This is a genomic window from Leptospira idonii, from assembly GCF_004770995.1.
Lineage (GTDB): Bacteria > Spirochaetota > Leptospiria > Leptospirales > Leptospiraceae > Leptospira_A > Leptospira_A idonii.
The window spans coordinates 115,344-223,016 of record NZ_RQHW01000016.1 but is presented as its reverse complement, the minus strand read 5'-3'; the positions used below and the strand labels follow the sequence as shown (position 1 = coordinate 223,016).

General features: G+C 42.5%; 97 protein-coding genes, 1 tRNA gene and 1 pseudogene (1 of these 99 cut by a window edge). 62 read left to right on the top strand and 37 right to left on the bottom strand.

Annotation, left to right across the window (positions count from 1 at the left end):
- Positions 1-80: 80 nt before the first annotated feature.
- On the bottom strand, positions 81-1,613 hold the full coding sequence (locus EHS15_RS05830) for an SDR family oxidoreductase (protein ID WP_135759605.1): 1,533 nt from the start codon (positions 1,611-1,613) through the stop codon (positions 81-83).
- A gap of 170 nt (positions 1,614-1,783) precedes the next feature.
- On the opposite strand from EHS15_RS05830, the gene EHS15_RS05825 reads away from it, so the two are divergent.
- Positions 1,784-2,497 carry a pseudouridine synthase gene (locus EHS15_RS05825; protein ID WP_135759604.1) on the top strand — a complete coding sequence of 238 codons (714 nt, stop codon included), beginning with the start codon at positions 1,784-1,786 and terminating at the stop codon, positions 2,495-2,497.
- A gap of 93 nt (positions 2,498-2,590) precedes the next feature.
- On the opposite strand, the gene EHS15_RS05820 is transcribed toward EHS15_RS05825, so the two are convergent.
- The 9 genes from EHS15_RS05820 to EHS15_RS05780 form a co-directional block, all read right to left on the bottom strand.
- The gene (locus EHS15_RS05820; RefSeq protein WP_135759603.1) at positions 2,591-5,782 is read right to left on the bottom strand and encodes an efflux RND transporter permease subunit; all 3,192 of its coding nucleotides are present in this window, start codon (positions 5,780-5,782) and stop codon (positions 2,591-2,593) included.
- 150 nt (positions 5,783-5,932) lie between these two features.
- Positions 5,933-6,769, bottom strand: coding sequence for an acyl-[acyl-carrier-protein] thioesterase (locus EHS15_RS05815; RefSeq protein WP_135759602.1), 837 nt, complete (start codon positions 6,767-6,769; stop codon positions 5,933-5,935).
- Positions 6,770-6,820: 51 nt separating this feature from the next.
- Positions 6,821-7,837, bottom strand: coding sequence for a pirin family protein (locus EHS15_RS05810; protein ID WP_425460627.1), 1,017 nt, complete (start codon positions 7,835-7,837; stop codon positions 6,821-6,823).
- A gap of 453 nt (positions 7,838-8,290) precedes the next feature.
- Positions 8,291-10,597 carry a DNA polymerase domain-containing protein gene (locus tag EHS15_RS05805; protein WP_135759600.1) on the bottom strand — a complete coding sequence of 769 codons (2,307 nt, stop codon included), beginning with the start codon at positions 10,595-10,597 and terminating at the stop codon, positions 8,291-8,293.
- A gap of 11 nt (positions 10,598-10,608) precedes the next feature.
- The gene (locus tag EHS15_RS05800; protein WP_135759599.1) at positions 10,609-10,875 is read right to left on the bottom strand and encodes a DUF8156 family protein; all 267 of its coding nucleotides are present in this window, start codon (positions 10,873-10,875) and stop codon (positions 10,609-10,611) included.
- Between the two features lie 3 nt (positions 10,876-10,878).
- Positions 10,879-11,451: a hypothetical protein gene (locus EHS15_RS05795; protein ID WP_135759598.1), complete on the bottom strand. Its 573-nt coding sequence runs from the start codon at positions 11,449-11,451 to the stop codon at positions 10,879-10,881.
- A gap of 106 nt (positions 11,452-11,557) precedes the next feature.
- Positions 11,558-12,508, bottom strand: coding sequence for a fumarylacetoacetate hydrolase family protein (locus EHS15_RS05790; RefSeq protein ID WP_135759597.1), 951 nt, complete (start codon positions 12,506-12,508; stop codon positions 11,558-11,560).
- A 23-nt stretch (positions 12,509-12,531) separates the two neighbouring features.
- Entirely contained in the window at positions 12,532-13,971 is a 1,440-nt protein-coding gene (locus EHS15_RS05785; protein ID WP_135759596.1) for a coproporphyrinogen-III oxidase family protein, read from the bottom strand.
- Positions 13,972-14,020: 49 nt separating this feature from the next.
- Positions 14,021-15,661: an FAD-dependent oxidoreductase gene (locus tag EHS15_RS05780; protein ID WP_135759595.1), complete on the bottom strand. Its 1,641-nt coding sequence runs from the start codon at positions 15,659-15,661 to the stop codon at positions 14,021-14,023.
- 124 nt (positions 15,662-15,785) lie between these two features.
- On the opposite strand from EHS15_RS05780, the gene EHS15_RS05775 reads away from it, so the two are divergent.
- Positions 15,786-16,094 (top strand): hypothetical protein, encoded by a 309-nt coding sequence (locus tag EHS15_RS05775; protein ID WP_135759594.1) that lies wholly within the window; start codon positions 15,786-15,788, stop codon positions 16,092-16,094.
- Here the strand turns inward: EHS15_RS05775 and EHS15_RS05770 are convergent.
- Both EHS15_RS05770 and EHS15_RS05765 read right to left on the bottom strand, forming a co-directional pair.
- Positions 16,091-17,143 carry an SDR family oxidoreductase gene (locus tag EHS15_RS05770; protein ID WP_135759593.1) on the bottom strand — a complete coding sequence of 351 codons (1,053 nt, stop codon included), beginning with the start codon at positions 17,141-17,143 and terminating at the stop codon, positions 16,091-16,093. The two genes, EHS15_RS05775 and EHS15_RS05770, sit on opposite strands and share 4 nt — an antisense overlap.
- A gap of 68 nt (positions 17,144-17,211) precedes the next feature.
- Entirely contained in the window at positions 17,212-19,335 is a 2,124-nt protein-coding gene (locus tag EHS15_RS05765) for a 7TM diverse intracellular signaling domain-containing protein (protein WP_135759592.1), read from the bottom strand.
- Between the two features lie 165 nt (positions 19,336-19,500).
- On the opposite strand from EHS15_RS05765, the gene EHS15_RS05760 reads away from it, so the two are divergent.
- Entirely contained in the window at positions 19,501-21,693 is a 2,193-nt protein-coding gene (locus tag EHS15_RS05760) for a bifunctional SulP family inorganic anion transporter/carbonic anhydrase (protein ID WP_135759591.1), read from the top strand.
- Between the two features lie 4 nt (positions 21,694-21,697).
- Positions 21,698-22,282 (top strand): penicillin-binding protein activator LpoB, encoded by a 585-nt coding sequence (locus EHS15_RS05755; protein ID WP_135759590.1) that lies wholly within the window; start codon positions 21,698-21,700, stop codon positions 22,280-22,282.
- A gap of 17 nt (positions 22,283-22,299) precedes the next feature.
- Here EHS15_RS05755 and EHS15_RS05750 read toward each other — a convergent pair whose 3' ends face one another.
- The 3 genes from EHS15_RS05750 to EHS15_RS05740 are packed head-to-tail and all read right to left on the bottom strand — an operon-like array spanning position 22,300 to position 26,404.
- Positions 22,300-23,604 carry a hypothetical protein gene (locus tag EHS15_RS05750; protein WP_135759589.1) on the bottom strand — a complete coding sequence of 435 codons (1,305 nt, stop codon included), beginning with the start codon at positions 23,602-23,604 and terminating at the stop codon, positions 22,300-22,302.
- 60 nt (positions 23,605-23,664) lie between these two features.
- The gene (gene purL, locus EHS15_RS05745) at positions 23,665-25,914 is read right to left on the bottom strand and encodes a phosphoribosylformylglycinamidine synthase subunit PurL (protein ID WP_135759588.1); all 2,250 of its coding nucleotides are present in this window, start codon (positions 25,912-25,914) and stop codon (positions 23,665-23,667) included.
- Between the two features lie 10 nt (positions 25,915-25,924).
- Complete coding sequence (locus tag EHS15_RS05740; protein WP_135759587.1) at positions 25,925-26,404, bottom strand: flavin reductase family protein; 480 nt, start codon at positions 26,402-26,404, stop codon at positions 25,925-25,927.
- Between the two features lie 108 nt (positions 26,405-26,512).
- Here EHS15_RS05740 and EHS15_RS05735 point away from each other — a divergent pair, with 108 nt between their 5' ends.
- Together EHS15_RS05735 and mutL are read left to right on the top strand one after the other, a co-directional pair.
- Positions 26,513-26,878 carry a Fur family transcriptional regulator gene (locus EHS15_RS05735; RefSeq protein ID WP_135759586.1) on the top strand — a complete coding sequence of 122 codons (366 nt, stop codon included), beginning with the start codon at positions 26,513-26,515 and terminating at the stop codon, positions 26,876-26,878.
- Between the two features lie 42 nt (positions 26,879-26,920).
- On the top strand, positions 26,921-28,678 hold the full coding sequence (mutL, locus tag EHS15_RS05730; protein WP_135759585.1) for a DNA mismatch repair endonuclease MutL: 1,758 nt from the start codon (positions 26,921-26,923) through the stop codon (positions 28,676-28,678).
- Positions 28,679-28,823: 145 nt separating this feature from the next.
- On the opposite strand, the gene EHS15_RS05725 is transcribed toward mutL, so the two are convergent.
- On the bottom strand, positions 28,824-30,653 hold the full coding sequence (locus tag EHS15_RS05725) for a pYEATS domain-containing protein (protein ID WP_135759584.1): 1,830 nt from the start codon (positions 30,651-30,653) through the stop codon (positions 28,824-28,826).
- Positions 30,654-30,954: 301 nt separating this feature from the next.
- Here EHS15_RS05725 and EHS15_RS05720 point away from each other — a divergent pair, with 301 nt between their 5' ends.
- A complete protein-coding gene (locus EHS15_RS05720) occupies positions 30,955-31,557 on the top strand; it encodes an RNA polymerase sigma factor (RefSeq protein WP_210416300.1) in 603 nt (200 codons plus the stop codon).
- 8 nt (positions 31,558-31,565) lie between these two features.
- Entirely contained in the window at positions 31,566-32,117 is a 552-nt protein-coding gene (locus EHS15_RS05715; RefSeq protein ID WP_135759582.1) for an LIMLP_12425 family protein, read from the top strand.
- On the opposite strand, the gene EHS15_RS05710 is transcribed toward EHS15_RS05715, so the two are convergent.
- Complete coding sequence (locus EHS15_RS05710) at positions 32,114-33,010, bottom strand: tetratricopeptide repeat protein (RefSeq protein ID WP_135759581.1); 897 nt, start codon at positions 33,008-33,010, stop codon at positions 32,114-32,116. The two genes, EHS15_RS05715 and EHS15_RS05710, sit on opposite strands and share 4 nt — an antisense overlap.
- Before the next feature lie 20 nt (positions 33,011-33,030).
- Positions 33,031-33,318, bottom strand: coding sequence for a ribosome hibernation-promoting factor, HPF/YfiA family (gene hpf, locus EHS15_RS05705; protein ID WP_135759580.1), 288 nt, complete (start codon positions 33,316-33,318; stop codon positions 33,031-33,033).
- Between the two features lie 142 nt (positions 33,319-33,460).
- On the opposite strand from hpf, the gene EHS15_RS05700 reads away from it, so the two are divergent.
- The 3 genes from EHS15_RS05700 to EHS15_RS05690 all read left to right on the top strand — a co-directional run bounded on the left by EHS15_RS05700 (position 33,461) and on the right by EHS15_RS05690 (position 36,345).
- Positions 33,461-34,144, top strand: a complete 684-nt coding sequence (locus EHS15_RS05700) for a hypothetical protein (RefSeq protein WP_135759579.1) — start codon at positions 33,461-33,463, stop codon at positions 34,142-34,144.
- Positions 34,144-35,730 carry a glycoside hydrolase family 57 protein gene (locus EHS15_RS05695; protein ID WP_135759578.1) on the top strand — a complete coding sequence of 529 codons (1,587 nt, stop codon included), beginning with the start codon at positions 34,144-34,146 and terminating at the stop codon, positions 35,728-35,730. Before EHS15_RS05700 ends, EHS15_RS05695 begins: the two co-directional genes overlap by 1 nt.
- 417 nt (positions 35,731-36,147) lie before the next feature.
- A complete protein-coding gene (locus EHS15_RS05690; protein ID WP_135759577.1) occupies positions 36,148-36,345 on the top strand; it encodes a hypothetical protein in 198 nt (65 codons plus the stop codon).
- Between the two features lie 10 nt (positions 36,346-36,355).
- Here the strand turns inward: EHS15_RS05690 and EHS15_RS05685 are convergent, their stop codons facing one another.
- Positions 36,356-36,808 carry an SET domain-containing protein gene (locus EHS15_RS05685; RefSeq protein WP_135759576.1) on the bottom strand — a complete coding sequence of 151 codons (453 nt, stop codon included), beginning with the start codon at positions 36,806-36,808 and terminating at the stop codon, positions 36,356-36,358.
- 100 nt (positions 36,809-36,908) lie between these two features.
- Between EHS15_RS05685 and EHS15_RS19055 the strand changes: the two genes are divergently transcribed.
- From EHS15_RS19055 to EHS15_RS05650, 8 genes are read left to right on the top strand one after another with little or no spacing between them, the layout of a single operon-like run.
- Positions 36,909-37,058 (top strand): hypothetical protein, encoded by a 150-nt coding sequence (locus EHS15_RS19055; RefSeq protein ID WP_167884157.1) that lies wholly within the window; start codon positions 36,909-36,911, stop codon positions 37,056-37,058.
- A gap of 25 nt (positions 37,059-37,083) precedes the next feature.
- Positions 37,084-37,557 (top strand): 6,7-dimethyl-8-ribityllumazine synthase, encoded by a 474-nt coding sequence (gene ribH, locus EHS15_RS05680; RefSeq protein ID WP_167884161.1) that lies wholly within the window; start codon positions 37,084-37,086, stop codon positions 37,555-37,557.
- On the top strand, positions 37,554-37,976 hold the full coding sequence (nusB, locus tag EHS15_RS05675; RefSeq protein ID WP_135759575.1) for a transcription antitermination factor NusB: 423 nt from the start codon (positions 37,554-37,556) through the stop codon (positions 37,974-37,976). Before ribH ends, nusB begins: the two co-directional genes overlap by 4 nt.
- Before the next feature lie 6 nt (positions 37,977-37,982).
- Positions 37,983-40,100 carry a tetratricopeptide repeat protein gene (locus tag EHS15_RS05670; protein ID WP_135759574.1) on the top strand — a complete coding sequence of 706 codons (2,118 nt, stop codon included), beginning with the start codon at positions 37,983-37,985 and terminating at the stop codon, positions 40,098-40,100.
- The gene (locus EHS15_RS05665) at positions 40,097-40,906 is read left to right on the top strand and encodes a class I SAM-dependent methyltransferase (protein WP_135759573.1); all 810 of its coding nucleotides are present in this window, start codon (positions 40,097-40,099) and stop codon (positions 40,904-40,906) included. The genes EHS15_RS05670 and EHS15_RS05665 overlap by 4 nt, the downstream gene beginning before the upstream one ends.
- 3 nt (positions 40,907-40,909) lie before the next feature.
- Positions 40,910-42,442 (top strand): DEAD/DEAH box helicase, encoded by a 1,533-nt coding sequence (locus tag EHS15_RS05660; RefSeq protein ID WP_135759572.1) that lies wholly within the window; start codon positions 40,910-40,912, stop codon positions 42,440-42,442.
- Complete coding sequence (locus tag EHS15_RS05655) at positions 42,406-43,530, top strand: N-acetylmuramoyl-L-alanine amidase (RefSeq protein ID WP_135759571.1); 1,125 nt, start codon at positions 42,406-42,408, stop codon at positions 43,528-43,530. Before EHS15_RS05660 ends, EHS15_RS05655 begins: the two co-directional genes overlap by 37 nt.
- The gene (locus EHS15_RS05650; protein ID WP_135759570.1) at positions 43,511-44,332 is read left to right on the top strand and encodes an LIC_10740 family protein; all 822 of its coding nucleotides are present in this window, start codon (positions 43,511-43,513) and stop codon (positions 44,330-44,332) included. Before EHS15_RS05655 ends, EHS15_RS05650 begins: the two co-directional genes overlap by 20 nt.
- A gap of 31 nt (positions 44,333-44,363) precedes the next feature.
- Here EHS15_RS05650 and ispG read toward each other — a convergent pair whose 3' ends face one another.
- Positions 44,364-46,388: a (E)-4-hydroxy-3-methylbut-2-enyl-diphosphate synthase gene (gene ispG / locus EHS15_RS05645; RefSeq protein WP_135759569.1), complete on the bottom strand. Its 2,025-nt coding sequence runs from the start codon at positions 46,386-46,388 to the stop codon at positions 44,364-44,366.
- A 138-nt stretch (positions 46,389-46,526) separates the two neighbouring features.
- Here ispG and EHS15_RS05640 point away from each other — a divergent pair, with 138 nt between their 5' ends.
- From EHS15_RS05640 to EHS15_RS05595, 10 genes are all read left to right on the top strand, one after another.
- On the top strand, positions 46,527-46,811 hold the full coding sequence (locus EHS15_RS05640; RefSeq protein ID WP_135759568.1) for a hypothetical protein: 285 nt from the start codon (positions 46,527-46,529) through the stop codon (positions 46,809-46,811).
- Positions 46,808-47,872, top strand: coding sequence for an A/G-specific adenine glycosylase (mutY, locus tag EHS15_RS05635; RefSeq protein WP_135759567.1), 1,065 nt, complete (start codon positions 46,808-46,810; stop codon positions 47,870-47,872). The genes EHS15_RS05640 and mutY overlap by 4 nt, the downstream gene beginning before the upstream one ends.
- A 123-nt stretch (positions 47,873-47,995) precedes the next feature.
- Positions 47,996-51,883: a PAS domain-containing protein gene (locus EHS15_RS05630; RefSeq protein ID WP_135759566.1), complete on the top strand. Its 3,888-nt coding sequence runs from the start codon at positions 47,996-47,998 to the stop codon at positions 51,881-51,883.
- A gap of 7 nt (positions 51,884-51,890) precedes the next feature.
- Positions 51,891-52,304: a response regulator gene (locus EHS15_RS05625; RefSeq protein WP_135759617.1), complete on the top strand. Its 414-nt coding sequence runs from the start codon at positions 51,891-51,893 to the stop codon at positions 52,302-52,304.
- A gap of 141 nt (positions 52,305-52,445) precedes the next feature.
- Complete coding sequence (locus EHS15_RS05620; protein WP_135759565.1) at positions 52,446-52,721, top strand: Smr/MutS family protein; 276 nt, start codon at positions 52,446-52,448, stop codon at positions 52,719-52,721.
- Positions 52,718-54,247: a (R)-citramalate synthase CimA gene (gene cimA / locus EHS15_RS05615; RefSeq protein WP_135759564.1), complete on the top strand. Its 1,530-nt coding sequence runs from the start codon at positions 52,718-52,720 to the stop codon at positions 54,245-54,247. The genes EHS15_RS05620 and cimA overlap by 4 nt, the downstream gene beginning before the upstream one ends.
- Positions 54,248-54,250: 3 nt before the next feature.
- Complete coding sequence (gene pth, locus EHS15_RS05610; protein ID WP_135759563.1) at positions 54,251-54,811, top strand: aminoacyl-tRNA hydrolase; 561 nt, start codon at positions 54,251-54,253, stop codon at positions 54,809-54,811.
- A 7-nt stretch (positions 54,812-54,818) separates the two neighbouring features.
- Positions 54,819-55,427 carry a YqaA family protein gene (locus tag EHS15_RS05605; protein WP_246051909.1) on the top strand — a complete coding sequence of 203 codons (609 nt, stop codon included), beginning with the start codon at positions 54,819-54,821 and terminating at the stop codon, positions 55,425-55,427.
- Between the two features lie 4 nt (positions 55,428-55,431).
- Positions 55,432-55,653: a hypothetical protein gene (locus EHS15_RS05600; RefSeq protein ID WP_135759562.1), complete on the top strand. Its 222-nt coding sequence runs from the start codon at positions 55,432-55,434 to the stop codon at positions 55,651-55,653.
- Positions 55,654-55,665: 12 nt separating this feature from the next.
- Positions 55,666-56,940: a replication-associated recombination protein A gene (locus EHS15_RS05595; RefSeq protein WP_425460626.1), complete on the top strand. Its 1,275-nt coding sequence runs from the start codon at positions 55,666-55,668 to the stop codon at positions 56,938-56,940.
- Positions 56,941-56,955: 15 nt separating this feature from the next.
- On the opposite strand, the gene EHS15_RS05590 is transcribed toward EHS15_RS05595, so the two are convergent.
- From EHS15_RS05590 to EHS15_RS05580, 3 genes are all read right to left on the bottom strand, one after another.
- Entirely contained in the window at positions 56,956-58,488 is a 1,533-nt protein-coding gene (locus EHS15_RS05590) for a fumarate hydratase (protein ID WP_135759560.1), read from the bottom strand.
- 69 nt (positions 58,489-58,557) lie between these two features.
- Positions 58,558-60,162 carry an acetate--CoA ligase gene (locus EHS15_RS05585; protein ID WP_135759559.1) on the bottom strand — a complete coding sequence of 535 codons (1,605 nt, stop codon included), beginning with the start codon at positions 60,160-60,162 and terminating at the stop codon, positions 58,558-58,560.
- Positions 60,163-60,678: 516 nt separating this feature from the next.
- Positions 60,679-62,970 carry a GAF domain-containing SpoIIE family protein phosphatase gene (locus EHS15_RS05580; protein ID WP_135759558.1) on the bottom strand — a complete coding sequence of 764 codons (2,292 nt, stop codon included), beginning with the start codon at positions 62,968-62,970 and terminating at the stop codon, positions 60,679-60,681.
- Positions 62,971-63,397: 427 nt separating this feature from the next.
- Here EHS15_RS05580 and EHS15_RS05575 point away from each other — a divergent pair, with 427 nt between their 5' ends.
- From EHS15_RS05575 to EHS15_RS05515, 13 genes are all read left to right on the top strand, one after another.
- Positions 63,398-63,775, top strand: a complete 378-nt coding sequence (locus EHS15_RS05575) for an NADH-quinone oxidoreductase subunit A (RefSeq protein ID WP_135759557.1) — start codon at positions 63,398-63,400, stop codon at positions 63,773-63,775.
- Positions 63,766-64,326 carry an NADH-quinone oxidoreductase subunit B gene (locus EHS15_RS05570; protein ID WP_135759556.1) on the top strand — a complete coding sequence of 187 codons (561 nt, stop codon included), beginning with the start codon at positions 63,766-63,768 and terminating at the stop codon, positions 64,324-64,326. The genes EHS15_RS05575 and EHS15_RS05570 overlap by 10 nt, the downstream gene beginning before the upstream one ends.
- Positions 64,323-64,847 (top strand): NADH-quinone oxidoreductase subunit C, encoded by a 525-nt coding sequence (locus tag EHS15_RS05565; protein ID WP_135759555.1) that lies wholly within the window; start codon positions 64,323-64,325, stop codon positions 64,845-64,847. Before EHS15_RS05570 ends, EHS15_RS05565 begins: the two co-directional genes overlap by 4 nt.
- Before the next feature lie 13 nt (positions 64,848-64,860).
- Positions 64,861-66,081, top strand: a complete 1,221-nt coding sequence (locus EHS15_RS05560) for an NADH-quinone oxidoreductase subunit D (RefSeq protein WP_210416299.1) — start codon at positions 64,861-64,863, stop codon at positions 66,079-66,081.
- Positions 66,082-66,567: an NADH-quinone oxidoreductase subunit NuoE gene (nuoE, locus tag EHS15_RS05555; protein ID WP_135759554.1), complete on the top strand. Its 486-nt coding sequence runs from the start codon at positions 66,082-66,084 to the stop codon at positions 66,565-66,567.
- A gap of 2 nt (positions 66,568-66,569) precedes the next feature.
- Complete coding sequence (gene nuoF, locus EHS15_RS05550) at positions 66,570-67,868, top strand: NADH-quinone oxidoreductase subunit NuoF (protein WP_135759553.1); 1,299 nt, start codon at positions 66,570-66,572, stop codon at positions 67,866-67,868.
- A gap of 19 nt (positions 67,869-67,887) precedes the next feature.
- Positions 67,888-68,958 (top strand): NADH-quinone oxidoreductase subunit NuoH, encoded by a 1,071-nt coding sequence (gene nuoH, locus EHS15_RS05545; RefSeq protein WP_135759552.1) that lies wholly within the window; start codon positions 67,888-67,890, stop codon positions 68,956-68,958.
- Positions 68,955-69,563, top strand: coding sequence for an NADH-quinone oxidoreductase subunit J family protein (locus EHS15_RS05540; RefSeq protein ID WP_246051908.1), 609 nt, complete (start codon positions 68,955-68,957; stop codon positions 69,561-69,563). The genes nuoH and EHS15_RS05540 overlap by 4 nt, the downstream gene beginning before the upstream one ends.
- The gene (gene nuoK / locus EHS15_RS05535; protein WP_135759550.1) at positions 69,560-69,880 is read left to right on the top strand and encodes an NADH-quinone oxidoreductase subunit NuoK; all 321 of its coding nucleotides are present in this window, start codon (positions 69,560-69,562) and stop codon (positions 69,878-69,880) included. Before EHS15_RS05540 ends, nuoK begins: the two co-directional genes overlap by 4 nt.
- 2 nt (positions 69,881-69,882) lie before the next feature.
- Positions 69,883-71,814 carry an NADH-quinone oxidoreductase subunit L gene (gene nuoL / locus EHS15_RS05530; protein WP_135759549.1) on the top strand — a complete coding sequence of 644 codons (1,932 nt, stop codon included), beginning with the start codon at positions 69,883-69,885 and terminating at the stop codon, positions 71,812-71,814.
- A 3-nt stretch (positions 71,815-71,817) separates the two neighbouring features.
- On the top strand, positions 71,818-73,569 hold the full coding sequence (locus EHS15_RS05525; RefSeq protein ID WP_135759548.1) for a complex I subunit 4 family protein: 1,752 nt from the start codon (positions 71,818-71,820) through the stop codon (positions 73,567-73,569).
- Positions 73,570-75,012 carry an NADH-quinone oxidoreductase subunit N gene (locus tag EHS15_RS05520; protein ID WP_135759547.1) on the top strand — a complete coding sequence of 481 codons (1,443 nt, stop codon included), beginning with the start codon at positions 73,570-73,572 and terminating at the stop codon, positions 75,010-75,012. It abuts the gene before it with no gap.
- A 148-nt stretch (positions 75,013-75,160) separates the two neighbouring features.
- A complete protein-coding gene (locus EHS15_RS05515) occupies positions 75,161-75,694 on the top strand; it encodes a cupin domain-containing protein (RefSeq protein ID WP_135759546.1) in 534 nt (177 codons plus the stop codon).
- On the opposite strand, the gene EHS15_RS05510 is transcribed toward EHS15_RS05515, so the two are convergent.
- From EHS15_RS05510 to EHS15_RS05500, 3 genes are all read right to left on the bottom strand, one after another.
- Entirely contained in the window at positions 75,680-76,252 is a 573-nt protein-coding gene (locus EHS15_RS05510) for a DUF1564 family protein (protein WP_135759545.1), read from the bottom strand. The two genes, EHS15_RS05515 and EHS15_RS05510, sit on opposite strands and share 15 nt — an antisense overlap.
- A gap of 86 nt (positions 76,253-76,338) precedes the next feature.
- Positions 76,339-78,291 (bottom strand): single-stranded-DNA-specific exonuclease RecJ, encoded by a 1,953-nt coding sequence (gene recJ, locus EHS15_RS05505; protein ID WP_135759544.1) that lies wholly within the window; start codon positions 78,289-78,291, stop codon positions 76,339-76,341.
- On the bottom strand, positions 78,279-78,599 hold the full coding sequence (locus tag EHS15_RS05500) for a bactofilin family protein (protein WP_135759614.1): 321 nt from the start codon (positions 78,597-78,599) through the stop codon (positions 78,279-78,281). The genes recJ and EHS15_RS05500 overlap by 13 nt, the downstream gene beginning before the upstream one ends.
- Positions 78,600-78,747: 148 nt before the next feature.
- Between EHS15_RS05500 and EHS15_RS05495 the strand changes: the two genes are divergently transcribed.
- The 10 genes and pseudogenes from EHS15_RS05495 (at position 78,748) to pssA (ending at position 89,696) form a co-directional block, all read left to right on the top strand.
- Complete coding sequence (locus tag EHS15_RS05495) at positions 78,748-79,074, top strand: hypothetical protein (RefSeq protein WP_135759543.1); 327 nt, start codon at positions 78,748-78,750, stop codon at positions 79,072-79,074.
- 78 nt (positions 79,075-79,152) lie between these two features.
- A pseudogene (locus EHS15_RS05490) lies at positions 79,153-82,293 on the top strand (efflux RND transporter permease subunit); the annotation flags it as partial.
- Positions 82,294-82,406: 113 nt separating this feature from the next.
- The gene (locus tag EHS15_RS05485; protein WP_246051906.1) at positions 82,407-83,033 is read left to right on the top strand and encodes an inorganic pyrophosphatase; all 627 of its coding nucleotides are present in this window, start codon (positions 82,407-82,409) and stop codon (positions 83,031-83,033) included.
- Positions 83,030-84,355, top strand: a complete 1,326-nt coding sequence (locus tag EHS15_RS05480) for a TolC family protein (protein WP_135759542.1) — start codon at positions 83,030-83,032, stop codon at positions 84,353-84,355. The genes EHS15_RS05485 and EHS15_RS05480 overlap by 4 nt, the downstream gene beginning before the upstream one ends.
- Positions 84,356-84,364: 9 nt before the next feature.
- Positions 84,365-85,546, top strand: coding sequence for an efflux RND transporter periplasmic adaptor subunit (locus tag EHS15_RS05475; protein ID WP_135759541.1), 1,182 nt, complete (start codon positions 84,365-84,367; stop codon positions 85,544-85,546).
- A 43-nt stretch (positions 85,547-85,589) separates the two neighbouring features.
- On the top strand, positions 85,590-86,198 hold the full coding sequence (gene lexA, locus EHS15_RS05470) for a transcriptional repressor LexA (protein ID WP_135759540.1): 609 nt from the start codon (positions 85,590-85,592) through the stop codon (positions 86,196-86,198).
- A 38-nt stretch (positions 86,199-86,236) separates the two neighbouring features.
- The gene (locus EHS15_RS05465; RefSeq protein WP_135759539.1) at positions 86,237-86,533 is read left to right on the top strand and encodes an LA_1448 family UV-C exposure upregulated protein; all 297 of its coding nucleotides are present in this window, start codon (positions 86,237-86,239) and stop codon (positions 86,531-86,533) included.
- A 4-nt stretch (positions 86,534-86,537) separates the two neighbouring features.
- Positions 86,538-87,905, top strand: coding sequence for a S41 family peptidase (locus tag EHS15_RS05460; RefSeq protein WP_167884162.1), 1,368 nt, complete (start codon positions 86,538-86,540; stop codon positions 87,903-87,905).
- Between the two features lie 4 nt (positions 87,906-87,909).
- The gene (tsaD, locus tag EHS15_RS05455) at positions 87,910-88,944 is read left to right on the top strand and encodes a tRNA (adenosine(37)-N6)-threonylcarbamoyltransferase complex transferase subunit TsaD (RefSeq protein ID WP_135759537.1); all 1,035 of its coding nucleotides are present in this window, start codon (positions 87,910-87,912) and stop codon (positions 88,942-88,944) included.
- Entirely contained in the window at positions 88,941-89,696 is a 756-nt protein-coding gene (pssA, locus tag EHS15_RS05450; RefSeq protein WP_135759536.1) for a CDP-diacylglycerol--serine O-phosphatidyltransferase, read from the top strand. The genes tsaD and pssA overlap by 4 nt, the downstream gene beginning before the upstream one ends.
- Positions 89,697-89,736: 40 nt before the next feature.
- Here the strand turns inward: pssA and EHS15_RS05445 are convergent, their stop codons facing one another.
- Entirely contained in the window at positions 89,737-90,042 is a 306-nt protein-coding gene (locus EHS15_RS05445) for an STAS domain-containing protein (RefSeq protein WP_135759535.1), read from the bottom strand.
- A gap of 86 nt (positions 90,043-90,128) precedes the next feature.
- On the opposite strand from EHS15_RS05445, the gene EHS15_RS05440 reads away from it, so the two are divergent.
- Positions 90,129-91,085 (top strand): MBL fold metallo-hydrolase, encoded by a 957-nt coding sequence (locus EHS15_RS05440; protein WP_135759534.1) that lies wholly within the window; start codon positions 90,129-90,131, stop codon positions 91,083-91,085.
- A gap of 3 nt (positions 91,086-91,088) precedes the next feature.
- Entirely contained in the window at positions 91,089-92,582 is a 1,494-nt protein-coding gene (glpK, locus tag EHS15_RS05435; RefSeq protein ID WP_135759533.1) for a glycerol kinase GlpK, read from the top strand.
- Between the two features lie 48 nt (positions 92,583-92,630).
- Here the strand turns inward: glpK and EHS15_RS05430 are convergent, their stop codons facing one another.
- The 6 genes from EHS15_RS05430 to EHS15_RS05405 all read right to left on the bottom strand — a co-directional run bounded on the left by EHS15_RS05430 (position 92,631) and on the right by EHS15_RS05405 (position 97,220).
- The gene (locus EHS15_RS05430; RefSeq protein WP_210416298.1) at positions 92,631-93,920 is read right to left on the bottom strand and encodes a flagellar motor switch protein FliG; all 1,290 of its coding nucleotides are present in this window, start codon (positions 93,918-93,920) and stop codon (positions 92,631-92,633) included.
- Positions 93,910-94,161: a hypothetical protein gene (locus EHS15_RS05425; RefSeq protein ID WP_135759532.1), complete on the bottom strand. Its 252-nt coding sequence runs from the start codon at positions 94,159-94,161 to the stop codon at positions 93,910-93,912. Before EHS15_RS05425 ends, EHS15_RS05430 begins: the two co-directional genes overlap by 11 nt.
- Positions 94,162-94,169: 8 nt before the next feature.
- Positions 94,170-95,336: an iron-containing alcohol dehydrogenase gene (locus tag EHS15_RS05420; RefSeq protein WP_135759531.1), complete on the bottom strand. Its 1,167-nt coding sequence runs from the start codon at positions 95,334-95,336 to the stop codon at positions 94,170-94,172.
- 86 nt (positions 95,337-95,422) lie between these two features.
- On the bottom strand, positions 95,423-95,749 hold the full coding sequence (locus EHS15_RS05415; protein WP_135759530.1) for a flagellar biosynthesis anti-sigma factor FlgM: 327 nt from the start codon (positions 95,747-95,749) through the stop codon (positions 95,423-95,425).
- A 21-nt stretch (positions 95,750-95,770) separates the two neighbouring features.
- Entirely contained in the window at positions 95,771-96,523 is a 753-nt protein-coding gene (gene rsmI, locus EHS15_RS05410; RefSeq protein WP_210416297.1) for a 16S rRNA (cytidine(1402)-2'-O)-methyltransferase, read from the bottom strand.
- Positions 96,483-97,220: an LIC11073 family putative lipoprotein gene (locus tag EHS15_RS05405; protein ID WP_135759528.1), complete on the bottom strand. Its 738-nt coding sequence runs from the start codon at positions 97,218-97,220 to the stop codon at positions 96,483-96,485. Before EHS15_RS05405 ends, rsmI begins: the two co-directional genes overlap by 41 nt.
- Before the next feature lie 40 nt (positions 97,221-97,260).
- Here EHS15_RS05405 and EHS15_RS05400 point away from each other — a divergent pair, with 40 nt between their 5' ends.
- The gene (locus tag EHS15_RS05400) at positions 97,261-97,962 is read left to right on the top strand and encodes an LIC_20245 family lipoprotein (RefSeq protein WP_135759527.1); all 702 of its coding nucleotides are present in this window, start codon (positions 97,261-97,263) and stop codon (positions 97,960-97,962) included.
- Between the two features lie 44 nt (positions 97,963-98,006).
- On the opposite strand, the gene nadE is transcribed toward EHS15_RS05400, so the two are convergent.
- The 3 genes from nadE to EHS15_RS05385 are packed head-to-tail and all read right to left on the bottom strand — an operon-like array spanning position 98,007 to position 101,970.
- The gene (gene nadE, locus EHS15_RS05395) at positions 98,007-99,944 is read right to left on the bottom strand and encodes an NAD(+) synthase (RefSeq protein ID WP_135759526.1); all 1,938 of its coding nucleotides are present in this window, start codon (positions 99,942-99,944) and stop codon (positions 98,007-98,009) included.
- Positions 99,931-101,214 carry a 3-deoxy-D-manno-octulosonic acid transferase gene (locus EHS15_RS05390; protein WP_135759525.1) on the bottom strand — a complete coding sequence of 428 codons (1,284 nt, stop codon included), beginning with the start codon at positions 101,212-101,214 and terminating at the stop codon, positions 99,931-99,933. The genes nadE and EHS15_RS05390 overlap by 14 nt, the downstream gene beginning before the upstream one ends.
- Positions 101,215-101,970, bottom strand: a complete 756-nt coding sequence (locus EHS15_RS05385; RefSeq protein ID WP_135759524.1) for a flagellar filament outer layer protein FlaA — start codon at positions 101,968-101,970, stop codon at positions 101,215-101,217.
- Positions 101,971-102,050: 80 nt separating this feature from the next.
- On the opposite strand from EHS15_RS05385, the gene EHS15_RS05380 reads away from it, so the two are divergent.
- From EHS15_RS05380 to proC, 3 genes are read left to right on the top strand one after another with little or no spacing between them, the layout of a single operon-like run.
- Positions 102,051-102,848 carry a hypothetical protein gene (locus EHS15_RS05380; RefSeq protein WP_135759523.1) on the top strand — a complete coding sequence of 266 codons (798 nt, stop codon included), beginning with the start codon at positions 102,051-102,053 and terminating at the stop codon, positions 102,846-102,848.
- A gap of 6 nt (positions 102,849-102,854) precedes the next feature.
- Complete coding sequence (locus EHS15_RS05375) at positions 102,855-103,547, top strand: YggS family pyridoxal phosphate-dependent enzyme (RefSeq protein ID WP_425460624.1); 693 nt, start codon at positions 102,855-102,857, stop codon at positions 103,545-103,547.
- Positions 103,528-104,325 (top strand): pyrroline-5-carboxylate reductase, encoded by a 798-nt coding sequence (gene proC / locus EHS15_RS05370; protein ID WP_135759521.1) that lies wholly within the window; start codon positions 103,528-103,530, stop codon positions 104,323-104,325. Before EHS15_RS05375 ends, proC begins: the two co-directional genes overlap by 20 nt.
- Before the next feature lie 17 nt (positions 104,326-104,342).
- Here proC and EHS15_RS05365 read toward each other — a convergent pair.
- Positions 104,343-104,415: transfer RNA gene (locus tag EHS15_RS05365), tRNA-Met, on the bottom strand.
- Positions 104,416-104,586: 171 nt separating this feature from the next.
- On the opposite strand from EHS15_RS05365, the gene EHS15_RS05360 reads away from it, so the two are divergent.
- The 4 genes in view from EHS15_RS05360 to mnmA are tightly spaced (at most 22 nt apart) and all read left to right on the top strand, a layout consistent with a single transcriptional unit that may run on beyond the window.
- Positions 104,587-105,648 (top strand): sensor domain-containing diguanylate cyclase, encoded by a 1,062-nt coding sequence (locus EHS15_RS05360; protein WP_135759520.1) that lies wholly within the window; start codon positions 104,587-104,589, stop codon positions 105,646-105,648.
- Positions 105,649-105,670: 22 nt separating this feature from the next.
- Positions 105,671-105,898, top strand: a complete 228-nt coding sequence (locus EHS15_RS05355) for a hypothetical protein (protein WP_135759519.1) — start codon at positions 105,671-105,673, stop codon at positions 105,896-105,898.
- Entirely contained in the window at positions 105,877-106,788 is a 912-nt protein-coding gene (locus tag EHS15_RS05350) for a hypothetical protein (protein ID WP_135759518.1), read from the top strand. Before EHS15_RS05355 ends, EHS15_RS05350 begins: the two co-directional genes overlap by 22 nt.
- 10 nt (positions 106,789-106,798) lie before the next feature.
- Positions 106,799-107,673, top strand: partial view of a tRNA 2-thiouridine(34) synthase MnmA gene (gene mnmA, locus EHS15_RS05345; protein ID WP_135759517.1) — the 5' portion only. The gene runs 277 nt beyond the window's last position; only the first 875 of its 1,152 coding nucleotides appear in the window; it begins with the start codon at positions 106,799-106,801; its stop codon lies beyond the right edge, outside the window.

Below are 107,673 nucleotides of genomic sequence, written 5' to 3'. Positions count from 1 at the left end.
TTTTCTAGGTAATGTTCGCTATGCAGAAGGTTTGCAGAAATTGATTTTTGGAGCGAGGGGGGAAGGTGATAAGAGCTCCCTTACCAATCAATAGGGAAATAGTCTTTTAGAAATTTTCCGCACCAGTGTTTGCCGGTGTTGATTCCGTCAAAGACAGGATCCATGACTCTTGCGGCGCCATCTACAATATCCAACGGTGGCTGGAAGTCGTGTAAGTCTTGTTTGAGTTTAGAGAGTTCTGCCGGATCTTCATCTGTCACCCAGCCGGTATCCACTGCATTCATATAAATTCCGTCTTTTGCAAAATCGCTTGCGGAAGTGTGAGTCAACATATTCAAAGCGGCCTTTGCCATGTTCGTATGAGGATGGCGGTCTTCTTTTTTGAATCTGTGGAACTTTCCTTCCATAGCGGAAACGTTGACGATATGTTTTTTACCTGTATTGTCCCTTCTCATAATGGAAACAAGTCTGTTGCATAATACAAACGGTGCCACCGCATTGACCAATTGCACTTCCAGCATTTCGGAAGTATTGATTTCTCCCAGTTTTAATCGCCAACTATTTGTTTTGCGAAGATCGACTTGCTGTAGATCTGCATCCACTTCTCCTTCCGGAAAAACAGATTCCAATTCGTGGGAATGGTCATGAGAATAAGGAATTTGTGACAGTGCTGCCGAGGATCGAATTCCTATACCCGGAAGTTTTCCCGTCCAACTTACCGGAAGAGCTTTTTCTTCCGCTAGGTCTTCCGTTTGCAGGGAGGAAAGAGAGGAAGTAGTGAGTTGTTTTTTGCATTCTTCGTGAAACAAAAGCAGGTGTTTCGCTTCTTCTGTCAGTTCGGAAACCGGTTTGTTTTCCGTTGTCATCAGATGGGAATAAAAACCGGGGGGGCGCCTTACCGTCTGCGCTGCGTTATTGATTAATATATCCAATCGAGTGAGAGTATGCTCCAGATAACTGGAAAAAATTTCCACGCTGGGAGTGTGCCTCAAATCCAAACCGAAGATTTGAAGTCGATTTTTCCATTTCCGATAATCCTCTTCCTTGGAAAAACGAATCGCCGCATCGACGGGAAATCGTGTCGTTGCAATGACTTGTGCCCCGGAACGCAAAAGCATAAGTGTCGCTTGGTATCCGATCTTCAGACGAGCTCCTGTGATGACCGCCACTTGGCCGTCCAAAGGAGCGGATTGAAATCGTTTTGAATAGTTCAGGTCGGCACATTCCGGACACATTGCATCATAGAAAAAATGCAGTTTAATGAATTCTTTTTTACATATATAACAGTTGCGAGGTGAGCTTAGCTTGGAAGCTTTTTCCCAGCTCCAGCCTTGAGATTGATCGGTTATTTGTAGAGGTGCTTTGAATACCGTTTCCGTTCTTGCGGTTCTGATCCCTGTTAAGGCTCTTGCTTTTTTTTCTTCCGTAACGACTGCTAATTTGCGATCTTTTTTGATCGTTTTGTTTCTTCTTCTGATTTCGTTGCGATCCGGGCGAGAAACTTTCCCTGCAGCGATCATCAGAGCGAGCCTTTCCTTTTCCGGTAGATTGGTCAATCGGGAAGGATCGTCTGCCAGCTCTTCCAAAAATCGAATGCAGTCTTGAATGTCCATAGAAGTCTTAAGTTTGATGTTAATTTTGAAAGACCGGATCGCGCCAATCAAATAAAAGCGGAAATTCAGAGGGAAGAGTTTTTTATCCTGCCGTTTCCTCCTCCTTGGGTTGAATTCCTTGGGAGAGTCGCTTTACAGATAAGAACCCTTTTCGGCTATCATCTTAAACTATGGCTTCGGAACGTTTGGACAAAGCTCTCTCCAATTTGGGAATCGGATCAAGAACGGATGTAAAACGTTTGATCTCCGGAAAAAAAATCTGGGTCAACGGTGTTTTGGCGAAAGACCCTTCTATGAAGGTTTCTTTATCGGATGAGATTCGTTGGGAAGAAGAGATACTGATCCGCAAAGAACATTATTATTTTATGATGAATAAGGCTCCTGATTGCATTACTGCCACGGAAGATCCTAGAGAAAAAACAGTGATGGCATATTTATCGGAAAGACATAGAAACATGAATCTTTTTCCCGTAGGTCGTTTGGATAAGGAAACGGAAGGATTACTTATTTTTACAACGGACGGAGCTTTCGCTCACCATTACACTTCTCCTAAACATCATGTGGAGAAGGAATATTTTGCAGAAGTAAAAGGGCATTTGGATGAAAACGATATGGCTGCATTCGAAAAAGGAATCGTTTTGGAAGACGGATATCAATCTTTACCGGCAAAACTCATCCTTTTGGAATCTGGTGAAATTTCCAAAGCGAAAGTTCTGATCAAAGAAGGAAAATACAGACAAATACGTAGAATGTTTGTTATGTTGGGAAAAGAGGTTTTATATCTCAAAAGAGAAAAGATGGGAACTGTGTCTTTAGACCCGAACTTGGGAATCGGAAAATATAGAGAATTGACTGATGAGGAAATTTCTAAACTGAAAGATTAAGATGAAAATAAAAAACCGGGAAGTTTTTCCCGGCTTTAGATGTTTTAGGAATAGGACAACGACTTTGGTAAACCGTTGCCTTTTCGTTTGTATTTATTTTGCGTCCGGATTGGGGGAGTGTCTTCTGATGAGATTGTTTACTCTTTCAATATAAGAGAACGCAGCCGGCACCACAACCAATGTCAGTAGTGTAGAGGAGATGATCCCTCCGATCAGCGCCCATCCCATACTGGTTCTTTGTTTGGATGCTTCGTTCAAACCGATCGCAATAGGAAGAAATCCTGCCACAAGAGCGAAAGAAGTCATTAGGATCGGACGAAGTCTTTCTCTTCCCGCTTCAATGATCGCTTCTTTCATTTCTTTTCCTTGTTGAAGCAATTGGTTCGTAAAGTCCACAAGTAGGATGGAGTTTTTCGTAGCCACACCGATGAGCATGATCAAACCGATCATGGAGAACAGGTTCATCGATTCGTTCGCAAGGAACAATGCAAAGAAGGCACCGCAAAGCGCCAGAGGAAGAACGAGCATGATCGCAATCGGAGTGATGAAACTTTCGTAAAGGGAAGCTAACACCATATAGATGAATAGAATTCCCAATCCCATCGCGATCGCCATGGAAGTTCCCATCTCTTTGAAGTTTTCCGCCTGGCCTAAGTAATTGATACGAACCGTGCCGGGAAGAGGAAGTTCCGTTTGGGTGATTTTGGAAATTTCTTCCATAGCTCCTCCCATACCAGGTCCGTCTGGTTTCATGTCCGCATAAATTTCCAGAGATTGGTTTCTGTTCAAACGGTTGATCGTTGCAAGACCGGTAGTCTCTTCCGCTTTGGCTACGTTGCGGATAGGGATCATCATATTATTGAAGTTAGGAACATAAGAAAGATAAAAGTTTTCTTTCAGATCTCTTTGTCTTTCTTGGAGACGAACGCGAATGTCGTATTCTACTCCGTTTTCTCTATAAACGGCAGGAGTGGTTCCTTCGATGAGAGTTCTAAGTTCCATACCGATTGCGGAACCGGGAATCCCTAACAATACTTCTTTGGAACGATCCGGCACCACTCTGAATTCAGGAGCACCTGCTCTGTAACTTGTATCCACATCAAGAAGGGCAGTCGATTTTTTAAGTCTTTCGAATAACTTCAAACCGTAGTCTTGTACTTCGTCTCCATTCTGTCCGCTCACCACCAAAGTGAAAGGTCTTTGTCCTCCGCCGACCATATCGATATCTTTTACGATCGGAGTGGCGTATTGATGTGTTGTCGCCAAATCCTTTCTTAAAATGTCTTTAAATTGGCTCGTGTTTACCGTTCTTTCATGGGAAGGAACCATCTGGATGAACATGGAAGCGGTTCTATTTGTGTTAAAGAGAGCGACTTGTTTGATCTCTTTGTGCGCCATAATCTTTTCATAAACTTCTTTGGCGACAGATGCCATTTTTTCCACCGAAGTTCCAGGAGGCATATCCAAAGTGACTTGGAATTTACCTTGGTCCTGAGCAGGCAAGAAGGTCTTAGGGATGTATTTGGTCAGGAAGATACTAAATACGAACAAGAACAAGGCGAGCATGATGATCAAGATCGGAAAGTTCAAAGTGAATCTCAAAATGCCTGCATAAACATGTTCCAACCAGGTTTGAAATTTATTGAATACTACTAGGATCTTATCCAATACGAAATTGAAGATTCCGATCACGATTCGGAAAGGCAAAAACAGCCAGAAGAAAATCAGTGCGATTCCTTTTTTAGGTTCGTTCGGGGAGATTTCGATTTTTGCTTCTCCGTGTCCTGCTCCATGTGATCCGATTGCTCCTCCGAAATAGGCGGATAACATCGGTGCAATGGTCAAGGCGTCGTAAAGGGAAATCAAAAGTGCAAAACAAATTGTGAGTCCGAATTCTCTTAAGAACTGTCCTACGACACCGCTGATGAAAGCGATCGGCATAAATACCGCAATGACTGCCATCGTGGTTGCGATGACAGCAAGAGTCACTTCTTTGGTTCCGTCGATGGAGGCTTGTCTTGCCGTTTTTCCCATCTCCCTATGACGGAAGATGTTTTCCCGAACCACGATCGCATCGTCGATCAGTAATCCTACCGCCAAACTTAATGCCAAAAGAGTCATTACGTTTACGGTAAAACCGGCCACCGCCATCAGGATGAATGCACCTAGAAGAGAGTTAGGAAGGGCAAGCCCTGTGATGAGTGTGGAACGAACGGAGCCCAAAAATAGTAAAACGACGATGATCGTAAGCACGATTCCGATGATGATGGTTTCGTTTACGTCGTAGATATTATCTTCGATCGCAGTTGAGTTGTCGTTTGCGATCGCAAGGCTGAGCCCGCCCTCTCTTCTGGAGAGTTCTTTGTTGATCTCTACGACTCTTTTTTTTACTTCTTTGGCAACCGCTACCGTATTGGCGCCGGATTGTTTGTAGATAAGTAGGAAGATCGCTTTTTCTCCGTTGAAGTAAGCTCTGGAAGTTTCATCTTCCATCGTGTCTTTTACTTCACCTAACTGACCTATTTTGATGGGAACTTCGTTTCCGAATAGGGAAAGGGGAGTGTCTCTGATTTCTTCGGGAGATCTGAATTCGTTGATGGTTCTGTAAACAAGTTCTTTATCGGATCGTGCTACTTTTCCGGCAGGGATGTTGGTTCCCCCGGAAGCAAGACGATTGGATACCATGGAAGCGGAGATCATGTGGGATCTAAGTTTATCTCGGTCGAGAACCACATGGATTTCTCTTTTACGTCCACCGTAGATCTGAATGTTTCCCACATCTTGCGCAGTTAGCATGGTTTGTTTGATTTCTTCGTTGGCAATATCGTAGAGAGTTGCATCGGGAAGATTCGCTTTCAAGGCAAGGATAAGGATCGGCTGATCCGCCGGATCGATTCTGCGGATCACTGGCTCTTTTGCATCGTCAGGTAACTTGGGTTTTACGGAAGAAACTTTATCTCTTACTTGTTGTTCCGCATACTTCACGTCGGTTTCCATTGTGAATTCTACCACAACGGTTCCCTGACCTTCGTTACAAATCGCTTTGATTCTTTTGACACCGGAGATTGTGGACAATTCGTCTTCAACCGGTTTGGCGATTAGAGTTTCAATTTCGTTCGGTGCAGCGCCAGGATAAGGAACAGTTACCGTTACTACCGGGATGGTTACGTTAGGGAAGAGATCGACTCCCAGTTTGTTCAAGGAGATGTAACCTGTGACTAAAATCAAAATGATCGTACAGGTGATGAAAATAGGACGTTTGATCGAAAGTTCTGCAAAACTCATGAAATTCTCCGATTCTATATACTAAAATTTATCACTGGCAGTTGCGGGCAAACGAAATAGTGACCAATGGGTCAATATTTCTGATTAATCTTAAAAACGTTTCTTCTATGCTTAAAAACAGTACAGGAAATTAGTTTTTATACTCATTTCTTATGGCTTTTCTATAAATTTTTCCACTTTTGTGATGAATTCGGGAGGAGCTTTTTTGGGTCTAGAAGCGGAAAGCGCTACGAATAATTGTTCATCTCTCATGCTCACCAAAACATTTCCTTCTTTGTCAGTAATATCTTGCCTAAAGTAGAAACGGATTTTTTCGAAACTCTCAATCCAACTGTGTAAAATGATTTGTGAACCGGGAGCGGGTAGTTCCTTTATTTGGATTTCTCCTCCCATAAAAAAGGTAGTCGTGTCTGTTTCCCGAATCAAAGAGAGGTCTACGATTTCTTTGAAAAATAGAAATCTGCCTTCTTCGAAAATTTTCCAGATGGAATCGGAAGGAAGATTCCAAAAACAATTCATATCGCTGAAAGGAATGTTTAATGAATGCTGCAGAGTGAATTGATCTTTGTTTCGGTCATGGATTTTCGATTCTTTCCATTCTTCCTTGAGTCCTGGAGCATCTAACTTTAGTTTGTTTTTATTCTTATCTTCCAGATAGGAGGTAGTCAGAAGTTCGCAGGCCGGTTTGCCGTTTGCATCGATTAGGTTTTGTTTCCAATAAAGAAGCCCTTTTTCATCCTGGGACAGTTCCGTGATGACGTCTATATCCGAGTTTGCAAATTGTTGTCCCAAAAAGCGGACGAATGTGGAATGAGAAACATAGTGGATTTCATTTTCCAGACAATGTGAAACGGAATAACCTAGGTCTTCCAGAACGGAAAACCTAGCGTCGTATCCGAACTTTTCGTAAGTACGGCTGGTGACATGACGGTTCCAGTCCAGATCGAACGTATGAGTCCTCAACCGGACTGTTTTTTGGATGGGCATAATCCAACCCTGAACACCGTTTTTGATTGTGTAAAGATATTTTCTGCCGAACTAAGTCGGCGTTTCTTCCCTTCCATCCGCATGTTTGGCAAACCGACCGGCGCCTTTATGAACAGGATAGGAGCTGGGCCAAGGCCAACCTCCGAATTCAGTGCGGCGATAATCGTTAAACGCTTGTTGTATTTCTTCGGGACTGTTCATTACGAAAGGACCGTATTTTACTACAGGTTCTCCGATGGGTTTTCCTTCCAAAATTAAAATTTTACCTGCCGTATCTCCGTTTTGAATCTCCAATTCTGCTTCGGAAGGAACTCGATACATAGTAGAACCTGCTAAGGATTCTCCGTTTAAAGAAAGACCTTCTCCCCTGAAATAATAGAGGCTTCGATTGAGACCTTGGGAAGCGGCTGGAATGTTGAACTTTGCATTCTCTTCAAACTCCAATACATAGATTCCTACCTCGTTCCCGGAATCTGCTGCCCAAGAATTGGGAGGAGGGGCTAACGGTTTATCGCCAAATAATGATCCTGCGACTGTTTTTACTTTTAGTTTTTTACCTGAATTGTCTTTTGTTTCCCTCACAGGAATGGATTCGTTCCAAAGCATTGTGAAATGAGGAGGCACAAATTTATTTTTTCCTGGTAAGTTCAGCCAAATTTGAAAAAGTTCCAAAGGATTCTCTTTGTCTTCATGCAGCAAGGGAAACATTTCGGAATGTTGCACTCCTCCTCCTGCGGTCATCCACTGAACATCTCCGTCTCCGTATCTTCCTGCGGCACCTAACGAGTCCGCATGATCCACTAGTCCTTTTTGAACCACCGTTACCGTTTCGAAGCCTCTATGGGGGTGGCCGGGAAAACCGGGAATCGTCTCTCCGTGGTACATCCTCCATCCGTCTTTTCCTTCAAAATCTTGTCCGATGTCTCTTCCGGAAAGAGAGGCCTTGGGTCCGAATTTCCCGTTTCCTTGAGGATAATGATCTTCGTGATGAACGCAGAATAGGAAAGGATCCGAAGTGGGCCATTGAAAATGCAAAGGAACGGATTGTAAGATGAGAGATTTAGACACGGAAGATTTCTCCTTTTGTTTGGATATGGCATAGGTTCCGATTCCCAAAACACCGAATGCGGATAAGGCTCCCCAGAGCCATTGTTTTCTGGAGAGTTTTCGATCCCAGATTGGGGATAGAAAGGATTCATTCTTGTTTTTGTTACCGGAGGCTCTGGTCATATTTATTGTATAGACGTAGATCCGAATAGGGATGTCAAAAAATAATTTGATGTTAAACTAATTTTTTGGTCTTCAGCGATTCGACGCGCTAGCGATCGCAGCGGAAATCAAACCGAATAACCCTTTCTTAAATAATGAAAATCAGTTCCAGCGGTGGCGAAGGCAGGGATGCCGAAGCTTGGGAGTCATGACAGGAAGTCATGCGACCAAGAGCGGGAAGTGGTTTTCATTTGATTGCAGCGAAGAGCGCGGCCCGGAGGGAGCGCCCAGAAATTTCTTTCGGAAATCAATCTAAGAAAAAGGAAGTAAAAATTGATCGGATCTAAGAGAGTCGAAATCGGAGAAGGATGCGAAAGGCGCCCATACTTCCTGGAAAGTTGAAGTGAGAAGTTTGCGATAGTATTCTTTGTCCCAAAGGATTTTCTCATCGGGCGGTTTCAATTCCAGAACCTCTTCCACCGCATAACGTAAGCCTCCCGTTTTCGATTTGCTTTTGAGAACCAGGTATTTGATTTTTTCTCCCGCCTGCACTTTCATTCCCAGTTCATCCAATTGAGTCAAAGCCAAAAAACTGGGACCTTGCACTTCGTAGTCTTCCATGGAATTCGAAGTCGATCTTCGAATGAGTAAATCTCTCCAAGAAACGGATCCCGATTTCAGTATGTCGTCATACGACCGATAGATGGATAAAATTTCTTTTTCCGAATTTTTTAATTCGGGGATGTTCTTCTTGGAATTCATCCAATCCACCATTTTTTTTTGAGCATCTCGGATGAAAAGGGGAAGGTCTTTTCTTCTGGAATCGATTCCTCTTGATTTCAGAATTCCAGATTCGAATCTTCCCATATAACGATTGGCGACGGGCATTTTGGAATCTTGGCTGGAAGGGGGAAATAGAAGCCAGGTGTACACTCCGTCCACGATCATTTTGATTCCTGTTTTGAATTTGATTTCCTCGCATAGGTCGTTTAACTCTTCTTTTGTGAAAGGAGATTTGTCTTCTTTTTGAATGAAGATGCTGTCCGTGATGGCATGAACTAAAGCGCATCCCCTTTCTTCTGCGACTTCTTTGGCAGTCAGAAGTTTTTCTCTTCCGAACGCATTTACGCTTTCGTGGCTTTCCAATCTTCCGAATTTCGCATTTCTGTATCCCAGATAACCGAAAGAGGTAACTAACATCCATTTTAAGCTGGCTTGTTTTTCTTCGTAAATCTCCGCTGCCTCTCCATGGGTTTGTTGTTTTCTTTTTTTATAGTAGGATCTTCGGAACAAAACATGTTCTAACGCTTCCGAAACGACTCCCTTTCTTTTGTTACAAATTTTATAACCCAGTTGGGGGACTTGAGGCACATCCGGATCGTTCTCGCAGCAGACACAATTAACGCATTCGGGAGAGATGTTGTGGATCACCATGATGCTGGGATACATCTGTGCGAAATCAAGTTGAGCTACGTTTTCCCAGGCGTATCCTTTGTAGATATCAGGTTGAAATACAAGTCCCCCTCTGTCTGCATTTAATAATTGTAATGCGGTTTTCGGGGATTCCACCGCACTTTTTTGCCAAGGAACCAAATAACCCATACGAAGAGCCACATCTATTTCTATGTAGGTGAGTGCTTTTCCCGTGGAAGACCGTGCCATTTTTTGCACGGGGAGTCTGGACATTCTGGCCAATTCGTAAATTCCATACAGCTGGGAATGTTTGTATAAAAAACTATTTTTAGAATCGATATGCCATCTTCCGAATAAGGGATAAGAAGGGGCTCTATAGACGATGGTTCCGTAGGTGCTGAAGCTGGTTCCTTGGGTTTGGATCTTTCTGCGGATGGGAGCCGTTTTATCCCTGTCGAAAGAAGGCATAAAATTTGAGTTTTGCGCTTTTGAGAAAAGATAAGGGAATATCACCTGATCTCCGTAAGCTGAAAGAAGGATGTCAGGATCTTCCTGAACCAGAATTTCATCCAATTCTTTCAATAAATGCATTGGTTTATCCGCCGGAATGATATGAAATTTTTCTCCCACACCTACGCGCAGAGAATTCAGTGACATGTCGAATCTATGGCTTTTTAAGAGAGAAAGGGAAACGATTTTGAAAGGAGGGACCGTATATTCTCTGTCTGTCGGACGAGTGAGGGAACGGATCGATACGATTTGTTTTCCGAAGATTGTTTCTTTGTATTCGATCACCAGCTTGCAGAGAGGGTATATGTTTCGATCCACCATATAACTGACAGGAAGGTCGATATCGGAGTGGAATATATCGAATTTCCCGTAAAGAGCATATAGTTTTCTAGTGATTCTCGGCAAAAGGGAAGGTCTGGAAAGAACCAGCTTCAATACGTTTGTTTTTTTATTTTCGTAAAAGAGGGTTTTTTCTTCGAAGCAGGGTTTGTCCGCAAGAGCATCTAACTCGTACAAACGGTGGACCAATTTTTTTAAGATTTCAGGAGGACCATTCGCATAAATGATCGGCTGGTAAAAATCATAAAAGAGGGTATGGTTTCCATGTTTATCTTTGGTCCAAAGATAGATTCTGTCCTCCGTATGATATACATCGAACAAATAACCTCTGGCTTCCGAAACTGGGGTTGGTTCCATGATGATAAAGGTTAAGCGCTAGGTTGGCCTTTTAGGTTTCGAATTTCTTTTTGCAGTTCCATCACTTCCTTTTTCAATTGGATGGTCATGGAAAGAAGCATCGAATCGATGGGGTAGGGGGACGATCCCATAACTCCCGCCTGCACTTGCAGTTTGGAATTTCGGATCAATTCATCGAAGACTTCCTGGTCTTGTTTTCGTAGACCCCTTCTGAATTCCAAAAGATTGCTTTCTACTTGTTGGATTTGCCTGGAATAGGGAGTGACCGTTCTGCCCATACATTACTCCAATAGATTTTCTTTTCTGATTTTGATGCGGGAGAGTCTCTCTTCGATTTGTAATTCCCAAAAGTCGCCGGAGAGATCTATGAGTTTGGGAAGGATCTTTTGGAAGTTTTTATGATCGTATTTTAGGGATTCTACAATAAGAGTGGGGATCTTTAAAGAACGGATTTTCTCCAGACAAAGAACCATTTTTTCCAATAGAAACAACCCTTCTTCGTCGGCCACATCCGGATCGAAGAACTGTTTGCAGGGAGCCAAAAGGAAATAGATTGTATCGTCTGATTTTTGTTTGGTGATTGAGTGAAGAGCATCCAGGATTTGGTAGGGAGTGAATGCCCTTTGGACGAGTATTTTTTCCAAGATGGGTTCCGGTGGAAGGGAACGTTTTCTCGTTTCTGCAGTGATGACAAACGGATTGAAACAAATCGCACAGTCCAAATTGAAAACGGAAAAGCCGGAGACGGCGAATACATACTCCCAATGAAGTGCGAGTTTGTAGATACCTTCGCTCCTTCTTCCCCCCAACATGGCAATGCCCTGTCTTTCCCATTTGACAATGGGGGAATCCATTTCTTCTTCTCGTAAGGGAATGATTCCTGTTGCCACAAGAATACTATATATATGTTTTGTAAAAATATGTAAAGTAATTTATTTACGAAAACAAATTTCGATTTTATTATCTTCCTTGCACCACTGTTAGGATTTGTTCCCCTAAATCGATTTTGCCGTCACTGCTTCTTATGGAAGATGTGACTCTATCTCCCGGCTGAAGGTATTCCTTTCGTTTGCTTTGATTTTTGAAAAATAATTCCCATTTCTTTTTTTCGGGAAGAAGAGATCCTAACTTTTGCATCCAGGGGCTAGGTGCCCGCAGAGCACAACCGGAAGGAGTTCCCGTAAGAAGAACATCTCCAGGAAATAAATTGCAAAAGCCGGAAAGTTCTTGGAGGGTTTCCAACGGTTGATAGACCAAGTTTTCCGCAAAGTCATGTTGTCTTTTTTCTCCGTTGACCTTCAAGGTCAATTCCAGAGAGTCGAATAACTCAAGTTCGTTTGCATCCAATACGCATAGATGAGGGCCGGCAGGTAAAAAACTTTTGTACGATTTTCCTTTGTACCATTGCAACTGAGGCAGTTGGACGTCTCTTGCCGAAACATCGTTTGCCATAAAGAAGGCGGCTACATATTCGGAAACATTATGAGAAGTGATCTCCGTTTGTGCATTTATTTCTTTTCCGAACACAAGTCCCAATTCGATTTCATAATCTAGAAACTTCACATGTTTCGGGCGGATGATTTCTCCGAAGGCGGAAGTAAGGGATGCATCCGATTTGGTAAAAAATAAATTGAATGATTTTGAGTTCGGATCCAGTCCCGATTCGATTAAATGCTGTTTGTAGTTGGCTCCTTGGCAGATGATTTGGCAAGGAGCAGTGATGGGGGATAATACGTTCAGTTTGTCCAAGGGAACTGACTTGGATGGTTTCGGTCTTCTGGCTCGTTGCAAGGATGCTAAAAAATCTTTCGTGCTGAGATCGCCTAGCCCCAAAGGAAAAACATTTCCTTCTTTGATTTCTCCCCAATCGACTGATTTTGATTTAGAAAACCGAATGTAGTTCTTAGCCATAATCCAAGATTCTAACTTTTCTTTTAACGATTTGCAACCGTTTCTGCCAGTTTTCTGTTTTTGTGCATGTCTTCCGCTGTTTCCGGGTTTCTATCGATCAAATAACCTTGGACAGACGGAGCAAAGAACAAGGCGATTGTTCCGTTGAAATATTTGGCTCCTTCCTCCGTAAGGGATAAAGATTCCTTGGGATAGGGCGCTCCGTTTTTCAAAAACAATTCCTCTCCGTTGGAAGAGGTGTGGTATTCCATTAGACCCTTTTGTAAAACGAAAGAGACCGCTTCCGGATAGGCCTCCTCCAAAGAAATTCCGAATTTTTCATAAAAAGCGGTAAGATTGATTTCTCCGAAATAAAAACTGACTGCGATCATCTTGGCCATGATATGGGCCGCAGGAAGATGATATAAGTCTTGGATGGGAAGTTTGTTCTCTTCCAAGGCTCTGAAATAAGGAGATAAATTTTTTCCAACAGAACCGGAGTTATATGAGATTGTGTTGTCCGTATAGGTCTGCGCTCCCAGTCCGATTCCCAGGTAAGGCATTCCTTGGATCACTCTTCTGGTCAAGTAGGCGCTTGTTCCCGTATCTTTCGGAACCTTGCTGAAAGTATTTTTTCCCGGGTTTGCGAAATATCCGTGAGCTTTGAGTATTTCTTTTGCCATTTTGCTTTGTGCACGAACCGAATCCATTTCTACGGAAGAAGCTTGGTGGGAGATCCTTGTCAGTTTGTAGCGCATTCGATAGAGAGTTACGTATTCGGGAGAAAGAGAGATGCAATGGAGTAAAGTGGCTTCCCAAGAAGCCAAACTTTGATCTGCAAAACCATACATCAAATCGATGTTAAATTTTTTAAACCCGGCCTTTCTTATATGATCGACCGCTTGGAAATGATGTTCTACTCCATTCTCTTCCCTTCCCAACAGCTTCAAAAGATCCGGCTGGGTGACTTGAAGTCCCATACTGATTCTTTCGATTCCTGCATCTCGATAGATCTTCGATTTATTCGGGTCTTGTGCCGCAATTTTGGGAGTGGTTTCTATGCTGATTTCGAAATCGGGAGCTAGGTCGAAGGAATTTTTAATTTCCTGAACATGTTCCGCGATGAGTTCCCCTTCCACAAAAGAAGGAGTTCCTCCTCCTATGTCCAAACCGTGCAGAGTTTTGTTCCCCAGTAAATTTCGATATAACTTCAGTTCCGAGGAAAGAGCAGACATATACTCTTTCGTCCGATCCAACTCCGATTTTCCTACCACGGTGTATTCGCAGAAATAACATCTGGTTTCGCAAAACGGGATATGGGAATACAGGGAGATATCTTTGAGATCGGAAAAAGATTGTTCAACGGACTTAAGATGGTTTGATACGGGAACTCTGTATTTCCCCCAGGTTTTGTCGTGAGCGATCGGATAAGCAGTGTTGGAGATGTGGTGGTTTCTTTCTCCGGAGGAGAACACATCTTCCATTTTCCGTTTCTGACTGTCTTCTAAGGAAGGGTCTGTCCAAACTTTCAAATCAATCACCAAACAAAGAATATAGTTTTTTCCCGCCGATCACGTTGAAGGCGGTCATTCCGTTCTCTTTCAGAATGCAGAAAGCCAAATGACCTCTTCTTCCTGAATCACTGATCACTGCGATTTTATTTTTACGGGAAGCCTCCAGTTTTGTTTTTAATTCCTTTACGGAAGTTCTTAGGGATTCCAAAGGAATGGAATCATCGAATTCTTTGTTTTTCGTTTTTTTCAAACTCACATCCAAAAGAAAAAAGTCTTTTCTGTTTCGTTTGAGTTCAGAAGGTTCTACGATTTTCGTTTGTCCCTTTTGGATTTGTAATGCCACAGTTGCCGCTATATTGAGTGCGTCTCTTGCCGTCCCGAAAGCGGGCGTATAGGCGAAATCGGATTGCGCCAAAGAAACGATCGTGCCGTTCAAAGTAAACGCTGCCGCAAATGCATCTAACCTGGATTTAATGTTAGTTCCTACCGCTTCCAAACCCAAAAGTTTTCCTGACTTCAAGTGGAAAAATAATTCCAAGGTGATTTCCGAACTTCCAGGAAGATAAGGTTCTTTGTCTTTTGCTAAAATCAAAACTTTTCCCAGATTGTTTTTTCCGGCTTCCAATAGTGCTTCCTTTCCCGTAAGACCGACTCTTCCTACTTCCCATTCGGGGAGGCGGATCTGCATCGATGCGGAAAATACGCCTAACTTTACCGAGTCACCTGCCGCATTGGCGCCCGCCACTTGTGCCGTTTTGTCCGAAACCGCAGCTTGAGGAATCCATACAGGCCCTCTGGGAGAAGGAACGCTTACGCAAATGCTGCATGCATAGATATGAGGTATGTTTGTCTGACAGAATTCATTGACCAAAATCGTTCCATCCTGCTGCAATTTGACCCCTGCTTCTTTCAAAAGTTCCGTTCTGGGGTAAACACCTATGGCGGAAACGATGAAGTCGCATTTGATTTTTTTTCCGTCCGCAATCACTTCCGTGACGGAATCATTTTTAGTAATAAATTCTAAACGATTTACGCCTGTTAGTAGCTTTGCTTTTTTAGAAAGTTTTTCTTCCACTAATTTGGAAATGTTCTCGGAAAATTGGGGAAGGATGTGTTTTTCCTTTTCAATGAGAGTGACTTCCGCACCGCCTCTCACGCAGCCATCCAGAGCTTCCAAGCCCATGGAACCTCCTCCTAAAATGAGGATTCTTTTTTTGCCTTTCTTTAAACTTTGTTTGATGGCGGCAAGATCATCCAAGGTTCTGAAATAACGAAAGTTAGATACTTTGGGAAGCCCTTCCGGGTGGATGGAAGATGCACCTGTCGCAAAAATCAGGCGATCGTAAGATAGAATCTCTTCCTTCCCGTGGGAAACCACTAGAAGTGTCTTCTTTTTAGGATCTATTCTTTTAACTTCTGTACGGGTATGGACTTCGATTTGATAGACTTGGCGGAAGTAATCTTCTCTTTCTCTGTTCAGCTCTTCCAAGGATTTAACTTCACCGCTGAGATGAAAGGAGAGTCCTGCCAAAGCGTAACTGACTCTAGTGTTTCGTTCCAGTAATATGATTCTTGCTTTTCCGTCGATTTCACGGGCGCGGGAGGCGGCAGCAGGGCCCGCCAAGGCTCCTCCTACGATGATAATGGTTTTATTGGACATCGAAACTCCCGAAATGTTGAAATATTTAAGTTGAGAGCTTTTATAGTTACGGTTAAGATCGAATCAATCAAAAAATATTAATTTCATAGTTTTATAAATTTATTCCCAATTAGAGAGAGATGATATGTCCGAGACGATTATGTTATTCACCATCCTGATCCTTTCTTCTGCGAAGTTGACTTTGATTCACGAAAAGTATAATTTGAAAACGAAAACTTCCATAGAAAGAAACGAATATTCTTTCGCCAATTCCCAAGACGGATTTGTGGCTTTGTCTAAAAAAATTACTGTTCTTCAAAAGAACGAACCTAAGAGAGAATGTTTGTTTGATCTCAGTGAAGAGGAAGGAGGGTATTTGGGAAAACTCACTCGAATCGAAAAAAAGCCCGTACCTAAAAGTTTGTACGAGCTTTCCGATCTTTGCAGAAATTAAACCATCTTAGATGCCGCCAATTGTTCTATGTGTTCGACCAAAGTTTCTGAAACGGGTCTGTAGGTGATTCCCAAATCTTTGATGCTGTACGAATTGTCCAGATCGAAAGGAACTCCTACGTTTTTGGAAATATGTTCCCAGGACAATCCGAAAAAAGGTCCTATGATGTAGGTGACCAGTTTGGGAATGGTAGAAGTGGGGATTTTGTATTTTTTACCGTAATGATCTTTTAAGATTTTAGCGACCTCCACGAAAGATAAAGTTTTAGCGGTTGTTAAATGTCTTCCTTTGGCGGTAGGGGTCAATCCCGCCGCAATATGTGCTTTTGCCACATCTCTTACGTCTACGATTCCCATCATCATATCCGGTACTCCCGGAGCAAATTTACCGTTCACCATAGATCTCATAAAATTCACGCTGGTTCCATCTCCTCTGTCGGAAACGGAAGGACCTAAAACGAAAGAAGGATTGATCGTCACCAAATCCCATCTGCTTTGCGCATCGTGAATTCTCCAGGCTTCTCTTTCCGCCAAAGTTTTGGAATAAGCATAAGGTTGGTGTGTTAGGCTACTCGTTACGTTCCAAGACTCCTCATTCAAACGATTTCCGGGAGAATCTTTCGCATCGATATTATCTCCCATAACAGCCGCTACACTGGATGTCAAAACGACTCTTTTTACGGAAGGAGACTCATTCACCGCTTCCAAAACGTTTTTGGTTCCGTTTACAGCAGGTTCGATCAGTTCTTTTTGTGCATTTTTGATTCCATCGATGAAAAAAGGAGAAGCTGTATGAAGGATCAGTTCGCAGTCTCTGATCGCATTTAAAAAAGATCCCTGTTTCATCAGATCCGCTTCATAGAGTTCCAATTTTCCTGGATGTTTTTGGGAGAGCTGCGTAAGATGAGCGATTTTTTTCTCTTCCGATTTGTTTCTTACCGTCGCACGGACGTTAAATCCATCTTCCAAAAGGAATTTGATGATCCACGAAGCAATGTATCCTGCTCCGCCTGTGACAAGAATTGGTTTGTTGCGATTGATTTCCGGCATGATTGATTCGATCCTAGGGACAAGAATTCCAGGGAACCAATTTCTTTGTCCAGCGATTCAGCGTTCGATTAAAGTTTTAAGAGACCGTTCCAATCGTCAGGAGGAGGGTTTTCCAAATACTCTTTCGATTTTCGGATGTAGTAGTGGGCGGCATTGTCTTCGGGGCATGCGGTCACACATTCCTCGAAAAGAGTCAGTGAGTTTTGGAAATTTCTGTTTTTAAATTGATGAATTCCTTGGTAGAATATCGGATAACTCGTGTTTTTTGCTTCTCTAATGCTTTGAGGGTCTGCATTTAAAATTTCATAAATCACGACCGGCTTTGTTTTCCCTTTCACAACGACGGATTCGATTTCTCTGAAATCCAAATCTCCCGTTTCCGAAATATTTTTACGTACGCTGTCGCTTGCCAAGATGGGGATTCCGAAATTTTTAGTCAGACCTTCCAAACGAGAAGCCAGATTGACAGTATCTCCGATCACAGTCGTATCGAGTCTGTTGGATTCTCCCACTGTTCCTAGCATAACACTGCCATGGTGGATTCCGAAACCTGCTTCCAAATGAAAGTCTCCGCTGAGGTTTCTACTCATCTCTTCCACTTCCTTTTTCATAGCGATGGAAGCTCGGATGGCGTCTACAGGGCCTCCGGGAAACAGCGCCATGATGGCGTCTCCTATGTACTTATCGATGAAACCTCCGTGTTTGGCGATCGCAGGCCCCAGACGTTCCATATATTCGTTAAGAAGTAAAAATACATCTCTCGCATGTTTGGATTCGGAGAGTCTTGTGAAGTTGCGGATGTCCGAGAAAAGGATCGTCATATCCCTTTCCACGGAATCTCCCCGCATCACTTCCAATATGGTTTTTCTTTTGAGTATTTCCAGAAATTGATTGGGAACAAAACGAGAAATGGATTCGTTGATTTTTTTCTCTTCTTCCAAAGCTCTTTCTTGGGATTCCAAAAGAGCCTTTCTTGCATCTTCCGATTCCTGCTTCAGACGATTGATTCTGTTTCCTATCCCTAAACTTAAGAACACTCCTTCGAAAACGCTTCCGTACATGGGACTGTAAGAGATAAAGCTGGAATAGTCGATGAGTCCCAAATTCATAAACACGAATAATGTGACGGAGATGATAAGGAAAGACCAAGCCATAAGAAAGTATTTGGCGCCGATGTAACCATCTTTGAAACGAAGGATGGCTGCGATTGTGATCATCGCAACACCGAACATCGGTAAAACATTCGCAAGATAAACTACATCCAGAACGGGAAGAATCAACACAAAAGGAATAAAAGCGACTGTAACCCAGTTGGAAAATTTGATCAGTTTCCTGATTCTATGTTTTTCTCCTTCCGGAAACAAAAAGGAAATGGAGAACACTCCCGCCGCAAGAGTTGTGAGAAGAGAAAAGAAAGGAGTGATTCTAAAGGAAAGTTCGTATTCTGACAAATCGATCCAAGGCATCCATTGGTTGTTTGCATTGAAGATAAAACCGGTGAAACAGAATAGGTAAGCGCAATAATAGAGGAAAAGTTTGTCCCTGACGGAAAAAAACAGAACAAGGTTGTACATCAAAAGAAGGATCATCGCTCCGTAATAGGCACCTGAGATGAACACTGCAGAACGATCGAACACTTCGAAACGGGCATCCGTAAAAAAACGCAAAGGCAGAAGAGTGGCACTTTGAGAAACCACTTTCAGATAAAGTCGTATTTTTTTATCTTTAGGCGCATGAAACGGCAGAACCGGATAACGATTCGGCTTAGCAATTTGCTCCAAAGGTACAAATCGTCCGGCAAGTTGCATCGTATAACTATGTGTTGTCGGATTCTCGTAGTAGAATTCGATTCTGGACATGGAAGGAGTGTCCAAAGTCAGCATCCAATTTTCGAATTCGCTATGGTGGATCACGTCCAAACGAAACCAAAGAGTGGTGGATTGAATTCCGAAAGCGGTATTGTGTTTGGATTGAATCCATTTCGATTCGGGAAGAGCTTGAATGTCCTCAAAATCGAATTTGTTTTCCGAATCTACAAGATACAAAGAGGAACTGTTTCCGTAGAGCCAGTGTTCGTGCGGATTGAGTGTGAATACTCCGGAACCGTCCGCTCCCATTCTCACCTTACAAGAGAATAGGAGGCAAACCAACGCCGGAGCCAAAAAGAATACCACCGAACGAATGCGCATCATAGTATGAAAAAATTCCGAATCTTGGACATGTATGAGAAAGGAAAGATGAATGTATTCGATTTTTCGTAATTTCGACTTAGTTTTTTTAGATTTGTGAAAAAAAAACAAATAGTATTTATATTTTTTTTTGATGAATCCTATCTTTTAAGGGACTATATAGGTAATATGCAAAAATTTTCAATCAAAGACGACTTAATCGCAGGCACAGTCGTATTTTTAGTAGCAGTTCCCCTTTGTCTTGGGATTGCGCTTGCTTCAGGAGCCCCTTTATTTGCGGGGCTTATCGGCGGCATTGTCGGCGGTCTTTTTGTTTCCCTAGTCAGTAAATCCGAAACCAGCATCACTGGCCCGGCTGCAGGTCTTTCCGCAGTCGTTTTCGGCGGAATCGTTCAATTGGGATCTTATGAAACCTTCACGTTGGCAGTCATATTTGCTGGCTCGTTTCAAATCGTTTTTTCTTTGCTTCGATTTGGTGTTCTTGCCACATACTTCCCTTCGAGTGTGGTTCATGGATTTATGGCAGCGATCGGAATCATATTGATTCTGAAGCAAATCCCTCACTTGGTTGGTTTTGATAAGGATGTGGAAGGAGATTTTTCCTTCTTTCAGATGGATAATGAAAATACATTTTCCGAACTTCTGAATTTATCCAATGGATATCAAGTAGGTTCCTTGATGATAGGGTTAAGTTCCCTTCTGATTCTATGGTTTTTATTTCGAAGCAAAAAAACATATACGATCCATCCGTTTTTTATGATTATCGTATATTCTCTCTTTGCCAATTTCCTCCTGGAGAAACTCACCTTTTATCCGATAGCCGGGACACATTTAGTGAATGTGCCCATTAGCAACGGCTTCTCCGATTTTTTTAAGTTTTTCCACCTACCTGATTTCTCCCAAATTCAAAACCCTCAAATTTATAGTGTCGCATTCGTTCTGGCATTGGTTGCCTCCTTGGAAACCTTACTGAATATAGAAGCGATCGATAAGCTGGATCCTCATAAAAGACATACTCCTCCGAACCGGGAACTTTTGGCCCAAGGAGGAGGGAACATCATCTCTGGAATGCTTGGCGGGCTACCGATAACAGCAGTAATCGTAAGAGGTAGTGTTGCCTTGCACGCGGGAGGTAAAACCAAACTTACCTCTATCGTTTACGGTGTTCTTTTGGCGATTACTGTTATTTTTTTTCCTAAGTTTTTGAATATGATCCCGCTTTCCGCATTGGCGGCCATTCTGATCGTTACCGGATACAAACTGGCCAGCTTGGAAGTATTTAAAAGTATGTATAAAAAGGGAAACAATCAGTTTTACCCTTTTTTGATTACGATCATCGCGATCGTTTTTTCCGATCTTTTAACAGGATTTATCATCGGTTTGGTGGTCGGGTTTTTCTTCATTTTGAGAAACAACATGAAGAATGCTTTTCAGGTCATCGATGAAAAGAGATACAATCAAATCACTACAAGAATTCGCCTTTCTCAAGAGGCGACTTTCCTCAATAAACCTTTCTTGAGAAATAAACTTTACGAGCTTCCTCATGGATCGAGCGTCATTCTGGATGCGCATTCCGCAGAATATGTAGATCCGGACATCATTGAAATCATTAAGGATTTTCAGGAAACGGTCGCTCCGGAAAAGAATATCGATGTAAGTCTTGTCGGTTTTAAGGATACCTATCATGTTTCTCTTTCGTTGGAGAATCAAACCGTACAGGTGGTAACTCCCGAATTGCTTAAATCTATCCGCCCTGAGGAAGTTCTGCAGATTTTAAAGGACGGAAACAAAAGATTCGTTTCTGGTAACAGAATCGAAAAAGATTTACTGCACCAAATGAACGTCACTTCGGAAGGCCAAAATCCTTTGGCTGTCGTCTTGAGTTGTATGGATTCCAGAACTTCCGTCGAACTAGTATTTGATATGGGATTGGGAGATCTATTCAGTATCCGTGTGGCAGGGAACGTAGTGAACCCTGATATTCTGGCAAGTATCGAATTCGCCTGCAAAGTTGTGGGGACCAAACTCATCTTAGTTTTGGGACATACTAGTTGCGGAGCCATCAAAGGAGCTTGTGCGGATGTAAAAATAGGGAAACTTCCTATTTTACTGAAAAAGATCAAGCCGGTAATCAAATTGGAAAAAACGATCAAAGTGAATCGAACACCAAGTAACGATGATTTCGTGAATCAAATTGCCTTGCTAAACACCAAAAAAAGCATGCAGGATATAGTAGATCAAAGTCCTCTTCTCAAAAAAATGATTTTGGATGGAGAAGTCGGCCTTTACGGAGGGATGTATGACATCTCTACGGGAGAGGTTAGTTTTTCGGAAACATATTCTCCCGGCAAAAAGAAGTAAACAAATGGATCGAGTTCGATCGCAAAAATGGAAAAAGGTGCAGGCGGTTTTGGCCTGCATCGTTTGGATTCATTGTTCCGGGGTCAGTTATAAAGATCCCGAAACTGCTTCCGGCACCAAACAATGGGGTGCGAAAGAAGTGAAAGATACAGTTTCCGAAATGACGGACTCTCTTGCCTTATATTATCGGAATGAATTGAAGTCCGGTTATTTGGAATGGAAACGATTCGAAAACAATACATCCGAACACATTGACACAAGAATTTTAGGAAATGAAATTTCCACCAATCTTACCAAAAGAAAAATTCCTTTTATCGATACGTCTCTCCGGGAAGATGCTTCTTTGGAAATTTCTTTCGGAAAGACTGGAATGGTATCTTCCGATTCCCGTTTGAATGCTGGGAATATGAAATCTCCTTCTCATCGTCTCAAGGGTGAACTGAACGATATCGTCAATTATGAAGACGGAAGAAAAATTCAATACATCGTAGTGACTTTGGCTTTGGTTCGTATGGAAACTGGTGAGATCGTTTGGCAGGAACAGAAAAAGTTTTTGAAAGTGAGTAAGGTGGAAGGATACGGACTTTAAACAGGAGGGTTTTGTAGTCACCTCTTGCTATCCGGATGAAATCCGAATCGAACCTTGTTTTTACCCATAGGTTTGCCGAATGTTTTGATTCCGGAAGATCCGTTCGTTTTGAATCCCGGGGAAGATAGTTCCGAAACGGAGGAACCTAACCAAAGATATTCGGGAAGAAAACGAACATAACGATATTCTCTGGAGATATCGACGTCTTTGGAAAAATTGTCCGAACTTTCTTGGATCGCAGTCGCACTCCAGTCATATCCTAATTTCAATCCGGCAAACATAATCGCAACTCCCAAACCCACTCCGTCTCCTGAATTTCCTTTTGCACCCAAATAAGCGACTCCCGCTCCTAATGCGATTACCACAGCTCCCGTGGTCACTGCTGCCGTGATTTTTGCGGTTCCTTTGGCGCCTTCTTTTAAGGCGGAAGCTGTGACTCTTTGAAAGTATTTGGAATCTTCTATGAGTTCGTGAATTGCATTATCTCTTGTTAAATGGCGATCATACCAAGGATGGGTTTCCGATTCCAGATACAAAGGGCCTTCCGTAGGTTTGTTGCCTGATTCTATCCAGGCAGTTTCACTTTTTTTTCCTGAAAATACGAAATCCAAACCTCTCATCCCTCGGATGAGATTGATGTTCGCCTTGGCGCTGGGATATGGTTCTCCTCCAAGACCGCCTAACAAAACTAGAAATTCTTTGGGAGGGACGGAGGATTGAGCAAATGTTCTCAGAATTTTGGACTTAGGAGAAAGATGTGCGGCTACTTTGAGGTCGACTCTGGCTTCTTCCCAATGCCCTAAACTCGTCCATAGCGAAGCGAGTAAAACTCTTAAAACGGGATCGTCGAATTGTCCTTCCGCACTCCATTCTCCTGATAGTAGATTCCCCGCATAACGAGCTTGTACTTTTCCTTTTTCGTAGTTTCCTGTCCGAACATAATAAAGCCCTAAAAGGATGTGCATGTATATGATTTCCGCTTCGGAAGCGTAGTATCCTTCTTCCGTTTCCAAATAGAAAAACGATTTTAATTCTCTGGAAGCGCTGAACCTAAGTCTTTCTTTGCTTTTTTCTGCCTGTTCTTCCAAGTCCTTGAAATCGGATCCTCCAGCGAGGAATGATATATGGGATTTTTCTAATATGGTAATGAAGCTTCCGTTTTCTCCCGAAGGAAATTTTTTGAGAGTTTCTTCCGCATTTCCATCGGCCCAAGCGGAAAGAGAAGGGTGGTAGTCGTCACGAACAAGTAGTCCCGAACAGGAGAAATAGAATGAAAATACAAAAAGTAAAAAAAGGCGGGGGAGTGTCTGAAGGGTTAACAAACGAATTTCACCGGGGTATAGGCGATCATTGTACGTATCCCCGGAGAAGATTCAAGTCAATTAATTGAAAGTGGAAACAAGTCCTCCTTCAAAGGCGGATTCCAATTCCTTTACGTTCCAAGAATAATCCTTGTCTTTGAATTTCAACTTTAAGGTTTCCGAAGACTGTGCCGTTCCCAAGGAATGAAACTCTAGCCCTTTACCGGTAAACTCGGATTTCACTGCTTCTTCCTGTGAAGATGCGTAGGTGATTACAAAGCTGGCACCTGTTTCTCCGAATAGGATTTCGTCCGTTCTGGAAACAGTATCTGCCAAAGAAGAAAGATCTAAGTTCAGCCCTAATTTTCCAGCCACTGCGATTTTGGAAAGAGCGACTAGAAGCCCTCCCAAAGAAAGATCTTTGGCGGAAGAAAGGATTCCTTTTTTATGAAGAGAAAGCAAAGCCTCGATGGCAGCTTTTTCCTTTTCTAAAATGAGTTCCGGGATCTTTCCTGTTTCCTTTTGGAAAAATAGAGCCAGATATTCCGAACTTGTGATCGTGGGGCGGAACCATCCTGCTAAGGCGATTTTGATTTCTTCTTTTCCTAACGAAGGATAGGTTCTTAAACCTTTCGATACGTCGTCCAAAACTCCCACCATACCGATGGTAGGAGTAGGATACACCGGTCCTTCCGGGGATTCGTTGTAGAAGGAAACGTTTCCTCCCGTTACAGGAAGATTTAAGAAACGGCAAGCATCTCCCAGACCTCTTACGCATTCACTGAAGACGTAATAATTTTCAGGAATATAAGGATTACCGAAATTGAGATTGTTGGTAACTCCGTAAGGAGTGGCTCCCGTAGCGGCTACGTTTCTTGCGGATTCACAGACTGCAAATGCAGCTCCTTCGTAAGGATTTAAGAACGTATAACGAGAATTACAGTCTGTAGCTACTGCGATTCCTTTTTTGGTTCCGGGGATACGGACGAGTCCTCCGTCTTCTCCCGGAGGAACCACTTTCACCAAACCCACTTCCGTATCGTATTGTTGGAAGATCGGTCTTCTGGAGCTGATATTCCAGGAAGAAAGTAATTTAGGCAATGTGCTTACGATTTGTTCGGAGGAAATATCTTGTATTTCTTTGGAAGAGAATGTCAATTTTTCGTCCAGATACTCGGGTCTTTTTTCTTCCCTTACGTATCTGGGAGCTCCTCCGCCTAATACTAGAGATTCGGCAGGGATTTCCGCTTTGAGTTTTCCGTCTTTTCGGATGCGGATGATACCGTCTTCGGTTACTGTTCCTATTTCACTGGAATGAAGTCCCCATTTTTGGAAGATGGAAATCAATTCCTGTTCTTTCCCTTTTTCAGGAACAACTAACATACGTTCTTGGGATTCTGAAAGCATGATTTCATAGGCATTCATTCCCGATTCTCTCAAAGGAACTTTGTCCAGATCCACATCCATTCCCGTTTTGCCTTTGGCACTCATTTCGGAAGTGGCACAGGAGATTCCTGCCGCACCCATATCTTGGATTCCCACCAATACTTTCTTTTGGATGGCTTCGAGAGAGGCTTCCATAAGAAGTTTTTCCATAAAGGGATCTCCCACCTGCACTGCGGATCTTTTTTCTTCCGACTCTTTGGAAAGATCTTTCGATGCGAAGGAGGCTCCGTGGATTCCGTCCCTTCCTGTGGTAGCTCCTACGATATAAACCTTATAACCTACTTTTCCTTTTGTGGAAGCGGAGGCCATTTCATCGTGTTTGGCGATTCCCACTGTCATCGCATTGACGAGAGGATTTTTCGTGAAAGTAGGGTGGATGAATAGTTCCCCTCCGCCTACTGCGATTCCCAGAGAGTTTCCGTAGTCTCCGATTCCTTTTACGGCTCTTGTCAATAAATACTTGTTACGAGGTTCTGTAGGTTCTCCGAAACGAAGGGAATTGAGAGAAGTGATGGGGCGGGCTCCCATCGTGAAGATATCCCTCATGATTCCTCCTACTCCCGTGGCAGCACCTTGGTAAGGTTCTACGGCGGTAGGGTGATTGTGGCTTTCTATTTTGAAAACGACTGCAAGTCCGTCTCCTATATCCATCGCTCCTGCGTTTTCTTCTCCAGCAGCAGCCAATAGTTTGTCCGATTTCGTAGGAAGGGTTTTTAATTTGAGGATGGAGTTTTTATAAGAGCAGTGCTCCGACCACATTGCGGAAAAAATACCTAATTCCGTGGAATTGGGAAGGCGGCCTAAAATCTTTTGGATCTCCGAAAATTCTCCTTCGGTTAATCCATGTTCTTTGGCGTCTTCTAGTGTAACTGTATCTTTTTCCATTGATTCTTCCTTATGCGATCGAATGATAATTTCTATTAAAGTAAAGCAGAGGTTTTCCTATTTGAGAAACCGCTTCTTCCACATGGCCCAGAACGATCCAATGATCTCCCGAATCGATGATCTGATGAAGAGAACAGTCGAGAGAGGCCAAGGTTCCCGGAAGCAAAGGGGCTCCCGTTTTGCCGTAAGAGGGGTTTAGTCCTTGCAATACTTCTTCTTTGTCCAGGGAAACAGAAGCAAAATCAGCGGAAATTTGTTTTTGTGCCTCAGAAAGAATATTCACCGAGAAAGATCGGGACGATTCTATGGCTTCCTTCGCTTGGCTGTTTTTAGCCAAACAAAAAAGAATGAGAGCTGGATCCAAAGATACGGAAGAAAAGCTGGATACTGTGATTCCTCCTGATTTGGCAGTGGATCGGTAACAAATTACGGAAACACCGCTGGCCCAGTGAGAAAGTGCGGATTTGAATTGATCAGGCGAAACAGGCATACGCCCTCCCTATTGATAAATATCAAATTCTTAGAATGGGACCAAAATGAAAATCAATTTGACCTTTTTTCCTATTCTTTACGATGATTTAAGGAGAAAAGAGGAATTATGAAAACCCTTACGAAACACCGAGAGCTGATTTTTCAGGACTTATTGGATCGAAAAGATCATCCTACTGCAAAAATGGTTTTCGAATCGGTGCGTTCCAAAGCGGAACGGATCAGCTTTGCTACCGTCTATAACTCTCTTGAATTTTTAGTTCAAAATGGAATGGTCAATAAACTCAATATAGAGTCCGATTCTGTTCGTTACGATGCCTTTTTGGAAAAACATTCTCATTTGATCTGTTCTAAATGTGGCAAAGTCATGGACATTCCTTCTGTGTCATTGGCTCCGGGCCTCAGCTTCGAACATATGGGATTCGAGATCGATTCCGTAGATGTGAATGTTCTCGGCCATTGCAGATCCTGCTAATTTTTTCTCGAATCTAAAACTTCTTCCTCCACTCTAGCCTATATGGGCATCATACGGACTTTACCACCGGATCTGGTCAACCAGATTGCGGCGGGAGAAGTGATTGAATCTTCTCATTCTATCTTAAAAGAACTTTTGGAAAATTCCGTGGATGCAGGATCCACTAAGATAGAGATCCTTACGGAAAATGCAGGACTCAGCCGCATCCTTGTTTCCGACAACGGCCATGGAATGGCAGAGGAGGATCTCCCTCTTGCGATTCAAAGATACGCCACTTCAAAAATTCAAAAATTCCAAGACTTGGAACATCTGTTCACTTTCGGATTTCGAGGAGAGGCATTGGCTTCTATCGCATCCGTATCTCATTTAACAATTGATAGTGGAATGGAAGGGGAAAGAACCGCACATCGAATCGAAGTGGAAGACGGTAAAGTGAAAGAAAAACATACCATTCCCCATTTCCAAGGAACTAAGATCGAAATCAAAGATTTGTTTTATAATACTCCCGTAAGAAGAAAATTCCTTAAAACGGAAATAGGGGAGGAGAAAAAAAACAGAACCAGAGTGCAAGTGACTGCTCTTGCAGAACCTAACATCTCTTTTCGTTATGTGCAAAACGGAAAAGAAGTATTGAATGTAAGTCCTGAGTCTCCTTTGGAAAGAGTTCTTTCCATCTATGGGGAAAATTTGAGAGACCATCTTCTTCCCGTTTCCATAGAAAGAAACGGAATCAAGTTGGAAGGATGGATTTCTCATCCGGATTTTTATAAGTCTTCCCGTACGGGTCAGTTTTTCTTTGTCAATAAACGATCCGTGGAATTAAAATTCAGTTCTCAAATATTGAAAAAATGTTACGGAGAACTTTTGCCTTCGGGCGCTCATCCGTATGCATTTTTGTTTTTTACTCTGCCTTCGGAACATGTGGATGTGAACGTTCATCCTCAAAAAAAGGAAGTTCGGTTTTTGTCTGAAGAAACCATCACCGGTTTACTTTTCCAAGGAATTCAGAATGTTCTTAGGTCTTCCACTCCTGTTGAATTTTTGGAAATGAGAAGACGTTTGTCTATGCCCATTCCTTATGAAAGAGGAGATGATGCAGCGGTAGGACATGAACAAAGTTTGAATTTGGAATCGACTCTTCCTCTTCGTCCTTTTTTCTCTTTGGAGGGAGTAGGGCCAGGCATCCAATTGGAGAAGTTAGGCGATTCTCCTCGGAAACATCATAGTTTTGTTCCTAAAAAACATTACGGAATCATTTTCGAAACTTTCATTTTGGCGGAAGCGGAAGACGGTCTTTATATCATAGACCAACATACCGCTCATGAGCGGATTCGTTACGAGGAAGTGCTTAGGGATCTAAAACAAAAAGCCTATCGTTCCCAACCTTTGCTCACTCCCATTCGAATCGAGATGACCAAAGAGGAAGCCGAAGAAACTTTAAAAGCGGAAGAGGATTGGAGCAGATTGGGAATCTCCATCGAACCTTTTTCCGGGGGAACCATACTTGTGAGAGAAGTCCCCAGTTATTTGGATCCGGGCAAAGAACAAGAAACCATTCTCGACTTTTTAGAAAGACGTAAAACCAAAGATTTAGAAGACAAAGAGATGTTTGACGAGATGGCAAAGTGCGTCGCTTGTCGTTCCGCCGTCAAAAAAGGGGATTTGATTTCGGATCAAATCATCGCTGAGTTATTGCAAAGACTGTCTTTTTGTGAAAACCCTTCTCTTTGTCCTCACGGTCGACCTACATTGATTAAACTTTCCAGATTCGATTTGGAAAAGATGTTTCATAGGATCTAAACCACCCTTAGCTCCTTTTCGCTGGACTTCCTGTCCAGACGAAAAGGCAAAGGCCATCCTTGGCCTTTGCCACCGCTAAGGGTGTTTAGATCGGTTATAGATCCATTGCGAAGGGACAAGGATGTCTCTTCGCCGGGTGATGAGTTTATTGGAAAACCAATTGGTGGCTTAGGGTTTCCGAAGTTCCGTCGTTATACGTGACGACTGCTTTCAGTAGAAACGTTCCCCATCCTATTGCTGACATAGGAAATCCGAAATCTTTACCTTCCGTAATGACAATTTCATTCCTTGCAAAAGAAGGATGAAGTATGTATTTGACATTTTGTATTTTGGATAAACCGATTTCGGAACCTTCCAAGAAGGCGGTCCAATTGTAATAAGTTTGCCCGTCTCTTTTTTCCAAAAGAACGGAGGAGTTTTTTAGAGTTAACTTCTGTTTTACTTTATCTTTGAATTGAAGCATCTTAGTGAACTTTTCGGTGGTTCCGTCTTTAAAATATACGGAAGCTCCTACTTCGAACGTTCCCCATCCTCTGGTAGAATATACGAATCCGTTTTCTGCGGTTCCTCTTATTTCGATGTCTGGATTTGGAAAAGTAGGGTGTAAGTGATAGATCACCTTATCTATATCGTGCAAATCGTTCAAACTTCCATCTACTTTGATGGCCCATTCCCAATAATCTTGGTTGTTGATTTTTCCGTAATATTTGTCCGTTTGTACAAACTTCAAGGCACCTCTTTTGATTTCTCTAAAGTCTAGGTCGAAACTTAAGTTTTTGTTCGTTTTGTCCTGAAAGGTGACAACTGCCGTGACTGTTTTTTTTCCTTTTTCGTAAGAGATTCCGTTTATGTCGAAATTGGAATTCGTATTTCCTTCCAGTTCGTCCGGCACATTCCATTTCACATTTTGAATGAAGGATTTAGTTACCGTATCGGCTTCTATATTTGCCTTCCAACCCCATGTGTTATTTCCATCGTCATCGATTCCTGAAAACCAAGTGTTTCCTTTGATTGTGACACTTTCCTTATCCGGTTTGGTATTTTCCACTTTCGTTTTTTCGTCGATGGCAACTAAGGCGACTTCCAGAAAATTGGCTCCGTACTGATCGTATCCAATCCTTCCGAACAGATCGTAACTGATCCATGCGTATCCGTTTTCTCCCCAAGAGGTTCCCCAGGAATTTAAAAACAAAAAGGCTCTTCTGTCATCGTCGTAACCTGCGATCACCATCGCATGGCGGCCATGTTGTGTTCCTAGCCTATCTCTTGCACTGTCTCTCATTGCTTTCGTGAAAATTTTATATTTGCCGCTATTGAATGTTGCGTCGGTTACGATTCCCACAAGAAGAGGATGCCCTAATTGTAATGCTTGTTTTATTTCTGCAAAACTGGATACGCTGTAGTATTTACTGATTTTGAATTGTTTCGCTTCTGCAAATGCGCTATTCCCCGGTTTGGCGGTATAGTTCGTAGTATATGGCATTGTCTGCAAGGTAGCAGCACCGGATTGATTCATCAGTTGCAGTGCGTTGGCTACACTGGAACCTTGGTCCCTTCCTCCATTGATTTGATTGTAGATAAAGGAAGGGGAAAAAATGCGAGAAGGTCTATCTGGAATCCAGTTATGATCTACCGCTTCCAAATAAGTTTTTAGGTGATAGGCGGACGCCCAAGCAGTGCAGTCGTTCATACTTTGTCTACCAGCATCCGGAAATAATTTTTCTCCGTTGTTGTTATAACGTAAATCTTTCACAGGAGGAGCTGCGATGAGGCTTTTGTGTCTGGGTGCTGTCCATACTGGAATTTCACTCAATTCTTCTGGATTGATGAGGAGCCCCCCGGAAGAATTTGCACTTTGCCCTAAAATTAAGTTGGGGATTTTAACTGTTTTTTTTGCTTCGAGGGGATCGGATTTGTGTGCGATAACACCTAGCAAGAGAAATATAAATAAGGAACAGATCGCACTTAATTTCATTAGGAGCAGATTGTCTTTGTTCCTTTTTTTTAGGCAAGGAAACTTCGAATCAAAATAGAAAATAAAGAGGAATTTGGAGATAGATATATGTCCGTAAAACCAAGTATTCAATCGGGAGCTTTAGAAACTAACTCGATCACTATGTAAACTCATCCTGCGCCCCGGATCGAAGCGGAAATCCTTTCCCTTAGGGAAAGATTGTAGTGAAGAGCCGGAAATGGCGCCCTTAGAAACCTTAGTAGGGAAGGGGGGAGTCCCTAAAAACATTGATGTTTTTGATTGGGGGCCGATTCTTGGCTGGATGCCACGCCCACTCGAAGGCAAAAATATGACCCTCCGGGAGAAGGAAAAAATCCTTCTCGCTAAAATCAAATCCGGGGATCAATCCGCCTACATGACTTTGGTCTCTCCTTTTCGGGAGAGGTTGTTCCGAAAAGCAGTCTCTATGGTCAAAGATTCCGATGATGCGGAAGATATCGTACAAGACGCTTTGATTTCCGGCTATCGTTCCATCCAAAATTTCCGTGCGGAAGCAGGGGTTTATACCTGGCTCTACCGAATCGTAGTCAATAAATCCAAGGATTTACTGGCCAAAAAGAAGCGCGGCAAAGAGAAACCGATGGATGATTCGGGGGACAACCAGTTTGTAGACGATCGTGTCGGTTATGAAAAAAAATTAGAACTTTCGGAAGAATCTCGCTATCTAATGGATAAGATTGCTTTGCTCGAAGATTCCTACAAACAAGTTCTAGAACTCCGTTATTTCGAAAATCTCTCCTACAACGAGATTGCCGAGATCATGGAATGCAATGTGGGTACAGTGAAAAGCCGTCTTTTTAAGGCGAAGGAGTTTTTGAAGCATCTCATCCTCAAAGATGAAAAAGGGGAAGGGTTCTTCGAATAGTAGAGATTATGAATATTAGAAATTGGCTACGTGCACAATACCCTCATCTGTTTCCCGATGAAAAAGAATCGGTTGTTTTGGAATCCAGACTTTGTAATCTGTTTTCCGAGGTTCGAAAGAAGGAAGATACGATCATGCCGCGCATGTCGAACGACTTCGATACCCGACTGGCGAATCTGCTTCAAAACGAAAAATTAGAACCTCTTTCTTCTCCTTCCTACTCCGCCCTCAGAAATATTCTCGAAAACAAACGATTTCAATATTCCTTCTCCGCAGCGATGCTTGTGAGTTTGGTTTTTGTGATGGTAAGTCGTTATTCTCCAGGGGAATCGAATTCTTTGGATTCCGCCGGTGTGGTTTTGGACAACACTTCTTATTTGAATGAGCCAACTAGCATTGATTTTTCGAACCGCGATCAAACTAAAGTTTTGGTCGATCGATTGAAAAATGAACCTGCTTCCATTCACGGTTTAAAAGAATTGGAAGCCTATTACAGCCAAACAGGCAGAGGCAACGTAGCGGAAGAAATTCATTATTTGATCGAAGCTGCAGAACGCTAAGATTGAATTTCCTCTAACACCTTCTTTGCTTCCAAAACGGCATCCCGATGTAAATTATGGGGTGCTGTTTCTATAATTGCCCTTGCGTATTGTTCCAACCTGCATCTCACTTTAAAACTATAGCCGTTTCCTCTTTTTACGGATTCATTCAGTCTTAAAATTTCTTTCAGCCAAAGTTTTACTTCTTCCGGTTCTGCGGGACGATCGGTTGGAAACAATCGATTTCTCCAACAAAGAACGGGGATGAGTTCCGTAATTTCTTCTTCGGATTGCCCGATGGAATTTGCTTCTTCTATGATGGAAATTAAAGGCGACCAACGGGTGAGATCTTTGCGAAAGAGTTGCGGGTCTTCCAGGAAGGCGGAACGATAGGTTTCTTTTCCTTCCTTTTCTTTGCCTGTCATACAATAGGCTTCCGCAAGATAGAACTTTAAGCCGGGAGAAAATCGGGTTCTTCCTCCTGAATATTGTAATATCTCTAAAGCGGTTTTATAGTCGTTGATTTTGATCAGACAGACTGCCAGTTCCGTCAAAGAATCCGTATCCAAAGCATTGGCACCTTCCCATTGATAGGCGAGCTTTAGATGATGAGAAGCTTCTTCCAATACGCATCTCAGACAGACTTCGTAAGGTTCCGTTTTGTTGAGGCTTCTTTTTTTGGATTCTTCTTCGAATACTTGGAAGTGTTGTAATAGCAGGTTGCCTCTTTCCTTTCCTTCTCTGGTGCGCAGGATTAGGTCGAGCCTGTTGTCCCAGAAGCTGGAAACGAAAAAACCTCCTATGAGGTCTGTGTCCTCAGGGTCTTTGTCCAAAAGAACGGAATAAAGTGACTTTGCTTTTTCGAACTCTCCTAAGGAAAGGGAGTGAAGTGCTTCTTCTGACTTTTGGAACATCCCCGAGGAACTTTTTAGAATTAACGATCTGTCTTTTTGTTGTGGTGTTTGCTGACTTGGGAAAGGATTTTATCTTCCAAACCGTCGATGCAGACATAGATGTCCTTATCTTCATTATGCGCGTTGAAATGGTTTCCGTCCGCATTGAGTTTTAGATTGGAATGAATGGAACCATGTATGCTTTCGAACGATACGTCGCAGGAAATTACTTTCTGTACGTATTTTGTGACTCGCTCTAATTTCTCATTGCCGTATGTTTCTGCGGCATTGGAACGATCGAGATGTTTCCAAGTGTAATTTATCTTCATGGTTGTTCCTTAAATAGGTGTGATTCTTCCATCATAATGAAAAAAAACAAGAGTCAAATAAAAAAGAATTGAAGCATCCTCTTTTAGACAGCTACAACTGTAAGAGGAATCTCTGCGAAGGATAGTAAGATTTTGATTCTCTATGACCAAGAAGGAAAATAAAAAGTCTTCCCCTTCCCGGAAATCCACCGAGCCTAAGGTCGGTTCCCATCCGGCTTCCTCCCTTTCTCAAGCGGATTCCCTAAAGAAGGAGTCCAAGAAAAAAACAATCGTTCCTATTTATTCCAATCCTAAATTTTCCCAGCCGATTCCTTCCCCCGACAGAGATATGATCAAAGTTCTATTGAGAAACCCGAACGAGGTTTTTGTGTTTTGGAAGGGGAATGCGAAACATTTCGATTCTTTACGGGAAGAATTAGGTGCTTCCTCTTCGGAAGAAGTTCATTTTAAATTAAAACTTCAATATTTGAATTTGATAGGAAGCAGGCAGGAAGCATGGTACGATTTGAAACCTTTTACGGAATCTTACTATTGTAAGTTTACTTTCCCCGTTCGGGAAATCGAGGCCAATCTGTTCGCCGTTTTTTCCGGAAAGATGAAATTATTTTTGGAGACCAAATCGGGGGATCTTCCTCCCGGGGTCGAATCACTTCAGTTAGATGAAAATTGGATCCACCCTACATGGATCGAAACCGGCTGGGTGAAACAAAACAAGGAAGGTCATTTTTATTTTACGGACAACCCTGTTCCTGGGGAGGGCTTTTCTGCGATCCGTCCTGTCGGTTCTTCCGGAGGCTCTTTTTCCCTTCCTATAGGAGGGATGTAATGCATCCGAAAGGGTATTTGGTTCTAGTGCTCCATGCCCATCTACCGTTTGTTAGACATCCCGGCTACCAAAAACCATTTATCGAAGAGAATTGGCTGAACGAAGCCATTTTGGAAACCTATATTCCTCTCTTGAGAGTTTTTCGAAATTTGAAATCGGAAAATATTCCTTTTAAGATCACTATGTCATTCACTCCCACTCTTTCTTCCATGCTTGTGGACGAGTATTTGCAGGATCGTTTTCGTTCTTATATTCGAAATCTAATCGCTTTGGCAAAACAAGAGACCAAACGAACGAAAGGGGAAGATCATCTTGCGTATCTTGCGAATCGTTATCTTTCTCATTTTGAAAATAGTTTGGAAATTTTCGAAGAAACGAAAGGGGATTTGACCAAACAGTTTCTGCCTTTTTTGGAAAGCGGAAATTTGGAGATCATCACTAGCCCTGCCACTCACGGTTTTCTTCCTTTTTATGAATCGGAGCCTAGCATAGTCCGTTCCCAGTTGAAAAACGGAAGAAGAACCTTCCGCCAAATTTGGGGAAGGGATCCTAAAGGTATCTGGCTTTCCGAATGCGGGTATTTTCCCGGATTGGAAGACTTCCTGGATAAAGAAGGGTTTCGGTATTTTTTCGTGGATACCCACGGAGTCACTCATTCTTCTCCCAAACCTATGTTCGGTGTTCATGCTCCCGTAGAGGTAGGTTACGGAGTGTTCGCTTTCGGAAGAGACCCGGAGAGTTCCAGACAGGTATGGAGTTCTATCGACGGTTATCCGGGAGATTATAGATATAGGGAATATTACAGAGACATCGGCCACGATTTGGAATTCGATTACATCAAGCCGTTTCTTCATTCCAACGGAATTCGAATCAATACGGGAATCAAATACCATCGAATCACGGGGAAAACTTCTTATAAGGAATGGTATCATCCGGATTGGGCCATGGAAGCCTGCGGGAATCATGCGGAGGATTTTTTAAGGAATCGGATGCGGCAAGCGGAGAGTTTGTATTCGGAAAACAAACAACCTGCCATCATCGTTTCCCCGTATGATGCGGAGTTATACGGTCACTGGTGGTATGAGGGTCCTCAGTTCATTGAGTTTTTATTCAAAAAAATTCATTTCGATCAATCCGTGATTCAAACCGCTCATCCTTTGGATGCGATCCGCATTCTTCCTAGAATTCAATCCGTTCGTATGAAGATGTCCAGTTGGGGAGAAAACGGTTACGGAGATGTTTGGTTGAACGGAACCAATGAATGGATTTACCCTCATATCCATTCTCTTTCCATCGACATGCAGGAGAAAGCGAATCAGTATAAGGATAGCAAAGATCCTCTTACGATTCGGGTTTTGAAACAAATGGGAAGAGAACTTTTGCTTTTACAAAGTTCTGATTGGGCATTCATTATGAAAACGGGGACGATGGTGGAGTATGCAATCCGCAGAACAAGGGTTCATGCAAATTTATTTCTTTATTTGAAGTCCATGTTGGAAGAAGGTTCCATTGATGAGGATGAATTGGAATCCATCGAGAAAGAGCATAACATTTTCCCGGATGTGCAGATTTCCGATTTTTGCTGAAACCTAGCTTTGTGCCAAAAAACGGGCAAAAAGGTGAAAAGAATTTAAAAAAAACTTTCAAACAACAAACAACGCTTGTCTTCCCACGAAACTCGTGCTATATGGAGCGCAATGGGTGGCGGGTGGATATCCCCACCCATTGATTAGGGCGGGGATAGTATACTCTCAAAATCTAATCCCACGGATCGACCAAACTAAAAATCACTTCCAGCTCTCGGTCGCGAAACCTCCTGTTTCGACTCCCGAACTCCGGCATCCCTGCCTTCTTCACCGCTCGAAATGGTTTTTAGTTGTATAAAAAAAATATTTCTACTTCAATCGGTGCGAGGCGTTCGTTCAGGCCTATCTTTGGAATGATTCTAATTTGCTTGCCAAGGTAGAGGTGGGGGAAATGCTTGGATTGTCAGGAGGAATTCTATGTCGATTCGATTGCCTTTGGTTCTCTCTCTTGTCTTCTTCAGCGTGAATTTCCTGGTCTGCAGTTTTTCCTATAGGGAAAAAAACGACGAAAGGTTCCGTTTGGGGGATTCTATTATCCGTTATGCGGAGGAGCTGGACAAAAACAGCCCGAGCCCTTCCCAATCCAGGCTCCAGCACAACAATCACATTCTCTAAGGCTTTTGTTTTATTTCGGTTTGAAGTCTACATTATCCCAGTAGTCTTTTCCGTAATTGAAAAACACTTCTGCGCCTTCAGGGATTGCTTTCAAAACCTTGAACCTTGCCGTTTTCCATCGAACCGATGTTACTAGTTCCAGGTTCGGTTTGTCCGAATGGTTGATATAACGGGTATAATTTGACAGTTTTCCTTCTCCGTAGATCCACCAGTCTTTGCAGATCCAGAGCAGGTATTTGGAGTCGATGTATTTAGGGGACTCTGCATCATCGTCGGTGATGATTTTTCCCGTATAATATCCGACCGTATCTCCCTTATATAGTGCTTGTTTGGTGAAGAGTCCCATTCCGATTCCCGGAATCGAGGAAGGTTTCACGATAAAATCCGCTTCGGTGTAAACTACCGGTCTTCTTTTTTTTGGGCTCTTTCCTTTTTTCTTGGAAGAGATTTCTTTCTTTTTCATGCCTACAGGACATAACTCGGGATCATTTCTACTTTGTAAAGCCATTGCGATTCAAGAACGCACTCTTCTACGGCCGATCTTGTTTCGTAGAGGGTCACTTATGTTTCCAGAAAAGATGCAGGATGTTTCTCAAGATAAAGTTGTCAATTTGGCTATGTACAGAGCCAAAAAAGCATTGGAAAGAGACGGTTTTGAAGTGGTGGAGAATCCGGAAGGAAAAATCACCCTTGTCATTCGTCTTGCGAAATAAGACCCTCAGGAAAGAGTGGAATTACATGATACAGAATCGAATCGAAGGAAACAGAATTGGAAACGGACAAAAACATTGTGTGATCGTTTCTAAATTCAACGAATTCATTACAGAAAGTTTACTGAAAGGCTCTCTTGACGCCTTCCGCCAACACGGTGTGGCAGAAAACGATGTCACAGTGATTTATGTCCCAGGTGCTTACGAGCTTCCTGCTACAGTTGCCAAAGTTTTAAACTCCAAAAAATACTCTTTTTCCGCAATCACTTGCCTAGGTGCTGTGATTCGGGGCGCAACTTCTCATTATGATTTGGTTTCAGGCGAGTCTGCGAAAGTGGGAAACCTCTCCGTAAATTCTCAAATTCCTGTGATTTTCGGGGTCATCACCACAGAAACCATCGAGCAAGCCATTGAAAGAGCCGGAACAAAGGCGGGAAACAAGGGTTATGAGGCAGCAACTACAGCCATCGAAATGGCGAATCTATTTCGTGAGATCGGATGAGTTCCCGTCATAGAGGGAGATCGCTGGCACTTATGTGTCTCTATCAGATCGATCTGGTAGGGACGGAACCGGCTCGAGCCATGAAGTTCGACTGGTATGACAAAAAAATCACCAAAGAAGAAAAAGACTACGCCATCTTTCTTGTGAAAGGGGTGGTGGAAAATCGAAGAGAGATCGATACTCTAATTAAGAAGTATTCCGAAAATTGGGAATTGTCGCGGATCTCCGTTGTGAACCGCTGCATTCTGAGACTTTCGATCCTCAGTCTCCAAAAAGAACCTTTTTTGGCGGCTCCTGTCGTCATCAATGAGGCAGTGGAGTTGACTAAGGAATTCGAAACCGAAGAATCGGCTCATTTTATCAACGGTTTGTTAGATGCTTTCTACAAAAAAGAGATTCTGCCTAAATCTCCCGGCTAGGGGCAAATGGATCCGATCCAAAGAAATAGGTTTCGCATAGAAGAGGACTGGAAAAGCTCCGGACCGAGTTATTATAAGGAAGATCCTTACCTTCGTGAATTGGAGGAAAGAGAGCAGGAGTCTACTTATGCCTCCAGAACCGAAGCCAATCAGCCGGTTCTTTCCTTTTTATTTTGGTCCACTCTGATCGTTCTCATCGCCGCTCTTTTTACGGGAGCCTATTGGTATTTTTATATCTTCAAAAAAACGGATGCGGATGAGATTTCCCAAAAATTAAAATCCGCTCCCGTAAGCGATCGAAAGTCTTTGGACATCCTTTTGGATCAGTCCTATCTTCCTAAGGATTCAGTAAATCCGGCACTCGCCAAATGTCTGAATTTGTATTACAACCGAAGCACGGAAAAAGCGGTTCTTGTCTGTGAGGAGTTTTTAAATTCTCCGGGGAAGGATGAAGAAAAATCCGTCGCTTATACTGTGCTAGGTGCCATCTTTCTGGATGCGGGAAGATATGTCTATGCTACGGATCGTCTGGAGAAAGCGATTCAATACGATCCTAAAAACTATTTCGCATATTATAATCTGGCTCTTGCTTTCAAACATTCTTCCCGTTATGAGGAAGCTCGAAAGGCGGCCGCAAAGGCGAAGGAACTGGCACCTAACGATCCTAGAGTCCTTCTTCTCAGCGGAAACTTGTTCCAAGAGATTGGAGATCCTGTCGCTGCCATAGAAGCTTATAAGGAAGGGCAGGCATTGGCGCCCAATGATCCTACTTTGACTTATAATTTGGCTATCAGTTATTTGAAACAAGGTAAGATCCCGGAAGCGATCGGAGAATTCCAAAAAGCTGCGCTTTCGTCACCTAATTCAAATGTGGCGGCACTTTCTTACGGTCATCTAGGTTCCATTTTTTATTCCAGAGAGGACTACGACCGTGCGGAATATTATTTCCGGGAAGCGGCGAAACTGAGACCGAGCGAAGCGAAGAATTACTACAATTTGGGTCTTATATCTCTCAAAAGAAAGGATGCTCAGGAAGCCGCCAGATATTTTCAAAAGGCTTTGGATTCTAATCCTGCCGATCCCGAAATCTACCGTTACATTGCGGAAGCATTCGTTTCTATGGGCCAGTCTTCTTTGGCCATAGGTGCTTTGAAAAAAGCGATTCTGCTAAAACCGAATGACATCGATTCCTTATTTGCTCTTTCCGAACTTTATTATAAAAAAGGGGAGCTTGTTGAGGCAGAAAATCTATTTCGCAGAATCATTCGAATGACACCTGGGGATAGTTATACGGAAACCGCTTTCGTGAATTTAGGTATCGTTTTGGACGAAATGGAACGATTCTCCGAATCCATTCAATCCTTCGAAGGAGCGATCGGTCTCAATCCTAAAAATCTATCCGCAAGATACAATTTGGGAATCGCTTATCTTCATGCGGGAATGCCTACGAAAGCGATCGAAGAGTTGAGAAAGGCAAGTGCTCTGGATCCGAATCATATTCCTTCCCGATTGGCCATCGCGGATTATTATTTGGAGAACAAATACTATTCGGAAGCGATTGCTGAATACGAATCCGTTCTTGCGGAAAAACAAGATCTGCACGAAGCCAGACTCAAATTGGCGGATGCTTATATCCAAACTAAGAGTTATCCGTCCGCTGAAAAAAGTTTGGTTTATGTTTTGGAACACTCCAAAGATTCCAAAGAAATCAAACTGGCTCATCGTAAACTTGCGACTAGTTATGCGAACAGCGGAAACGCTTCCCTTTCCCGTAAGGCAAAAGAAGAAGCGATGAGAGCTTCACATATCGATCCGGAAGATATGGAATCCAGGCTGGTTCTTTCCAAAATACTCATCGACTCAGGTTCTCTTGTGGATCGAGAAAAGGCGATCGACGAATTGACTGTGATCGTTCGTTCGGACGTATCTCCTTCCGTATCCTCTAAAGCTCATAATTATTTGGGAGTTTGTTATTTTAAAAACGAGGAATTCAAAAGAGCTCTTCAGGAATTTCAAACTGCAATCGATTTGAATCCTAGCCTAACGGAAGCTTACGAAAACAAAAGAGCGGCAAGAGCTCAGTATGAAAAAGCTTTAGAATCCAAAAAACGGACTTTCTTTTGAGTTTGTTTTCCTTTCGGAATCATACTGTGTTTGGTGAATATTACGATATTTGCGCAAACACTGGCGTTCTTAAATACAAAAAGGCGAAACACAGAGACTACGGTGATTCCTATTTTATGGAAGAATACAAGTCTCAATACAAAAAGACCTATTACGAAGACGAGTCCAATCTTAGAAATATGGCAAGTCGTAGAATCGATGTTTTACGATCCGTATTCGGCGTTTCCGGGAAAGGTTTTGCCGGCAAAAAGATATTGGAAATAGGTTCTGCCGCAGGTTTTTTCCTACATGAAGCGGAGAAGGCGGGTTTTATCGGAAAAGGATTCGAATTATCCGGCCAAGAAGCGGAATATTCCAGAAACAAACTGGGATTGGATGTGGAACAAAAATCGATTTTAGAGATTCCTTCGCAAACTTATAAAAACAGTTGGGATGTGATCGCTGCTTTCTTCGTCATTGAACATATTTCCGAGATCGATTCCATTTGGGAAAGATTGGGCGATTGGCTGGCTCCCGGCGGGGTTTTATTTTTGGGACTTCCCTGTTTTTTTGGCCCTAGCTTTCAAACCAACCCGAAACACTGGTTTGAGACACATCCTGAGGACCACTTTTTCGATTATGATTTGGCTTCTCTTAAAAAACTCTTGTCAATCCTCGGCTTGAAAGTCAAATATGCTAGGCCTATGTCCTATCACCAAAGTCGAGATCTTGGTCTACGAGGTAGACTTCCTCACTGGGGTTACAAACTTTACTCTAATCACTTCTGTTACGGCGACACGATCCAAGTCGCAGCACAAAAACTATAATCTATGAAATTTACAGAACTACCTTTCCACGAATTGCTTCAAAAAGCCCTAGATAAAATCGGTTACTCCGAACTCACTCCCATCCAGGCGAAATCCATTCCTTTCGCTATGGAAGGAAACGATCTTACCGGACTCGCACAAACGGGAACGGGAAAAACGATGGCTTTCCTTCTTCCCACCTTGCACAGGTTACTCACCAGTGAAGAAGAGGAAAAACTTCCTTATGCCCTGGTGCTTGCTCCTACGAGAGAACTCACTATTCAGATCGGAGAAGAAGCGAAAAAGTTGCTTCAGTTCACCGATTACGGAGTCGCCACCATCATCGGTGGAACCGATTATAGATCACAAGAAGAAGCTTTGGGAAACAAAGCGTGTATCATCGTCGCCACTCCGGGAAGACTCATCGATTTCGTAAAAAATCACGGCCTTTCTTTGGAAGCCGTCAAAGTGGTTGTGTTAGATGAAGCGGACAGAATGTTCGATATGGGTTTTGTTCAAGACCTGAAATACATCTTTCATAAATGTAAAAACAGAAAACAAAGCCTTCTTTTCAGCGCCACTCTCAGTTATGAAGTGGTGAGGCTTGCCGGCAAATATCTGAACGATCCGATCGAAGTTCATATCAACCCGGAGAAGGTGATCACTGAGAGAATCGACCAGACACTTCTTCATTTGGGCAGGGAGGAAAAACTTCCTTACTTGGTGAATTCACTTTTGAGTTCGTCTATCGAAGGTTTGGGGATTATTTTTACGAACTATAAAATGAACATTCCTAAGATCGTAGCCAGTCTTAGAAATTACGGAATTACTGCGACTGGTCTTTCTTCCGAATTGGATCAGAAAAAAAGAATCCGCCTTTTACGCGATTTCAAAGAAGGAAAATACAAATATCTAATCGCTACGGATGTCGCTTCCAGAGGGATCGATATCGAAAACATAGACGTTGTTTATAATTACGATCTTCCTCAAGATGCGGAGAACTATGTGCATCGTATCGGAAGAACTGCCAGAGCAGGAAGAAAGGGAAGTTCCATCGGCTTCTGCTCCGAAACCGATTATATCGAATTGGAAAGAATCGAAAAATATCTGAACTCTAAAATCCCTGTTGCGGAAGTGAACGAATCCTACTTGGAATTCCCTGTAGGCGAATTCACTCCTGCCTTTCCGGAAGAAACCATTCCGGGGGAAAAGAAACACCAAGGAAGAGGTGAGAGAGAAAGAAAAGGGAAAGACAGAGAACAAAGAGGCAGAGGCAAGAGAGATCGAGAAAAGAAAAAAACGAATTCTCATGTTCCTGCTAAGATGAGCCACGAACATCATACCAAAACGGAAGGAAAACAACATCCTTCTTCTCATAAAAAATCGAGCAAAGGTTCTCATCAGGAGAGAAACAAAAGAAATGATTTCTCCGGTCCAAGTCACCAAACAAACGATAAATCCAGAAGAAACCTATTCGATATCGACGCAAAACCGAAATCTTCGACTAAGAAAAAATCGCTTTGGAAACGAATTCTCTCATTTTTTGGAAAAGGCTGATCCGTTTCGGATTTTTCATTCTTTTCTTTTTCACCTATAGCGGGTTAAACGCAGAAACGGTAAAACTTCCCCTGTATGGCAAAGGGGAGTTCGTTTCTTTTTCCGACTTAAGCCCTCTTTTTCCCGAACTTAAATTTCAAACCAGGGAATCCGTACTTGTGGGAAATTTACAGACTCCTCAAGGTAAAATTTCCTTTCGAGTCGGTTCCAGTTTTTATACTTTGGACGGCAAAATTCTCAAAATCGCAAAACCTCCTCTTTTGAAAAACGGAGATCTGTATCTTCCCATCGATTTGGTGGAATCCGTTTTTTTGAATTTGGTTTCCTACGATTTGAGATATAGATTTAAGGATTCCGAACTTCTGCTGGATATTCCCAAAGAACCCGCTCCCAAAAGAAACATCAATGTGAAGGCGATCATCATCGATCCAGGCCATGGAGGGAAAGATCCGGGGACTTCCGATGCGGACGGTAACTTCGAGAAGAACGTAAGTTTGGCGGTGGGCCGGTATCTCTATTTGTATCTTAGAAAATATTATCCCGAAATTCGTTTGGTATTGACTCGCAAAACGGATGTTTTTATCGAATTGGAAGATCGTTCCAAACAGGCAAACTCCCTTCTGAAAGATACCAGGGATTCCATTTTTATTTCCCTACATTGTAACGCTTCCTTGAATGAGAAAGCGGACGGTTTCGAAATTTATTATCTTTCTCAAAGTCCCAGCACGGAACAGGCAAGGGAAACCGCACTCGTGGAAAACAAATTCATTTCTCCCCATTCGGATGCGAATGTAAAGGCGATCCAATCCCAGATGCTTTCCAGTGTCACTCAAAGGAGATCCAAAAAATTGGCGGAATCCGTGGAAGCGGAATACGATCAGGGGATGACCGGTTTGATTTCTTCCAGAGGAGTTAAAAAGGCGGATTTTTCTGTCTTGCGAGGAAGCCTTATGCCTGCGGTACTCGTAGAAATGGGCTATTTGACAAACCCGAAAGAAAGTAAAATCCTAAGAGATAAAAACTTTCAGAAAAAAATTGCACGAAGTATCATCAAAGGAATTCATCATTATGCTTCATCCAAAGATTAAAGAATATTCCGCAGTGGTAAAAGAAAAGGCGGAAGTCTATGGAAGTCAATTTTACCGCATAGGAACGGGGAAAGACAAAACCACTCCCGAGTTTATTTTTCTATTTTTCTCCTGGTTTTCCCTTCTTCTCTTTTTTACATTCTTCATCTTGGCGGAAAAAAATCCATTCAACCTTTTGGTTCCTTTCAATGTGTTTCAATTGCCGAGCCACGATCCAAGGTCCTATTACAAGGTAACCATTTCAGACGGAGCGGAACAAGAGATCGCAGTCAATCGCAAGATCTTGGCGGATGAGAATCCTAGTTCCTTCGTATATCAATTGGTGAAAGAAGTCGGTTCTCCTCCTTATTTTCTCCCGGAAGAAAATCCTGAGATCCAAGGAATTGTTTTTGTTCCTAAAAAACTTTTGGATCTTCACTATTCTCTGAAGAATGTTTGGTTTAGAAGCGAAGGTAAAGTTTTGATTTTGGATTGGAACGAAGAGATGTTGGAATCTGTAATGAATGTTTACCGACTCCCTAGACTTTCCGTGAGCAGTTTGGAATCGGAAGACGATGCGAATGCTCCTGAAGATACGATCACTTACTATTCCGGCGGAGAATCTTCCGGGCCGAAAGAAAGCGAAGAGGTGACTCGCCAAAGAAAATTGACCGCTCTAGGAGTTAGTTTCCGTGCGATTGATTCCACATTGTTTGCAAATTTCCCGGAACTGAAAACCATTCAACATAAGTTAAATGGAGAAACCAGAGAGTATCCGGGGTTAGCAGGATACGATTTTTCTTCCGATCAGAACCGGAAATAATAGAAATTCAAACAATCTTTTAGCGTGGATCTTAAGGATCCACCCACATTCCATTGTCTTTGATGAGTTCTATGAGTTTGTCGGCAGCTTCCGTTTCCGGCACTCCCTTCATTACGATTTCCTTTCCTTTATAAAGGTGCACTTTCCCGATCCCCGCTCCTACATAACCGAAGTCTGCGTCCGCCATCTCCCCCGGCCCGTTTACGATGCATCCCATTACAGCAATTTTAACACCTTTTAGGTGGCCCGTATGGGATTTGATTTTCGCAGTGGTGGATTGAAGATCGAACATGGTTCTTCCACAGGAAGGACAGGAAATATATTCCGTTTTTGTCAGTCTGAGCCTGGTTGCTTGGAGTATGTCGAAAGTAAGATCGATGGTCGTTTCCGGATCCGGTTCTTCCAGGCGTATACGAATGGAATCTCCGATTCCGTCTAACAGAGAACCTCCCAAATGAATGGAGGCCAAATACATAGCTTCTTCTTTGTCTTTGTAACTGCCGGAAAGGACGATCGGGAAATCGGAGTCTTTTAGAAGGTAGGCAAGTTTACGCACCGAACTCAACTCCGAATTGGAAACGGAAAAAGAAAGATTTTCCATCTTTCTTTTTCTGCATTCTTTCAAGAGGGAAGGGATTTGGGAAAAGGAATCCTCTTCCAGGCAGAATTCGATGGATCTATGGTCTTTTGCATAGTGAGCTGCAAAGTCCAGAAAAACGTCTCTTTCCGAAGTTTCATTCGCACTTTCGGAGAACAAAAAGGGATTCACCACCCATTTTTGTAGGGAATATATTTCTTCCACAAAACTTTCGTATTGCGATGTTAGGATGTCGCTCAGTTGGAAAGAAATCGCATTCTGGATTTGATTTCTTTTTTTCAAAGAGGCAAGTGCGGTGAGTGCGAACTCGTCTTTTAAGGAAAAAAATACGATTTCATTTTCTCTTCCCGACCTGTTCCCTTTGAAATTCAAAGTTGTGATTTCAGAAACGGATTCCGGCCCGAAAAAACTGAATTCAGTTTCGATGCGGACGGGGAATTTATCTCCCAAACCTGTTTCTCCGATTTTGATTTCTCTTGAATAAAAGCGGGAATAAGCGTAAGGATCTCGAAATTCGGAATATGCAGTGTGGTTCGATTGGGATTGGAAAGTTTTTTCTTGTTCCGTTTTCCAAGCAGAGTTGTATTTACGAACCAATTCCTTTGCGACAGGGATTTCGTGGATCGCATCTTCCGTAAGGGAAACTCTTATGGTATCGCCTAACCCTTCTTCCAGTAAGGATCCGATTCCTATGGAGGATTTGATCCTACCGTCTTTTCCGTCACCTGCTTCTGTTACGCCTAGGTGAAGAGGGTAATCCATTCCCAGTTCGTAAAATCGGGAAACGAGAAGGCGATAAGCTTGGATCATCACTTGAGGATTGGATGCCTTCATGGAAACTACTATGTCTTTGTAATTATTTCTTTCCGCAATTCGTATGAATTCGATCGCAGACTCTACCATTCCGAGAGGAGTATCTCCGAAGCGGTTCATGATTCTGTCGGAAAGGGAACCGTGATTGGTTCCTATCCTCATGGCGACTCCCAGTTCTTTCGCTCTCAAAACCAAGGGAGTGAATATTTCTTCGATTCGTTCCAACTCTTCTTCGTATTCGCGGTCCGTATATTCAATGATGTCGAATTTCTTTTTATCCGCGAAATTACCCGGATTGATTCTTACTTTTTCGACCCACTCGACACATTTGAGTGCCACTTGGGGAGTGAAGTGGATGTCAGCAACCAAAGGAACTTTGAGACCTAGTTCCTTCATTCTCTTTCTGATTTCTGGGAGATTGTCCGCATCCGCTTGACTTGGCACAGTTAGGCGAACAAGTTCTGAACCGATTTTTTCCAAATCTGCAATTTGACGAACACTTGCTTCCGTATCACGAGTGTTAGAGGTAATCATGGATTGGATGCGGATCGGATTATTCCCTCCGATTCCCAAACCTCCTACCTTCACTTCACGGGTAGGGCGGCGTTTATAGAAAAAAGGGGATTCGTTGTATTTGGGATTCATCGATTTCTTATGGTCTCATTATCTATAAATTTTGGATCTAAAATTTGGGCAAGCAGTTCGAAATTTCCGATACGGTTCAATTTCCTTTCTTCGGTTTCCGAAAATCATCTTAGGAAGAAAAATCCCAGAGTAACCAGGATGAGCGCTGAAGTTAAGTCAAGTTTACGCAGGAAATACAGGGTGCAGGTAACCGTCGCCATCTACAGGGAAGGAAGTCTGTCCTACAAAAGCGAAATTTTGTCCCCTGCCTTTTATTCCAAAAGGGCGGAAGCAAGAGACCACATCCGCCAAGAGATCAGGGAAAGACTGGCTCATTCCCGTTTTTTCCGTTCTTCCCGTTTGGATTACGATTTGGTTCGTTATACGGAAGAGGCTACCTGTAATACATATCTTCGTTATACGATTCAAGACACCGAAATTTGACCCCTCAGGAAAAGTTATATTCCTGGTTCCTTTTGAACCAGAGAGATCTTACTTTTAGAAAGAAAAAACAGGCTTATTCCATTTGGATCTCCGAAGTGATGCTGCAGCAGACGAGAGTCGCTGCCATGCTTCCCTTATACGAAAGTTTCATCAAAAAATTTCCAACAGTAGAAACATTGGCTTCCTCTTCGGAAGAAGAAGTTCTTTCCGCATGGAAGGGACTGGGGTATTACAGCAGAGCCAGAAATATCAGAAAAGGTGCGATCTTCCTGTCCCAAAACTATAACGGCAGTTTTCCTAAAGATTTAGGAAAGGTTTTGGAAGTGCCCGGGATCGGTCCTTACACGGCAAGAGCCGTTCTTTCCATCGCATACGATCTTCCTTTCGCAGTTTTGGATGGAAACGTAAAGAGGGTGCTTTCTCGTTTGTTTCTTTATGAAAAAAACATATTGGGGTCGAATGCGGACAAGGAACTTCAGATTTTAGCGGACGAGTTTTTGAATCTGAAATATCCGGGAGATCATAATCAGGCGATGATGGAGTTAGGTGCCACTATCTGCCTTCCCGAAAACCCGAAATGTCTTCTTTGCCCTTTACAGCAGGATTGTATCGCACTTTCTAAAAATCGTACGGATCAGGTTCCCATCCGAACGAAAGAAAAAAAGAAACTGGAAATGACCGCTAAGATTCTTTGGATGGAAGCGGGGGATGAAGTTCTTCTTGTAAAGGAAAAAAGTCCTCGTTTTTTGAAAGGAATGTTCGTACTTCCTTTTTATTTCGAAGGAGAACTTCCTTCCGAAGAATATGAAACCTCTCCTTTTATTAGTAAACTTTCTCTTCTTCCCGATTTACGCCCTTACGGCAAAACATTTTCTCATACGATCACACATCATAAATTCAAATTTTTCGTGATAGGAAACAGTTTCAATAAACAAAAATTAAACGATGAAATCTCTTCTTGGAAGAAGGATATCGAATGGAAATGGGTCAAAAAAGAAAAATTAGAAGAGGAATTCCCTTCATCTCTCGCTAAAAAAACTCTGAATGCGATTCTAAAATAAAATTCATTTCTTTAAATGAGTTGCCGACTCTTTCGAAATTCGGATTGATAGATCATTTGGCATAAGCGGCTTCGGATCTCTCCGCAGCGCAGAAAGTTCGGCGGTTCTCTGAGGAGAGTTTTGATGAATTCGATGATTAAATGGCTGGAATTTGTATTTGCGTTCATTCCTCTTTCTTTGTTGGAAGTTTGGGGTCGTTTCGGTTATATCATCGGCCTCTTTCTGATGGTGGCCGCTTTCGGAGGTTTCACCTTTCGGCCGGGAGGGAAATGGGGGATCGGGAGAGAAAAATTATCCTGGGATGCACAGGCTCTTTTTAGTGTCGTTCTTACTTTTGTTTTAATCTTTATCACGGGTTATTTGGGATCTCTTATCGTTCTGGTTCCCGGAGCGCAGACTTTCGAATCGGTGAAAGACCTTTCCGTTTTCTGTTCCATCGTTCTTTTCGGTTATCCCGCTTTACTTGCTGTTCCCTTCGCTTACGGTCTGTCCGATCTAATAGAAGGAGTTCCTCCTCAATTTTTATTGGATTGGTTCGTGGGATATTTCATCAATCCCGCTTGTTTCTGGGTCGCCTATCAGTTGATAGGTAGAAACCCGGATTTTCGTAAGGCCAAAACCTGGGCTTGGTATTTCGTATTCGTTCTGATTTTTATGGGAATCGAACCTCAGCTTTGGGGATATATTTGTTCCGGTCAGTTCACTTCCGAAATTTCATATAGAAACATAACTCCCGCACTTTTTTTCACTACTTCCATCACATGGATCATCGCACCTTTCTTTATGTTAGTTGCTTTTCCTTTGGCGAGAAAATACGGACTTTTCTGGGCGGAAATCCCAGGTCATGTAAAGGAAGTTTTACTGAGTTATAAAGAAAGAGTTTGGGAAAGCGGCAGAGGGGAAATTTCGGAAGCAAATTCACAAGGCAGCGGACTTCCGATTCGCATGTTCCTTGTGACTCCTTTCATCATTTTGGTTTTGGTCATGGTCGGTATGACTGCTTATTTGACTTTAAGCAGTTCTGAGGCTGCCGCAGATAAACTCGCTTCGAGACTGCATCAGGAAATTTCCGAAAACATCAATCTTTTGTTAGATGAATATTTGGAAAAGTCGAATCCGAACCGACCTAAAAGTTCGTATGAAATCCATTCCCTTTTGAAGAGAACGAATATCGCAGAACACGGAAGAGCGTTCGTGATGAATCGAAATGGAATTTTAATCGCTTCTTCTTTGGAGGAATATCCTGATAGAGAATGGAATGCGAAAGAATGCGAAGATTTAGTCATCCGAAATGCGGTCGTTAAGATCAACGAACAATTCGGAAGTTTGGATCTTTTGAAGGTTCCCTCTCAGTTCCGATTCGATATCGTCACTGCAAAACCTCTTTCCAGAGAAACTTGGTTTTCCCAAGTCACTCCTTATGAAAGTCATGACGGAAATGAGAACTGGCTGGTAGTGACAGTGATGCCCGCCTCTTATTATTTGGCGGGAGTTCGGGAAGGAAACAGCCAATCTGCAACTATATTCGCAATTTCACTCACCTTGTCTTTATTAATTGCTACTCTTCTTGCGGGGATCGTTGCCGCACCTTTGCGCAAAATCTCTCTTGCCAGCCATGCGATTGCTTCGGGAGATTTGACTCAGAGAGTTCCTTCCAGTGGACTTGCTGAGCTGGGTGCATTGTCCTCTTCGTTCAATCATATGGCGGAGCAGCTTCAAGAATCATTCGAACTAACAAAGGCAAGCGAAGATAGATTCCGTAAATTGGCGGAAACCATTCAGGACGTATTTTGGATCATCAGTCCGAACCAAGATCAATTGTTTTATGTAAGTCCCGCTTATGAAACGATTTGGGGCCGAACCTGTGAAAGTCTTTATGAAAGTCCTAGAGATTGGTTGGATGCGATTCATCCCGAAGAACAGAGCAGAGTAGAGGAAGCATTTCGAAAACAGTCTGACGGAAACTACAACGAAGAATACCGAATCATAAGACCGGACGGAAGTATTCGCTGGATTCACGATAGAGGTTTTTTGGTCTATAACGAGGACGGTGTTTTGGAAAAGATCGTGGGGATCGCCAGAGATGTTTCCGTTCAGAAAAAGGCGGATGAAGATCTTAGGAACAGCCAAAAACAATTTAAGGATCTTGTGGATACGACTCCCGGAGTGGTTTGGGAGGCTGATGCTGTTACGTTTAATTTCACTTTTGTGAGTAAACAGGCTGTGGATCTTCTTGGATACAGTTATGAGGAGTGGATGGTTCCCGGTTTTTGGGCGGATCATATCTATTCCGAAGATAGGGATGAAGCGGTGAATTTTTGCGTCACTTCCACTAACAGACTAGAGGCACATAATTTCGAATATAGGTTTTTGTGCAAAGACGGTAGGATCGTCTGGCTCAGGGATTTAGTAAAGGTCATCGTAATAGACGGCAAACCGAAATGGCTTAGAGGAGTGATGGTGGACATTACTGAAAGAAAAAAAATGGAGGAGAGGCTTTTCGAGAGGAATCAATTCATCGAATCCATATTGGACATCACTCCGGACATTTTGTACATATACGATATCATAGAAAGAAAGAACGTTTACAGCAATAACGGAATTCACAGGGTTTTGGGATATTCTTCCGAGGAACTGAAGAATATGGGAGAACAGATGATTTCCGATCTGATGCATCCCGACGACTTTAAGGACTATCTGGAGAAGGTCATTCCCCGTTACGAAAAAGCGAGCGACAAGGATTTGATCGAACATCAGTACAGAATGAAACATAGAGACGGCTCTTGGCGCTGGCTGATCTCCAGAGAATTGATCTACGAAAGAACTGCGAGCGGCAGACCCAAAAAAATATTCGGAATTACGAACGATATCACCAAAAACAAACAGGCGGAAGAAACAATTTTAGACTTGAATGCGAACTTGGAGAAGAAGATCGATATAAGAACGGAAGAACTTCGCAAATCGAACCAGGATCTTACGGAAGCGATCGGCTACCAAAAAAAGGTGATGAAAGATCTGCAGGACACCCAAGATCAACTCCTTACTTCCGAGAAATTGGCCGCACTAGGTCAACTTGCTGCGGGAATGACCCATGAACTCAATACTCCATTGGGCGCCATTGTTTCATCTAACAGAGCTATTTTGGATATAGTGAACCTTTCCATGAAGGAAATTCCGTATATTCTTTCCGGTTTGGACGAAGCGGATACGAAACGATTCGGAGTTCTTTTGGAGGCAAGTTTGAAAGACGCATCCCTTTTGGAGAACATTCCCAGTAGAGCTCTCAGGAAAGAATTTATTGCCAAGTTCAAAGAAGCCCAAGTTCCCGATTATGAAAAAGTGGCAAACACCGTGATGGATGCGGGAGTGTATAAACTTGGGGACGATTTACTCGATCTTTTGCGAACAGAAAAACGAAATGAGATTTTGAAAGCGGTTTCTTCCTTTTCCACCATCTCTCGATTAAGCAATGTTATTTCAGTGGCTACTGGAAAAGCTTCTCATGTTGTTGATGCTTTGAAGAATTATCTGAATCCTGGAGGAAAAAACGAAGAGGAAGAAATTGTTCCGGTGGATATCATTTCCGAAATTGAAACCATTCTAACTTTATATCAAGGGAAGATCAAATACGGAGTAGATATCGTAAAACGATTCGATACGACGGAAAGATGTCTTGGCAACGGAAATAAATTGAATCAAGTGTGGATCAACCTGTTAAATAATAGTTTACAGTCGATGGATTACAAGGGTAAAATAGAAATTCAAGTGGAGAAAAAAGATTCCTGGATAGTCACTTCTTTCATCGATTCAGGAAAGGGTATCCCTGATGAAATCAAAAGCAAAATCTTTCTTCCGTTTTTTACCACCAAAAAACACGGAGAAGGAATCGGGCTTGGCTTGGACATCTGTAAAAAGATCATTGAAAAGATGGGAGGAAAAATAGAATTCGAGAGTGTTCCTGGTAGAACTAAATTCAGCGTTTACTTAACTCCTGCCGAATCTATCCGATAATTGAATGATGGAAACCCAAACCGAAACGGAACAAAGTGCGATTTTATGTGTGGATGACGAACCGATCATTCTCATTGCACTTAAGGAAGAATTGAAAAAACAATTCGGAAGCGAGTTCCAATATGAAGTCGCTTTAAGTGCTAACGAAGCATTGTCGGTAATCGATGAGCTGGTCAGTACGGGAGTGAATGTGATTTTAATCCTTTCCGATTGGCTGATGCCCGGTTTGAAAGGAGACGAGTTTCTCATCACAATCCACAAAAAATACCCAAACATTCGTTCGATTATGATCACAGGCCATGTGGATGAAGCCGCCATCGAAAGAGTGAAAAAGGAAGCAGGGACTTATGCGGTTCTGCCTAAACCTTGGGACTCCAAACAATTGATGGATGCCGTGAAGGTTTGCTGTAACAAAAATTAATATTTCCGAGGAAGGGGACTCCTTCCCTTTCCCTAAAATCTCGTTTTTCGGCTTTCTTTCTTTTTAAAAATCCCTCTTGAATCTTCAAAAATCCTAAACAATTTCAGGCATAATTTTGAAATGGGTTCAGAGCCATTTTTTATGCGTACCATCTATATCAGAAAGCTTAGATTCGAAGAGGCAAGGTTGAAGTTGGAAAAGGAAATCAACGACGCCTTTATGGATGGGGAACAATTTGTGGAAATTTTGCACGGAATCGGAGAAGGAATCCTGCAAAGAATGGCGATTGACTACGTAGAGTCCTGCGATTTCCTGAAATTAGTAGACAGGGATCCTATGTTTCGGGGCAACCCGGGAGCCACCCAAGTGGAGATTTTGGCTCCTTCCAAAGAATATATAAATCGATTAAGAAAATGAAAACTCCTCAGGCTAATCTTCAGATTTTAGATGTCACTTTGCGGGACGGGGAACAGACCAACGGCGTTTCTTTCTCCTGGCAACAAAAGCTGAATATCACAAAATTTTTGTTATGTGATTTGAAGGTGAATCGTGTGGAGATCGCCAGCGCAAGAGTTTCTCCCGGTGAATTTGAAGCGGTCAAAAAAATCATCGAATGGTCTAAGGGAGAAGGCCTTACTGATAAAATCGAAATTTTGGGTTTTGTGGACATCGACAAAACCGCGAATTGGATGAAGGAAACGGGTGTTAAAGTTCTAAATCTTCTTACCAAAGGTTCTTATAATCATTTAACAAACCAATTACGAAAAACTCCAGAGGAACATTTTGCAGAAATTTCTGAGACGGTAGAGAATTGTAAAAAATTCGGGATCGCGGTCAACGTATATATGGAGGATTGGTCCAACGGATACATCCATTCCAGAGACTATGTGATCCAATATTTGGAAACTGTTTCCAAGTTTCCCATAGATAAGTTCTATCTGGCGGATACCTTGGGTGTTCTGTCTCCCGACGAAGTCGGTTTTGCGATCAAAGATCTTGTAAATTTATTTCCCAATCTGTGGTTCGAATTTCACGGCCACAATGATTACGATTTGGCGGTTGCCAATTGTATGGCGGCGGTGCAGTCGGGAGCAAAAGGGCTTCACGTCGCAGTGAATGGACTGGGAGAGAGAGCGGGCAATTCTCCTTTGGAAGCTGTAGTCACTGCCATCCACGATAAATTGAAAATTAAAACCGATGTTGTGGAAAAAGAAATCACGAATGCTTCCCGTTTGGTGGAGGTTTTTTCCGGGAAACGAATTTCCGACAACAGACCGATTGTGGGCGAGGACGTATTCACCCAAACGGCAGGGGTTCATGCGGACGGGGATAAAAAAGGAAATTTATATGCGAACTTAATTCTGCCGGAAAGATTCGGAAGAACCAGGGTTTACGCATTGGGTAAGTTAGCCGGTAAAGCAAGCATTACAGAGAACTTAAAACAATTGGGAATGGTTCTTTCGCCGGAGATCGAAAAACAAGTCCTACAAAAAGTCATCGAATTGGGGGACCAAAACAAAACGGTCACCAAAGAAGACCTTCCTTATATCATTGCCGATATTTCCGGTAAAAATATGAGCGCCTCTTTTCAGATAGAAGCCTGTACTGTGACGAGCGGAATCGGTGTCAAACCTACTGCCGATCTGCATGTTCAGTTCAAAGGAACTAAATATCAGGAAAAGGGGGAGGGCGACGGAGGTTATGATGCCTTTATGAATGCTCTCGGCAAAATTCTAAATAAATTGAATGTCACTATTCCTCCGTTATATGATTATGAGGTTCGTATTCCTCCCGGAGGAAACACGAATGCACTTGTCGAAACAGTAATTACTTGGAAAAGGGAATCGGACGTGCAGCCGATTCGCACTATAGGAATCGATTCCGATCAGCAAGTGGCTGCGATCAAAGCGACCGAAAAACTACTTCATATCATTTTAGGATAATTTATGCATCATCTTTTGTTAGTCGGTCTCGGCAATCCCGGGGATAAATACAAATTCAACCGTCACAATATCGGCTTTATCGTTCTGGACGAGTTTGCCAAAATGAAAAATCTTTCCTGGAAAGAATCGAAGAAGTTTGCGGAAACGAGCCATTCCGGAGAAGGTTATAAACTCCATATCGTCAAACCTCTCGAGTATATGAATCTATCCGGCAAAGCGGTGCAAAACTTTTGCCAAAGTTTTAAGATCCCCGCTTCTCAAGTTTTGGTGGTGCAGGATGAAATCGATCTTCCTTTCGGAAAATTAAAGAACAAAATCGGTGGGGGAACTGCCGGCCACAACGGTCTAAAGGACATAGTGGAAAAGATAGGATCCGATTTTCACAGACTTCGTTTCGGAGTGGGCAGACCAGAAAAAGGGGGGATCGAAGTAATTGATTTCGTTTTGCAAAACTTCAATTCGGAAGAAAAAGCAGCTCTTCCCTCTTTGGTGAAAGAGAGTATCGGCAAAATAGAAGATTGGATTTCCGTTTCCGTCACTGCACTCAATCAACAAAAAGGTTAATATAACTTTGACATCCCTTCCTTCTGAAAACAAATCCAAAGAAATTCCGATAGAAGCGGAACTAAAAAAAATTCTTCTGCAGACTGTCGTATCCATAGTCATCGTTGTGGGAATCGTATTCGGTCTCGCTTTTTTCTTCAGAGAGCCGTTGCTCGGCCTTTCCGGTATGTTTGTTCGTTTGTTCGGTTACGGAGGATTGTTTTTCGGAATGTATCTTTCCGACAGCCTACCAGCATTCATTCCTCCAGACGCCTTTCTTATGTTGGCTGTTAGTGGCAAAATGAATCCTTTTTATACGATCCTATGGATGTCTATCGGTAGCATTCTGGGAGGAAGCACCGCTTATGCCATCGGTCGTTATTTTATCCCCCGTTTTCATTTGGGGAGACAGATGGTGCTTCATTACGAAGACAAACTTCTTCCTTACGTAAGAAGATACGGTTTTTGGGCAGTCGTTTTAGCCGCACTCACTCCCATTCCTTATTCTTGGATGGCCTATACTGTAGGAACGTTTAAGATGCGTTACAGATTGTTCTTTTTCGGCTCCTTATTTCGATTCGCTCGAATTGGAGTTTATTTTTATGCGATGTATGTCGGCTGGGTGACAGGAGTCTAGACGAATGTCCGAAGAGAGATTGTTCCCTAAAACGAAGGATGAGATCATTCTCGAAAAGGTTCGTTTTTTCTTTCTTCCCGACAGAACTGCCGCTTTTGTGAGAAATCTTGTGGACGGAAAAGTTTCGGAAAGGTCTCTCGTATGTTGTCATTCCGGCTGTGACGTATGTAATGAAACTATATACAATTGTTATATGGCAGTGAAAAAAGAATTGGAAGAAAACTGATTTTACAGGAAAATTAGCGATATGTCCTCTTTGTTCCCGGAACCTTCTAAACAGGTTCCGCTTGCCCATAAACTAAGACCTTCTTCCTTCGATCAGTTTTTCGGGCAGGAAAAAGTGGTTAGACAGGTTCTCACTTTAACCAAACCCACATCCATATTATTTTACGGCCCTCCCGGAACCGGAAAAACCACTCTTGCACATTTAATCGTTGATAAATGGTCATTGCCGAAACGTTTTTTGTCCGCTGTGACGAGCGGAGTAAAAGAGCTGAGGGAAGTGATCGAAGAAACGAAAAAAATAGGAACGATTGCCTTGTTTTTGGACGAGATCCATCGTTTTTCTTCCGCACAGCAGGATGCACTGCTGCCTTCCGTAGAACAAGGAGATTTGATTTTAATCGCAGCAACTACGGAAAACCCTTCCTTTCGAATCAACAGGGCACTTCTTTCCAGAACTCAAATCTTTCGTTTGAATTCTTTGGACGAAAGAGAAACAAAATCCATCATTGAACAGGCATTAGAAAAAGTCGGGGAAGGCAGAAAACTTTCCGAGGACGCAGTTACTGAAATTTTAAATGCAAGTGCGGGAGACGCCAGAAAACTTTTGGGAATTTTGGAAGGCCTTCTTTCTCAATCCGAACCGAATGAAACCATTTCCTTGGATCATGTGGAAAGGTTTTTGGGCGCCAGACTCATTCAATACGACAAAAACAAGGACCAACATTACGATGTGATCTCCGCTTTCATAAAGTCTATGAGAGGTTCCAATCCGGATGCGGCTCTTTATTATTTGGCGATCATGTTGGAAGGAGGGGAAGATCCTCTATTCATTGCTAGGCGGCTTGTCGTTTTTGCAAGCGAGGATGTGGGAAATGCCAGTGTTCATGCACTTCCTTTGGCGATCGCAACCTGGCAGGCTGTGGAAAGAATCGGAATGCCTGAGGCGAGAATTCCTCTAGGCCAATGTACTACCTTTTTGGCCAGCGCTCCTAAATCTAATGCAAGTTATTTGGGAATCGATAAGGCTTTGGCTTACGTTCGGGAAGGAAAACTGGGTTATTCGATTCCGAATCATTTGAGAAATGCTCCTACCGCCACTCATAAACAGGAAGGGGCGGGGAAGGGATATAAATACCCTCACGATTATCCGGATCATTTCGTTTTGGAAAAATACTTTCCGGACGAATTTTATCCCAAACCGCCTAGGTTTTATGAGCCTACGAACCAAGGTATGGAAAAAAATCTGAAAGAACAGCTTCGCAAACTTTGGGGAGAAGGCTCGTTTTAGTTATTTAGAAAGTTCTTATTTTTTTGCTTCTTTCTCTTTGATTTTTTCTTTCCAGATCTTCGGTCCTGTTTCGTGAATGGATTTCCCGTTCGCATCCACCGCAACGAGAACCGGCATATCATATACTTCAAACTCATGAACCGCTTCCATTCCTAAATCTTCGAATGCGACTATCTTAGATTTTCGAATCGCTTGAGAAACCAGATAGGCCGCTCCTCCTACTGCGATGAGATAAACGGAGCCGAATTTCTGAATGAGATCGATTGTCTCTTTTCCTCTCTCCGCTTTTCCTATCATTCCGAAAAGTCCTGTTCTCTCTAATACTTGTTCTGTGAACTTATCCATTCGAGTGGATGTAGTGGGACCGGCAGGACCGACCACTTCGTCCGTTCCCGGTTTAGGATCCACGGGGCCGACATAATAGATGAATTTACCTTTCAGATCGAAGGGAATTTCTTTTCCTTCCTTCCAAATCTCAGTCATTCTTTTATGAGCAGCATCTCTTCCCGTCAGAATTTTTCCTCTTAACAAAAGTCTGTCTCCTGATTTCCAAGAACGGATTTCCTCTTGAGTGATCGTATCCAAGTTGATTACCTTGCCTAAAGATATGTCCTCTTTCATTTCCGGATCAGGCCAAACGTCGAGAGAGGGAGGAATAAACTCCGGAATTTTTTCGTCATTCAGTGTGAAGTGAATGTGTCTTGTTGCGGCACAATTCGGAATGATTGCGATGGGAAGCGAGGCTGCATGTGTGGGAAAGGTTTCTATCTTTACGTCTAAGACAGTAGTGAGTCCGCCTAATCCTTGTGCACCGATTCCCAATCGATTCACTTTTTCATAAAGTTCTAATCTTAATTTCTCTACGTTGTTTTTGGGGCCTTTTTGTTTGAGATCTTGGATGTCGATCGGATCCATCAGGGAACGTTTTGCCATAAGCACTGCTTTTTCTGCGGTTCCTCCGATCCCGATTCCCAAAACCCCGGGGGGGCACCAACCGGCTCCCATTTTAGGAATGGATTCTAAAACAAAATCGACTATGGAATCGCTCGGGTTTAGAATTGCGAATTTCGCTTTGTTTTCAGAGCCTCCTCCTTTGGCTGCCACCCAGAAATGGATTTCATTTCCTGTGACCATTTCCGTATGAACGATTGCGGGAGTGTTGTCTTTCGTGTTGTTTCTCAAACTTTCCGGATTTGCCACCACGGAAGCTCTTAAAGGATTTTCAGGAAAGGTATATGCTTTTCTCACTCCATCATCAATTAATTCTTGTAAGGTTTTATCGCTTTCTATGATGAGATGAGAACCCATTTTTACGAATACCACTACAATCCCAGTGTCTTGGCATAATGGGCGATTTCCGAATGCTGCCATTTTGGAATTTTTCAGGATCTGAAAGAGAGCGTTTTTCGCAGGAGGAGATTCTTCTTTTTTCCACGCATCATACATTGCATCCACAAAATCTTTTGTATGATAGGCGGAAATATATTGTAATGCACGGAATACTGATTCTGAAATATGATTGCCCGGAAGAATTCTGATTTTTGTCATCGGATCTTGTTTTTCCCTGTTTTCATTCTATCTTTAATTAAAGTTTTGCGGTATACCCAATCGTTCTTCTTATTTTTTTACGGGAAGAGAATGCAAAATTTCGTTCCTTAGAATTTTTCCGTTTTTTGTTCTTGGAAAATTTTCAAAGAAGTGGATTTTTTTAGGTGCTTTGTATTCCGCAAGCCGCTCCTTTCCATAGGCGATCAGATCCTCTTCCGAGATTGTCTCTTCCGGATAAGGAATTACACATAACGATACGAGTATCTTATCGTTTCCCACATCCTCTCCAATCGCAACACAGTCCGAAATTTTAGGATGAGATTTCATAACCCTTTCTATTTCGTAAGGGGACACTCTGTACCCGAAGGTATTGATGATATCATCCTTTCTTCCTATGAACCAAATATAACCTTCTTTATCTATTGTAGCATAATCTCCTGTGATGAAATATCCGTTTTTTCTGGACTTACGATCCTCTTCGGGGAGATTCCAATAGCGAAGGAAGAGTCCAGGATCCTTTTCCGAAACTATAATCAGACCTTCTTCTCCGAAAGATACAGGCCTTCCGTCCGGATCCACTATGTCCACTATATGTCCCGGCTGGATCTTTCCTGCGGAGCCCGGTTTGATGGGATTGTTTTTATTTTGTGATATATAATAGGAAAATTCGGACATGCCCAAACCTTCGTAAATAGGAACCTCGAAACGGCTTTTCCATAGACTCAACACTTCGTCTGACAAATGTTCTCCTGCAGACATACAATAACGAAGAGAGGGAACATCTTTTTTGGAGAAATTCGTTTTTTGCAGGATTTGCCTGTAAACGGTAGGAACCCCTATAAAGATAGTGCAGTTGTGTCTTGCTATGAGTTCAGGCCAAAGTTCCGGATGATTTTTTCCTTCGTAGGCAACAACAGTATGACCTCTGTAAAGAGGATCCATAAGAGCAGTCCCTAAAACATAAGTCCAATTGAATTTTCCCGAATGTAGGATTCTATCGTGTTCTTGAAAATGAAACCAATGTTCGCTGGCAGGTTGCCTTCCGAGCAAAGCTCTGTGTGCATGAAGCACTCCCTTGGGGTAACCGGTCGTTCCCGATGTATAAACAAGATAAGCCGGATCGTCCGCTTTTGTCTCTACTGGATCGGGAAGTTTCATTTCTTTAGGAAGTTCCTCTTCCAAATCGATAAAACGGAATCTTCCGTTCGACTTAGGCATCTCTCCTTTTCCGGAAAGATAAACTGTTTTCAAAGGAAGGACTTCCGTAAGCTCACTTTCCAGATCTTTCCACATGGATTTTTCCAGAACAATGACTTGTGCTCCCGAATCTTTTGCGATATAGGACACTTCTTTAGGTGTCAGAAGAGTGGAGGTGGGAGTTGCGATCGCTCCCGATTTGAGAGTTCCGAAAAAACTGACAGGATATGCGATCGAATTGTGCAACCGGATCAGTACTCTTACGTCTCTAGGGTATCCTAATTGAGAAAGTGAAAAATGAAATCGGGAAGATAACAAAGAAAGTGTCTTAAAATCGCATTCCTCCTTTTCACCGTTTTCATTTTCGATCACGAGTGCGGTTCTGGATTCTTTCTCAGTTCCCAAATGGGAATCCGTGACGGCGACACCTATGTTGAAATATTGCGGGATTTTCCATGAGAAGTTTGATTCAGTCATAAAATTATTTTCCTTTTTATAAGTAACATATTCGTACAGTGTCAATTAAATCCCATATAGGGTCAGTTTTCCAGGATCACTCTATCGGGGAGTTTTTTCTCATATTTTCCTTCCAATTCATCGAATGGGATTTTGCCTGCCGATTCCCGTTCTTTAAGTAGATGAATCGTCTATACCCTACTTGCTCCTGGACATCTCTTTAATATTTGTTATACTGTATAGTGAGAGAAGACCGGCGTTGTAGGCACTGAAATGCCTATGTGTTTTTGAACCGCTTAAAAAACTAGTTGCTGTTCTCTTTATTTTCGCCGCTTCCCGGTCTTATATAATCAGTGTAAGATGCCATTCTCTCTGGCACCTGGGATTTCAACCTGGTTTCTTTTAAGTTTAAGGTCAACATGCCAGCACGATTACGGTCATCCTTGATAGATGTGGTCATAATTGCCATCTAAAATAATTTGGATCGAGAATGGGAATTCCTTCTCAGAAAGAATCAAACTCGGCATAAACCCGTTATTAGACTGGGATCTTGCTTTGTTTTAGGTTCACGTTTTCGATTCGTGTTCTGTATTTTTCTAATATATCCAATTGTTTCGGATCCGTAACCGAACTTGTAGCTAGGTTTAAAAACTCTTTTGCCTTTTCGAATTCTCCTTTTTTTCCATATAACACAGCTAAATGGGTAATATTATTCAATGAATTCGGTTCTCGCAACAAGAGCCTTTCCGAATATTCGATGGCTTTTTCTATTTTACCTAATTTTTGATAGGCGAAGGAAAGGGATAGTAGAACGAAATTGCTGTCCGCACTGACGGATATATATTTTTCTCCGTAAGCGACCGCTTTTTTATATTCTTTGTTTGTTATCTCGGAACGAATCAACCTTCTGAGTATTTCCTGGTTGGGTCCGCTGGACTCGGAAATGGATTCGGTTCGATTTTTTTCATCAGGATCGTATTCCAATCGGAATAAGGACAAATCGTCCGTAATATCTCCCGTTTGTTGGATGGATCTAACGATTCCTCTGAGATCTCCTTGTCTTCTTCTTACGTGCTCTAAGAATAGTTTTTCATCTGTATTTAAAAACTGACTTCCGCTGCAAGCTCCGTGAACCAGGATATCATCCTTACCATCCGAACCTCCGATCAATATATCTCCTTTCTGCAAAGGAAATATATTGATGGCAAATCTTTCTTGGGGAAGTGTCGCTCCTATTTTCAAATAGCTATATCTTGTTTCCACAAAGCTGGCAACTCCGTCTCTATATAAAATCAAATTGGGATGTTCTGCGTTTACGAAATACAAAAGCCCTGAGTCGTCTTCCAAAAGCCCTAAAATCAAAGACACTAACATCGTATAATCGAAGCTTTCGAAAGTTTTATTGAGTTCTTGGAATGTTTCTCTCAGCCATTGTTCCGGATACCAATTTTGATATTCCTCCCTGTTTTTGGTTCTTTCTATGATGGATCCGAACACTGCGCCTAGAACGAGGGCTCCTGCCGCACCTTGCAGTGATTTCCCCATAGCATCCGCATTGATAAATACGGTATATCTTTTGTCTTTTAAAAAAACGGTATGCGCTACGGATAAATCTCCTCCGATCTCTCCCTCTTTTCCCTTGAAGGAAAATTCTTTTTTCTGTTTGGTGAGAAATTCGACCTTTACGTTTTTACTTTCTATCTTTGTTCCGCCTAACGGTTTTACCAAAAGAGAGGTTAGATAATAATCTCCGTCTTGGTGGAGTTTGATCCTTCCTAATTCCTCGGCGGCTTCTCTTTTTCCGATTTCATAGGCGATGCTTGTGCTCATCATTTCGATCACTTCTATAAAATAATCTTCGATGGGGATTCCTCCTGCCTCAGTAGAAAAAAATCCGATGGAACCTTCCACTTTTCCTTCTATGAGAATGGGAACTTCGATCGATTTTACGAAGCCATATTCTTTGTAGAAAAGAGTTCTATGTAATTCCTCATCCGAAGAGAATATATCCTCGTGATAGATCGTTTTTTTGTTCGAGGCCGCTTTGGCAAAAAAAGTATCTACTAGCCGAAACTGATCTCCCTGTTTGAGTGTAGTATTTTTTCCTTCTACACGAACGATTCTGTATTTATCCTGCTTCAGTCTGCTGATGGTTCCTATTTGAAAGTGAAATAATTGTAAGCCTGTTTTTAAATACCCGGAAAATAGATCTTCTATCGAATCGAAATGGGAAGTGGCAAGTCTGTGAATTTCTTTCAATGCATGGCTCAGTGAATAAACGGATTCGATCGCATGAGATATGTATGTATCCGACTTTCTTCTCTCCAGTTCTTGTGCAGTTCGTACGGAAGTCAGTTCTAGGATGCGGATCACTCGAGAGAGATGAGGAATATTCTTTTTGCTGAGGATGGAGATCACTCCTATGATTTCCCCCGATCTTCCTTTAAGAGGATAACCTAAATAATGTGATCCTTTTATGGAAAGAATAGATTCGAATCCCGGATATTTATCCTCCAGATCCGTAGTGTGAAAATAAGTTTTTGTTTCCACTACCTCCGAGCAGGGAGCTATTTTCGCATTATAAGTTTGGGGAGGGAAATGTTCTCCCGAATGGAGAAAAGCCAAGGTCTGAAAGTTGGAAGTCTCCTTTTTCCATTCTGCAATCCAAACGGTTGATAGGTGCAGAACGTTTGCCAGTCTTTGTACTCTGGTTTGAAAAAAGTCTCCTGCAGGAGGGGACAGTATCAGTGAGGAAAGGCTGTCTAAGATTTCCTGAGATTCTCTGGAAATTTCGTAGGGATTGTAGTTCGGTCTTACTTCTGTAAACATGGTCGCTTCCTTCCTTTGGATCTAAAAGGAGGGGCGAGAGAGGGAGCAAGGAGAAATATGTTATGGCGGATAAATATTCTGTTATAGCGTATATTGTGCTGTGCAAAATGCAAAAATTCTAATAAAACTGCTGGGAGATTGGTATTTCTTCTTTTTTTTGAAGAAAAACAGCGTTATATTTTGTTTAACTTTGGTTTGGTGGAGTGGTTCCTTCCTGTTAGGATCTTACTTTTTGAGATGGATCTTTCTGGAAATGAGAAGGGACTTCGGTCTCTTTTCGTATTTCCTCTTTTTAAATGTACAAAAGGAAAACATATTTTTGAGAACGATTCTCAAGATTGTGGTTTATCTACTTCTCTGATCATAAAAATATCCCAAAAAGAATCTCGCCTTGACATATTCGCTAAGTGATGAGATGATTTAAGGAATGGGTTCTGCTCCAGATAGTTTTGCACCTATCCTTATTCAATTAGCTTTGGGACTTGGCTTCTCCGCCGTCATACTATCGCTTGCCTTTCTTCTCAATCCGAAAAAAAAGTCCAAGCCTGCCGACACTTTCGAATGCGGTGTTACGTATTACGGGGACGCAAGAGGTCTCTTCAACATCAAATTCTACTTAGTCGCCGTCTTATTCATATTATTCGATATCGAAGCCGTTTTTCTTTATCCCTGGGCCGTCAATTTGATCAATTTCAAAAACGCAGGATTAGGCGGTTTCTTCCTTGTCGAAATGTTTTTCTTTCTTTTGATTTTAGTGGTCGGTCTATATTATATATGGAAGAAGGGGGCGCTTGAATGGGATTAACGGATGTTTTAGCTAAGCCCGGTGAAATGTTCGGGGATATGTTCCAAGTGGCCAAACTGGAAAATGTGGTTCAGTGGGGACAAAGTTATTCTCTTTGGCCGTATCCTTTTGCGACTGCTTGCTGTGGGATTGAATACATGGGAACAGCTTGTGCCGACTACGATATCGCCCGTTTCGGTGCGGAACGTCCTTCTTTTTCTCCCAGGCAGGCAGATATGATTTTAGTTTTAGGAACCATCACTTATAAAATGGCTCCTGTCCTTCGTCAAATCTACGACCAACTTGCGGAACCTAAATTTGTCATCTCTGTCGGAGCTTGTGCTTCTTCCGGTGGTATGTTTCACACCTACGGAGTGTTACAAGGTGTCGATCGCATTCTTCCTGTGGACGTTTATGTTCCCGGTTGTCCTCCTCGTCCGGAAGCTCTTTTGGACGCACTTGTAAAGCTGCAAAATAAAGTGCAGGCACAAGGTCTGGATGCAAGAAGACAGGAAATTATGAAAAAGATCCAAGAGATCAACGAAAAGAACAAACCTCTTGTTGTTGCATGAAAGAATCGATCCAATCCTACTTAGAATCCAATTTTTCCAACTTCCTTGTTACGGGAAGGGACATAAACACGAATCTTCCTTATTTCTGCATCAAACCGGAAGGGATCGTTCCTGTAGTAAAAGCTCTTAAAGATCATCCTGAATTTCGTTTCGACTATCTAAACGATCTAACAGCTGTTGATTGGCTGGGAAAAAGAGAAACTCGTTTCGAAATCATTTATTTACTTCGTTCCCCAAAAAATAAACACTTCCGCATACAACTGCGGGTTTCCGTGGAAGAAGGGGAATCCGTTCCTAGCATCACTGAAATTTTCGCAGGAGCCAATTGGCCGGAGAGGGAAGTTTTCGATCTATTCGGAATTTCCTTTTCTCAGCATCCTAGAATGGAAAGGCTCATCCTTCCCGATAATTTTGTGGGTCATCCTCTTCGCAAAGATTTTCCTTTGGAAGGTCCGGGACAAGACTACCTCATCGAAGACTTACTTACCATCCATATCAAAGAGGATATAAGCCAATCTTAGGCTTGGAGATCTTATGGTGATGTACGAAAAAACCGCCGAACATTTCGGCCAGAAATACAAAGAACTTCCCGAAGGTCATTTGCTTGTCAACTTGGGACCTTCTCATCCGGCCACACACGGGATTTTACAGAACGTAATTCAAATCGATGGAGAAAGAGTCGTAGAGGCGGAATCTGTCATCGGTTATGTGCATAGATGTTTTGAAAAGTTAGGCGAAAGATACGACTACAACCAGTTTTTGGTTTGTACGGATCGTATGAACTACGTGTCTACCCCTTTGAACAATATCGGTTGGATTTTGACTGTAGAGAAGATGTTGCAGATCCAAGTTCCCGATCGAGTGACCTATGTTCGAATGATCATCTCCGAACTTTCCCGTTTGATGGATCATATCATTTGCAACGGAATCATGGGAGTTGACTTGGGGGCTTTCTCGGGGATGCTTCACTTGTTTCATCATAGAGAAAACATATATCAAATTCTTGAGAAACTAACCGGCGCTAGACTCACTACCACTTTTTGCAGAGTGGGAGGGATGGAGAGAGATATTTATCCTGAGTTTCAAAAAGAAATCAAGTTGGTGATCAAGGGACTCAAACCTGCCATCGCCGAATTCCACGAATTATTGATACGAAATAAAATCTTCAACGAAAGAACCGATGGGATCGGAGGCATTTCTAAAGAAGATGCAATCGCTTACGGTTTTTCCGGGCCGAACTTACGTGCTGCAGGAGTGGCTTGGGACGTTAGAAAAGACGATCCTTATATGCTCTACGACAAAGTCGATTTCGATATTCCCGTAGGAGAGGACGGTTCCGCACTTCATAGAACCTTAGTTCGCATGGAAGAGATGCATCAATCCATCCGAATCATCGAACAACTGATCGACGGAATTCCGGAAGGTTCTTATCATGCAAATGTTCCTCATACATTTCTTCCTCCTAAAGACAAAGTCTATAGCAATATGGAAGAATTGATCTATCACTTTAAGATCATCATGCATGGCGTGAAAGTTCCTCCGGGGGAATACTATCATGCTACGGAAGCTGCCAACGGAGAACTTGGTTTTTACGTAGTGTCGGAAGGAGAAAAATCTCCTTGGAGAGTTCATGTTCGCAGACCTTGTTTTTGGTATTACCAAGCTTTCCCTCAGATGGTAAAGGGTGGTCTTCTTGCGGATACCATTGCCACAATGAGTTCTTTAAACGTAATCGCAGGGGAGTTGGATTGTTAGATGTCCTATCAATTTTCACAAGAATCAGAAAAAAGATTCCAAAAGCTAGTTCCTCAATTTCCTAACAAACGTTCTTTGATCCTTCCTTGTTTGTTTCTTTTGCAAAGAGACAAAGGATTTGTGGATCACGACGGAATGCAATACATTGCCGATCGAATCGGCAATCCTGTTTCCTTAGCTCATGTCCATGGTGTAGCCACTTTCTATACCATGTACAATAAAAAGCCTGTGGGAAAATACCATGTTCAAATTTGTTCGAACATTTCCTGTTATCTTTCCGGTTCTGACGACATCACTGCTAAAGTTTGCAGTAAGCTGGGAATCGAAGAAGGGCAAACCACTAAAGATAAAAACTTCACCGTTACCGAAGTACAGTGTTTAGGTGCTTGTGGGTTCGGCCCGGTGGCTCAAATCAACGATCGTTATTATGAGAATCTTACACCTGAAAAAATAGATCAAATCTTGGACGAATTGGAAAAGGGGTAATTATGGGACTACGTAAGTTGATCACAACTCATATCGATCATCCGGAGTCTCACACTCTGAATCAGTATCGTACCGTGGGAGGATACCAATCTTCCTTAAAAGCTCTCACTACCATGACCGCAGAACAAATCATTAACGATGTGAAAAATTCAGGTCTTAGGGGAAGAGGGGGCGCCGGTTTTCCTACGGGAAACAAATGGAGTTTTATTCCTAAAACGGACAAACCTAAGTATCTCATCTGCAATGGAGACGAAGGGGAGCCGGGAACATTCAAAGATCGACTTCTCATCGAAAAACTTCCTCATATGCTCATCGAAGGGATGATCATTGCCGCAAAAGCAATCGATTCCCACCAAGGTTATATTTATATCAGAGGAGAATTCAAAAAGGGACTCGATACCGTAGAAAAGGCTGTGGAAGAAGCGTATGCCGCAGGGATTTTGGGAAAAAATATCCAAGGTTCCGGCTTCGATTTCGATCTGGCAGTTTATTCCGGCGCAGGCGCTTATATTTGCGGAGAAGAATCCGCACTCATCAATTCCTTAGAGGGAAGGAGGGGCCATCCTAGACTTAAGCCTCCTTTTCCTGCCGTATCCGGTTTGTACGCTTGCCCGACTGTAGTCAATAATGTGGAAACATTTTGTAACGTCCCTCATATCATTGCGATGACAGGTGAGGAATACAAAAAGATAGGAACGGAAAAATCTCCAGGTACCAGAATGTTCGCAGTCAGCGGTCATGTGAAAAAGCCGGGGATTTATGAAGTGGAACTGGGAACTCCTTTGAAGGAGTTGATCTATGATATTTGCGGCGGAATCAAAAACGATAAAAATTTGAAAGCGGTGATTCCCGGCGGCTCTTCCGCTCCGATTTTAAATTATGAGGAAGCGATGACTGCGACTATGGATTTCGAATCCATTGCCAGCCTCAAATCCATGTTAGGTTCCGGTGCGGTCATCATCCTTTCCGAGGAAGCTGATCTTGTGGAAACCACATATCGTTTGGCGGAGTTTTATTCCCATGAATCCTGCGGTCAGTGTACTCCTTGCAGAGAAGGGACTCACTGGGTTGCGGATATTTTAGGTAAAATCAGAAACGGCAATGGAACACAGAAAGATGTGGATCTGATCTTCTCTCTTTCCCGCAATATGGAAGGGGGAACTACCATTTGTCCTTTGGCGGATGCATGTGTGATGGCGGTTCGGCCCACAATGCAAAAGTTCAAGGACGAGTTTGCCAAAAGGCTGAAACCGGTCGGAAACGAAGACCAATCGAAAAAAGAAGTAGCCAATGTCGGCTAAAAGGGCAATTTAGAAGCAAATGGAATGGGGTTTTATTCTTGCATGGGCGATCAAAATTCTCGCTCTTTTTGTGATCATTCTGACGGGAGTTGCTTATTATACTCTCGCAGAACGTAAGTTCGCCGGTTTCATTCAGGATCGTCCCGGTCCCAATCGGGCGGGTCCTTTCGGTATCTTTCAGCCGTTAGCCGACGGTATCAAGTTTATCGCCAAAGAGGAAATTTTTCCTAAGAACGTCTCGAAAGGGATGTATCTTTTGGCTCCCACCATCTCCATGACCTGCGCCATTATGGCTTGGGCAGTGATTCCTTTCGGAGGAACGATCCCTGCACCTGAGTGGCTCACTGCTTTGACAGGGGTTGCCTCCATCGACTTGCAAGTTGCCAATCCTGATTCAGGGGTTTTGTATCTGCTTGCCGTTTCCTCTATGGCAGTCTACGGAATCATGATCGCCGGATGGGCAAGTAATAATAAGTATTCTCTTCTCGGGGGAATTAGATCCACGGCACAGATGATCAGCTACGAACTTCCTATGGGACTTTCCATTGTGGTAATCGTGATCATGACCGGTTCTCTTCGTTTAACGGAAATTAGTAATGCTCAGTCGGATGTTTGGAACATACTGACTCCTCCTGGTTTTGTCGCTTTTTTCATTTATGTAACCGCTATGTTTGCGGAAACAAACCGTTTGCCTTTCGATTTGGCGGAAGCGGAATCGGAGTTGGTAGTTGGATTCCATACGGAATACGGTGCATTTAAATTCGCTATGTTCTTCCTTGCGGAATATATGAACATGATCACTATGTCCTGCCTCACCACCTTACTCTTTTTCGGAGGATACAATGTTCCTTTCGGAATCGGTAAAGGTATGGAATGGGAAGCTTTTGCGGGACTTGCTTTTTTCATCGGTAAGGTTTTATTTTTTGCATTCCTATTCATTTGGGTGAGATGGACTCTTCCCAGATTCCGTTATGATCAATTGATGAAACTGGGCTGGAAAAAAATGATTCCTTGGGGACTTTTTGCGGTGATGTTCGCTTCCGTTTACACCGTGTATTGGAAAGATGCTTGGGTGAAATTGTTCTTATGAATCTTGATCTGAATCCTGAACTTTTATTCTTTTTCCTGTTTGCTTCTGTGGCAATCATCACTGCACTCAGTGTTGTTTTTCAGAAAAACCCTGTGATCTCTGCCGTGTCTCTTGTTTTTACTTTTTTTTCTTTGGCGGGCATCTATGGAATTATGGGTGCTCTGTTCATTGCCACGATGCAGGTGTTAGTGTATGCGGGAGCCATTATGGTTCTTGTGGTTTTTGTGCTGATGCTTTTATCTCAAAGGGCTGAGAACCTTTCCCAGTTTTTGAACCGTCCCATTCGAATCGCAGCTCTTTCTTTCCTTGCGGTTTTGTTCTTTTTCGCTTTGTATTCTGCGTTGGGAACAGGAGTTCCTTTTTCACAAACGGAAGGAAAAGGTTATTCGAAGACGGAAGTTTCCTCTTATGAATATCCGATCCAAGGAACTAGTTCTGTTCCTGCACAAGGAAATGTGGCGACTGTCGGTGCCGCTACCTATTTGGAATACGTTCTTCCTTTCGAGCTGATTTCTTTGCTCCTTCTTGTTGCGGTGATCGGTGCAGTCATTCTCGCCAAAAAGAAATTAGGTGAAAGTGAAACGACCAAGGACAATATCTTATGAATGAACTCATTTCCGGCATTCCGGTTTCTTATTTTTTAGGCCTTGCTGGGATTTTATTTTCCATCGGGGTTTTGGGCGTTTTGATGCGCCGCAATGCGGTAGTCATCTTTATGTCCGTAGAACTGATATTGAATTCAGTGAATCTTGTATTTGTCACTTTTTCCAAAACTCTCTCCAACGTATCGGGAGAGGTGGTTGTGTTTTTTGTGATGGCGATTGCCGCAGCGGAAGCAGCGGTGGGACTAGCTCTTGTGATCGCAATTTTCCGTCATACAAAGTCTTCCAATGTAGATGAATTGCAAACTATGAAGTGGTAACCATGTTAGACATATTCCCGTTAGTCGTCTTACTTCCCTTACTCGGATTCCTGCACAATGCGCTTCTGAGAAATAAAATTCCTGCTCGTTTTGCAGGAGTGATCGGGACTCTTACCGTTTTTCTTTCCTTTTTGATCACACTTGCTTCCTTTTTCGAATTTCGTCCTATGGAAAGAACGGCTCCCCATCTTGTGAATCTGTTCCCTTGGATTCATGTGGGAAATTTCCAAGCGGATATCGCTTATCAAATCGACCAGTTATCTTTGTATATGTGCCTGATCATCACCGGAATCGGTACATTGATCCATTTGTATTCTATGGGTTATATGAAGACCGATCCGGGATACAACCGCTTTTTCGCTTATTTAAACTTATTCGTATTCTCCATGTTAAACTTGGTTCTTTCCGACAACCTAGTTTTGACTTTCCTCGGTTGGGAAGGAGTGGGGCTCTGTTCTTATCTTCTCATCGGTTTCGAATACGAAAAAAACTCCGCAGCGGCTGCAGGAATGAAAGCCTTTGTGTTGAATCGTATCGGTGACGTGGGATTTATTTTAGGAACAGGGTTTTTGTTCTGGATTGCGGGAAGTGTTCGTTATGCGGATTTACAGACTTCCATTCCAGGCATTGCCGGATTTGCAGGATTCGCAAACATCATCGCTCTTTTCTTTTTTATCGCAGCCATGGGTAAGTCGGCTCAAGTTCCTCTTTATGTTTGGCTGCCGGATGCGATGGCGGGTCCTACTCCCGTATCCGCTTTGATTCATGCCGCAACGATGGTGACGGCTGGGGTGTTTTTGATCGCCCGTTTGAATTTCGTATTTTTGTTAGCCCCTGACACTTCTTTTTTCATCGCTTGCGTAGGTGCTTTTACTGCAATCTTTGCGGCAACTATAGGTGTGTTACAGAACGATATCAAAAAGATATTGGCTTATTCCACAGTATCTCAGTTAGGTTTTATGTTTCTTGCGATGGGAGTAGGAAGTTATGCGGCAGGTTTGTTTCACTTAATGACTCATGCCTTCTTTAAAGCCCTACTTTTCTTGGGTGCCGGTTCTGTGATTCATGCTCTTCATCATGAGCAGGACATTCGTAAAATGGGCGGATTGTTTTCCAAGATTCCAGTCACTGCTTGGACTTTTCTGATTGGAACGGTTGCGATCGCAGGGATCTTTCCTTTCTCCGGATTTTTCTCCAAAGATTTGATTTTAGAAAAAGCTTTCCTTTATCCAAAGTTCGGTCCTATCCTTTGGACTGTAGGCGTAGTCGCAGCTTTTTTCACTGCATTCTATATGTTCCGTTTGGTGTTCGTAGTTTTCTTTGCGAAAGACAATACGGACACTCATGGCAAAGTGATTCATGAATCTCCTCTTTCCATGACTCTTCCTTTAATTCTATTGGCTGTGGGTTCCGCAGGAATGGGGTTTTTACAAACTCCTCATTTTTTCTTAAACAGACACACTCTCAGTTCTTATTTTGCTCCCGTATTAAAACCGGGAATCGATCTTTCTACTGCACAAGGAACGGCTGTTCGTTTGAATGAACTTTCCGGTGCGGATGAGTTGAACTTAGCTTTGTTCTCTGTTGTCATCGCCGTCTTAGGAATCCTGCTTTCCTTTTTATTGTATCAATGGAAAAAGTCGGAGATTCTGGAAGAACATACCGGATTCCGTAAAATCCTATTTCATAAATACTATGTAGATGAAATCTATGATTTTCTAATCGTTCGTCCGTATCTTGCCGTTTCCCATTTGATTGCTTTCGTATTCGATCGTTTGGTGATCGATCGCTTTTTTGTTGGCATAGGTTATGGGATCGGTTGGGTAGGTCTCGGTTTAAGGAGAATCCAAACTGGATTTGTAGGAGACTACGCTCTTTATATCGTTCTAGGGTCTTTCGGTATCATCTTATATCTTTTGGTTAGGGGAGTCTAAACGATGCCCACTCAAATTTTATCCATCATCATCCTTCTCCCTCTGATCGGATCTCTTCTGATCACCTTTCAGAAAAGGGTCGGGGCGATCGTTTTGATTTCCGCTCTTTCTTCCGCATTTACTACGATTCTTTCTTTGTCTTTGTTTTTCTTTTTTGATACGGACAACAGTGGTCTTCAATTTGTGCATTGGATTCCGGATTGGATCGTATCCGGCAGGCTGAGTGTCGATTATCATTTGGGGTTGGACGGATTGTCCCTTCTGCTATTCGCACTGACTGCATTTTTGTTTTTTATCTCCAGCATCGCTTCTTGGTCCAATATTCCTAAGAAGATAAAAGAGTTTCATATCTGTTTATTGGTATTGGAAACTTCCGTCTTGGGTGTGTTTGCTGCAGGTAACTTGGTTTTGTTTTATGTGTTCTGGGAGATGATGGTTCTTCCTATGACACTTATGATCGGGGTCTGGGGAGGAGAGGAACGCACAAAGGCTGCTTTAAAATATTTCTTATTCTCTATGGCAGGTTCCTTGTTTATGTTAGGAGGGATTCTCACTCTTTATTTTAAGACGGGAAAAACTTCCATAGAGTCCCTTTCCACTGTGGATCTTTCTCTTTTTCCTGCATTTTTACAAGTGTTTTTGTTCTTTACATTTGCAATCGCCTTCTCCGTAAAAATTCCACTTTTCCCTTTTCATACATGGATGCCGGATGTTCACACTCAGGCACCTACCGTTGGTTCGGTGGATTTGGCGGGTGTGCTTTTAAAGATCGGTGCTTACGGATTCATTCGTTTCTGTATTCCTTTTTTTCCGGGAATCAGTTTGGAAACGAAGGAAATCTTCCAGGTTCTGGCTGTCGTGGGAATCATCTACGGTGCTATGGCAGCTTTGGTTCAGAAAGATATCAAAAGAATCATAGCTTATAGTTCTCTTTCCCACTTAGGATTTTGTGTTTTAGGTATTTTTTCTTTCACGGAAGAAGGTGCTGTGGGCGGGATGCTGCAGATGATCTCCCACGGTATTTCCACGGGGATGTTGTTCCTTATGATCGGGATGATCTATGAAAGAGCGAGAACTAGAGATATTTCCGAGTTCGGTGGGCTTGCCAAACAAATGCCTATTTTTTCCATCTTTTTTATGTTAGCTGTATTGTCTTCCGTAGGTCTCCCTGGTACCAACGGCTTTATTGGCGAATTTTTGATCTTAGTAGGAAGCATAAAGGCGAATTATTATTTGGGCGGGCTTGCTTCTTTCGGAGTCGTTTTCGGAGCCTTGTATTTACTTTGGTTCGTCAAACGTTTCTTATTCGGGATGAACAAAACCATCCAAGCGAGACCTTATAAGGATCTTAGTTTTAGAGAGATCAGTTTACTCACTCCTTTGGTCGTCGCTATTTTTTGGATAGGAATTTATCCTCAACCTTTTCTTGACATTTTGAAACCTTCAGCCAGAGTCTTTTTGAATTCCGCTTCCGTAACATCGATTCAAGCAAGAACGAATCCGATTCGGGATTTTGCAGGGCAACCGGTAGGTAAAGTATTTACGGATTATATTTCTTTAGGTGCACCTCTTTTGAGTTATGAAGAGAGGTTGGGGAAGTATGCTTCTCCTTATTCTTTAAAGCTGCATCCTACCATTCCTTCTTCTCATTCGAAAGAGGAAAGCGGTCATGAGAACTTGGAAGGAATCGAACAAAAGATTGAGTCCGATTTTTCTCCTAACTTAGAAACGGTGATTCCAGAGGGAAAAAAATAAATGTCTTACATCCCGAATACAAATGATCTTTTCGCTATTTTGCCAATGCTGATTTTATCAGGCACTGGGATTTTGCTTTTGGTGATTCAATTCCTTTTGCCGAAGAAAGAAGAATCCACCCCTCTCTGGGTTGTGAGTTTGATCGGACTTTTGGCTTCTTTGTTTTCCGTATGGTATGCGACGCAAAGCCCAGGATACGGTAAGTATTTTTTATCTCAGGTATCGATCAGCCCGATGACAGTTTGGTTGAATGTGATCTATTTGTTAGCTGGTATCGCCACTCTTTTGATTGCTCCTAAGTCTTTGGAGTCGAACAAGTCTCTTTTTCCTGAATTTTTTCCCCTACTTCTTTTTTGTATCACAGGGATGATGTTCCTTACTTCCGGTTATGACTTCATCGTCATTTTCGTAGGATTGGAAATTCTTTCTTTATGCCTTTATATCATGATCGGGATGGCACGTTCTTCTTTGCATTCTTTGGAGTCTGCAATGAAGTATTTTATTTTGGGTGCTTTCAGTTCCGGGTTTATGCTTTTAGGAATCGCCTTTTTGTACGGAGGTTCCGGTACAACGAATTTAGACGGTGCCTTACGGGGGCTTTTTCTAAAAGGTTTCGAGTCCAATTATTCCAAGTTAGGTTTCGGTCTTTTTTTAATCGGGATTTTCTTTAAGTCCGCACTGGTTCCGTTCCATGCTTGGACTCCTGATGTTTACGAAGGAGCTCAGACACCTATCACGGGTTTTATGGCATCCGCAGGAAAAGCGTCTGCTATGGGACTGCTTATGGTTCTTTTTCAACATATTCCTTCCGGTTATACGGGAGAATCTTGGAAGATATTGATCGGAGGGATCGGGCTTCTTTCCATGACTTGGGGAAATATAGTCGCTCTTCGCCAAACAAATGTTAAACGTATATTGGCTTATTCTTCCATTTCGCATGCGGGATATGTTTGTGCTGGGATTGCTTGCGGTGCTAACCTGGAAGCTTTGTATTATCTTTTCCTTTATTCGCTTATGAATCTGGCTGCATTCGGTGTGTTGACCTATTTAGAAGAGGGCAAAAGAATCGTGACCCTCGAATCGATTTCTCATTTGAGTGCTTCTTTTCCCTGGACTTCGATCGCTCTTTCCGTGATCTTTCTTTCCTTTGCCGGCCTTCCTCCTTTGATCGGCTTTTGGACTAAATTGTTTCTGCTTCAGAAAATCGCAGAGTCGGATTCTTTAGTGAATCGTGTGATTCTGTTTGTGGCCGTGGCAAATTCGGCGATCGCTTTCTATTATTATATGAAAATCACAATTCAGTCTTATATGAAGTCGGATTTAGGAGAGATTGCTTCCGAAGGCTCGTTGATGAGCCAGCCGGGGATAGGGATTGTGGTAGGTATTACAGTTTTAATCCTTTCCTTTGGATGGATTTTCTTTCAGCCGGGGTTTTTTCTGTAGGATTGTGGTACTTCTTACAGACAACCCCTTCCTGGTTCGTAATAGCAGAAATAATTCCATAATAGCAGAAAAAGGTTTGCATTATACCGGACTAGGACAATCGTAGAAAAAGAAGCTTTTCATATTTCAATAGAGAAAGAGGGACAATATGGCAACGATTCTTAGAAAAAACGAAGTAATCAAAGAAAATGACAAAGTGAAGCAGTTTCTGACTGGAAAAGGCATTGTGTATGAATCTTTTTCTGCTCCGGATGCTTTGGATCCCATTCTCAATCAAAAGTCGTTGAACGATGCCGAAAAAGAAGAGTTGCTTTCAGGTCTTGAATATAGATTCCAAGAATTGAAGGATAAATTCGGCTATAAAGCGAGAGATTTAGTTGTTCTACACGATGAAGTTCCTGGCATTAAGGATGTTTTAGCTAAATTCGACAAGCTGCATATTCACACGGATGAAGAAGTTCGTTATATCATAGACGGTTCCGGTGTTTTCGGATTCATTATTGGCGGTGAAAAATTTGAAGTTCACGTCGCTAAGGGAGATTTTATCTCCATTCCGGAAAATACAAATCATTGGTTCACCTTAGATGAAGCTTTCCGCATCAAAGCTGTCCGCTATTTTAAAGATAACAGCGGTTGGACTCCCGTTTATGTGGATGAGACTAAAGTATTAGCTGGTGTATAAATAGTTCCTTCCTGGATCTATATATTGTTTGATTGATGTTTTATAAATAGGAAAGGGATAGGCAGTTCTATCATAGAGTTGATGAACTTGGAGGCGTTGGAGGGACGTGGTATCTCTCACACCCCCCAACCCCCTCACCACAGCTAACCAACCTAACGATTCCCATTCTAACAAAAGCGAAAGAAGATGGCTTCTGGAAATACCCAAAGACTGAGCCATCAAATCCATTTCCAATAAATCACTTTCCCATACCCTGCAGCTGACTTTTTTCAGAGATTGATCTTTCTTTTGATAGGATCGGGTCAGTTTGTTTTTTTTGCGGGAGAGTTTTCCGTAATAAATCATGAAAGCGGACTCTTCCAACAGGCAGCGGATCTTATAAGAGAAAGTTCCTTTCTTTCGATGGAATAGAATATTTAGAAACTCTTCTGGGACCAAAAAAGAAGTATTTACCGTTTTGAAGGATTCGAAGCAAAAATCGATTTCCTGTTCGCTGGAAAAAGCAGAATCATCGTATGGTTCCGAAACATAAGAAGAGGGAAAATAGGCTGCATCCATGTTTGAATTTGTTTTTTAAATTCAAAATGGTTCCTGTTCCTTGGTGGAAAAAATAGAATGAAGATGAAAATGACTTCCGGCAAAGCCTAAGCAGAATTCGAGTCGATCGCTTCTCCAAACCACTCTACTATAAATTGCAGACTGCTTTTGCCCATAAAATAGTTTTCTTCCAACCTTCCTATGATATCAAAACTGTCTTTCTCTGACACAAGTTTTTGAAACTCTTCCCCTTTGTTCCAAACCATATATTTAATGGAACCGCTGCCTAAACAATGGAATCGAACGTGTTTCCCTCCACTGAGTGGTGTTAGATGAAACGGCTTCACCTTCTTTAGCGCCAACTTTACGTCAGGATTTCCTTGCCCGAAAGGTTCCATTACCTTCCATTCCTTATATAAAGAATCATTCACCTCTTCGGCGCTGACGGTAATGTCGGTAACGATCACATGTTCTTTTGATTTTGCGATTTCTTCTTGTAGCCAAATATCTGCTTGGTCATAAATAGCTTGTTCCAGTTTGGGAATATCCTGCAGTTTGATGGAAAAACCTCCCGCTTCCGGATGACCTCCGTATTGAAGAAAATGTTCCGAAACGGAATGCAAAAGTTCTAATACGTTTTCTTTTCCGAAGGAACGAATGGAACCCCTTGCGTCCCCGTGGTCGGGAGCCACAAAAATCGCAGGTCGTTTGAATTCTTCCACCATTCTAGTGGCAACGATACCGCTCACTCCCGGTTCCAGATCCGGTTCATAACAGAAAACGACAGGGTGTTCCGTCCTTTCCTTTTTCCTCTGGAAATACCGGGACACTCTGTCCATATTTCTTTTCGTTCTTTCCTTTCTTTCCGAATTTAGAAAAATAAGATCTTTTGCCTTCTTGTCCGATTCGATCGTGTTTTCGGATAATAAAAGTTTTACGGCTTCCTCCGTCTTTCCCATACGCCCTGCAGAATTGAGAACCGGGCCGATCGACCATCCCAAGTCTTTTGCGGAAATACTTTTAGGATTCAGTTTGAGTTCTTTGAGCAAGGAACTCATCCCATGCCTTTTTTTCTTCACGGAAGGATCCATAAATTTCAGTAGGGACTTTAAGGAAAGTTTCACGATCATCCTGTTTTCCCCGGAAAGAGGCATCATGTCCGTGATGGTTCCTATCCCGGCTAAATCGATTTCCTCTTCGAGAGTTGTGAAAAACTCGGGGATCGTTTCGCATTGTTTGAAAAATAGGAATCTTTCTTCATCCGAAGGGAGTTCTAATTTTTTTTTCTCATCTCTTAAGGGAAAAGGGGATGCAGGATTTTTTGAATCGGTAATCGAATCGTTTGTGAGTCGGACTCCGTTTTTAAAATAAATTTTTTTCCCTTCTTCCTCTTTCACATACAATTTTCCATATTCGGAACTCAAACGAAAGAGTAGTGCTTGGATCAGCTTAAAGGAAAGTACAGCAGTACATATTTTTTTTTCAGGATAATTCGAATCCAATCTTCTTGGATTCACTAAACATGTGTTCTGTGGGATGCGTGCAGGGATTTCGTGGTGATCCAATACGATCACTTTGATCCCTTCTGAAGTCAAAACATCTATCTCATCCGCTTGGGAAGATCCGAAGTCTAAAGTGATGAGTAAGTCTGGATTTACTTTTCTGATCTTAACCAAAGCTTCCTTGCAGAGTCCGTAAGGATCGCTTTCCGAAGAAGTCAATACGGACAACTGCAGCCCCTCGAAATAAGGATGAGACTTCAGGAAAAACGCAAGAAGACAGGTGGAGGACACTCCGTCCGAATCTCTATCCCCGTACAAAAGTATATGCTTTTTATTTTTCGTATATTCTAATATAACTTCTAAACATTCTTCTATATCGGGAAGAGAAAAAGGAGAATGAAGAAAGGAAAAATCCGCAGCTAAAAACTCATGAGGAGGGATTTTTTGTAACTCTTCTCTTTGATCTACCAGATAACGGAGAAGAGGTTTTTTTGAGGAAACTTTGGCTCTGATTTCGGACAAACTGGGTCCGAAATGAACCTTTGCTACATCAGACAATTGCCGATGATTTTGGAACCAGCTTCTACTTCCAGTCCTGGAGTTTTAATGTCCCCCACAACTTTTCCCGGTTTTTTCAACTCCACTTTTTCCTTCGCATCTACATTGCCTTTTAGGTTTCCTAAAACCACAAGAGATCCTACTTCTACATCCGCCTCTACATCTCCCGTTTCATCGATGATGAGTTTGCCCGGAGAAGTGATCGTGCCTTTGAATTGGCCTTTGATTTTGAGAGTTTGATTGAAGGAAAGTGTGCCACGAAAAGTGATATCATCGTTGATGATCGTGTCTATGGATTCGTCTTTCATAACTAAAGGATAGCCTGGACTTAGGAAGAGTTTTGGCAACTCGTTCGCATTCATAGGCTTGGGTAATTCCAAAAAAAGTTCCATTTTTCGCAGGTTTTCCCCTTGAATCATCCTTCCTGGAATAAATTATGGAGATGGGCGTTCCTTTTTGAGATTTCAAAAGATTTTACATACCCTCTTTTTAGCTATTTTAGCCGTTTTTATCAACGTAAACATCGTTGATGACCGATTTGTCGCCCCCCTAGAGGATCTTTCTCATCAATATCAGTCTTACGAACTGGAAGATACAACTCGTGTTTTTTCCGTTCATTCTAAAAAGCAAAATAAATGGGATGTGGTTTTACATATCTGCAAAACTCAGCCTTGTTTAGGGATCACCGAATTTTTCGTCCCCGACTTCGATTCTAAAATTTTTCTTCGCGAAATTCTTCTCTATTTCCACCTAATCAACCTTCCTCCTCCTTCTTTGGCGTGATTCTTGCTTAGATTTGCTTAGAGTGCTCTCTTTCGCAGATCTTAAACTAATTTTGCGAAAAAAGGAGCACAATCGTTCATGTTAGAAAAGATCATTCAGTTTTCCATTCAGAAAAGGGCTACGGTTTTAGTCGTCACCGCCACTTTAACTCTTCTGGGCCTTTATAATGCATTTCGTTTATCCATAGACGCCATTCCGGATGTAACAAACGTTCAAGTATCCGCAGTGACTTCCGTTCCCGGACTTTCTCCTTTGGAAGTGGAACAATTCATCACATACCCCGTAGAACTAGAATTTAACGGAATGCCTAAGGTGACAGAAATTCGTTCCATCTCCAGAACGGGGGTCAGTTCCGTAACAGTCATCTTTGAAGACGGAACAGATATCTATTTCGCTCGTCAGTTGGTGAACGAAAGACTCAAACAAGCGGAGAATTTTATTCCTAAATCTTACGGAAGACCGGAACTTTCTCCTGTCGCCACCGGTTTGGGAGATATCTACGAATTCGCATTGGTGTCAGAGACTCATACTCCGGAAGAATTGAGAACCGTGATGGAATGGGAAGTGGCAAGGCAGCTCCGTTCCGTCAAAGGAATCATCGATGTAAACGTAATCGGAGGGGATGCGAAACAATTCCAAATCAAAATCGATCCCAGACGTTTGCTTTCTCTCAATCTGACCCTTTCTCATATCACGGAAGCTTTGGAAGGCGCCAATATCAACTTAGGCGGTGGTTACATCCAGAAAGGAGAGGAACAGTTCGTCATCAGAGGGGAGAGCCAGTTTAAATCCCTGGAAGATATCAGCGCACTTTCCGTTCGTACTTCCCGTGACGGGATCCCTTTGACTTTGGGACAGATTGCGAAAGTGGAAACGGGCGCTGCACTTCGTTTCGGTCTTTCTACCAAAAACGGAAAAAGGGAAGTCGTCGGAGGAACGGCGATGATGCTTTTAGGAAGTAACTCTTTGGAAGTCGTGGGCAGAGTGAAAGAGAAGATGCAGGAGATCCAAAGTAAACTTCCTCCAGGGATGAAGATCGAGCCTTATTACGATAGATCCGAATTCATCGGAAGGACTCTATCCACCGTATTCACCAACTTAGTCGAAGCTGCCGTCATCGTACTTGTTTGTCTGATTTTGACTCTGGGAACCGTAAAAGGAGCTTTTGCAGTCGCACTTGCCATTCCTGTTTCCATGTTAGTCGCTACGATCCTGATGAATGCATTTGGAATCGTAGGGAACTTGATGTCCTTAGGAGCTCTCGACTTCGGGCTTCTTGTGGACGGTTCCATTGTTATGTTGGAATCCACCTTACACGGGTTCATTCTCAGGAAAACGTTCTTATTGTCCAAAACTTCCGCTCAAGATATGGAAGATGCCATGGAAGACGTTATTATGGAATCCTGCATTAAGGTAGTGAGAGCTTCCGCATTCAGTGTGGGGATCATCCTGCTTGTATATCTTCCTTTGATGACTTTGGAAGGTGTAGAAGGAAGAATGTTCCGTCCGATGGCGATCACAGTGGCATTCGCATTGGGTGCGGCACTTCTTTATTCCATCACGACATTCCCCGCGTTGATGACTCTTATCTACAAAAAACCTTTGTTACATGAATCTCATTTTTGGGAAAATTTTCAGAATAAATATTCCGAAATTCTCACTTACGGAATGAAATTCAAAAAACAATTCGCCATCGCAGGCGTAGGAGTCGTGTTCGTATCCTTTATGCTGGCGGGAACCTTAGGTTCCGAATTTTTACCTAGGATCGACGAGGGAGAAATCGCAGTAGATATCAAAAGGCTTCCTTCTACCGCAATCAATCATTCCAGAGATTTGAATTTGGAAATTGAGCGTACATTATTGAAATTCCCTGAAGTGACTTCCGTTGTTTCCCGCCAAGGAAGAGGGGAGTCCGCCGCAGAACCGATCGGTTCCGAAGAAGGGGAATCGATGGTGAAGTTGAAACCGAAAAAGGAATGGGTCACCGCAAAAGACAGGGAAACTCTGATGGAAAAAATGAAGGAAGCCATCGAAGAAACGGTTCCTTCCTCTTACATCAGTTTGTCGCAGCCGATCGAAAACAGGGTCAACGCTTTGTTATCCGGCTCTAAGGCCGATATCGTGATCAAAATTTACGGGGACGATTTAAAGACTCTCAAATCCATCGCAGATAATTACGCATCTAAGATTAGGAAAATCCCAGGAGCGGCTGACTTACGTGTTCAAAAACTTCTGGGGCTTCCTTTGCTCGAAATCAAAATGAACCGCCAAAACATGGCGAGATACGGCGTCCGTTCGGAAGAAGTTCTTACCACGATAGAAACTCTTCGTGTCGGTTTCAATGCGGGCAAAGTGTACGAAGGATACAAAAGATTCGACTTGATCGTAAGATTGGATGCGGACGTACGGGACATCGACGTAATTGAAAACGTTCCTGTAATGACTCAGTTAGGTGGAACTGTTCCTTTGGGGCAGGTAACGAATATCGTGATGACGGAAGGTCCTGCCGCACTTTATCACGAAGCTTTAAAAAGAAGAATCCTTGTGGAAGTGAACGTTCGAGGAAGGGATATGATCGGCTTCGTAAATGATGTCCAAAAAGCGACTCAGTCTATCGAAACCAATCTTCCTCAGGGATACTCCGTCGATTGGGGCGGTCAGTTCGAGAACTTCACTCGAGCGAAAGCGAGATTAGGACTAGTGATTCCAGTAGCAGGACTCATCATCTTTGCTATGTTGTTTGTCGCTTTCGGAAGCGTTTATTATGCATTAGGCGTTTTTATGCTGGTTCCTCTTTCCATGTCGGGAGGAATTCTTTCCCTTGTTTTGAGAGGACTTCCATTTTCCATTCCTGCGGGGGTGGGTTTCATCGCGGCAGCGGGTATTTCCGTGTTAAACGGGGTCGTTTATGCTTCCGCCTTGAAAGATCAATTGAAAGTTACGAAAGATCCTAGTAAGGCTGTGGTAGATGCTGCGGTTTATACTCTTCGTGCGGTAGCTACCACGGAACTTGTGGCCATCATAGGATTTTTACCGATGGCAATCGCTTCGAGTGCGGGTGCGGAAGTACAAAGACCTTTGGCAACAGTGGTAATGGGAGGAGTTCTTGTAGCAACTATCCTTTCCAGATTCCTTCTTCCGATCGGTTTCGAGTTTTTGGTGAAACTGGCACAAAGACAGGAAGCAAGAGAGAAAATCAGAGCAAAAAAGATGAATGAATACTTTTTAGAGGAAATGAAAAAATACCAAGAAGACGAGTTGGAAAATTACGATTCCCAAACAGGACCAGCGCCTGCGCCGGAACGTAGCAGCTCTCGCAAAAAAAAGGGGAAATGATGAAACCAAATTATTACGTAGCACATCCATGGCATGGACTTGAACTCGGACCTAAAGCTCCGGATGAGATCGATGTATTTATCGAACTCACTCCTCAAGATCCTGTGAAATATGAAATCGACAAGGCTTCCGGATTCATCCGCGTAGATCGTCCTCAAAAATACAGCAACCGTTCTCCTACTCTGTACGGGTTCATACCTAGAACTTATTCAGGAGAAGCATCAGGAAAACATTGTTCCGAGGTAGTGGGAAGAAAAGACATCGTAGGCGACGGAGATCCGATCGATATATGTGTGTTAAGTGCCAGCCCCATCAACCATGGGAATACGATTTTGACGGTCATTCCTATCGGTGGTCTTCGTATGATCGATAAGGGAGAGGCTGACGATAAAATCATCGCAGTATTGAAAGGAGACGAAGTGTTCGGACTTATGAAAGATATTGCCGAAGCACCCAAGGCTCTCATCAACAAACTTCATCACTACTTTTTGACCTATAAACTTGACCCGAATTCTCCTTCTACGGGAACCGTAGAAATTACGGAAGTATATAACAGAGAAGAAGCGATCCGAGTGATACAATTCGGAATCGAAGATTATATTAAAAAATTTGTAACAGTATGAAAGATCAAATTCGTAATCTGGCTCTGGCGGTTTGTGTTTTCTCCTTCGGCTTTTTAGGAGCCGTGGAAAATACGATCAAAGATCCAAATTCAAACGAGCAAAACAATCTATTTGCGGGGGAAGATTCCGGTGACGATCTATTCTCTCGCTGGAATTTGGAAGAGCTGGAAGCTTTCGCTGTCAGCAGCAATCCTCTTTATTTGAAAGAAAAACAAAATATCGGAATGGCGAGAGGGGACATCATCACCGCAAGTCTCTACTACAATCCGGTTGTGAATATGCAGCAGCAGTTTATGGGAGCCAAATCCAATTCAGGAACGGGGCTTCCCGAAACTTCTGTGATTTATAACCAACCTTTCGATGTAAGCGGAGTGATTCCTCAACGGGAGAAAGTCGCCAAACAAGAGTTTATGGCTACGATCGCAAGTTTCAATGACTTCGATAGATTGTTTCGCCTCAGGCTGAGACAAAACTTTTGGACCTATCTTTACGTTACAGAACAAATCACTTTCCAAAAAGAGTTTTTGGAGAACTATCAAGATCTATTGGATCTTACCAAACTGAGGGCGGAGAAGGGAGACATTTCCTTTCTGGAATACGACAGGCTCACTTTGGAACGAATTCAGATCGATCGTGAATATAGAAACGCAAGGATTCTCAGGGCACAGGTGGTCAAAAACCTGAGAGTTCTGATAGGAATCGCAGATACTAAAATTCCTCTAAAGGTAAAAGGAAGATTGGAATTTATTTCCACCAAGGAATTCGGAATCGATCTGAACGATTTCGATGTGGAGAACCGTCCCGATTTGATCGCATTGAAACTCCGTCAGCAAAGAGAGAGGATGAATGTTGAGTTGAAAAAAAGGGAAGCGATTCCTCCTTTGACTTTGGGAATGGAGTATTTGAACAAAGGCGCCGAAAATGTAACAGGTTTATATGCGACGGTTCCTCTTCCCATGTTCGACAGAAAACAAGGTGAGATTCTAAAATACGAAGAATCCCATAAAAAACTGGGGTTTGAAGTGGAAGCGAAAAGAAACGAAATCACGTCTGAGATATCTGCCGCAATCAAAGAATTGCAGGCGAGAGAATCCCAGCTTTTGGAATACAAACAGTTTAATTTGGTGAACAAAAACAAGGAAGTGCAGGAGAAGTCCCGTTTAGCGTATGTTCGCGGTGCTTCCAATTTGGTTACTTTTCTCGAAGCGGAAAAAACGTATTTAAACGTTTTGCGAAGTTATTATGAAATCATTTATTTATACTACAATGCTCTCGAATCATTTCGTGCAGCCGTAGGCAAGATGGACAGTTCGGATTATTAGGAATATTTTATGGAACCTTTTTACAAAACAAAAATCTTTCGGCAAACGAGTTTGGGAGTTTTGGCTCTCAGTCTTATTTACTTCGGTTATGTGAAGTTTTTCGGAGGCTCGAAAAAGACGGAAGCTTTGACCGAGGATAAATCCAAATTCACTATCTCCGAAGAGATCCAACAAAATCATCCTTTCTCCCTTGTGTATTTGGAAGAGAGAGCTGTGGAAGAAGAACTTCAACTTCCCGGAACCGTCAGTTATGATATGAATAACGTCGCTAAGGTGGGTTCGAGAGTCAACGGAAGGATCCTCTCCGTATTTGTCAAAGAAGGGGATCATGTCAAAAAAGGATCTCCTTTGGCTTCTCTTCAATCCGTGGATCTGGGAACTACGGAAGCGAACTATCTGAAGGCAAGAGCAAGACTGGAAGCTTTGAAGGTGCAGGCGGATCGTGCCAAAGAATTGTACGAAAAGAAAGTAACATCCGCAAAAGAATATGAGCTTTCTCTAATGGATTATAAATCAGTTAAAGCCGAGATGGAAACGAGCAGAAATGCTTTGGAGAATTTAGGTCTTACGGACGGAGAGATTTCCAATTTGGAAGCGGGGAAATACAATTCCAAAAATCTTTTTATCAGAACACCTATCTCCGGCGTTGTAACGGAAAGAGAGGCAATCATCGGTCAGGCGGTGAATGCAAGAGACAATTTATTCACAGTGGCGGATCTTTCCGTTTTATGGATCAACTTGGAAGTTTTCGAAAAAGATCTTTACTACATCAAAGTCGGAAACGAGGCGAAAGTGGTTCCTATCGGAGCCAGCACGGAAGAGTTGAAGGCTGTCGTTTCCCATGTAGCGGACGTAATCGATCCTATTAAAAAAACGGCTGAGATTCGTTTGGAAGTGAGAAACTCAAAAGGGAAACTCAGACCGGGACAAAGTGTAACTGCGAGCGTAAAAGGAGTCGTATCCGACAATTCGCAAAACAAAATCAAAGTGGTTCCGAACGATTGTATTCATAAGATCGAAGGAGAAAACTTCGTTTTTGTCAGAAACGGGGACGGTTCGTTCTCTGCGAAAAAGGTTTCTTTAGGAAAAAGTTACGAATCTTGGGTCGAACTCATCACTGGAGTTTCGGAAACAGATGCCATCGTGAAAGACGGTTCCTTTGTTTTAAAAAGCGAGTATTTGAAACTCTAATTCTTTGTTGACATAACGTATATTTCCTATTTTTATGTTAAGTATGAAGGATTTAACAGAAAAACAGGAACAGGTACTACAGTTCATTACGGAAACTGTTCGTGAAAAAGGTTTTCCCCCTACCATTCGTGAAATCGGGGATCAATTTGGAATCACAGCGAAAGGTGCATACGACCACCTCAAAGCAGTGGAAAAAAAAGGTTATATCCGAACATCTAAGAACCAGAGTCGGGCCATCGAACTTCTGAAAGGAAGCTCTGAAGAGGCACTTCTGGTTCGAGCTTCCGGAATTCCTCTTTTGGGACAAGTGGCAGCAGGTTCTCCCATTTTGGCGGAAGAGAACATTGAAGAATACATTGCCGTTCCGGATGATCTGGCTTCCAAACCGGGAACCTTTGCTCTCAAGGTAAAAGGCGATTCCATGATAGATGCAGGGATCAGTGACGGTGACATCGCCATCATTCAAAAGAAAGACTCCGCTAGAAACGGGGAGATTGTGGTCGCACTCATCGACAATGAAGCTACTTTGAAAGTGTTTTATAAAGATGCAGACCATGTTCGTTTGGAACCTCGCAATTCCAGGCTGAAACCCATCAAAACGAAAAAAGCAGTCATTGTAGGAAAGCTCATCGGCCTCTACCGAATTTACTGATTGACCGTGCTTCCTCTCCGAGGGAAGGTCTAAGCGGTATGACTTTTCCGATTCAGAAACCACTCACCCTTCTCGGGGTGGGTTTGTTCCTCTTCCTTCTTCATTGTGCTCCTCAGAAGGAAACTGTCTCTCCTTACGATTTGAAACGTGCGTTAGAGCGTTTCTCTCAAAACAGAATCCAAACGGGTCTCACTGCCGATGTAGATAAACCGGCTCCTTCCGATCAGGTTCTGTTTGAGGAAGCTTGCACTGTGTATCGTCTTCCCATAGAAAAAGCTAAGTCAGCTTTGAAAGAAAAGAATCTCGCTCTTTACGAATCCATCTACGGAAATTAAAATGATCCAAAAAAAAGAAAGAATCCTTTGGCTGAGCTTAGTTACATTATTAACGGTTGTTTTGTTTTTTTCTCCCTTTGAAAAAGCGAAAGCGATTTCCAAAGAAGGAGAAGTATATCTTCAGATTTTACATGAAGTAGTCGCTTATATCGAAAACGATTTTGTCGATCCTGTAGAGGAAAGAAAAATCTATACCGGCGCCATTCAGGGGGCCTTACAAAGTTTAGGTGATCCTCATTCCCGTTTTATGGATAAGGATGAATTTAAGGAATTCCAAAACGAAACCAAAGGAAGTTTCGGGGGGATCGGTGTGGAAGTCAGCTTTCAGGAAAATTCTTTCGTCATCGTAGCTCCTTTGGAAGGAACTCCCGCTTGGAAGGCAGGTCTTCTTCCTCACGACAAAATCATAGAGATCAATGGAAAAAGCACAAAGGGTCTCTCTCTTACAGATTCTGTGAATCTGATGAAGGGAGAAGTGGGATCTTCCATTTCCATGAAGATAGAAAGAAAAGGCCAAAAAGAACCCCTAGTAGTCAATCTAGTCAGGGAACTCATTCGCATTCAATACATTCGTTCCAGTTATCTTTCTGAAACCAAAACCGGTTATATCAAACTGGCTCAGTTTATGGGAAAAGAAACCACCTCCAAAGAATTTTATGATCATATCCGCAAGCTGGTCGATTCGGGCGCCAAAAATTTGGTCATTGATTTGAGGATGAATCCCGGAGGAATCGTTGACCTTTCCGTAGACATCGCAAGCATGTTCCTTCCCACAGGTAAAGAAATTGTTTCCATTCGGGGAAGAGGGGGTGTTTTGGTTCGCACGTATCGATCCGACAAATCCGACGGTAAATTTTTGGATATTCCCGTTGCTGTTTTGTTAAACGGTGGATCTGCCAGCGCTTCCGAAATTTTAGGAGGAGCTTTGCAGGATAACGGTAGAGCGAAAATCATAGGAACCCAAAGTTTCGGAAAAGGTTCTGTTCAGTTCATTCATCCTCTTTCTCACGGAACGGGAGTTGCCGTCACCGCACAAAAATACTTCACTCCTTCCGGAGCATCCATCCACGGAAAAGGAATCACTCCTAATGTGGTTGTATCTCCCATTATGGCGAGCGAGGAAGATAAGTTCGCATTCGATAAATTGCAAAAGAAAAATAAGTTAAAAACTTTCTTAGAGGCTCACACGGAATACAACGAAGAGGCAGTGAAAGATTTCCAACTTCTTTTGGAATCGGAGAAACTTACCATTTCCGAACCAGTGATCCGCGTATTTATTTTCAGCGAATACAGATCCTCTTCTCAAAAACCGAATTTGGAATTGGATCTTCAGTTAAAAGAAGCCATCCAAAGTTTTTCCAAAGATAAATAATCCTTTGGACTCCTTCGGCATCGGAATCGAATCCAGTTGCGACGAAACCTCCGTCGCAATTGTGAAAGAAGGCAGAGAACTTCTATCTTTAAAAATATACAGCCAAATCGAAAGCCATGCTCCTTATAGAGGAGTCGTGCCTGAACTTGCCTCCAGATCCCATCTCGAAAAAATCAATCTTCTTTTGGAAGAGTGTTTGGAAGAAGCGAATGTAAGTTGGGAGCAAATCAAGTATGTTGCGGTCAGTGCCTATCCCGGGCTAATGGGATCTTTGATGATAGGAGCGCAGTTAGCTCGCTGTATCTCTCTCGTTCATTCCTTGCCGATCGTTTTGGTGAATCACTTGGAAGCTCATTTGGCAGTAGTAGGTTTGGAAGAAGAACTTCCCGAATTTCCCGTGTTAGGTGTTCTTCTCTCGGGAGGAAATTCCTCCGTTTATCTTTATCATGATTTCGGAAAGATGGAATTGATCGGAGATACGATGGACGATTCTTTGGGAGAGGCTTTCGACAAGGTAAGCTCTCTTTTGGATCTTCCTTATCCCGGCGGCCCTCCTGTGGAAAAGGAAGCCGTTCTGTATGAATCTAAGTCGGTGGGAAAACTACCTTCCTTGTTTCCTAAACTTTTGAAAGAATCGGGAGAAGAGATTCAATTTTCCTTCAGCGGACTCAAAACAGCTGTGCTTTACCATGTAAAATCTCAGACCAAAGAATCCCTGGATGTAGGGAGGGTTTGTTCCGATTTCCAAAAGACAGCATTCGAATTAGTGATCCGCAATATTCGTAAGGCAGTGAAAAAAACGGGCATTCGAACTGTTATTTGTGCTGGAGGGGTGCTTGCCAACGGAAGCCTGCGCAATGAGTTGGAATTGGAATCAAAAAGACAAAAATGGAAATTATTTTATCCTCGCAAAAAAATCCATTGCACAGACAACGGAGCCATGGTGGCAAGTCTGGGCTATCACCTGTGGAAAAAGGGATACAACGCCCCTTTGAATTTTAAAGTAAGCCCCAAAAGAAATCTAACCAATACTATATGAAAAAAAAACTAACTTGGATCCCCAATACCCTCACTTTAGGAAACCTCACCTTAGGGTTCGTTTCTATGCTCATCGTTTCCGAAGTAGGCATTTCCAAAACTCCCGCACATGACCTTTTTTCCCTGGCAGGGGTTTTTATCATCTTGGCTGCGTTATTCGATGGTTTCGACGGTATGGCGGCTCGCGCTTTGAATGCTACTTCCGAATTGGGTGCCGACTTGGATAGTTTGGCAGATCTAACCACCTTCGGAATCGCTCCCGGGTTTCTTACTTACAAAATGTTCTTATACGAATATAAAATGGATCTCTTTGGCAGACCCGATTTGTTTCCGATCGGAATGTTGATCGCAGCCCTATATCCGATCTGTGCTGCCTATCGTTTGGCTCGTTTTAATGTGGCTCATGATCCCGGTTCTTTTCATGGACTTCCTTCACCTGTTGCGGGAGTGGTCGTGGGAATTTTTCCTTTGGTGTTTCGAATCGAACAAGTTCCTAAAACCGTTGCGATGCTTTTTTTCATTCTGACGGCTCTTCTAATGGTTTCTACTATCAAATATTCCAAACCTCAGGTGGCGATGAGAGGTCTTTTCAGTTGGAAAAAGCTGGGTGTGGTTCTTTCGGGTGTCGCATTTTTATTGTTAGTTGTTGAAATGTATCGTTGGCCGTATATTTTGTACGGAGCAGTGGCTTTTTACGTTTTTTCCGGAATCGTATCTTTTATCATCCATACCATTCAGGAGTTGAGGGTTTAGAAAAAGTTTCTTAGGGTTTTCCGATGGATGTCTTCTTTCGTCATTTGGCGTTGAAGATATCCAGAAGATTGGAGATCGTAAATATGGTCTTCACTTCGTTGGACATGTTTTGAATTTGGATGAACCCCTTTTTCTCCTTGATCCAAGTGTAAGCGTGGAGCATCACTCCGATTCCGGAAGAGTCCAGATAGGTGAGTTTGGAGAAATCGAAAATAAGTTTTTTCACACCGGAACTTGTCAGAGATTGAAGTTCCGATTTTACCTTGGCCGAGTCTCTGACGGAAAAGCTGCCTGAGAAAAGAACGACTGCTTCTTCACCATTTCGATCGATTCTATATTCAAACATAACTACAGTTATGACTACAAAAGAAAGACAACCCAGCAATCAAAAAACGTTTGATTTTTTGAAAAAAGGAAACTACAAAAAGACCAATGAAAATTAAGTTTTGGGGTGTCAGGGGTTCCATCGGTTCTCCCATCCGACCGGAGGGGGTTAAGCAAAAAATTGAGAAGATTCTCTCGATTGTAAGCCCTACCGATATCCAAAACGAACAAAGCATCCGCAAATTTTTGGATTCTCTCAGTTTTTCCTCATCTTCAACTTACGGCGGTAATACGACTTGTGTTGAGATCAGGGACAAAGACGACAATCTCATCATCATAGACGGAGGAACCGGTCTTAGAGAACTGGGAAACTCCATGATGGCATCTTCCTTCGGAAAAGGAAAAGGCCATGCCTATTGGATCCTCACTCACACACATTGGGATCATATCCAGGGAATTCCTTTTTTTGTTCCTTTATTTTTGCCTGGCAATCATTTCGAATTTTATTCCTCCATGGAAAACGTGGAAGAACGACTCAAACATCAATTCGTGTTCACTCATTTTCCTGTTTCCTTCGATCATTATGCTGCGGAAAAAACTTTCCACTATGCTCCGGAAGGACAGGAACTCCACTTGGGTCCTCACATAATAGCATTTAGTAAAGCAGTTCGCCATCCCGGAGGAAGTTATTCCTACAGGTTTACTGAAAACGGCAAAAGCATCATCTTTGCTTCCGATGCAGAATTCAATTTGGACGAAATGGAAAATATAGATACTTACATCGATTATTTCAGAGATGCGGATGTTTTGGTTTTCGATACTCAATACACTTTCGAAGAGTCTCTGCAAAAAATCGACTGGGGGCATAGTTCCGCTTCGATCGCCACAGACATCGCTCTTCGTGCAAAAGTGAAAAAGTTAGTCATGTTTCATCACGATCCGTCTTACGATGACGACAAATTGGATCTGGTGTATTTAAGAGCTTTGAAATATAAGGAAATGTTTGATCCGCACGGCAAATTAGAAATCATAATGGCGCATGAAAGTTTAGAATTGGAGATATAGTTTATGGCAAAAAAGGGATATATTATCGGAATCGACGCAGGTACCACAGGAATTCGGACTTTTTGTTTTAGTGACAAAGGGAAAGTCATTTCCTCCGCATACCAGGAATTCAAACAATACTATCCTAAGCCGGGCTGGGTTGAGCACGATCCGGAAGAAATTTGGTCCAAAACGGTAAAACTCATCGGAGATGCGATCAAAAGCGGAGACCTAAATCCGAAAGATGCAGTCACGATCGGGATCACAAACCAAAGAGAAACTTCAGTAGTATGGGATCGCAAAACGGGAAAACCCATCTATAACGCCATCGTTTGGCAATGCCGCCGAACTTCCGATATATGTAAAAATTTAAAGTCCCAAAGTTTGGAATCCAATTTCAGAAACAAAACAGGTTTGGTTCTGGATGCTTATTTTTCAGGAACAAAAATCCAATGGATTTTGGACAATGTAAAAGGTGCTCGTGCGAAAGCGGAGAAGGGCGACCTTATGTTCGGAACCATCGATACGTGGCTGCTTTATAAATTGACCGGTCACAAAGAACATAAAACCGATCATACAAATGCATCCAGAACTCTTCTTTTCAATATTCAAACCAAGGAATGGGATGAGGAACTTTGTGAAATTTTAAGAGTTCCTACTTCGATGCTTCCTAAAGCTTATAATTCCAAAAACCTATTCGGTTTTACCTCAGGAGTCAAAACTCTTCCCGATGGAATTCCTATTTCTTCGTTAGTTGGAGACCAACAAGGCGCTCTTTTCGGTCAACTTTGTACTGAGCCTGGAGAAGCCAAAAACACTTACGGTACAGGATGTTTTTTCTTATTCAATGTGGGAGATGAATTCAGAATCTCTAACCAAGGTTTGATCACCACACTTGCTTTGGGTCCGGAAGGCAAAACAGTCTATTGTTTGGAAGGTTCCGTTTTCATCGGAGGAGCTGTAGTTCAGTTCTTAAGAGACAATTTGGAGTTTTTCGAATACTCAAAAGATTCCGAAAAATTGGTTCAATCCATCAAAACAAAAGACGATATCGTATTCGTTCCCGCCTTTGCTGGACTCGGCGCCCCTCATTGGGACCAGGAAGCCAGAGGTGCTATTTTCGGACTCTCTAGAGATACGACTCCCGCACAAATCACTAGAGCCGCCTTAAAAGCGATCGCTTTACAATCTTACGAGCTTGCCTATGCGATGGAAAGAGAAACGGGAAAACCTTTGAAGTTTCTCAGAGTGGACGGAGGAGCTACCGCTAACAAATGGTTGATGCAGTTCCAAGCGGACATTTTAGGAACCAAAGTGATTAGACCGCAAAACGTAGATACTACGGTTTTAGGGGCAGCTTATTTGGCGGGCTTGGAAAGAGGTTTCTTTAAAAGCGTATCCGCTTTGAAAAAATTGGAGACCAAAAATTCCCAATTCGTTCCTAAAATGAAAGACAGTGAAAGAAAGGAAGAAATTTCTAAATGGAATGATGCCATTAAGAGAGTCAAAACGAATTAGTCTTCTATCTTCCCCGGCACTAGGAATTTTTCTTTGTGCCGGTTCGTCTTAATAAGCGAACCACTGCATGCAGCATTCGAATTCTTTTCTTTCGTTTGTGATCCCTCCTCCCACCAAACAAAGCCCTGTCGGAAAATAAGGAACCTCCAAAATGAGTCCAGGAGGAAGTCTATGAAATTCGTATGTCTCTATCATTTTTCTGGATAAAAACCAGTCGAATCTAAGGGTTTGGATCCAATCTCTCGTTAAAAAGAATAATTTTGTTTTGGTAGGAAGGAAAAACTCCAAAGAAGGACGGGATGTCCAAAAGTTGAATTGAGACGAATCTTCCGCATCCAAACGAATTTCTTCTTTTTGCATTTCCTCTTCCTTGTCGTCTGTTTCCTTGTAAGTGTTTATATGTCCTTCTTCGAAATAGACATTCCTGGCGAACGTTTTGTACACTTCCAACTCCAATCTTTCCAAAAAACTTTCCCCTTGTTTAGGCTCGATCGAAGGGGCATCTAAAATCATTTTGAATTTGTTTTTGGATACTGATTTTTCCAAAACTTTCCGCACTTGAGGCGAAAGAGAGGGAAGGGAATGTTTTATATATCTTTCGTCAAAGTTGGAAATAAAATTTTGAATGAAGGGACCGTGGATCAAAGGAATGATCTCTACCGTAAATATGCTTTTGCTTAGAAACTTAGCGAACTCCGGTTCAAAACTGAAAAGATTGGAAACGATTTTATTTTCTTCCGCAGGAGTTCCCGAGTAAAGAATTTGCACCAATCTGAATAAAAAGGTTTTGTTTTCTCTGTTGAAGTAAAGTTCTTCGATTTTGTTTTTGATTTCTTCTTCCGAAAAATTCGGGTTTACGATGTCCCTTAGCGAAAGGTATTTATTTTGTCCGTATTTGGTTCGTTTGGTTTTTGTGAGTAAAACCCGTTCCTTGTTTTTGATGCCTCCCACCTGTATTTTCTCATTCTCTCCCAAAGAAAGATAAAAGGGAGTTTTTGATGGGGCGGGGAAGGGCAGTTTTTCTATAGCCGCTTTTTTTTCTCCCGTGCGAGTGATGTAATGAATTTTTTCCTCCGGTTTTTTCTCCGAATGGATCTTTGTTCCATCATAAGAGATGTACATAGCGGATTCGATCGGAGAAGAAGGATGACCGATTCGATTCCAGTTCATTTCGTACAAAAACTTAGGAACGACCAAAGGGTCGCTTGATAGACTAGGGAGATCCGGAATTTTGGATTTGGGAAAATCGTAAAAGGGGGAAACTTTGCTTTGGATTCTCGCAATGGAATCGGGGGTTGCTAATAGAAAGTGGTAATTTTTTCCTTCTTTATAGATCAATGTGATTTTGTTTTTTGAGTTTTTTCTGGATTTTGATTCGGAACTTTTCCCAGTTATAATCCGCTTTTAGATCTTCTAACTCTTGTTCTACTCCGAATCTGAGGAAATCGAAAATTTCCACCGCTTCCATTCCCACGATGATGGAAAGATCTGCGATGACTCTCTCCAACCTTCTCGCATCTCTGTCGCTCAGAGAAAAGGTTTCCATCAGTTGATTTTCGAAGTCGGTTAATCGAATCACTTTGTTTCCTAGAAAGCTGCCACCAAAATGGTTTCTATCTCATTTTTGGGCAATTCTCTAGGAAGGCAATCCAGAAACGGGTAAGTCGCAGCCAAAGTGGCGATTCCGGGAAGGTCGATTTTTTTCACTTCGTATTCGGAAAGCCTTTGGGGAATTCTAAGTTCCAGATAAATTTTACGAATTCCTTCCACCGCCTTGATGGCGGCTTCGATCACTGAGATATTGGAAACATCTTCGTCCAAGGCTCTTGCGATCATCACATACTTACCTGCGGAGGAGGTGAGGTTGTATTCCATAACGTGAGGAAGTAAAATGGACATTGCTTGAAAAATATCCAAGCTGGTGACAGTGGTCACTGCCAAGGAAAGAGCATAACAAAGACCCAAACTGCTTGTGGATTGTGCGATCCCTGCGAGTAGGCTTGCCGCATAAATGGAGTTTTTCGGTCCTAGGTTACGAGGTTCTCTGATGGCAGGGACGATGTTTTTGGAAATCAATTCGATCGCACGTAATGCGGTGGATGAGGTGATTTCATTCGCATACTTGGAAAGGATGCTGTCTACTGCAGCGGATAAAATAGCGATTCCCGTTTTGGCGGTTTCTGTCGAAGACATTCCCGCTCCGATTTTAGGATCGGCAACTATGAGTTCAGGAAAGGCCCATTCGTGTGCGAAGTATTTTCTGTTTTTATCTTTGTCGTCTACGATGGAAAAAAAAGGAGAACATTCGTTTCCTAATAAAGGTTTTGTGGGAACAACGATCAAAGGAAGTCCCTTCTTTTTGAGGGGTTTTTTACCGACCAACATTTCTTCCGCAAAAAGGTCGTTTGTTGCGAGTAGGGAAGCTGCTTTGCCTGCATTTACGGATTCGAAAGAACCGTAAGCTACTACGCAGTCTGCGTTTGAGATTCTTAAAAAATGTGCGGTAGAGTCCAGATCTTTGAAGTGAACCTTATCGACGATATCGTCGAAGATAATCACTCCTTCGGAATGTTTTTCCAAACTGGTTTTGATGATAGATAATTCTTCCGCATTCTCCAGCTCACGCTGAGTGGCAATGAGTACCACTCTGGTTCCTATGTTTTTAACGAAGGAACCGAGTTTGTACCCGCAATCGATTTCAAAGTGAATTTTGGGAGAGAATTGGAAGTTGATCCATTCCGGGAGGACTGGCATACAACTCTCCTAACAATAACTAGACGAAGGTGACGTCATCCGAAAAGAGGACAAATCAAAAGGACCCCTCACCTCCTGTCCTTTCCTTACTGTTGTCCGAGAAATGTAGAAGCAATTTGATCAGAGATTTTATCCAACATCTCGTTAGAGAGGTTGTCATAATCACCGTTTTTTAAACGTTCTTTTACGTTTTTTAATTTCTCTGTTCTGTCTTCTTCCGGAGGAGCGGAAACAATTTGTTTTGCAATTTGTTTTACTTCCGATTGAAGTTTCGCTTCTGATGCGATTTTTTTAGCCGCATCCGAAATGGAAATTGTATCTACAGGACCTGTTGTTTCTGATTTGGAAGCAGCTGTAGTTTTTTTAGGCTCGTACCCAAAACCACCGATTCTTCCTACTTTATCGACGTTCATGTTCTTTGTCCTCTTACTACTTCAGGTATCGGTGGATTCCGAAAATCCCTTAAGCGTTTTTTTTCGATGATTCAGGAGAAATACGAATTCCCCCTTGGCTGTAGGAGGGGAATCCATCAGTCCTTGGGGATTTCGGAAATAAATCACTTCTTCGAATGCCTTTGTCAATTCTCTTCCCACGATCACTTCCGTTTCTGGGAAAATTTCAAGCAACATCGGATATAATTTCGGCAATTTATGGACGGATTCGTAGAAAACAATGAGTCCGTCGATCCTGCTGGCTTCTTCCAATTCTTTTCTTTTTTTACCCGGTTTTTCGGAAAGAAACCCCAAAAACAAGGTAGGATTCACCTGAAATCCGGAAACGGACAGGATGGCGGTGAGTGCGGATGCCCCTGGAACAGGAATGATGGAAAAACCTTTTTCTCTGACGGCACGAACGATTTGAGAACCAGGATCGGATACCCCAGGAGTTCCCGCATCGGAGACAAGAGCGAATGATTTTCCTTCTTTCAGCTCTTTCAAAAGGGATTCGTAAGGAGTGAGAGAGGCATCTTTATAGAGGGCTCTCACGGGGGTTGAAATTCCCAATTTAGAAAATAATTTTTTGGTTTCAGGGACGGATTCGCAGAGAACTGTATCTACCTCATTCCAAACTTCCACTGCACGCCCGGTCACATCCCCTAAATTTCCGATCGGGGTAGCTACCACATAGAGTTTGCCTGGTTCTTGGTTACGGGCCAACGAATTGACACCCGGGAGGTTTGGATCCATTCGGGCAGGTACAGCCCAAAAGCTCTCGGTCAGCAAAAAGGCAAGGGTTGCATTTTGTGCCCACGGGGCAGGCGGAAGGATTGGCACATCCTGCTACCGCACATGTGGTAGAATTGCATCCGGAACCTTCCGTACAGTATTGGAAAGCCAGGTCTCCATTTTTGGCACAGGCAGAAACGGAGGCGGAAGGGTTCGAGATGAGCCCTCCTGTCAAAAAGGACCTCATTGTGAAGTTATAGATTTGGCATTTTTGAAAATGATAGGCTCCCGGAGGGGGAACATGGAATCGGATTCTTTTGGTCACTACTTTCGAAGAATCTGTTGAGTTTTCAAAAGGGAGATGGGGGAAACTGGGCTGTACGCCGTCTTCCAAATACTCTCCGGTGATCGTCTGAATGATGGCAGGAGTGGCAGTTGTGATGTAGAGGTTGTATCCTACGAACTGAGGCTCTCTGTTTGTGACATAATAACGCAAAATGAATTCAGGGGCAGGATCGGCCACCCATCCGAAGGCATTCGATTCAAAACTGTCGGTGATATTGCTATTTACTGAGACAACTGACAGAATTTGAGGGACTGCAGGAGGAATGATGAAAATAAAAGGAGCTACAGGCGTATCCGTATTGGTCCCACATCGAAAAAAGGAGAGTAAAGATAAGGAGATCAGATAGATTGGATAGAAGAGGGTACGTTGCATTTCTGGAATGTTCCCTCCCAAGATTTTAGGAATTCGATCTATGGGAATCCAAAAAAAATTACTATTCACATCTTTCATCCTACTCGTTCTCTTTTTTATCACGATTCTTTTCCTATTCGTAGGAGACGATGATGAAGAAGAAAGAAGAAGAAAATCCGGAAAATCCAAAGCGATTTCTGCCTTGTTTATGGGGGACGGTGGTTCGAAACGACCTACCTCCAATGCCTTAGGGGCCAGAGGGCAGGATTCCGAATCTATCTTCGACTCCGACTATTATAAAGCCGGGGGAATGACTTACGAAGACGAAGTGAGAAATTCTGTCGCGAACAGCGGAGAGATTCCCATCAATCCCGCTACGGGAAAACCGTATCCGGAAGAAGCCATGGAGACTTTCGACGAACTGAGAGAGATGTTTCCCGATAATAATTTAATTCCTAGAAGAATGACTGCGGAAGTGAAGGCGAAAATGGAACAAGAAAACCAAAGATTGTCTCAAGCCACCACTGCAGTGTTTGGCGGTTCTCCTTCCGCAGGCGATCTTCAATACTACTACACTAGTGTTAAAAAACAAGGAAACGACCGATTGGAGATCATCAATTATTTGATTGAAAGCAACGGCGGAGACGATCCGGAGATGGATAAAAAATTCGAAGAGATACTAACAAACATTAAATTTCAAAACGAACAAGTCGATAGGGAAATGGCAGCCGCCTACCAAAGAGCAGGGATTCCTACTCCGTAAGTAGTAAAGGCAGAGCCGCAGTCGTGTGACCCTCAGCAAAAGTCTTAAAAATCGCCGGAGAGGATCGGATATCTATAACTGGTCTTAGGATCCAATCCGTATTCGTCCAAATGGAAAGAGGGAGGAAGTCTTTCTCTTTTCCATTGGGATGTTCTGAATAGTTTCGTGAATCTTTCGATTTGTTTTTTCAGCAAATCTGCATCCAATTCCGGGTGAGATTGTTTCATTCGGAAAAAACATTCCTCTTCTTCCAAACCTACAAAAACCGATAAACGTTCCATTTCTTGTAAAATAGGATATGGCATTAGATCCTTTTCATCTTCTTGTTTCGTTTCCAAAGGTCTGAGTTCCGCAGTGGGTTTTGTTTGTCTGAGTAATTTTAAGGATTCTTTGAAAGAGATATAAGGATTGTTCCCCGATTGAATGTCATCGATCCAACGCAAGATGAATTCTTTACTCACACCGCTGATAGGACAGAGAGAACCGGAACTGTCTCCGTCCATAGTCGTATAACCTACGCTTGCTTCACTTCTGTTTCCTGTGGATAAAAGCAAATGACCGTTCAAGTTTGCCAAAAGCCAAATGAGAGGAGATCTAACTCTTGCTTGGATGTTTTGTAAAGCAAGGTCGTCCGTTTCCCAAGTCAGTTTTCTGCCGATTTGACTTTGGATGAGACCCACTGCTTCTTCCACGGAAGAGTCGATGGAGATTTGGTGGTGAGGGTTTCCTAATTCTTCCGTTAACACTTTTGCGATGGTTTCCGTAAGCTCCGAATTGTTTTCTGTTTTTTGGTAGAGAGTCACCAGAAGTTTCGATTCTTCCACACCTAAACGATTGAAAATAGAATCTCCTAATTCCTTTTTTGCGATCTCTTTCATACTTGTGACTAAAAGAGCGCAGGCAGCGCTGTCCGCTCCCCCGGAAAGGGAGAGTGTGAAACCTTTCGTTTTGGATTTTCTGAGATAATCGTAAAGCCCTAAGGATACCGCTCTTGTAAAATCATCAAACAAAGAGTTTGCGGAAGACTGATTTTGATTCGTTTTTTCCGACTTGGTTCTCATGTCCAGAATGAAGGAAGAAGAACGTTCCGATTCCAGCCGCAAAACAGGGATTTGTAATTTTTCTTTAGGAGAAGAGGATCTGAATTCTTTGGCTCTGGCGGATCTCAGTTCGGAAAGGGAGGTTGTATAAGTTGTGATTTGGTAGTCGGAGAAAAACAAACGAGGGCCTTCTTCTACCAGGTTTCCGTTTTCACAGAAAAAACTCCCTCCTTCGAAAATGGCTCTTCCCGATTCGTTTCCGCAAAGATTCGTAAACACCGTAAGAGATCTGTGTTGTCTGCTTGTTTCTTGGAAAATGCGGTATCTGATTTTATTTTTTCCCAATGCGAAATGGGAAGCACCCGGTGAGAAAAGTATATCCAACCCCTGTTCTGCGTAAACTTGGGACGGTCTGTTCGATGTCCAGGAATCTTCACAGATTTCCACACCGGTCAGAACTCCTTTTTTCTCCAGTAGGAAATGCCCGAAGGGAACGGGAGAACCAGCATTGAAATATTTTTGAGGAGGAATGTACGATTCGGCTACCAAACTTTCTTTGGAATGGAACCATCTTTTTTCATAATGAATTCCTGTGTTGGCTAAATTGGTTTTGGGAATGATGCATACGATTTTTTCCCGGTCCAAAACAACCATACAGTTATAGAGAAAGGAGGATTGAAATACGGGGAGTCCTACCAAAACGGTTTTGTCTTTCGTATAAGGTAAAATTTCTTCCAAAGCATTCCAGGAACGTCTCCATACGGACTCCTTATAAAATGCGTCTTCACATCCGTAACCGGAAATGCATAGTTCCGGAAAAAGAACGAAATCGCAGTCTTTGGTTTCTTCTTGTTTTAAACTTTCAAGGATGGATTTAAGATTTCCTGAAAAATCGAGAGGAGTGGTGTTGAGGGAAACTGCTGCTATTTTAAGGGAAGTCATTCGAAAAAACTCTACTGCAGATCTTTTCCGAAGCACCTCTATTTTCCAGCACAAACTTTCTATTTTTTGTCCCTAAATCGCTTCTCAAATCGGAAGAAGAAAGAAGAAGATTCAGGTTGTTATGAAATTCTTCCTTCGTTCCGCATCGTTTGAGTCCGCCTAGCTTCTGCATAACGATCGCTTCCGGTGCATTCGTGATTTTGGGTCCTGTCAAAAGAGGAAGAGAAAAAGCGGCAGGTTCGATCGTGTTGTGGATTCTATGATGAAACCCTCCTCCTACGTAGGCGAGTTTGGCATACCGATAGGCAAAGGCCAAGATCCCCATTTCATCCACCAAAAGGAAGTTAGGATATGATGCAGATCCGTCCTTTATTTCCGAGAATTTGGAAACAGTTCCGAAACGTTTTAGTTTTTCGGAGACTTCTTCCATTCTGGAATTCTCCCATTTATGAGGGAAAATCCAATAATTTTCCTTGGAAGAAGTGTTCTTTTCCAAAAAGGAAATAAGATACGATTCGCAAACAGGGTATGTGGAACCGAACAAAACGGGCGGATTGTTTTGAATTTCCGATCGAAACGTTTTCGAAAAATTCACGAAGGATTCGGGAGGAGAAGAGGATTCTATTTTATTTAAAACGGAATCGAATCTTGTGTCTCCCAAAGGAGAAACTTCTACAGAGGAAGAAACTAAGGATTTGAATTCAGGAACTAAAATTTCGTGGGAAGGAAAGATCCCATCCAAATAGTAGAAACTAGCTTTTGTTAAAGAATGAACGATCCCTTTTTTTCTGCCCGAATCGGAAGACAGGGACGCACAAGCCAAATATGTTTTTGCCCCGGAACGTTTCGTTTGTTTCAAAAGATTGGGCCAAGTATCCCAAGCCAAAACGATGAGAGTTTTAGGGAAAAATTTGTTGAGAATGGAATCGTAAGCGAACGGAAGATCGAAAGGAAGTAGAAAGGTTCCGTCGAAATGAGGATCGTTCAATTGTTTGGAAGTTACGCTGTTCGAAAAAACGGATTGGAGGATGAACTTGTTAGGATTTTTCTTTTTGATTGCCTGAGCCAGAGCTCTCGCTTGGTCGAGTTCTCCTACACTTGCCGCGTGGAGCCAAACCGTTTCTCTTCCTTTCGTATCCAAAGATAACAGTTGTTTTAGATCCGATTTTCTTTGAGAAAAGGCGTTTCTTCCTTTGGAAGAAAAACGGGAAAGTCCATAAAACAAAGGATAAATTAAAAATAGGAATAAATTATAGAAGAAGTATATCATTTAACGTTTGTTTCCCCAGGTGTCTTGGATCTCCGCACCGGGGTAGACGAATGTGGAAGTGTCCACAAGAAAACAAAGATTATCGAAATACAAATGGAAGGCTCCTCTTTTCTGAGTGGGCAAGGAAGATAATCGAAACGATTTTACCGAGACGGGCAATGAGAAAGATTGGATGAGCCTTGCATTCTCTTTGGGAAGGTTGATGGGAACTTCCAATCTTCTCCATCCGAAAAAATTAAGAACTCCCAAAGGCAGAATGATCTCTTTCGATTTTTTCTGGGTCACTACAAGTTCCAGATTGAGATGATGTCCTTCCGAATAAACCCATACGATCGCTTGAACAGGAAGTCCCAATGGCAATAACAACGGTTCAATGGGGCGAATGTCCCAATGATCTCTTCTCGGGTTTTCGATATAGGTTTGGATGAGAAAGGAACTTTGTGTTTGTATTTCAGGATAACCCGAGGTTTTCAAAACTTCTTTCTCTTTAGGGAAAGCGGAGGAATCGGGAAGAACCGCAGTGAATTCAGTTTGATTCAAAAAAGAATCGGAGCGGTAAAAACCCCAAGGTCTTTCTCCTTCGAAATCTTCCGCTAAAAATAGGACATAGTTTTTTTCGTTCTGAAGCGCTTGGGAAAGTCGTTCGACTCTGCCTTCCTCATCTCTGTCCCAAGGTCTCGGTGCTCCTGTGAGGTCTAGGCAAAAAGAGAGGCTGAAAAGAAAAATAGTAAGTATTTTTTTTACGGGCAGATTCATTTCTAACTTTTCTAAATCACTGGAAGAGTGTATTCTCTACTTTAGTAACGGTAAAAATAAAGAAGGGTAAAGTCTTTTCTATGGCCAGACAGGACAATTTAAAAATCTTCACTACTGCAATTTTGGTAGTTCTACTTTTATCCTTTGTTGTTTTCGCAATCATCTATAAAGTTGAAATTCTCGAAAAAATCAAAACGATCGGAAAGTCGAATACCTTTGAAAAGGAAGATCGAACCATTGCGGAAAAACCTTGGAGTCCTCCTTCCGAACTGACGAAGGAATCTTCCGAAAAAGAAACTGCTTCTACGGAAGAAAAGGGAAAACCGAAAACGGAGCTTCCTAATCTTCCCAGCTTGGAAGAAATGGAGCCTAGTTGGGAGAAACCTTCCAATCATAAATCCGTTTCGATCACCGGCAAAAAAAAGGAAACTACTACAACTGCGGCTAGAAACGAAAAGGAAGAAGTTTCTACAGTGACCGGAGTTCGAGAGAACATTCCTGAAGAAAAAAAAGAAGGATACACAGTTTCCGACCTTCCTAAGAACAAAATTCCGAAAGAGTCCAACTTAAAGGAAAAAACTTCCAAAAGAGATACGATTGTGTATCAGCCTTCGTATTCACCTAAGACGAATTCTGCGAAGAAGCAGCCTTCTTCCAAAAAGGTATCCATCAACTCTTCTTCAAAAAAGTGGAACTCTTCCAAAACGAGAACTTCCGACCGAAGATCCAACCGTTTTCATTCCATAGATTCCGGTTTCGAATCCCGTTTCAGAGAGATGGAATCCAAATTCGTCCTGCAAAATCAAAAGAACGAAAAAAGATTTTCCGAAATCGAAAAACGAATCGATAAACTGGAAAAAGCTCTCGGTCCCAATTAGATATACTTGTACGGAGAATCTTACCAAAACCTTTTCCGATCCATCCAGTCCCGGTTCTCGGAAAAAACTTTCGAACTCATAGCGGTCTCCAAAACCAAACCTTACGAAGTGATTCGGGAAGGGTATTTGGGCGGGATTCGTGCCTTCGGGGAAAATTATATTCCCGAGGCGATCGAAAAATTCACAAAATTGAGAGAAGAGTTTCCCGATGCAGTACAATCCGTACAGTTGCATCATATCGGTCCCGTTCAAACAGGAACCTTGCGCAAGTTATTCGGTGTGTTTCAATTCACCCACGGAGTGGGTTCTTTTTCCACTTTGAAGGAACTTCTTAAAAGAGCGGAAAAAGAGAAAAAACTAATTCGTTATTTTTTACAATGCAATCTTACGGAAGAGAGCTCCAAAAACGGAATCTCAACGGAAGAAATCCTTTCTAAAAAAAAGGAATTGGAGTCTCTTCAAAACGAATTCTGTGTATGGGAAGGTTTTATGGGAATGGGTCCGTCCGACGGAGATCGGGAAAGAACCATTCTTGCCTTTCGTAATTTGAATTCGATTCGTAAGGAATTTTTTCCGGACAAAAAACTTTCTATGGGAATGAGCGGAGATTTTGACTTGGCGATGGAAGAAGACTCGGATTATTTAAGAATCGGATCATTGATTTTTGGAGATAGACCCTATGGCGGAAACAACAAATAAATATAAGGTGGGAGTAGTCGGTCTCGGCAAGATGGGAGGCGCCATCGCTTTGGGGATACATGCATCCGGCAAAGGTTCCGTGGCAGGGTTTGATCCTTTTGCCAAATCTAAAATTCCAGGGATCGATTATAAATCCGGCATTGCCTCTCTGGAAGAAAGTGCAGACATCATCATTCTGGCTGTAAAGCCGGGAGACATCGCTTCCGTTTTGGGGGAGTTTCAAAAACCTAAATCCTTCCTTTCCATTGCTGCGGGCATTCCTATTTCCGTTTTGCAAGAGAAGGCTCCTAAAGGTTCCAAGTTGGCCAGGCTGATGCCCAATCTGCCTTTGGTTGTGGGAAGAGGGGCAATCGGATATTACGGAGACAAATCTTTGGACGGAGTCATTTCCGATCTATTCGCTTCTTTGGGAGTGGTGGTTTCTTTGGACAAAGAGGGGTTGATGGATGCAGTCACGGGACTCAGCGGTTCCGGCCCGGCTTATGTTTATACCTTCTTACATGCGTTAGCTGAAGGCGGTCTTAAGGAAGGACTTTCTTATTCTCAATCCTTGGATTTGGCCATGGAAACCATTTCCGGAAGTTTGGAATATTTTCGAAAACTGAAAGAATCGGACAAAGATCTGCACCCTATGGAAGTGAGAAACTGGGTGACTTCTCCCGGGGGAACAACCATCCACGGTTTGGATGCCCTGGAAAGAGGGGGATTTGTGTCTTCCGTCCGGGATGCGGTGACTGCCGCCACCAAAAGAAGTTTAGAATTGGGAAGTAAGGATTAAAAGAAGGATGATAACGGTTGCGCGGACAGGATTCGAACCTGTGGCCTTTGGGTTATGAGCCCAACGAGCTACCAGCTGCTCCACCGCGCGGTGTAATTACCACAGTCTCATTGGCGAGTAATTTGTCAAGTTATTGATGAAGTGATCTTTCGTATTTCTTGCAAATAGTATAAAAATTATACTCCCGATTAAAATCGTACTTTACAGAGCCTTAGATTTCAGTGTTTTTAAATAGTTAATCTCTAGCTTTGGCGGTGTGCTTTGTCCTTTAAAGAAAATACAGACATAGTATTCGAACATTACGAAAAAAAAATCTACGATCAAAAACAGCTTCTAGAGATTTCCAGAGCCCTTAACTCTACTCTTGATTACAAATATCTGATTGATGCGATCCTAAATATCTGTTTAGCACAGTTACAGACTCTTCATGCTGCGATGTATTTAGAGCCTGAGATCGATCTGGGTTTGTTTAAATTGGAGCCTCAATCCACAAAAGGTTTCGAACTCACTACGGAAGATCATAATTACGAAATTAAAATCGATACTCCTCTCATTCATTACTTCGAAGAAAAACCGAAAGCGATCACTATGGAGCAGATCCTGCTTGTGGATTCTTTGAAAACTTCAGCCGATCTAAACTATCTCAGAACATTGGGTGCGGAGATCCTTGTTCCTCTCAATGCGAAGGGCAAGGTCAACGGTCTTTTGGTTTTGGGAGAGAAGATGACTTCCGAAGAATTTTTGGAAGATGAAAAAGAGTTCATGACCACTCTTGCGAATTTGGCGGGAATTGCGGTAGATAACGCTCGTTTGTATGAACTTGCTACCGTAGATATGATGACAGGTTTGAAAATCCATCACTACTTCCAAACCAAATTGAAAGAAGAAATGGAACGGTGCCGCAAAAAAGGCACAAAACTAGCGTTACTATTTACCGACGTCGATAAATTCAAAGTCTTCAACGATACTTACGGACACCAAGCGGGAGACGTGGTTCTCATCGAAGTGGCGAAACAATTGATCCATGCGGCACAAAGACATCACATTCCTGCGAGATACGGTGGAGAAGAATTTTGTTTGGTGATGCCTGGTGCTTCCGAAGAAGAAGCTTTCGCCAAAGGGGAAGAGATCCGAAAGGCTGTGGAATCCATGGTTGTAAAAAATCCGAACGATGGAACCGATCTAAAGGTGACTCTTTCCGTGGGAGTTTCCACTTTCCGCAACACAGATAGAAACAATAAAGATTTGATCGAAAGAGCGGATAAGGCTCTCTACCAAGCAAAACATTCCGGTAGAAACAGAACAATTTGCTTTAAAGAATAAAAAAAAAGCCGATGAGGAGAGTATGGCAGAAGCAGCACCCATCCTCTCCGATCTATCTCTACAGAAACAAAGTTCCGTTCTGGAATCGATTCGGGACAGGGCTCTCGGGCTAAAGTCTTTCAATTTTCAGCCTTACTCTTGTTTTATCGAATATAAATCCAGAGAAGAAAAAACGGGAATCGAATACAGGGACTGTGTGGTAGATTATTCCCGCTGCCCGAATCAAAATTGCATCAAAAAATTGGTTTAAAACTTTTCCTCCTCTTTATTTTCGCAGCCAACATCGGATGCGGTAAAGAAATCAAATCTCCTTCTGTTTCTAAAGATAAGGAGCCTCTTTCTTCTTTTTCCCAAAAACTACCTTTCGATCAAAAATGGATAGGGAAGTTTCGTGTGGAAGACAAAGAGTCCCATCTTCTATTGCACGGATTTACGGAAGCTTCTTCCGGAAATCCTTTGGCTTTGTTGTGGGATACAGGCTCCGATGTCAGTTTTTTATCCGGCACTCCCGATTCTTCCGTTTCCCAGGCTCCGCAGGAATTAATTTGGAGCGGAAACCGTTATCCTTTCTCGGTCAAAAAAGGAATCATTCCGGATGAGATGAAAGGAATCGTAGGTCTCGATTTTTTTCGTGAAACATGTATTTGGTGGTCAGGTGAGGATCTATACGTTTTTCATCATTCTTCCGTTTTTTGCGAAAGGCCCCAGGCGTATCTTTCCACTTCCCTGAAAACTCTAGTCACCAAGAGATTGGGGGCTTATGCGGCAGTGACCTTTCGATTTTTGGGAAAACAATACGAATATGGTCTTTTGGATACCGGATCCAGTTTTTGCATCCTTCCTAAGGAAACCGATGAGAAGTTCGAATTTTTGCGAAAAGAGACTGTGATTCTGGCGGGAAATCGCCGTAAAGAAGCGGAACTTTTCCATACGGAAGAAAGTTTGGGGTTGGCCACAAATTCGGGAGTGTTCCAGGAATATTCTGACATTCACCTTTTGACCGGAATTTCACTTGAGAATTTCCTTTTGCCAAGGGAAAAGGATAGGGGAGATGTTTGGGTGGTCGGTTTGAGCATTTTGAGAAAGCGTCCTTTGTTTTGGGATTTCTCAAGAAATCGAATCGCTGTTTTTTCTCCCTAGTCCAATGAGTGTGAGCCAAAAAGAAAAGATTATAGTCGCTATGAGCGGAGGGGTCGACAGTGCTGTCGCAGCAGGACTCCTTATGGAACAAGGTTATGATGTAATTGGTGTTAACTTACGTACCTGGGAATACGAAGCTCCCGCCTGCGATGTTACGAAAAAGTCATGTTGTTCTCCGGAAGACATCCGAGATGCGAGGGATGTGGGACTTTCTTTGAATATTCCTTTTTATGTGATCAAAATGGAAAAGGTATTCGGAGAGAGAGTCATCAATCGTTTCATCGAAGATTATAAGGACGGACGAACTCCCAATCCTTGCGTAGAGTGTAACACCTTCGTTAAGTTTGGTGCTCTTTTCGAACAAGCCAAAATTTTGGGAATTTCCAAAATCGCTACCGGCCATTACGCAAGAGTTTTCGAAAAAGACGGAAGATACGCGATTCGTAACGCAGTCGATATGAAAAAAAATCAGGCGTACTATCTGTATGGCCTTTCCCAAGAAAACATTAAAAACACAGTATTTCCGTTAGGTGAAATGGATAAGTCCGAAGTTCGTGAAATCGCAAAACGAATGGGCCTTCCCGTGGCGGAAAAACCAGAGTCTCAAGAAATTTGTTTTATTCCTGAAAATGACTACAGAAGTTTTTTAAGAAAAAAAGGAGTCGAGTTCACTCCCGGTTTTTTCAAACTTCTTTCCGGACAAATCATAGGCAAACACACCGGCAAAGAAGGTTTTACCATAGGCCAAAGAAAAGGTTTGGGAATCTCTTGGAAAAATCCTCTTTATGTAATTTCGATCGAAGATGACGGAACCGTTGTATTGGGAGAGGATGAAGAAACCTTTTCCGATTCTTTCGTATTGGAAGAAATCACATACCAAGCACA

Excerpts from the sequence above, each read along its gene's own strand:
- EHS15_RS05830 (WP_135759605.1), bottom strand. The coding sequence starts at position 1,613 with ATGGACATTCAAGACTGCATTCGATTTTTGGAAGAGCTGGCAGACGAT.
- EHS15_RS05825 (WP_135759604.1), top strand. The coding sequence starts at position 1,784 with ATGGCTTCGGAACGTTTGGACAAAGCTCTCTCCAATTTGGGAATCGGA.
- EHS15_RS05820 (WP_135759603.1), bottom strand. The coding sequence starts at position 5,782 with ATGAGTTTTGCAGAACTTTCGATCAAACGTCCTATTTTCATCACCTGT.
- EHS15_RS05815 (WP_135759602.1), bottom strand. The coding sequence starts at position 6,769 with ATGCCCATCCAAAAAACAGTCCGGTTGAGGACTCATACGTTCGATCTG.
- EHS15_RS05805 (WP_135759600.1), bottom strand. The coding sequence starts at position 10,597 with ATGGAACCAACCCCAGTTTCGGAAGCCAGAGGTTATTTGTTCGATGTA.
- EHS15_RS05800 (WP_135759599.1), bottom strand. The coding sequence starts at position 10,875 with ATGGGCAGAACGGTCACTCCCTATTCCAGGCAAATCCAACAAGTAGAA.
- EHS15_RS05795 (WP_135759598.1), bottom strand. The coding sequence starts at position 11,451 with ATGGATTCCCCCATTGTCAAATGGGAAAGACAGGGCATTGCCATGTTG.
- EHS15_RS05790 (WP_135759597.1), bottom strand. The coding sequence starts at position 12,508 with ATGGCTAAGAACTACATTCGGTTTTCTAAATCAAAATCAGTCGATTGG.
- EHS15_RS05785 (WP_135759596.1), bottom strand. The coding sequence starts at position 13,971 with ATGGAAGATGTGTTCTCCTCCGGAGAAAGAAACCACCACATCTCCAAC.
- EHS15_RS05780 (WP_135759595.1), bottom strand. The coding sequence starts at position 15,661 with ATGTCCAATAAAACCATTATCATCGTAGGAGGAGCCTTGGCGGGCCCT.
- EHS15_RS05775 (WP_135759594.1), top strand. The coding sequence starts at position 15,786 with ATGTCCGAGACGATTATGTTATTCACCATCCTGATCCTTTCTTCTGCG.
- EHS15_RS05770 (WP_135759593.1), bottom strand. The coding sequence starts at position 17,143 with ATGCCGGAAATCAATCGCAACAAACCAATTCTTGTCACAGGCGGAGCA.
- EHS15_RS05765 (WP_135759592.1), bottom strand. The coding sequence starts at position 19,335 with ATGATGCGCATTCGTTCGGTGGTATTCTTTTTGGCTCCGGCGTTGGTT.
- EHS15_RS05760 (WP_135759591.1), top strand. The coding sequence starts at position 19,501 with ATGCAAAAATTTTCAATCAAAGACGACTTAATCGCAGGCACAGTCGTA.
- EHS15_RS05755 (WP_135759590.1), top strand. The coding sequence starts at position 21,698 with ATGGATCGAGTTCGATCGCAAAAATGGAAAAAGGTGCAGGCGGTTTTG.
- purL (WP_135759588.1), bottom strand. The coding sequence starts at position 25,914 with ATGGAAAAAGATACAGTTACACTAGAAGACGCCAAAGAACATGGATTA.
- EHS15_RS05740 (WP_135759587.1), bottom strand. The coding sequence starts at position 26,404 with ATGCCTGTTTCGCCTGATCAATTCAAATCCGCACTTTCTCACTGGGCC.
- EHS15_RS05735 (WP_135759586.1), top strand. The coding sequence starts at position 26,513 with ATGAAAACCCTTACGAAACACCGAGAGCTGATTTTTCAGGACTTATTG.
- mutL (WP_135759585.1), top strand. The coding sequence starts at position 26,921 with ATGGGCATCATACGGACTTTACCACCGGATCTGGTCAACCAGATTGCG.
- EHS15_RS05725 (WP_135759584.1), bottom strand. The coding sequence starts at position 30,653 with ATGAAATTAAGTGCGATCTGTTCCTTATTTATATTTCTCTTGCTAGGT.
- EHS15_RS05720 (WP_210416300.1), top strand. The coding sequence starts at position 30,955 with ATGCCACGCCCACTCGAAGGCAAAAATATGACCCTCCGGGAGAAGGAA.
- EHS15_RS05715 (WP_135759582.1), top strand. The coding sequence starts at position 31,566 with ATGAATATTAGAAATTGGCTACGTGCACAATACCCTCATCTGTTTCCC.
- EHS15_RS05710 (WP_135759581.1), bottom strand. The coding sequence starts at position 33,010 with ATGTTCCAAAAGTCAGAAGAAGCACTTCACTCCCTTTCCTTAGGAGAG.
- hpf (WP_135759580.1), bottom strand. The coding sequence starts at position 33,318 with ATGAAGATAAATTACACTTGGAAACATCTCGATCGTTCCAATGCCGCA.
- EHS15_RS05700 (WP_135759579.1), top strand. The coding sequence starts at position 33,461 with ATGACCAAGAAGGAAAATAAAAAGTCTTCCCCTTCCCGGAAATCCACC.
- EHS15_RS05695 (WP_135759578.1), top strand. The coding sequence starts at position 34,144 with ATGCATCCGAAAGGGTATTTGGTTCTAGTGCTCCATGCCCATCTACCG.
- EHS15_RS05690 (WP_135759577.1), top strand. The coding sequence starts at position 36,148 with ATGTCGATTCGATTGCCTTTGGTTCTCTCTCTTGTCTTCTTCAGCGTG.
- EHS15_RS05685 (WP_135759576.1), bottom strand. The coding sequence starts at position 36,808 with ATGAAAAAGAAAGAAATCTCTTCCAAGAAAAAAGGAAAGAGCCCAAAA.
- EHS15_RS19055 (WP_167884157.1), top strand. The coding sequence starts at position 36,909 with ATGTTTCCAGAAAAGATGCAGGATGTTTCTCAAGATAAAGTTGTCAAT.
- ribH (WP_167884161.1), top strand. The coding sequence starts at position 37,084 with ATGATACAGAATCGAATCGAAGGAAACAGAATTGGAAACGGACAAAAA.
- nusB (WP_135759575.1), top strand. The coding sequence starts at position 37,554 with ATGAGTTCCCGTCATAGAGGGAGATCGCTGGCACTTATGTGTCTCTAT.
- EHS15_RS05670 (WP_135759574.1), top strand. The coding sequence starts at position 37,983 with ATGGATCCGATCCAAAGAAATAGGTTTCGCATAGAAGAGGACTGGAAA.
- EHS15_RS05660 (WP_135759572.1), top strand. The coding sequence starts at position 40,910 with ATGAAATTTACAGAACTACCTTTCCACGAATTGCTTCAAAAAGCCCTA.
- EHS15_RS05650 (WP_135759570.1), top strand. The coding sequence starts at position 43,511 with ATGCTTCATCCAAAGATTAAAGAATATTCCGCAGTGGTAAAAGAAAAG.
- ispG (WP_135759569.1), bottom strand. The coding sequence starts at position 46,388 with ATGAATCCCAAATACAACGAATCCCCTTTTTTCTATAAACGCCGCCCT.
- EHS15_RS05640 (WP_135759568.1), top strand. The coding sequence starts at position 46,527 with ATGAGCGCTGAAGTTAAGTCAAGTTTACGCAGGAAATACAGGGTGCAG.
- EHS15_RS05630 (WP_135759566.1), top strand. The coding sequence starts at position 47,996 with ATGAATTCGATGATTAAATGGCTGGAATTTGTATTTGCGTTCATTCCT.
- EHS15_RS05625 (WP_135759617.1), top strand. The coding sequence starts at position 51,891 with ATGGAAACCCAAACCGAAACGGAACAAAGTGCGATTTTATGTGTGGAT.
- EHS15_RS05620 (WP_135759565.1), top strand. The coding sequence starts at position 52,446 with ATGCGTACCATCTATATCAGAAAGCTTAGATTCGAAGAGGCAAGGTTG.
- cimA (WP_135759564.1), top strand. The coding sequence starts at position 52,718 with ATGAAAACTCCTCAGGCTAATCTTCAGATTTTAGATGTCACTTTGCGG.
- pth (WP_135759563.1), top strand. The coding sequence starts at position 54,251 with ATGCATCATCTTTTGTTAGTCGGTCTCGGCAATCCCGGGGATAAATAC.
- EHS15_RS05600 (WP_135759562.1), top strand. The coding sequence starts at position 55,432 with ATGTCCGAAGAGAGATTGTTCCCTAAAACGAAGGATGAGATCATTCTC.
- EHS15_RS05590 (WP_135759560.1), bottom strand. The coding sequence starts at position 58,488 with ATGACAAAAATCAGAATTCTTCCGGGCAATCATATTTCAGAATCAGTA.
- EHS15_RS05585 (WP_135759559.1), bottom strand. The coding sequence starts at position 60,162 with ATGACTGAATCAAACTTCTCATGGAAAATCCCGCAATATTTCAACATA.
- EHS15_RS05580 (WP_135759558.1), bottom strand. The coding sequence starts at position 62,970 with ATGTTTACAGAAGTAAGACCGAACTACAATCCCTACGAAATTTCCAGA.
- EHS15_RS05575 (WP_135759557.1), top strand. The coding sequence starts at position 63,398 with ATGGGTTCTGCTCCAGATAGTTTTGCACCTATCCTTATTCAATTAGCT.
- EHS15_RS05570 (WP_135759556.1), top strand. The coding sequence starts at position 63,766 with ATGGGATTAACGGATGTTTTAGCTAAGCCCGGTGAAATGTTCGGGGAT.
- EHS15_RS05565 (WP_135759555.1), top strand. The coding sequence starts at position 64,323 with ATGAAAGAATCGATCCAATCCTACTTAGAATCCAATTTTTCCAACTTC.
- EHS15_RS05560 (WP_210416299.1), top strand. The coding sequence starts at position 64,861 with ATGGTGATGTACGAAAAAACCGCCGAACATTTCGGCCAGAAATACAAA.
- nuoE (WP_135759554.1), top strand. The coding sequence starts at position 66,082 with ATGTCCTATCAATTTTCACAAGAATCAGAAAAAAGATTCCAAAAGCTA.
- nuoF (WP_135759553.1), top strand. The coding sequence starts at position 66,570 with ATGGGACTACGTAAGTTGATCACAACTCATATCGATCATCCGGAGTCT.
- nuoH (WP_135759552.1), top strand. The coding sequence starts at position 67,888 with ATGGAATGGGGTTTTATTCTTGCATGGGCGATCAAAATTCTCGCTCTT.
- EHS15_RS05540 (WP_246051908.1), top strand. The coding sequence starts at position 68,955 with ATGAATCTTGATCTGAATCCTGAACTTTTATTCTTTTTCCTGTTTGCT.
- nuoK (WP_135759550.1), top strand. The coding sequence starts at position 69,560 with ATGAATGAACTCATTTCCGGCATTCCGGTTTCTTATTTTTTAGGCCTT.
- nuoL (WP_135759549.1), top strand. The coding sequence starts at position 69,883 with ATGTTAGACATATTCCCGTTAGTCGTCTTACTTCCCTTACTCGGATTC.
- EHS15_RS05525 (WP_135759548.1), top strand. The coding sequence starts at position 71,818 with ATGCCCACTCAAATTTTATCCATCATCATCCTTCTCCCTCTGATCGGA.
- EHS15_RS05520 (WP_135759547.1), top strand. The coding sequence starts at position 73,570 with ATGTCTTACATCCCGAATACAAATGATCTTTTCGCTATTTTGCCAATG.
- EHS15_RS05515 (WP_135759546.1), top strand. The coding sequence starts at position 75,161 with ATGGCAACGATTCTTAGAAAAAACGAAGTAATCAAAGAAAATGACAAA.
- EHS15_RS05510 (WP_135759545.1), bottom strand. The coding sequence starts at position 76,252 with ATGGATGCAGCCTATTTTCCCTCTTCTTATGTTTCGGAACCATACGAT.
- EHS15_RS05500 (WP_135759614.1), bottom strand. The coding sequence starts at position 78,599 with ATGAAAGACGAATCCATAGACACGATCATCAACGATGATATCACTTTT.
- EHS15_RS05485 (WP_246051906.1), top strand. The coding sequence starts at position 82,407 with ATGATGAAACCAAATTATTACGTAGCACATCCATGGCATGGACTTGAA.
- EHS15_RS05480 (WP_135759542.1), top strand. The coding sequence starts at position 83,030 with ATGAAAGATCAAATTCGTAATCTGGCTCTGGCGGTTTGTGTTTTCTCC.
- EHS15_RS05475 (WP_135759541.1), top strand. The coding sequence starts at position 84,365 with ATGGAACCTTTTTACAAAACAAAAATCTTTCGGCAAACGAGTTTGGGA.
- lexA (WP_135759540.1), top strand. The coding sequence starts at position 85,590 with ATGAAGGATTTAACAGAAAAACAGGAACAGGTACTACAGTTCATTACG.
- EHS15_RS05465 (WP_135759539.1), top strand. The coding sequence starts at position 86,237 with ATGACTTTTCCGATTCAGAAACCACTCACCCTTCTCGGGGTGGGTTTG.
- pssA (WP_135759536.1), top strand. The coding sequence starts at position 88,941 with ATGAAAAAAAAACTAACTTGGATCCCCAATACCCTCACTTTAGGAAAC.
- EHS15_RS05445 (WP_135759535.1), bottom strand. The coding sequence starts at position 90,042 with ATGTTTGAATATAGAATCGATCGAAATGGTGAAGAAGCAGTCGTTCTT.
- EHS15_RS05440 (WP_135759534.1), top strand. The coding sequence starts at position 90,129 with ATGAAAATTAAGTTTTGGGGTGTCAGGGGTTCCATCGGTTCTCCCATC.
- glpK (WP_135759533.1), top strand. The coding sequence starts at position 91,089 with ATGGCAAAAAAGGGATATATTATCGGAATCGACGCAGGTACCACAGGA.
- EHS15_RS05420 (WP_135759531.1), bottom strand. The coding sequence starts at position 95,336 with ATGCCAGTCCTCCCGGAATGGATCAACTTCCAATTCTCTCCCAAAATT.
- EHS15_RS05415 (WP_135759530.1), bottom strand. The coding sequence starts at position 95,749 with ATGAACGTCGATAAAGTAGGAAGAATCGGTGGTTTTGGGTACGAGCCT.
- rsmI (WP_210416297.1), bottom strand. The coding sequence starts at position 96,523 with ATGGATCCAAACCTCCCGGGTGTCAATTCGTTGGCCCGTAACCAAGAA.
- EHS15_RS05405 (WP_135759528.1), bottom strand. The coding sequence starts at position 97,220 with ATGCAACGTACCCTCTTCTATCCAATCTATCTGATCTCCTTATCTTTA.
- EHS15_RS05400 (WP_135759527.1), top strand. The coding sequence starts at position 97,261 with ATGGGAATCCAAAAAAAATTACTATTCACATCTTTCATCCTACTCGTT.
- nadE (WP_135759526.1), bottom strand. The coding sequence starts at position 99,944 with ATGACTTCCCTTAAAATAGCAGCAGTTTCCCTCAACACCACTCCTCTC.
- EHS15_RS05390 (WP_135759525.1), bottom strand. The coding sequence starts at position 101,214 with ATGATATACTTCTTCTATAATTTATTCCTATTTTTAATTTATCCTTTG.
- EHS15_RS05385 (WP_135759524.1), bottom strand. The coding sequence starts at position 101,970 with ATGAATCTGCCCGTAAAAAAAATACTTACTATTTTTCTTTTCAGCCTC.
- EHS15_RS05380 (WP_135759523.1), top strand. The coding sequence starts at position 102,051 with ATGGCCAGACAGGACAATTTAAAAATCTTCACTACTGCAATTTTGGTA.
- proC (WP_135759521.1), top strand. The coding sequence starts at position 103,528 with ATGGCGGAAACAACAAATAAATATAAGGTGGGAGTAGTCGGTCTCGGC.
- EHS15_RS05355 (WP_135759519.1), top strand. The coding sequence starts at position 105,671 with ATGGCAGAAGCAGCACCCATCCTCTCCGATCTATCTCTACAGAAACAA.